Origin of the sequence: Streptomyces sp. NPDC058051 (assembly GCF_042885475.1) — a bacterium.
Lineage (GTDB): Bacteria > Actinomycetota > Actinomycetes > Streptomycetales > Streptomycetaceae > Streptomyces.
The window spans coordinates 1-113031 of record NZ_JBHVRW010000004.1 but is presented as its reverse complement, the minus strand read 5'-3'; the positions used below and the strand labels follow the sequence as shown (position 1 = coordinate 113031).

Genomic DNA, 113031 nt, shown 5'->3' with positions numbered 1-113031 from the left:
TGCTCGCGACGGGCGGCACGACCGCCACGGCCACGGCCACGGCCTCCGCCACGGCCTCGGCGTCCGGTTCGGGCTCGGCCTCCGCCACGGCCGGTCGCGGCCCGACCGGCTGGGCGTCCGCGAACGGCGCGGTCACCGGTGGCGCGGGCGCGGACCACGCGTCGGTGTGGACCGTGCGCACCCGCGCCGAACTCAAGGAGGCCCTCGCCAACCACGGCGACCCCACCGCGCCGAAGATCGTCCGCGTCATCGGGGACATCCACGGCAACGAGGCGGACGACGGCACCCTGCTCGGCGAACAGGACTACGCCCCGGGCTACGACCTCACCCGGTACATGTCCTGCTTCGGCGAGTCCGGCACCACCTGGTCCGACACCCGCTACGACTACTGCAAGCAGCAGCGCATCCTGCGCCAGACCGGCTCGAACAACGAGAAGCTGCAGATCCAGCTGACCGTGCCGAGCAACACCACACTCGTCGGCGCGGGCCGCGGCGCACGGCTGCTCGGCGTCTTCCTGACCGTCAACACCGGCACCAACATCATCGTCCGGGATCTCGAACTGGAGTCACCGGTCGACCACTTCACCACCTGGTCGCCCGACGACGGCGACGAAGGCAACTGGAACGCCCGCTTCGACGCGATGACCGTCATCACGGGCCGCACCATCTGGATCGACCACTGCGCCTTCGGCGACGGCCGGTACCCGGACCGCGCCGCCCCTGTGGGTTTCCACGGGAAGCCCGTCCAGCGCCACGACGGGCTGCTCGACATCGAGGACGGCTCCGACTTCATCACCGTCTCCGACAGCCGGTTCACCGACCACGACAAGGCGCTCCTGATCGGTTCGGGCGACGGGCGCGGCGACCGGGACCGCGGCCATCTGAGGATCACCTTCGCGCGCAACCTCTTCACGGACATCGTGCAGCGGGGCCCGCGCGTCCGGTTCGGCCAGGTGCACGTCCTGAACAACGTCTACCGGGGCCGGGCCGAGGACACCGTCTACGCCCTGGGCATGGGGCTGGAGTCCGCGATCGTCTCCGAACGCAACGTGTTCGAGTACACGGGACACAACGCCGGCCCCGCCGTGGTCGTCGCGAACTACGGAGGCGAACGCTTCCGGGACACCGGCTCCTGGTTCAACGGCCGCCCCGCCGACCTCGACGCGGTGGCCGCCGCCGCGACCCCGGGGGAGTTCAGCACGGACACCGGCTGGGATCCCCGGGACGTCTACCCCTATCACGCGCTGAAGTCCCTTGCGGCGGTGCGCGGTTACGTCCTGCACCACGCGGGCCCGCGGCAGCACTGACCGGCCGGTGCGGGGCCCCCTGGGAGCCGGTGGATCCGAGGGGGCACCGCGTCGTCAGTCGTAGCTGATGTCCGACGTGGAGTAGCGGCAGTACGTGCCGTCGGGGCCGCTGCCCGTCTCGGTCGGCTCGGCACCCGTGTTGTTGCCCGTGTAGCGGACGCACGGCTTGATCTTCTTGCTGCTGTCCCCGTGGATCCGGATCGAGCTCAGTGTCGCCGTGTCCCCGTAGTTGGTGTTGATGCCGACCAGCGCCTTGCCGGGCGCGGTGACATCGACATCGCTGACGACAATGGTGCGTTTGTACTGCTTGGAGCAGTTGCCGCACGAGCGGACCAGCTTGCCGAAGTCCGAGACCTGGAATCCGGTGACGGTCAGCGTGCCCGCCCCGTTGAACTGGAAGACCTTGTCGGACGCCTTGCGGGCGCCACCGCCGGTCACCTTGTACACGGCCCCGGACGAGGAGCCCTTGAAGGAGGCCGCGTCCTCGCCGACATCCTCCCACCAGACGTTCTGCAACGTGCACGAGCCCAGGCAGTGGATACCGTCGGCGGCGGGCGCGCCCACGATGACGTTCTTCAGGACGGCCCCGTCCGCCAGCTCGAAGATCGGGTCCTGGTCCTCGCCCTGGCCGCCGTCACCGAGGTCGCCGCTGCCGTAGAAGCGCTTCAGCCCTCCGTCGTACGTCCCCGAGACCGGGATGGTCGCCGAGACGGCCTGGGAGCCGTTCGCCGTCGGCCAGGAGGCCGCGGCGCCGGCCGGCTGGGCCGTGAGTCCCAGGGCGACGGCGGCGCCGGTGAGCGCCAGCGCGGCGCTCAGGGAGGTGTACCGCCGGCGGCGCCCCGGGCGTGGGAGAAGCGCGGTGCGTGGGGGGAGTGCGGCTCGTTCCTTCATCTCGGTGTCCCGTTCCGTGAGGGGCTGGGGGAGTGTCGCGCTCTCTGGTCGCCACGGTCCGGAGAAGGGTTGCCGGGGTCGGGGAAAGTCTCGGGCCGACGCGAACCGGGCGAGGTCCGGTCCGGCCCGCGCGTCGGGCCGGCAGACCGCTTCTGCCCCGCGCCCCTGGGCCGGGGACTGCCGGAGTGCCCTCAGTGAGAGGAGCTGAAGTCGTCGCCCACCGCCGCCTGTTGACCCGTCGTAGGCACCGCGCGCGCCGTCACGTCGTCACCGCTCGCGTCCCGGTCGCCCTCGGCGTGGTTGTACTGACCGGCGAACGTGTGCGTACCGGCCGGGACCGTCCGCCCCGGCTTCAGCGTCCAGCGGTAGACGAGGAAACCGCCCTGCTCCCGGGCGGAGGCGATGAAGTCCACCTCCGGCAACGAGCGCCACGCACCGGTGGTGTTCACCCCACCGGTGAGCGCGATCCGCAGCTCGACGGTGAGCGCGGACAGCGGTCGGCTCGTCCGCAGCGTCACATCGCTCTGCGCCCAGTACGCGTTGCTGTGCGGGTCGACGGCGGCGTCGATCCAGAGCGGCCCGTCCTCGGCGGGCAGCGCGCCGGGCCCGGCCGGTGCCTCCGGTGCGGGCGTGGGCGGCTCGGTGGCCGGGACGGGGGTGCTGGGCGGCCCCGCCACCCGTCGGCCGTCGTCGCCCCCGCCGCCGGTCGTGGTGACCGCGTACGCGCCCACGACCAGCACCGCGCAGACCGCCGCCGTCGCCCCGGCGACCCGCAGCCACAACGCCGCACCGCGCCCGGCGTGCGGAACGCGGGCGGAGGGCCGCTGGGCCATGCCGCGCTCGACCCGCGCCAGCATCCGCTCCCGGTCGGGGCGGTGTGTTCCGGCAGCCGCGCGCAGCCGCGCCCGCAGCTCGTCGTCCATCAGTGTCTTCCTCCGTTGCGCTGCGCCGCGACAGCCACCTGTACCTGCGCGGCGGGCGTATCGGGCCCGAGCAGCCGTTGCAGTTCCGCGACGGCGCGCGAGGTCTGGCTCTTCACCGTGCCCACCGAGATCCCGAGCACCAGCGAGGTGTCCCGCTCCGACAAGTCGAAGGCGTGCCGCAGCACCACGCACGCCCGTTTGCGGAACGGCAGTCTGCGCAGCGCCCCTTGGACGTCGACGACGGCCGACACGTCGGGATCGTCGACCGCGTACCCGTCCCCGGGCCCGCGCGGCGCCCAGAACAGGGCGATCCTGCGCCGCTCGCGCACCGCGCTGCGGATCCGGCTGCGGGCGAGGTTGGCCACGACACCGCGTGCGTACGCGACGGGGTGGTCGGCGTCCTTGAGACGGTCCCAACGGTGCCAGAGCGCCAGCAGCGCGTCGGCCGCCAGATCGTCCGCGGCGTCGGCCTCACCGGTCAGCAGGTGGGCGAGCCGGGCGAGTTCGGCGTAGTGAGCCTCGAAGAACTCATGGAACTCGGCGGCAGCGGCATCGTCGACGACTGAGCCCACAACTACCTCTCTCTGCACTCGAATCCCTTGTACGCGCGGTGTCGCGTTGTGTACGTTCCCCGGCACCGCCCGCGGCCCGCGGGCGGTGCATGAGCGTAACGGCGTACCCCGGAAGCGCTTCGACACGGATGTGTGATCCCAGTAAGGCGTAACACGGCGAAAACCTGAAGACCCCGTGTCCGACGGAACAATCCAGCTACCCCGTAGAGGGGCCTTCACGTACCCAGCAGGAGCGCCCATGCCCGACAGATCCGCGCAACGCAACCCCGTCGACCGCTACTTCGCCATCAGCGACCGCGGCTCGACCTTCGGACGCGAGATACGCGGCGGCTTCGCCACCTTCTTCACCATGGCCTACATCCTGGTCCTCAACCCGATCATCCTCGGTTCGGCCGAGGACAAGTTCGGTGCCCATCTCTCCCCGCCCCAGCTCGTCACCGCCACCGCCCTGGTGGCTGCCGTGATGACCGCGATCATGGGACTCGGCGGCAATCTGCCGCTGGCGATCGCCGCCGGTCTCGGTCTCAACGCCGTCGTCGCGTTCCAGATCGCTCCGCTGATGAGCTGGCCCGACGCGATGGGCCTGATCGTCCTCGAAGGTCTGCTGATCTGCGCCCTGGTCGTCACCGGGCTGCGCGAGGCCGTCATGCGGGCCATCCCGCCCGCGCTCAAGCACGCGATCAGCGTCGGCATCGGGCTCTTCATCGCGTTCATCGGGTTCATCGACGCGGGCTTCGTCACCCGCATTCCCGGCGAGACCGGTTCCGTCCCCGTCCAGCTCGGGGCCACGGGACAGCTCTCCGGCTGGCCGGTCCTGGTCTTCTGCCTCGGCGTCCTGCTGACCGTGGCGCTGCTGGCCCGCAAGGTGCGGGGGGCCATCCTGATCAGCATCGTGGTGATGACGGCCGTCGCGATGGTCGTCAACGCGGTCGCCGACATCGTTCCGGACGCCTGGGGGCTCACCGTCCCGAGCTTCCCCGACGACATCGTGGCCGCCCCGGACTTCGGTCTCCTCGGCTCCTTCAGCCTCTTCGGGGCGTTCCAGCAGGTCGGCGTCGTCACCATCGTGCTGCTGGTCTTCACGCTGATCCTCAGCGACTTCTTCGACACGATGGGCACCGTGGTCGGCGTCTCCAGCGAGGCCGGGCTCCTCGACGAGCAGGGCCGGGTGCCGAACCTCGGCCGGGTCCTGCTGATCGACGGCGCCGCCGCGGTGGCGGGCGGTGCGGCCTCCGCCTCGTCGAGCACCTCCTACATCGAGTCCGCGGCCGGCGTCGGCGAGGGCGCCCGTACCGGTTTCGCGTCCCTGGTCACCGGCGGGCTGTTCGCGGTCGCCCTGTTCCTCACCCCGCTCGCCACGGTCGTCCCCGCCCAGGCAGCCGCGCCCGCCCTGGTCGCCGTCGGCTTCCTGCTGATGGCGCAGGTCCGGTACATCGACTGGGAGCGCTACGAGTTCGCCATCCCGGCGTTCCTCACGATCGTCGTGATGCCGTTCACGTACTCGATCACCAACGGCATCGGAGCGGGCTTCCTCGCGTACGTCGTCATCAAGTGCGTCCTCGGGAAGGCGCGCGAGGTGCACGGGCTGCTGTGGGGAGCGTCGGCGCTGTTCACCGTGTATTTCGCGATCGACCCGATCGAGCAGCTGTTCGGCGTGAAGTAGCCGCGGCGCGGGTGCGAGGGGCCGGACTCCGGCGGGTGCGGAGGCCCGGCTCCTCGCGCCCGGCTGCTCACGCCCGCCCGGCTCTCTGCACCCGCCCAGCTCTTCGCACCCGCCCCTGTCACCGCTTGAGCGCGGCCTTCATCATCTTCTGGGCGATCGGCGCCGCCAGGCCGTTGCCGCTGACCTCCGCGCGGGCCGCGCCCGAGTCCTCGACGACGACGGCCACCGCGACCTCCTTGCCGCTGGAGTCGTCCTTCGCGTACGAGGTGAACCAGGCGTACGGGCTCTTGCTGTTGCCCACACCGTTCTGTGCGGTGCCCGTCTTGCCGCCCACCTCGGCCCCGTCGATCCTGGCGTTGGTACCGGTGCCCTCCTCGACCACGGTCACCATCGCGCTGCGCAACTGCTCGGCGGTGGACTGCGAGACGACCCGCTTCGTGTCCCCGTCCGCGAACGTCTGCAGCGCGTTGCCCTTGGAGTCCGTCACCGCCGACACCATGTGGGGTGCGGCCAGTTCGCCGCCGTTGGCGAGAGTGGCGGAGACCATGGCGATCTGCAGCGGTGTCGCGGTGACCTCGAACTGGCCGATGCCCGAGAGCGCGGTCTGCGGCTTGTCCATGCCGGACGGATAGACGCTCGCGGAGGCCCGTACCGGCATGTCGAGCTTCTCGGCGTTGAAACCGAACTTCTCCGCCATCGCCCTGACCTTGTCCTGGCCGAGGTCGACCGCGATCTTGCCGAAGACGTTGTTGCAGGAGTACTGGAGCGCGGTGCGCAGCGTGGCGTTCTCGCAGGGCGCCGAGGCGCTCTCGTTCTCCAGGGATCTGCTGGTGCCGGGCAGGGGGTACGGGTTGGGGCTGTCCGTGCGCTCGTCGACCGAGCTGTACAACCCGTTCTCCAGTGCCGCGGCGGCCACCACCAGCTTGAACGTCGAACCGGGGGCCAGCGGCTGCCGCAACGCGCGGTTGACCAGCGGCTTGTCCGTGTCGCCGAGCAGCTTCTTCCAGGTGTCGCCGTCCGCCGTCCCGCTGATCGTCGACGGGTCGTACGAAGGGGTCGACACCACGGCCAGGACCTGGCCGGTCTTCGGGTCGATCGCGACCGCCGCCCCCTTGTCGTCGCCGAGCGCCTCGTACGCGGCCTTCTGCACATCGGGGTCGATCGTCGTCAGGACGTTGCCGGGAGTCGACTGCTTGCCCGTCACCGTGTCCATCGGGTTCTTCAGCCGGTTGTCGGTCCCGTCCAGCACATGGCTGTAGATCCCTTCGAGCTGGGTGGCGCCGTAGGCCTGCGAGCTGTAGCCGGTGACGGCCGCGTAGAGCTCGCCCTGCGTGTAGGTGCGCTTGTACGCGAGGTCGCTGCCCACCGTCCTCTTCGATCCGGTGACCGGGTTCCCGGCCACGATGATGTCGCCGAGCGGCTGCGCGTACTGCGCGATGGTCTTCCGCCGGTTGTGGTCGTCGTCTGCGAGCGCCCGTGCCTGATACGCCTGCACCCAGGTCGCCCGCACCAGCAGGGCGAGGACCAGAAGCAGGACGAAGACCGAGGTGCGCCTGATCGTCTTGTTCATCCCACGAGAGGGACGAGCGGAGCACCCGCGGCGTTCCCGGTTGAGCCGCTTCTCACCGATTCCTCATGATCGGCCGGTACGCGCCGCTGATCTGCCGGTACGCGCCGCGAGGACCGGTACGCGCCGGGGCGGCCGGTAAGCACCGGTACGTGCTCCGGGAGGGCCGGGGCACCGGTACGCGCGGGGAGGGCCGGGGCCAGGGCCGGCCGGGGAAGCCGCCGGACGCGGCCCCCGGGTCACCCCGGCAGGGTGAACAGCAGCTCTGCGGTGTCCTCGCCGCGGGCGTGCGCGTACCCGTGGTCCTTGCCGGTGACGGCGAACCCGCACTTCTCCAGCACCCGGCGCGAACCGGTGTTGTCGGCCGCGGCCCGCGCGTGCAGCGGGCGTTCCGGTACGGCGTCGAGCAGCGCGCACAGCGCGGCCGTCGCGACCCCGCGGCCCCAGTGTGCCCGCTCGATCCAGTAGGTGACCTGCCGGTCCTCCGGCGGTCCGTACACCCCGGTGCTGCCGACCACCGCTCCGTCGACGACCACCGTCCGCATCACGACCGAGCCGTCGGCCAGGATCCGTCGCCAGTGGGCGTCGAACGCGTGCCGGTCGGTGGGGTCCTCGCTGGTGAACGCGGCTGTCCTGACCGACTCCGGGTCGGACATGAACACGAAGAACGACGGGAGGTCGCTGTCGCGTACCTCCCGCAGGACGACCTGCATGATCAGAGCCTCCTGGTCGCCAGCGTCAGCCGGTCCCGCGCGTCGAACAGTGCGTCCTTCACCATCTGCTCGTGCGCGGGCGTGAGCCGGGCGACCGGGACGGAGCAGCTGATGGCGTCGCGGGCGGGGGTGCGGTAGGGGATGGCGACGCCGAAGCAGCGCAGCCCGAGGGTGTTCTCCTCACGGTCCACCGCGTACCCCTGTTCGCGGATCAGGTGCAGTTCCTCGATGAGCTTCTCGCGGTCGGTGAGGGTGTGCTCGGTGAGCGCGGGCAGCGTCTCGGGGAGCATCTTGCGGACCTGCTCGTCGGTGTGGGTGGCCAGCAGGGCCTTGCCGAGCGAGGTGGAGTGGGCGGGCAGCCGGCGGCCGACGCGGGTGAAGGGGCGCAGGTAGTGCTGGGACTGCCGGGTGGCCAGGTACACCACGTTCGTCCCGTCGAGGCGGGCCAGGTGGATGGTCTCCGTCGTGTCGTCGGAGAGCCGGTCCAGGGTCGGGCGGGCCGCCGCGACGACCTCGTCGCCGTCGATGTACGAGGTGCCGACCAGCAGGGCCCGTACGCCGATGCCGTACCGCGTGCCCGTCGCGTCGGTCTCCACCCAGCCCAGCTCCACCAGGGTGCGCAGCAGCATGTAGAGGCTCGACTTGGGGTAGCCGACGGCCTCCTGCACCGCCGCGAGGGAGTGCATGCCGGGACGCCCGGCGAAGTATTCGAGCAGTTCCACCGTCCGCACGGCGGACTTGACCTGTGCCCCACCAGACTCGGCAGCCGACATCGCCCTACGCCCCTTCCAGCCCACTTACGAACCCTGCGACTTCTTGCCAACACTGAACGCCCGGAAATAGAGTCGCTGCATATTCACGATCAGGAACTCTGTTCAGAATACCGAACAACTTCTGATGTGTGGCAGTGGAGCGGAAGGAATCACGGTGGCAGCAACACCAGTCTGGAGCGTCGACCCCCGTACCGGGAACCCGCGCGAGCAGGTTGCGGTGGAGGCTACAGCGGAGGAGGTCGACCGTGCTGTCCGGGCCGCCCACGCGGTGCGCGACGGGCTCGCCGACCGCACCGTGCGTGCCGCGTTCCTCCGCACCGCGGCCGATCTGCTCACCGAGGCCGGGGAGCACGTCATCGAGGCCGCCGACGCGGAGACCGCGCTCGGTCCGGCCCGTCTCACCGGCGAACTCGCGCGCACCGCAGCCCAGTTGCGAGCCTTCGCGGAGGTCGTCGACGAGGGCGCCTTCCTCGACATCCACATCGACCACGAGGACGCCACCAGGACTCCGCCCTGGCCCGACCTGCGCCGCTACAAGGTCCCGCTCGGAGTCGTCGCCGTGTACGCGGCGAGCAACTTCCCGCTCGCCTTCTCCGTCCCCGGCGGCGACACCGCGAGCGCGTTGGCCGCAGGCTGCCCGGCCGTCGTCAAGGCGCACCCCGACCACCCCGCCACCTCCGAACTGTGCGCCTCCGTACTGCGCCGGGCGGCGGTACAGGTCGGCCTGTCCGAGGACGTGCTGATCCTGGTGCACGGCTTCGACGCGGGCATCGAACTGATCAAGCACCCGCTCGTCGCCGCCGCGGGCTTCACCGGCTCCGTCCGCGGCGGCCGGGCCCTGTTCGACGCGGCGGCGGCCCGCCCCGCCCCCATCCCCTTCCACGGCGAGCTGGGTTCCCTCAACCCCGTCGTCGTCACCGAGGCCGCCGCCGCCGAGCGCGGCGAGCAGATCGGCGCCGGACTCGGCGGCTCGATGACCCTGGGCGCGGGCCAGTTCTGCACCAAGCCCGGCTTCGTCCTGGCGCCGGCCGGCGAGGCAGGCGACCGGCTGCTGAAGTCGCTGACCGAGGCGGTCAGCGACACCGAGGCCGGGGTCCTGCTCGACCACCGGATGCGCGACGCCTTCCTGGCCGGAGTACGCGAACGGGCCGGACTCCCCGAGGTGGAGGCCCCGGTCACCCCCGGCGCGGGGGGCGACCACACCGTCGCGGCCGGATTCCTGACCGTACCGGCGCACCTCCTCGCCACCGAGGGCCCGCACGACGCGCTTCTGGAGGAGTGCTTCGGCCCCGTCACCGTCGTCGCCCGTTACGCCTCCGAGGACGAGGTCGCCGCCGTTCTCTCCCGGCTCCCCGGCAATCTCACCGCCACCCTCCAGACCACCACGGACGGCGACGACGCCGACGCCCCCGCACTCCTCGCGGCCCTCACCCCGCTGGCCGGCCGGGTCCTCGTCAACGGCTGGCCGACCGGCGTCGCCGTCGCCCCCGCCCAGCACCATGGCGGCCCCTACCCGGCCACCACCTCCACCTCCACCTCGGTCGGTGCCACCGCCATCGAGCGCTGGCTGCGCCCCCTCACCTACCAGACCACCCCCGAGGCGCTGCTCCCGCCGGAGCTGCGCGAGGACAACCCCCTGAACCTGCCCCGACGAGTGGACGGCCGCCGCGCATGACCCCGAACCTTCCCGAACTCCCTTTTGAACTCAGTCCGTTCGGACCCGAAGCGGAGTGGACCTACGAGAACGGCGCACTGACCGGCCGGGCGGGCGCCCGGCAGGACCGCTTCGTGCCGCCGGACGGCGACAGCCTCGACCCCGCGAGCGACGCCCCCCGCCTCCTCGGCCCCGCACCCCGTGGCGACTTCCAGCTGATCGCCCGGGTGAAGGTCGGCTTCGCTGCGGCCTTCGACGCCGGAGTGCTCTACCTCCACGTCGCCGAACGGGAGTGGGCCAAGCTCTGCCTGGAACTCTCTCCGGACCGCCCCACTGTCTGCACGGTCGTCACCCGCGGCCACTCCGACGACGTCAACTCCTTCGTCGTGGACGGCGACAGCTTCTGGCTGCGCCTCAGCCGCACCGGCAACGCGTTCGCCTTCCACGCATCCGCCGACGGCGAGAAGTGGACCTTCGTGCGCGTCTTCGCTCTCGGCGAGCCCGAGCAGGCGGCCGAGGCGTCGGTCGGCTTCCTCGTCCAGTCACCGATGGGTGAGGGCTGCGAGGCGACGTTCGACCGGATCGCCTTCCGTGCCGAGGGACTTGACGACCTGCGCGACGGCAGCTGAACGCTCGTTCGCCCTCACCGTTCCCCCTCGCACTCCGCCCGGAGGGCGAGGGGGAACGTTCGTCTGCCGGGCTCGTCGGCTCGTCCCCGGGGCTCGGGCGTCGGCCGCGCACCGCAGGAAGTGCGTCCGGCCGGTGCGGGAGGGCGGGGCCTCGTCATCGTCGACGCCGTGGCGGCGGAGCGGGGTGTGCATCCGTATCCGCCGTCCGCGAAGACGGTCTGGGCCGAGGTCTCCGCGAGGCGAACGGGCCCGGTGTGACGCCTCGTCATGACACCTCGCCGGTGATGGCGCGCCTCCCGAACCGGTATTCTGTGGCACACCGGCCAACGGGCCTCCTCGCAGAGGCGGATGGGGCGGGGGCATACGAGCCCGTTTCCACGGCCGCGCATCAAGGGCATCGCGTGTCGGACCGGATCGATACGCGGCCACGGTAGGGGCGACACAGCATGCCTCGGAGCCCGTGCCACTCAGGGAATCAGCAGCCACCAGGGCCGCGTACCGGAAGACGCCTGGGCCGCGTACCGGGAGACGCCGGGGGTTGCGTACCGGGAGACGCCGGGCGGGCCCTGGCGCGGCGTCAGGACGATCACCGGGTGAAACCGTGTCGTATGCCGTGGCGTTGAACGGCGGGAACCCATAGGGTCCGTGACGACCCGACGATTTTCGGCCTCGGTGGCGCGCGGATGGAGCATGGGCACGGGCCGGAACCGGTCGGCGGCCACGATGTCCGGTAATGGGGCTTGCGCCGCCGCTATGTACCCCGCGTACTGCGGTCGTTGGCCGGGTCCGTCGAGCCGTCGGACGGGGGCGGCCGGGCGGGTGGCTCGATCATCACGATGTGATATCAGGCATACCAGGCCAACATCACCGGCGTATTGAGGGAATTAAATGGCGCACGATGTTCCCTCACGCAATGCGGTCAACTACTAGATTGGCCGACGGCACCACGAGACCGACCATGACCTGCCCCGCGCCGTTCACCGGCTGGAAACGTGAAAGTTGGTCACATTGCCTGGAATTCCCGGTGAACACCGAGTCCAGGCAAAATGCTTGATCCGCACCATCGTGCTCGACCGGGCTGAATATGCCGGAAGGGTGCGTCGTTCGCAGTATTTCCTGACCTGATCCGGTTGTCCGGGTACACCCCGTGGCCGGCCGAGAGTATGAGGCGCTTTCTGTGAAGGTTCGTACGATGCGGTCGAGTGGCCTGGTCGCCGGGGGCATGGCAGTGGTGCTGCTGGCGGGTTGCGGCTCCCAGAACGAGATCTGGCCCTTCGAATCCAAGGACAGGATGGTCGTCGGGATGTCCGACGACATCCTCGCCACGGATCCGGCCGCAGGATACGACCCGGGGTCCTGGCTGCTGTTCAACAACGTGTTCCAGTCCTTGCTGAGCTTCCCGCCCGGGGCTTCCACCCCGGTGCCGGAGGCCGCCGAGGAGTGCCATTTCTCGAACGGCGGCAAAACGTACACCTGCACCTTGCGTGACGGGTTGAAGTTCAGCAACAACAACAGCCTCACATCGGCGGATGTCAAGCACTCCTTCGACCGGGCGATCAAAATCAATGACCCGGCGGGCCCGGCCCCGCTGCTCTCCACGATCGGGTCAATCGACACCCCGGACAAGAAGACGGTCATTTTCCACCTCAAGGTGCCCGATGCGACATTTCCCAGCAAGATCGCATCTGGTGCCGGTTCCATTGTGGACAGCCATGTCTACCCCGCGGACCGTCTGCTGGAGGGTGGCAAAACGGTCGGTTCCGGTCCGTACAAACTGGACTCCATCGACAAGTCGAAGGCCGTCTTCTCGGTCTACGGCGGCTACCACGGAACCGCCGAGGTGAAGAACTCCGGCGTGTCGCTGAAACTCTTCCAGGGCAATCAGCAGGAGCTCGAATCGGCCCTGAAGAAGGGCAAGATCGACATTGCGTACCGTGGCCTCTCCGCCAAGGCGATCGCGGCGCTGGACACGACGACCACCGCGCAGAAGGACGGCCTGGAGGTCGTCCAGGGAAACAGCGCCGAAGTCCAGCACATGGTCTTCAACGTGGCCGACCCCGTGGTCGGCAAGCTCGCCGTGCGCAAGGCCATCGCCTACCTCGTCGACCGCTACTCCCTGATCAGCGAGGTCTACCAGTCCACGGCGACACCGCTCTACTCGATCGTCCCGGTCGGCATCACCGGCCACGGCACTTCCTTCTTCGACATATACGGCGACAGCCCGCAGCCGCAGAAGGCGAAGGAGATCCTGCGGGACGCCGGTATCACCAGCCAGGTGAAGCTCACCCTCTGGTCCACGCCGAGCCGCTACGGCCCCGCCACCGACGACGAACTGCGGACCATCGCGGACCAGTTGAACGAGAGCGGACTCTTCGAGGCCAGGATGAGGTCCGTCGCGTTCGATCAGTACGAGGACGACATCGCCAACGGCAAGTACGGCGTCTATGTCAAGGGTTGGGTGCCGGACTACCCCGACCCGGACAACTTCACCCAGCCGTTCTTCGGTGAGGGCAACGTCCTGTCGAACAACTTCGAGAGCAGCGAGATATCCGACAAGATCATCCCGCAGACCTCGTCCATGACCGACCGTGCGAACACCCGGCAGAAGTTCATGAAGCTGCAGGACATCGTGGCGCACCAACTGCCGCTCCTGCCACTGTGGCAGGGCAAGCAGTACGCGGTCGCCCACGAGAACGTCCGGGGTCTGCAGAACTGCCTGGACACCTCGACGGTCTTCCGGTTCTGGGAGCTCAGCACCGCGTACTAGGGGCAGTGCCTCTTGTAGTGCCTCATGCGAAAGTGCGGACAGGCCGGACCAGGTGACGCCCTGGTCCGGCCTGTCCGTTCGTCGGTGGCGTCCACGTCAGCCAGCGGCAGGCGGGTGAACCTCAGGGTGAGGACCTTGCGGAAGCCGCGGGCCGGCAGGAAGCGGTCGCCGGGCGATGCGGTCTCGGCCTGCGCGAGGACGCAGCGTCGGGCGTTGTCCCGGGCGGCGGCCACGGCGGTGTCGAGGAGCTGCGAACCGACACGCCTGCGTCGCTCCACGGGATGGACAGTGAGCGGGGTCGGTCAGTGGGGTGAGGCGAAGCGACAAGGCGTCTCCGTCGTGAGGAGGTGGCAATTGTCCGTACGCAGGCTCAGCTGCTGGGCACTCCTGCGCAGGTGCTCCACACCTCCTTGTCGACAGCGCCGGTCCGGAACGACACATGGACGGCTGGGGGAACCTGGCTGGTCCTTCGGTTCCTCGGCAAAGGGGTAACCGCAGGCCGGTTCGACCGCGGCTGCGACACCCCGGGTCGCCGCGGCCTGGTCGGGCGACACACACCGACAAGAAAATTCGTCTTGACAAATATTTTTGTCGGACTGATGCTGGGACGGTGCTGGACGTCGCTGTGATCGAAGAACCCGCCGCGGCCGAGGCGTCCCTGGACCCGATACGGTCCCGGATCCTCGCCGCCCTGGCCGAGCCCGGTTCGGCCTCCATGCTGGCCGCCCGCATCGGGCTGCCCCGGCAGAAGGTCAACTACCACCTGAAGGAACTGGAGCGTCACGGGCTGGTCGAGCTCGCCGAGGAACGGCGCAAGGGCAACGTCACCGAACGGGTGTACCGCGCCACCGCCGCCTCCTATGTGATCTCTCCCAGTGTCCTGGCCGCCGTCAGCCCGGACCCCTCCCGGTCCCCGGACCAGCTCTCCGCCCACTGGTTGCTGGCGCTGGGGGCCCGGCTCGTGCAGGAGGTCGGTGCCCTGCTGACCGGCGGCTCGCGGACCCGGCGACGGGTCGCCACCTTCGGTATCGACGCGGAGGTGCGGTTCGCTTCCGCGGCCGACCGTACGGCCTTCGCCGACGAACTGGCCCAGGCCGTGGCGACCCTCGTGGGCCGCTACCACGACGAGTTCGCCGCCGGGGGGCGGAGCCACCGGGTGGTCGTCGGGCTCCACCAGATCCCCACCGCGGGGCCCGGTGCCGCGGAGGGCGCGGACGAACCGCAGCAAGGAACCGGGGGGACACGCGAGAACGAATCCGAAGCAGCACAGGAGAGCCCACGATGACGCACCCCTTCGAGATCGAGCAGGAGACGACGCTGCCGGCGAGCCCGGAGCAGGTCTGGGACGCGATCGCCACCGGACCGGGGATCGACTCCTGGTTCATGGGGCGCAACGAGGTGGAGCCGCGCGAGGGCGGCGTGGCCGCCATGGACACCGGGGACCACCGGGAGGAGTCCGCGGTCACCGCCTACGAGCCCGGCAAGCGCTTCGCCACCCGCACGGCAGCCGGCGAGGACGGCCGGTTCATGGCCTTCGAGTACCTGATCGAGGGGCGGGGCGGCGGCAGCACCGTGCTCCGTGTCGTCCAGAGCGGCGTGCTCGGCGACGACTGGCAGGACGAGTACGACGCGCTGCGCCGCGGCTGGCCGTTCCACCTCCACACGCTCCGCGAGTACCTGGCGCACTTCCCCGGACGCACCGGAGCCCCCGTCTTCGCCCTGGCGCCGTCGGGCGAGCAGCCGGCGCGTCAGGTCCGGGCGGCCCTCACCCGCGGGCTGTCCCTGCCGAGTCCGGTCGCCGTGGGCGCAGGGGCCCACGCCGAGCCGACCGGCCTGCCGCCGCTGGACGGCGAAGTGACCTGGTCGGACGACGAGCGCATCGAGGTCCGCACCGCAGACGGGATCTACACCTTCCATCACTTCCCCGGCGTGGTGCTGATGTTCCACCACCTCTTCCGCCCGGACACGGAAGGCGCCGAGGCCGCCTGGCGGCAGTGGCTGACCGACCTCCTCGCCTGACACCGTGTGCGGACTCGCCTCACACCCCCTGCGGGCGTCCGGATGCCCGCAGGCCCGGACGCACGGTCGCCCGGCAGCACAGTCGTACGGACGCGCATCGGACCGTCCGGGGCCGCAGCGCTCCCGGATCCGCCGGGTCAGCCGCTCTCCGTAGCGGCCCCGGTCACCTCATCATCAGGACGCTTCCGTCGTGAACGCGGCCGAAGCACGTACCGAGCAGTCGCACCACACACATGCGAGACACCAAGGAAAACACCATGCGCACTCTGATCAGCTCGGCCTTCGTCTCGCTCGACGGCGTCGTGGAGGCCCCGGGCGGCGAGCCCGGCTACCGGAACTCCGGATGGACCTTCAAGGAGGTCGAGTTCGTCCCAGATGCCTTCGAGATCAAGGAGCGGGAGCAGCGGGAGTCCACCGCGATCCTGATGGGCCGGGTCAGCTACGAGGCGTTCAGCCCGGTGTGGCCGGACATGGAGGAGTTCGCCCACTACAGGACGATGCCGAAGTACGTCGTCTCCACCACCCTCACCGAGGACGAGCTGGTCCCCAACTGGGGCGAGACCACGATCCTGCGCTCGCTCGACGCGGTCGCCGCCCTGAAAGAGACCGACGGAGGCCCGATCATCGTCCACGGCAGCGCCTCCCTGAACCGCGGCCTGTCGGACGCCGGCCTGATCGACCGCTACCACCTGCTCGTCTACCCGCTGCTGCTCGGCGCCGGCAAGCGCCTTTTCAGCACCACGGACAAGGACACCCAGAAGCTGAGGCCGGTCGAGCACGAGGTCTACAGCAACGGCCTGCAGAAGCAGGTCTTCGACGTCGTCCACTGACAGGGATGGGGAATGGCCGGGCGGGTCCTCGTGTTGCTATCGGGTGCGAAGAGGTGCGTTCGCGCCGGCCAACCTTGTGAACCGCGGAGAGAAGAAGAGATATGCGCGTCGAGATCTGGAGCGACATCGCCTGCCCCTGGTGCTACATCGGGAAGGCCCGCTTCGAGAAGGGCCTGGCGGGGTTCGCCCACCGCGACGAGGTGGAGGTCGTGCACCGGTCCTTCGAGCTCGACCCCACGCACGCCAAGGGCGACACCGTGCAGGTGGTCGACATGCTGGCGCGGAAGTACGGACGCACCCGCGACGAGGTGAAGGCCATGGAGGCCAATGTCGCGGCCAACGCCCGGGCCGAGGGGCTCGGCTACCTCGCCGAGGGCCGCGACCACGGCAACACCTTCGACATCCACCGGCTGCTCCACCTGGCCAAGGCCCGTGGCCGGCAGGATGTCCTGCTGGGTCTCGCCTACCGGGCGAACTTCGCCGAGGAGCGGTCCGTCTTCGACGAAGAGGTGCTGGTCGAGCTGGCCGTCGAGGCCGGGCTCGACGCCGATGAGGCGCGGGCCGTCCTCGCCGACCCCGAGGCGTACGCCGACGAGGTGCGGGCCGATGAGCGCGAGGCGTCCGAGCTGGGGGCGAACGCGGTGCCGTTCTTCGTGCTCGACCGGCGGTACGGGATCTCCGGCGGCCAGCCCGCCGAGGTCTTCGCCCAGGCGCTCGAACAGGCATGGAAGGACCGGCCGTTGACCGCCCTGGGCGGGGACGCCGCGGCATGCGACGCCGATGGAGCCTGCGAGGTCCCGCAGACCGGCGGCAACGCCTGAACCCGCAGACCGGCGGCAACGCCTGAAACCGTGGGCGGGCGGCACCGTTCCCGAGCCTGCCGGTCCGGCTCCGCGCTCGGGGTCCGCGCCTCCGCACTCATAAGTGTTGCTTGGGTGTACCCCTCACTTCTCGGTAATTGACGAGGGGTCGAGGGGGCTTCACGCTGGGCGGATGGATACTTCCTCGCTCAGTCGTACGGTGAACGACGAGTTCGCGCCGGAGACCACCTACCTCAACACCTCCAGCTGCGGGCTGCTGCCCCGGCGCACCATGGACGCGGTGAAGGCGCTCGCCGAGTCGCTCGCCTCGGGTGGCAGGTCCGGCTCCGGCGACTTCGATGTGGTGGACGCCGCGCGCGCGGGCTTCGCCCGCCTCGCCGGGGTCGGCGCCGACCGGGTCGCCGTGGGCAGCTCGGTCTCCGTGCACGTCGGACTCATCGCGGCGTCTTTGCCGACGGGGTCCGAAGTCCTGGCACCCGAGGGGGAGTTCAGCTCCGTCGTCAGCCCGTTCGCGGTCCGTGGCGATCTCAAGGTGCGCCATGTCCCGTTGGAGCGTCTGGCCGACGCGGTGCGGCCGGGCACCGATCTCGTCGCCCTCTCCTCCGTGCAGTCCGCCGACGGCCGGATCGCCGATCTGGACGCGGTGCGCGCGGCGGCTGCCGCCCACGGCGCCCGGACGCTGGTGGACGCCACCCAGTCGGCCGGCTGGCTGCCGCTGGACGCCGGGGCGTACGACTACACCGTCACCGGCGGCTTCAAATTCCTGCTCTGCCCGCGGGGCGCGTCGTTCCTCACCGTCACCGAGGAGGCGCAGCGCACCCTGTCGCCGGTGTTCGCCACATGGGTCGCCGCCGACGAACCCTGGAACAGTACGTACGGTCCCGTCGGGCGGCTCTCCGCGACCGCCCGACGCTACGACGAACCGCCCGCCTTCCTCTCGTACCACGGCGCCGAGCGCTCCCTCGCGCTGCTGGGCGAGGTCGGGATCGACGCCGTTCACGCCCACGCCACGGGGCTCGCCGCCCGCATGCGGGCCGGGCTGGCCGGGCTGGGCCACGAGGCGGTGCCGGGGGAGTCGGCGATCGTCGCCGTGCCCGGACTCGGCGGTCGGGAGCCGGAGCTGGCGCGATCCGGGGTGATGGTCTCGAACCGGGCGGGAAGTCTGCGCGCGGCCTTCCATCTGTACAACACGGAAGCCGATGTGGACCGGGCCCTGGACGTGCTGTCCGGCTGATGACGCCCGGATGCCTGGGGACTTCCGCGAGCCGGAGGACTTCCGCGAGCCGGAGGGCTTCCGCGATCGAGAGTGGTTGTCCGTGCCCCGGGGCATTCGCCGTGATCCCGAGAGGGCTCCGCGCTCCGGGAATCAGCGGCGCTCGGGGCAGTCCCCGGTCTCGTGGCAGAGGTTCTCCTCGACCTTGGCGAGCAGCCGGGACAGCTCCGTGCGTTCGGCCGCGTCCAGTCCCGCGAGGGTGTGCTCCTCCAGATCCGTCCAGGCCCGTTCGACGTCGGAGTGCAGCGCGCAGCTGCTGTCGGTGGCCTCGACCAGGACGGCCCGGCGGTCGTCCGGGTCGGGGCGGCGGCGGACGTGTCCGGTCTGTTCGAGGCGCTGGAGCATCTTGGTGACGGTGGACGGGTCGAGGTCGACGGTCTTGATCAGTTCGGACTGGCGCACCGCACCCGCGTCCCACAGGTACATCATCAGGAACTCCTGGCCGGGGTAGAGCCCGAGCCCCTTGAGCAGCTTGCCCGCGGCGATCCGGTGCAGCCTGGCGACCCGCGAGACGGCATGACTGACGGGGCCGCCGAGGGCGGCGCTCGGCAGTGCGGTACAGGCGGGGTCGGCCTTCATCGGGACTCCTCGGGACGGTGCCGGGCGGCGCCCCCGCCGGGTCGGGAGCGTGGATCCGGTCGCTTTCGCCGAACTTTACCTTGGTCGGCCAAGCAATGGGCTACAGTGGCGCAGGCCGCAAATGATTGGCCGACCATATATTTTTTTGGGGGCTTCCATGACCACCGCTTTCGACCCGATCGACCTTGCCGGTACCCCGCTCGCCAACCGCATCGCGATGGCCCCGATGACCCGCAGCCGGGCCGGTGAGGGCGGCACCGCCACGGATCTCTTCACCGAGTACTACGCCCAGCGCGCCTCGGCGGGCCTCATCATCACGGAGGGCGTCCAGCCGTCCGCGGTGGGCCAGGGCTACCCCGACACCCCCGGGCTGCACAGCGCGGAGCAGATCGCGTCCTGGCGCAAGGTCACCGACGCGGTGCACGCGGCGGGCGGCCGGATCTTCGCCCAGCTCATGCACGCGGGCCGGATCGGCCACCCGGCCCTCCTGCCGGACGGGCTGACCCCGGTCAGTGCCTCGCCGGTCAAGCCCGCCGGCAAGCTCTACACCGGCACGGGGCTGGAGGACTTCACCACGCCGCGCGAACTGACCGGCGACGAGGTCCGGCAGACCATAGCCGACTTCGCCGCCGCCGCCCGCAACGCGGTCGACGCCGGTTTCGACGGGGTCGAGCTGCACGGTGCCAACGGCTATCTCATCCATCAGTTCCTCGCGCCCAACAGCAACCTGCGCACGGACGAGTGGGGTGGCTCCGACGAGGCCCGCATCCGGTTCGCCGTGGAGGTGGTCAAGGCCGTCGCCGCCGAGATCGGCGCGGCGCGGACCGGGCTGCGCATCTCGCCCGGAAACGTGTACAACGACATCGACGAGCCCGCGCCGGACGCTGCCTACACCGCGCTGGTACGGGAGATCGAGCCGCTCGGTCTCGCCTATCTGCACGTCCTGGAGGCGGTCGAGATCCGCGAGCTGACCCTCGCACTGCGCAAGCGGTTCTCCGGCACCTTCATCGTCAACGTTCTGACGGACGGACCGACCGGACCCGACGAGCTCGCGGTGATCGACGACGGGATCGCCGACATCATCTCCTACGGCGCGCTGTTCATCGCCAATCCGGATCTGCCCGCCCGGCTGAAGGCCGGCGGCCCGTTCAACACCCCCGATCCGTCGACCTTCTTCGGCGGGGACGCGAAGGGGTACGTCGACTACCCGGCGCTGGACACCGTTCAGGACTGAGGCGGTCCTCGGGCGGTCGGGCCCACGAGGCCGTGCGCGCAGCCCGGCCCCGCCCGGCCCATCGCCCACGGCCGTGTCCACCCGGCCCTCTTGAGCCGGGGTGACGGACGCTGCGCCTGACGGACGCTACGCCTGACCGGTCCCGTCCAGCGGCGCACCGTGCCACTTCCACGAGGTGACCCGCGCATGACCGGGCAGCTCGGCGCGGCCGGTGGCCCAGAGCAGGACGGTCCACCGGTCGGCGTCCTTCGGCGCATCCGGGAACAGCCGCGCCAGCACGCGGTCGCAGAGACCGGCGGGCGGGTTCCAGGGGATGTCCAGGCCCGCGGCAAGGTCGTGCACGTGCACCAGGGTCTCCACGATGCCCATGGCGGCGAAGCCCTCCGGGTCGGACACCCCGAAGGGGTGATAGGACCGGGTCTCGGGCGGCGCCGTCCGTACCATCGCCGCCAGCAGCGCGCCGCTCGCCTCCAGCGTCTGGAGCAGCCCGGCGGTTCCTGCTGCCCGGTCGGCGAAGACCGCGTTCACCGGACCGCCCTTCCGGTCGGCGCTCCAGCGGTACGGGACGTACGCGTCCGGCGAGGGCTGCCGCGGTCCCAACTGCGCCGCGTAGGAGACGAGGTCGTCGCTCAGGTGCTCCGCGGTCTCCCAGCAGCTCCACTCCAAGGACCCGGCCGGGACCGCCCAGTTGTCGGCCGGGGACTCCCGGAGCGCGGTGACCGCGAGCCGGACCGCGGTGGTCACGTCGTCCGCGGTGACCGGCAGCCGGGTTCCGGTCAGCGCGGCCCGTTCCGCGGCGCTGCATTCGACACAGAACTCATTGCCTTCCGGGTCGGCGAGCGTCGCCCAGCCCCGCCCGTTCGGCTTGCGGTGGTCGGCCACGAGGGTGGCGCCCAGGCCGAGCAGCCGCTCCACCTCCTCGTCCCGGGTGCGGTCCTGCGGCTGGATGTCCAGGTGCTGACGGTTCTTGGTGCTCTTCGGCTCCGGCACCGAGATGAACAGCAACGCGGCACCCGGGGCCTCGACGAGTGCCTCGGGATCACCGGGGGCGTCGTCGTCGGAGAGCGGGGCGCCGAGCACCCGGGACCAGAAGCCGGCCAGCTCATAGGCATCGGCGCAGTCGATCGTGATGTGGCGTACGAGTGAAGTCATGGGCCCCACTGTCGCCTTCGGCGGACGTCGAGGTCCACCGGGTTTGGACGAGCGGGGGCGGGGACGACGGATGTCGCCCCCGCCCGGACCGGCAGCGGCTCATCTCACCGGCGTGAAGTCCCGTGCCCCGATGAACTCCGGCCGCCGCGCCGGTGCCGCGAACGGCTCCTCTGCGGCGTTCTCCACGCTGTTGAAGACGATGAAGACATTGCTGCGCGCGTACGGGGTGATGTTGTCCCCCGAGCCGTGCATGCAGTTGCAGTCGAACCAGGTCGCCGAACCGGCCCTGCCCGTGAAGAGCTTGATGCCGTGCCGGTCCGCCATCCTCGTCAGCGCCTCGTCGGACGGCGTGCCGGCGTCCTGCATCTTCAGGGACTTCTTGTAGTTGTCCTTCGGCGTCTCGCCCGCACAGCCGAGGAACGACTTGTGCGAACCGGGCATGATCATCAGCCCGCCGTTGGTGTCGTGGTTCTCGGTCAGCGCGATCGACACGGACACCGCCCGCATGTGCGGCAGACCGTCCTCGGCGTGCCAGGTCTCGAAGTCCGAGTGCCAGTAGAACCCCGAGGCACCGAAGCCCGGCTTGACGTTGATCCGCGACTGGTGGACGTACACGTCGGAACCCAGGATCTGACGTGCCCGGCCCACCACGCGCTCGTCACTGACCAGCCGGGCGAAGACCTCGCTGATCCGGTGGACCTCGAAGACCGACCGTACCTTCTGCGACTTCGGCTCCACGATCGAGCGCTCGTCGGCACGCACCGCCGGATCGGCGATCAGCCGTTCCATCTCGGCGTGGTGGACGGCGACCTCGTCCGGGGTGAGCAACTGGTCGACGGAGAGGAAGCCGTCGCGCTCCAGTCCCTGGAGTTCCCTCGCGGTGACCGGTCCCGGGGTTCCGGGCGGGGACCAGACGACCGGGTCCTGACGCGGCGTGATCATCTCGGCTGCGCCGCGTGTGGGGTACAGATCGGTGCGTACATCGGTGGTCATGTTCAGCCCTCCTCCGTCAGCAGCGGGTAGACACCGTTCTCGTCGTGCTCCTCCCGCCCGGTGACCGGGGGGTTGAAGACGCAGACGCAACGGAAATCCGTCTTCGGCCGCATGGTGTGGTGCTCATGGCCGTTCAGCAGGTACATGGTGCCGGGAGTGATCCAGTGCTTCTCGCCGGTCTCGTCATTGGTGAGCTCGGCCTCGCCCTCGACGCACAGGACGGCCTCGATGTGGTTCGCGTACCACATCGAGGTCTCGGTGCCCGCGTACATCGTGGTCTCGTGGAGCGAGAAGCCCACCCTCTCCTGGGCGAGCACGATGCGCTTGCTCTCCCAGGTTCCGGAGGCTGCCTTCACATGCCGGTCGGTGTTCTCGATGTCGCTGAACGAACGGACGATCACGGTGGTTCGGTGCCTTTCTCTCTGCTGCGGTGCTTGTGTTCCGTGTCCCGCCCGGGACACAGGGGCCCGGGCGGGCGGTCAGGGGTGGTTCAGGCGGTCTCGCGGACGGCGCGGGCCAGTGTCCGCAGGCCCTCGTCCAGCTCCTCGGGGGTGACGGTCAGTGGCGGCAGCAGCTTCACGACCTCGCTCTGCGGGCCGGAGGTCTCGACCAGCAGGCCCAGTTCGAAGGCGCGGGAGCAGACCGCGGCGGCACGCGAGGCGTCGGTGAACTCCATGCCCCAGACCAGGCCGCGGCCCCGGAAGTGTGCGCCGAGCCGGGTGTGTTCGTCGCAGATCGCCAGGAGCGCCTGCTCGACCTGCTCGCCCCTCACCAGGGTCTGCTTCTCCATCTGGCTGTCGGCCCAGTAGGCGTTCAGCGCCGCCGCGGCCGTGACGAACGCCGGATTGTTGCCGCGGAAGGTGCCGTTGTGCTCGCCCGGCCCCCAGATGTCCAGCTCCGGTGTGAACAGGCAGAGCGACATGGGCAGTCCGTAGCCGCTGATGGACTTGGACAGGGTGACGATGTCGGGAGTGATGCCGGCCTCCTCGAACGAGAAGAACGCCCCCGTCCGTCCGCAGCCCATCTGGATGTCGTCGACGATCAGGAGCATGTCGCGGCGGCGGCAGAGGTCGGAGAGCGCCCGCAGCCACTCGGGGCGCGCCACATTGATGCCGCCTTCGCCCTGCACCGTCTCGACGATCACGGCGGCGGGCTTGTTGAGGCCGGAGCCCTGGTCCTCCAGGAGCCGCTCGAACCAGAGGAAGTCGGGCACCTGGCCGTCGAGGTAGTTGTCGAACGGCATCGGGGTGCCGTGCACCAGCGGGATACCGGCCCCGGCCCGCTTGAAGGCGTTGCCGGTGACGGCGAGCGAGCCCAGCGACATGCCGTGGAAGGCGTTGGTGAACGAGACGATCGACTCGCGCCCCTTCACCTTGCGGGCCAGCTTCAGGGCCGCCTCGACCGCGTTGGTACCGGTCGGACCGGGGAACATCACCTTGTACGGGAGGTCACGCGGGCGCAGCACGTTGTTCTGGAAGGACTCCAGGAAGGCGCGTTTCGCGGTGGTGGCCATGTCGAGGCCGTGGGTGATGCCGTCGCGCTCGATGTAGTCGATCAGCGCACGCTTCAGCACCGGGTTGTTGTGGCCGTAGTTGAGAGATCCTGCACCGGCGAAGAAGTCGAGGTAGCTGTGGCCGTCCTCGTCGGTCAGCCGGGCCCCCTGCGCACGGTCGAACACTGCGGGCCAGGCGCGGCAGTAGCTCCGTACCTCCGACTCCAGGGTCTCGAAGACACTCAGCGCGGGCGGGGTGATGGTCACAGGGAATCTCCTGCTTGAGGGGGGTGTGACGGGCGGTGGTGCGCTCGGGCGTGGAACGGGCCGGGCGGCTCGGACAAGGAGCCGGCCGGGGCGCTCGGGTGTGGAGGAGGCCGGGGCTCGCACGCGGAGCCGGGCCGGGGCGCTCAGGCGTGGAACGGGCCGATGCGGTACAGGACTTCCGGCAGATGCGTGTCCTCGGGGAACACCTCGCCCGCGAAGAGCACTTCACGCTCCAGGGCGATGTCGTGGCGCTGCGCGTAGGAGGTGAACAGCCGGTCCGACGCGGTGTTGTCCGGTGTGACGGTCGCCTCGACCGAGGACAGTCCCTGCGAGGCCGCGACCCGCGAGGTCAGCGCGTCCAGCAGCTTGCCCGCCAGCCCGGTCCCGCGACGGCCGTGGTCGACGGCCACCTGCCAGACGACGAGCGTCCCGGGGCGGTCCGGGCGGAGGTATCCCGTCACGAAGGCGACAGGTTCACCGGCCTCGTCGCGGGCGACCACGGAGGTGGACGCGAAGTCACGACACCACAGCAGATAGCTGTACGAGGAGTTGAGGTCCAAGGACCCGGAATCGCGGGCGATGCGCCAGATCGCGGCTCCGTCCTCCACTCGCGGGGTGTCGATGGTGAGGAATTCGCTTCGGGCACGTGCAAAATCTGCTGGTGCGGCGGTCATGCGAATTGAATTTACCCAGCAAATTCTGAAATTGCATCGACGCGAGGGGTTGGGTGGCGTGATCCGCTGTGTTATCACGCGGGCGCACGCCCGGGTGCGATCCGGCTGCATTTCATTCCGTTTTGTGTGCCATTTATCCGACATAACGGCTGGGGTGTGGAGTCGGTCACAAGGCTGTAACTCTCGGGTGACGCAACGGAATTGCATGGATCTGGCGTCCGGGAAACAGGGTGTTTAGGGTGCTGGAAAGCGGGCAGAAGAATGCGGGGTGCTGCTCTGAAGAGAGCAGCACCCCGCATTTATGGAATATTGATGTGCCGACCGGATCTACTTGCTCGGCCAGGTTTCCGAAACGGCTTTGCGGGCAGCTTCGAAGTCGACCTGCCGGCCCGCGTCGGCCAGCGCCGCCCCCAGAGCCGCGAGCGAGGACAGCACCGCGCCCCGCGTCGCGTCCACACCGTAGTGATTGACCCGGATCATCTCCTTGGACAGCGCACCGCCACCCGCGATCAACGGCAGCGACGGGTCGGCGGCGAGCGCCCGCGCGACCAGCTCGGAGGCGTCGACGCCCGCCGGGGCGCGCAGCGTCGTCGCGACCGGCGCCGCGTCCTTCGCCTCGTGCACATACGGCGACAGGCCGCCGCCGAGTGCCACCGCGCCCGCACGCGTCGCCGCGGCAGCAGCGGCGTGCCGGGCCATCAGCGCGTCCAGGCCCTCCGCCTCGATCCGCTCCACGCACGCCTCCAGGGCCAGCATCTCCAACTGGGCGGGGGCGTGCAGCAGCGCCTTGCGGCCGCCGTCGATCCAGCGCTCCTTCCAGTCCAGGAGGGAGAGGTACGAGCGGCGCGGGGCCTGCGGGTTGGCGGCGATCCGCTCCCAGGCCCGTTCGCTCACCGACACGGCGGACACCCCGGCCGGGCCGCCCATCGCCTTCTGCGCGCCGATCACGCAGAGGTCGACGCCCCACACGTCCGGCAGCAGCGGCTCGGCGCCCACCGAGGCGACGGCGTCCAGCATGAACAGAGCCCCGTGCGCACGGACCACCTCGCCGATCTCGGCGACCGGATTGGTGTTGCCGGTCGCCGCCTCGGCGTGGACCAGGGAGACGAACTCGATCTCCGGGTGCTCGGCCAGTGCCCGCGCGACCTGGTCCGCGGTGACCGCCGCGTGGAACGGAACCGCCAGATCGAAGACCTGGGCACCGCAGTCGCGCAGCCAGTTCCCGAAGGTCTGTCCGTACGGCCCCGTGACGACGTTCAGCGCGGTCGAGCCGGGCCGGGCGCCGCCCCGGATGCAGCCTTCGAGGGGGAGCAGCGCCTCGCCCTGCGTGATGACGACGTCCTGCTCGGTGGCGAGGAGGCCGGCCACCCGCTTCTCGATGGCCGCGAAACGCGCGGCGGTGAGTGGGGCGAGGCCGAGGAAGGGGTGCGTCACGGTGGTGCTCTCTTCGGATCGGGTCGGACTGGATCGGGTCGGGTCGGATCGGGTCCGGTGCGCTGCGGTGCCGCGTACGGACGGTGCTTCCGTCGAAGCGTACCCAGGGCGCCGGCCGGCCCCTCGTACAGTGCTGTTCATGAGTGATCACACGGCACCGCGGGTGCTGCGCGTGAAGGGGCGGGTGCTCGTCGGGCCCGAGGACGTCCGGGACGAGCTCTGGATCGTCGACGGGCGGATCTCCTACCGGAGGCCGGCCGGTGCGGACGAGGCGGTGACCCTCAGCGGCTGGGTGCTGCCGGGGCTGGTCGACGCCCACTGCCACGTCGGACTCGACCATCACGGCGCAGTCGACGCCGCGACCAGTGAGAAGCAGGCCGTCGCCGACAGGGAGGCGGGTGCCCTGCTGCTGCGGGACGCGGGTTCACCGTCCGACACCCGGTGGATCGACGAGCGCGAGGACCTGCCGAAGATCATCAGGGCCGGCCGCCACATCGCCAGGCCCCGCCGATACACCCGGAACTACGCCCACGAGATCGAGCCGGACGAACTGGTCGCGTACGTCGCCCAGGAGGCGCGCCGCGGCGACGGCTGGGTGAAGCTGGTCGGCGACTGGATCGACCGCGGGGTGGGCGACCTGACCGCCTGCTGGCCCCGCGAGGCGGTCGAGGCGGCCATCGCCGAGGCGCACCGGCTCGGCGCCCGGGTCACCGCGCACTGCTTCGCCGAGGACTCGTTGCGCGACCTCGTCGAGGCCGGGATCGACTGCGTCGAGCACGCCACCGGGCTGACCGAGGACACCATTCCGCTCTTCGCCGCGCGCGGTGTCGCGATCGTCCCCACGCTGGTCAACATCGCCACGTTCCCCTCGCTCGCGGCGGGCGGCGAGGCCAGGTTCCCCCGGTGGTCGGCCCACATGCGGCGGCTGCACGAGCGCCGGTACGACACCGTGCGCGCCGCGTACGACGCCGGAATCCCGGTCTTCGTCGGCACCGACGCGGGCGGGGTGCTCGCCCACGGGCTGGTGGCCGACGAGGTCGCCGAGCTGGTGAAGGCGGGCATCCCGGCCCTGGACGCGCTGTCCGCGACGACCTGGGGTGCGCGGCGGTGGCTCGGGCGGCCGGCGCTGGAGGAGGGCGCCCCGGCGGACCTGGTGGTGTACGACGAGGACCCGCGGGCGGATGTGAGGGTGCTGGCGGCGCCGCGCCAGGTGGTGCTGAACGGGAGGGTGATCGGCTGAGGCGCGGCTCACGTGACCGCCTGCCAGCCGGCGTGCGCTGTGTTGACGGGCAGTTACCGAACCACCCGCCGTGTCGTTGAAGCACTCCTGCGCGCACCCCGGCGCAGTCGATCGCGGCACCGTCCGCGCTCGGCGGATCGGGTGACTTCGAGGAACGAACGTACCGAGATAATCGAATACAGGCGCGGAAACCCCCCTTTGGGGTGAACTCACCTCAGGTGTCTGTCAGTTCACCCTCTGTGCGTAAAGATTTCGGGGTCGAGGTCACCGGTGCCCGCGATGTCCCCCATTGGAGGGCGCCGGTGGCTCCATGTCTCATGTGGGGGTTCCACCATCTTGAACAGCAATACCTTCCGCCTGGCCGCCCTGGCGGTCGCCGCCGCTCCCGTCGCCCTGCTGGCCGTGGTCCCGGCGCAGGCCGCCACCGCGACCACCACGACCACCGGCGACGGGAAGGCGAGCGCGGTCGTGCTCCGTACCGCACTCGACGTCTCGCTCCTGAACAAGACGATCGATGTGCCGCTCAAGGTCACGCTCAACGACGTGCAGGCACCCGCCGACGCCGACCGGACGGCGCTGAGCGTGCGGCTCGACGGGGTCGACGGCGGGCGGCCGTTCAGCGTGCTGAGCGCCGATGTGGCCACCGCCAGGGCCACGGTCGGCAAGCACAGGGCCGAGGGCTACAGCAATCTCGCGAAGGCCCGGGTCCATGTGCCCGGACTCCCGGTGCTCTCGCTGATCGAGGTCGAGAAGGTCACCTCCAAGGCGGTCTGCGAGGCGGGCAGGAAGCCGGTCGCCGAGTCGAACGTGCTGGGGCACGTGTCGGTCCTCGGCAAGAAGATCACCCTCACCGCGGGCGGCACCACACAGGTGCGGGTGCCGGGCGTCGGCGAGGTGACGCTCGACCTGTCGAAGACGCAGACCACCTCGCGCACGGCGGCGGCTGCCGCGTTGCGGCTGAAGGTCTCCGTGAACCCGCTCAAGCTGAACGTGGCCGATGTGCAGGGTGAGGTCACGCTCGCCGAGGCCACCTGCGAGACACCGAAGGCGGCCGGAGAAGGCGGCAACGGCGGGTCGGGCAACGGCGGTTCGAGCAACGGTGGTTCGGGCAACGGTGGTTCGGGCAACGGTGGTTCGGGCAACGGTGGTTCGGGCAACGGCGGTTCGAGCGACGGTGGCTCCGGAAACGGTGGTTCCGGCAACGGGGGAGCGAGCGGCGGAGACACCTCCGGCAGCGGTGGCTCCGGTGACGGAGGCAGCACGTCGGGCAGCACGTCGGGCAGCACGGCCGGCGGCGACGGCGGCCAGGTGAAGCCTCAGACCGGCACCGGACACGCCCCGGCCGTCGACTCCAGCCTCGCGGAGACCGGCGGCAGCTCCACCACGCCGTACATCGCGGGCGGCGCGGTCGTGCTGCTGGCGGCGGGAGCCGGGGCCACGGTCGTGGCCAGGCGCCGCGCCCAGGACTGACCCCGCGAGGCCCGAGGGGGGCGCCCGAGGGGGCAGGTCAGGAGGGGAGCGGGGAGCGGCGTCGGCGTGACCACCACGCCGCTCCCCGCGCGCCCCGCCCGTGCCGCACCACGCAGCTCCCCGCGCGTATCGCATCACGCCGCACCACGCCGCTCGCGCCGGTGTGGTGCGGCACGCGGCAAGGGTTCTGCGGTACGTGGAAGCAACCCCGTCCGTCGGTGCGGGGCGGAGCGCCGCCGTCCCGTCAGCGGGTGATCGTGGTCAGCGTCTGGAGCGCCTGGTCCAGTGCCTGCAGAAGGCGGTTGGTCGTCGTACGGTCGCGCACCGCCAGCCGCAGCCACTGCGGACCGAGCCCCGGAAACGTATCTCCACGGCGTGCCGCGAACCCCAGCACCCGCAACCGTTCCCGTACCTCCGCGGCTTTCTCCAGCCGCACCAGGACGAACGGCCCCTCCGCCGGCTCCGCCACCCGCACCTCGGTGAACTCCCGGAGCCCCGCGACCAGATGGGCCCGGTCCACCGCGATCCGGTCCGCCGCGGCAGCCGCCTCGGCCAGGGCCCGCGGCTCCATGCACGCCTCGGCCGCCGCCAGCGCCGGGGACGACACCGGCCACAGCGGCTGCGCCTCCTCCAGCGCGCGGACCGTCTCCGGGGCGGCGAGCACATAACCGATCCGCAGCCCCGCGAGCCCCCACGTCTTGGTGAGGCTGCGCAGCACGACGAGCCCCGGGATGTCCGTACGCCCGCACAGCGCCTCGCGCTCGTCCGGTATCGCGTCCATGAACGCCTCGTCGACCACCAACGTCCGCCCGGGGCGCGCCAGCTTCTCCAGGGTGGCCGCCGGATGCAGGACGGACGTGGGATTGGTCGGATTTCCGACCACCACCAGATCGGCGTCCTCGGGCACGGCCGCCGGATCCAGCACGAAGCCGTCCCCGGCCCGCAGCAGCACCCGCCGCACCTCGTGTCCGGCCGCACGCAGCGCCGACTCGGGCTCGGTGAACTGTGGATGGACCACGACCGGGCGGCGGGCCGGCAGCGCCCGTGCGATCAGCACGAACGCCTCCGCCGCACCCGCCGTCAACAGCACGCGTTCCGGCGGAAGTCCGTGCCGGGCCGCGACCGCCGCCCGCGCCGGACGGCCGTCCGGGTAGGCGGCGAGCGTGCCGAGCGACGCGGCGATCCGCGCCCGCAGCCACGCCGGGGGCGTATCGGTCCGTACGTTGACGGCGAGATCGGTCAGATCCCGGCCCCGTACCTCCGCGTCACCGTGGTGACGCAGATCGTGCGTGCCCGTGCCTGCCGCGCCGGGGCTTTCAGTGGGAGTGTGCATGACCGCCGTGGGGGTGGTGGTGATGGCCGTCGTCGTCGGGGTGGAAGTGCGGCTGCTGGGGCAGCCCCACCTTGTCCTCGAAGCCCGGCAACGAGATCCGGTACACGCATGAGTCGCAGTTCATCCGCAGATCGCCCTCGACGGCCTCCCGGTAGCGCTCCATGACCAGCTCGTAGAGTTCCTCGGCCGCACCGATGACCTCGGCCGAGCGGACGTCGAGCTCCGGATGGGCGGCGGCCCACTCCGCGGTCCGATGACGCACCCGGTCCGGCAGGATGCCGGTGAAGAGGAAGTACGGCAGAACGATGATGCGCCCGGCACCCAGCTTCGCGCAACGGTCGAGACCGGCCGGTACGTCCGGCGCAGCGAGCGAGACGAACGCCGTCTCCACCCCCGCGTACCCCCGGCCCTCCCAGAACAGCCGCGCCGCCTTGTACACCTCGGCGTTGGCGTCCGGGTCGGTCGAACCGCGCCCGACCAGCAGCACTGTCACCTCGGACCGGTCGGTGTCGCCCAGCACCGCGTCGACCCGCCGCTCCAGCACCTTCAGCAGCGCCGGATGCGGGCCGAGCGGACGGCCGTAGGTGTACGAGATACCGGGGTGGCGCTCCTTCTCACGGACCAGCGCCGCCGGAATGTCGCCCTTGGCGTGCCCGGCCGACACCAGCATCAACGGCACGGCGGCGAAGCGCTCGACACCGCGCTCGACGAGTTCGGTCACGGCGTCGCCGAGCGGCGGCGGCGACAGCTCGATGAAACCGCCCGCGACGGGCAGTTCCGGGTGGCGTTCGCCCAGTTCGGTCACGAAGTCACGGAAGGCCGCGGCCCCGCCCTCGTCCCTGGTGCCGTGGCCGGCGATGAGCAGTGCGGGCCGGGTGGACGCGGTGGTCACAGGTTCTCCTCGATGTGCGTGGGGGATACGGGGTGGTAGAGCAGGGCGTTGAGCGCGGCGGCGGCGACCGCCGAGCCGCCCTTCTCGGACACATTGCTCACAGCGGGCAGGCCGCTCTCGCGCAGCGCCGCCTTCGACTCGGTCGCGCCGACGAAGCCGACCGGCAGCCCGATGACGAGCGCGGGCGCGGCATCGAGGACGAGCAGTTCCTCCAGCGCGGTCGGCGCGTTGCCGATCACCCAGATCGCGCCGGGCCCGACCTGCTCGTACGCGAGCCGGATCGCGTGGGCCGAACGCGTCAGCCCGGGACCTGACCTGGCCTCGTTCAGACGGCACACGGTCTCGCGCCGGGTGATGCCCGCCGCGACCATCTCCACGTCGGTGACGACCGGCGCCCCCGCGTGCAGCGCCGCATGCGCGACGACGAGCGACGCCTCGTCGCAGACCAGATCCGCCGCGTACCCCAGATCCGCCGCGGAGTGGATGACCCGCTCCACGACGGCCCGGGTCAGCGGTGCGAAGTGCGAGGTGTCCAGGCGGGCGCGCAGCCGCCGGAACGACTCCTGCTCGATGGGGTGCACGGTTCTCTCCCAGGGCCGGTTCACCGCGCTCCTTCCCGCGCGGCGGTGGCCGACTGCCAGCGGTAGCCGCGCGGCGTCACCATGCGGCCGGCTATCTCCCGGGTGGCCGTGTTGCCGACCGTCAGGACCGTCATCATGTCCACCGTCGCCGGGTCCAGACCGGCGAGCGACGTCACCCGGCTGCTCTCGTCCGGGCGCGAGGCATTGCGCACGACACCCACCGGAGTCGCCGGTTCCCGGTGCTCGGAGAGGATCGACAGCGCCTTCGGGAGCTGCCAGTCCCGGCCCCGGCTGCGCGGGTTGTAGAACGTCACGACGATGTCGGCCTCGGCCGCCGCCCGTACCCGGCGCTCGATGACCTCCCACGGAGTGTGCAGGTCGGAGAGGCTGATCGACACATGGTCGTGGCCCAGCGGGGCGCCCAGGATCGCGGCGGCTGCCAGCGCGGCCGTCACACCCGGCACACCCACCACGTCGATGTCGGTGCCTGCCTCGGCGAGCGCGGGCGACGCCATCGCGTACACGCCCGCGTCACCACTGCCGATCAGCGCCACCGCATGACCCCTGCGGGCCTCGGCGACCGCCGTACGGGCCCGCTCCTCCTCGGCACCCAGCCCGGACTCCAGAAGCGTGGTGCCGGGGCGCAGCAGGTCCCTGATCTGGTCGACGTACTGGTCGAGCCCGACCAGCACCGAGGCCCGCCGCAGTTCCGCACGGGCCCGCGGGGTCAGCAGATCACGCGCCCCCGGGCCGAGGCCGACGACGGCCAGCCGCCCGCGCGGGCGGCGCCGCACCACCGCGCAGGTGGCCATCGCGGCCCGTCCCTCCGGTGCCGACTTCCGCTTCGGTACGAGGAGTTCGCCTCCCGCGGCGAGCGCGGCGGCCTCCGCCACGGACGGCGTCCCGACAGCGGCGAGCGGCGCGTCGGACGGATGGGGCACCTCGATGCGGGCCAACGCGTCGGCGGGGTACGTCCGCAGCGGTACGCCGAGCCGCGCGGCGGCAGCGACGATCCCCGGTTCGTCCGCCTTCGCGTCGACGGTCACCAACTCCGCGACGCTCAGCGGCGAAAGCCCGGCCTCGCGCAGCGCGTCCAGGACCAGCCCGGCGACCTCCCCGACCGACGCGCCGCGCGACGCACCGACCCCGACGGCCAGCGACGCCGGCCTCAACACGGCTGCCCCCGGACCGAGTTCCACGACCCGGTCGGTGACGTGCAGGACCGCGTCACCCCCGGTCCCGGCGCCCACCTGTGCGGGGAACGGCGGCAACGGCCACACCGCGTCCGCCCGCAGCTCCACCGGTGAGCCGTCGAGCATCGCCCGCGACACGCCCGCGACATCGCCCTCCACCGGCAACCCCAGCGTGTCCAGCCCCGGCACCCCTGCCGCGTCCGTCGCCGTCGTCACGACCGGCGCCGCGCCCAGCACGTCACCGACCTCCCCGGCCAGGGCGTTCGCGCCGCCGCCGTGCCCGCCGAGCAGCGCCACCGCATGGCGGCCCGCCTCGTCGACACAGACGACCCCCGGGTCCGACGACTTGTCCGACAGCAGCGGCGCGAGCAGCCGCACCACGGCACCCGTCGCCAGGAAGCACACCAGCTGCTCGCACTCGCCGAACGCCCGGCGCACGGCCTCGCTCACCGGTCCCTCGTAGACCACGGTGCGGCCGGGCCAGGCCGCGGCCAGCCGGTCGCGGGCGACGGTGCCCGCCGCCGTGGCGGAGATCAGGCCGATCACTGGGTTGCTCCTTCGCTTGCACGGACCGCGGGGCGGGTGCCCCACAGCAGAAATACCGGATTGGTCGCGGCGAGCCGCGACACCTCGCCGGGCAGCGGCGCCAGCCGGGAGGACTGCAGCAGCACTCCCTCCGGCGCGAGCCCGGCACCGGTCAGCGCCGCCCGCACCTCGGGCACCCGGTCCAGCGCCGCCAGGGCCACCACCACCGAGCGCCGCGCACGCCGGGCGCACGCCGTCACGATGGCGGGCAGCTCCCGCCCCCCGCCCCCGACGAACACCGCGTCCGGGTCGTCCAGACCGTCGAGCACGGCGGGCGCCGAGCCGTGCACCGCCTGGACGTACACCGTGTGCGCTGCCGCGTTCGCCCTGATCCGCTCGACCCCGTCCGAGGTCTTCTCCACGGCGACGGCGGCCGCGCCGAACCGCGCGCACTCCACCGCGACCGAGCCCGAACCCGCGCCGATGTCCCACACCAGGTCACCGGTGCGCGGCCCCAGCCGGGCCAGCGCCAGCGCCCGCACCTCGAATTTGCTGATCATCGAGTCGCGGTGCTCGAACTCCGTCTCGTCCAGCGCCCACCGGCCGGGCCCCGCGTGCGCCCCCGCGACGGTCCGTACGGAGGAGAGCACCCGGGACTCGTCCAGACACAGCACCACGCTCACCGGATCCGGCCAGTCACGTGCCACCGCCTCGCCGGGACTCAGCCGCTCGACACGCTCCCGCTCCGGATCGCCGAGCGCCGTCGCGACGACCAGGGTGCGCCCCCCGGCGCCGCGCACCAGTCCCGCCGCCAGCTCCGCGGGGCCGGCACCGGGCCCGGTCAGGACGGCCACCTTCGGGTGGGCCAGACAGGCGTTCACCGCGGTCCGCGGATCACGGCCGTGCGCACTGACCACGACCGCGTCGTCCCAGGCGAGCCCGAGCCGGGCGAACGCGACCGCGACGGACGGGGCGGTCGGCCGCACGTCGAGCGCGGCCGGTCCGAAGCGCTCCGTCAGCGCCCGCACGATCCCGAAGAACCCGGGGTCACCGGAGGCCAGCACGACCACCCGTCCCGCGCCGTCCCCCGCGTGCCGCGCGATCCGGTCGAGGGCCGGCGCCAGCGGACCGAGCACGGCCTGCTCGACCTGTCCGGGCAGCTCCGCGGCCTCCAGATGGCGCCGGGCACCGACCACCAGGGTGGCCCCGCCCAGCGCCCGACGGGCCTCGGACCCGAGCGGTGCGCCCGTCCCCGTGCCGAAGACACGGATCGGCGGGCTCTTCGGACCGAGGAGTCCGGGAGGCCGGGCTCCCGGACCCTTGACGCCCCGCGTCATGAGCCGGACCGCTGGGCGCGCAACTGTGCCCGCGCCGCCCTGTCGGCCTTGCGGAAGCCGTGGAAGTGCCCCGGATGGTAGAGGTGCGAGCGCGTTCCCGAAGCGGACAGCGCCGGACCCACGAGGAACAGCGTGTGCTTCCAGAGCTTGTGCTCCTTGACCGTCTCCTCCAGGGTCTCGATCGTGCAGCGCAGGATCAGCTCCTCCGGCCAGGTCGCCTGGTACGCGATCACGACCGGGGTCGATGTGGGATAGCCGCCCTCCAGGAGCTCCTGGGTGAGCTGCCCGGACCGGGCCGCCGACAGGAACAACGCCATCGTCGTGCCGTGACGCGCGAACTCCCGCACCTCCTCGCCCGGCGGCATCGGCGTCTTGCCGCCGCCGAGCCGCGTCAGGATCACGGACTGCGCGACCTCCGGAATCGTCAGCTCCCGCTGGGCGATCGCCGCTACCGCCGAGAACGACGACACACCCGGCACGATCTCGACCGCGACGCCCAGCCCGGCACACCGGTCGACCTGCTCCTGCGTGCCGCCCCACAGCGCCGGGTCGCCGGAGTGGACACGTGCCACCTTCAGTCCCTCGGCTGCCGCGCGTTCGTACACGGCGACGACCTGCTCCAGCGACATCTGCGCCGAGTCGAGGATCTCCGCGCCCTCCCGGGCGTGCTCCAGGACCTCCGCCTGCACCAGGCTCGCCGCCCAGATGACGATGTCGGCCTCCGCGATGGCCCGCGCCGCCCGGAAGGTCAGCAGATCGGCGGCGCCGGGGCCGGCACCGACGAACGTCACTTTGCCACGGGTGGGCGCGGCGACCGCGCCGGCTGCGTCGACTGCTTCGGACATGGGACGGGTCCTTTCGGAAAACGGACAGAACGGTGGGACGGACTGAAGGGCGAGACGGCAGAGCGGTGGGACGGACTGAAGGATGAGACGGACAGAGCGGTGGGGCGGACTGAAGGACGAGACGGACAGAACGGTGGGGCGGACTGAAGGACGAGACGGCAGAGCGGTGGGGGCGGACCGAAGGCCGAGACGGAGGGAGCGGTGGGACGGACAGAACGGCGTGCCGAGGGCGTGCTGAGATGCGCGCACCGGGCTCAATCGGCTAGCAAGAGCGCATGGCGGTGTTCGTCGCGCTCGGCGCGTTCCTGATGACCCTGGCCGGCGGCTGGGTCGCCCAGCGCGTGAGCGACCGCCGCCACCTGGTGCTCGGATTCGCCGGCGGACTGATGCTCGGCGTGGTCGGTCTCGACCTGCTGCCGGAAGCGATCGACGCCGCGGGCCAACGGGTCTTCGGCGTCCCGGCGGCCCTGCTGCTCTTCGTGGGCGGATTCCTCACCGCCCACCTGGTGGAGCGTCTGCTCGCCGTACGCCGGGCGGCACACGGCGCGGGCGAGGAAAGGGTGCCGCAGGTCGGACTCACGGCAGCGGCCGCCATGGTCGGCCACAGCCTGATGGACGGCGTCGCGCTCGGTGCGGCCTTCCAGGTCGGCGCGGGCATGGGGGCCGCCGTCGGCCTTGCCGTCATCACGCACGACTTCGCCGACGGCTTCAACACCTACACGATCACCAGCCTGTACGGGAACGCCCGCCGCAAGGCCGTGCTCATGCTGTTCGCGGACGCCCTGGCACCGCTCGTGGGCGCCGCGACGACGCTGCTGTTCATCCTTCCGGAGGAACTCCTCGGCAGCTATCTCGGCTTCTTCGGCGGTGTACTGCTGTACCTGGCCGCCGCCGAGATCCTTCCCGAGGCACACCACGAACACCCGGCCCGTTCCACGCTGCTGTGCACGGTGGCCGGGGTGGGCTTCATCTGGCTGGTGGTGGGCATCGCGGGCTGACCACCGCACCGCACCGGGGCGCCTCACAATTTTCCGCCCCGCCCGCCGCCGCGCGGCGCCGGCGCGATCAGCGTCGACAGATAGGGCAACGGCCCCTCGGCCAGTTCCGCGGCGGGCCGGATCGACTCCTCGGGCAGCCCCAGCGCCGAACCCCACACCGCGTCCTCGGTACGCCCCGTCTCACGCAACGCCGCGGCCACCTCCGCGGCCAGCCGCCCGAACTTGTACGCGACGACCGTCCCGGGACCTTCCAGGGCCTCCTTGAGCACCGCGGCCCCGGCCGTCACCGGCACCAGCGTCAACGGCTCCGTCCCCTCCGTCAGCACCGCACCGCTGCGCGCGGCCAGGTCCTGCATGGCCGTGATCCCGGGCACGGTCTCCACGGCCGTGCCCGGCAGCAGCTCACCTATCGTGTGCGCGAGATACGTGAACGTCGAGTACACGTTGGGGTCGCCGATCGTCGCGAACGCCACCGACCCGTGCGTACGCAGCAGCTCCGCGACCCGCTCGCCCGCCGCGTCCCACGCCGCCTCCCGGCGCGCCCGGTCCGTCCGCTCGTTGAGCGCGAACACCACCCGCACGACCTTGTCGGCCGCCACGTAATGCAGCACGGTCGCCTCGGCCCGCCCCCGCTCACCGGTGTCCATCACCGGCACGACGACGACCGCGGCATCACGCAGCGCGTTCACTCCCTTGACGGTCACCAGCTCCGGGTCACCGGGCCCGACACCGACACCGACCAGCCTGCTCGTACCCTGACCGTGGTTCATCCCTTGCACCTTTCGACGAATCGGCGGACCGTACCGGGCACCGAGGCCCCATGCGTATGCAGATAACTCGCGTGCACGCCCCGCCGCACGAACCCCTCCACGCGCCGCTCCGGCCGGTGCAGGCCCCAGGCCGGTTCCGCCCCGGCACCCGGCTCCAGCACGGTCCGGTGGAACTCGTGCCCGCGCACCCGCGTCCCGGGCGCCGCCAGCACACTGTCGGAGACCGCCACGGCCTCCCGGTAGCCGAGCGTCAGCCGCTCGGTCATGCGGCCCTCCGCATCGAGGACCCCGCACATCGGCAGCCCGTCGAGCGAACGTGCCAGATACAGCAGCCCCGCACACTCGGCGGCCACCGGAGCCCCGGACGCCACCAGCTCGGCCACGGCCCCGCGCAGCGCCGCGTTGGCGGACAGCTCCGAGGCGTACACCTCGGGGAAACCCCCACCGATGACCAGCCCCCGCGTCCCCTCGGGCAACGCCTCGTCGCGCAACGGATCGAACGGCACGACCTCGGCCCCGGCGGCGGCAAGCAGCTCGGTGTGCTCGGTGTACGAGAACGTGAACGCGGCCCCCGCCGCGACGGCGATCCTCGGCCGCCGGGGAGCGGACCCGCCAGGGGCCTCGCCCACCGCCTCCGCGGCGTCCCACGCCTCACCCGGCACCGCGGGCGCGGACCGCGCCAACGCCAGGACCGCGTCCAGGTCGCACCCCGCCCCCACCTGATCCGCCATCGCCGCGACCGCCGCCACCGCGTCGCCCCGCCGCTCGGCCACCGGCACCAGACCCAGATGCCGTGCGGGCACAGCCACCTGCTCGGCCCGCCGCAACACCCCCAGCACCGGCACACCCGACGCGTCCAACGCCTCCCGCAGCAGCGCCTCGTGCCGCTCGGAGCCGACCTTGTTCAGAATCACCCCGCCGATCCGCACCCGCGGATCCCACGAGGCGAAGCCGTGCACCAGCGCCGCCACGGACCGCGACTGCGACGACGCGTCGACGACCAGCACCACGGGCGCCCGCAGCAGCTGCGCGACCTGAGCGGTCGAGGCCAGCTCCCCGTGCCCCGACGCCCCGTCGTACAGCCCCATCACTCCCTCGACGACCGCGAGATCGCAGCCGCGCGCCCCGTGCGCGAAGAGCGGGGCGACCAGCTCCGGGCCGCACAGGTACGCGTCGAGATTGCGGCCCGGCCGCCCCGTGGCGAGCGTGTGGTACCCGGGATCGATGTAGTCGGGCCCGACCTTGTGCGGGGACACGGCGAGACCCCGTCGCGCGAAGGCCGCCATCAGCCCCGTGGCCACGGTCGTCTTGCCGCTCCCGGACGAGGGCGCGGCGATCACCAGACGCGGGACGTTCACCGCGGGCTCCTCACCATTCGATGCCCCGCTGACCCTTCTGACCGGCATCCATCGGGTGCTTGACCTTCGACATGTCGGTCACCAGGTCGGCGGCCTCCACCAGCCTCTCGGGCGCGTTGCGCCCCGTGATGACCACATGCTGCGTACCGGGACGGCCGCGCAGCACCTCGATCACCTCGTCGGTGTCGACCCAGCCCCAGTGCATCGGGTACGCGAACTCGTCGAGGACGTAGAGCCGGTACGTCTCGGCCGCCAGGTCGCGCTTGACCTGCTCCCAGCCCTCCCGGGCCGCCTCCTCGTTGTTCAGCTGCCGGTCGCGCTGCACCCACGACCAGCCCTCGCCCATCTTGTGCCAGGCGACGGTCCCGCCCTCGCCGCTCGCTCCGAGGACCTTCAGCGCGTTCTCCTCGCCGACCTTCCACTTCGCCGACTTGACGAACTGGAAGACCCCGATGGGCCACCCCTGATTCCAGGCGCGCAGCGCGAGCCCGAAGGCCGCCGTCGACTTCCCCTTCCCGATACCGGTGTGCACCACCAGCAGCGGACGGTTGCGGCGCTGACGGGTGGTGAGCCCGTCGTCCGGCACAGTGGTCGGCTGTCCCTGCGGCATTACGCGGCCCTCCCGCTCGTTCCCCGAACATCCTTGACGAGCCCGGCGATCGCGTCGGCACGCAGTTCGTCGAGCGTGACGGCGACGGACCCGAGATCACGCGCGAGGCTTCCCGCGAGACCCAGGCGTACCGGCCCGGACTCGCAGTCCACGACGACGGACGCGATGCCCTCGGCCTCGTGCAGCCGCGCCGCCCGCGACGCCAGCGCCACCGGCTCGGGCCCGCCGGTCGCCCGCCCGTCGGTCACCACGACCAGCAACGGCCGGCGCGACGGATCACGCAGCCGCTCCACCCGCAGCACCTCATGGGCCTTCAACAACCCGGCGGCGACCGGGGTACGGCCACCGGTGGGCAGCGTCTCCAGCCGGGCCGCCGCGGCGTCCACCGACGACGTCGGCGGCAGCACCACCTCGGCCCCCGTGCCCCGGAAGGTGATCAGCCCGACCTTGTCCCGCCGCTGGTACGCGTCCAGCAGCAGCGAGAGGACGGCACCCTTCACGGCGCTCATCCGCTGCCGGGCCGCCATCGACCCGGAGGCGTCCACGACGAACAGGACGAGATTCCCCTCGCGCCCCTCCCGGGTCGCCTGCCGCAGATCGTCCCGCCGGACCACCAGCCCCCGCCCCGACCGGCCCCGCGCCCGCTGATGCGGGGCGGCGGCCTGCACGGTCGCCGCCAGATGCAGCTTGGTCAGGGCGCCCTGCGGACGCCGCGCACCCGTCGTACGCCCGTGCTCGGTCCGTGCCCGGGACCGCCGCCCCGCCGCGCCCTCGCCCAGACCGGGCACGCTCAGCATCTTCGTGCGGAACGGCTCGGCGGCGCGGACGGGCTGCTGCTCACCGGTCCCGGAGGACCGGCCCCTTCCCTGCTCCTGCCCCTGCTCGGGCACGGACTGCGCGGGCGTGTCGCCGGCCTCGGCCTCGGGCTGCGGCGGCGTGCCGGGCCCGTCGTCCTGCGGGGGCCGGCCGCCGCCACCAGGGCCGTCCGGGTCCGGATCGTCGTCCTCGCCGCTGTTCTGCTCCAGCGTGTCGTCGAGCTTGTCCTCGTCGAGCCCGGGCGCGTCGAACGGATTGCGGCGACGCCGGTGGGGGAGCGCGAGCAGCGCGGCCTGCCGCACGTCCTCGGCGAGCACCACCGTACGTCCCGCCCAGGCGGCCAGCGCGGTGGCCGTCCGCGCCATCACGATGTCCGCGCGCATCCCGTCGACCTCGAAAGCCGCGCAGGTCGCCGCGATCTGCCGCAACGCCCCGTCCCCGAGCCGCACGTCGGGCAGCAGCGCACGCGCGGCGACGATCCGCGCCCGCAACGCGCCTTCCTCGTCGGCCCACTTGGCGGCGAAGCCCGCCGGGTCGTCGTCGTACGCGAGACGCCGCCGCACGACCTCGACCCGCTGATCGGTCTCGCGGGACGCGGCGACCTCGACGGTCAGCCCGAAACGGTCGAGCAACTGCGGCCGCAGTTCCCCCTCTTCCGGATTCATCGTCCCGACGAGCAGGAAGCGCGCGGCATGCCGTACGGAGACGCCCTCACGCTCCACGTACGACGCGCCCATGGCAGCCGCGTCCAGCAACAGGTCCACGAGGTGGTCGTGGAGGAGATTGACCTCGTCGACGTAGAGAATCCCGCGATGCGCGTCGGCGAGCAGGCCCGGCTCGAAGGCTTTCACGCCCTCGGCGAGCGCCCGCTCGATGTCGAGCGCCCCCACGAGGCGGTCCTCGGACGCTCCGACGGGCAGCTCGACCATGCGCGCGTCCCGCGACACGCCGGGTCCGGCCTCATGGGGGCCGTCCGGACACACCGGATCGGGCGACGCCGGGTCGCACGAGAACCGGCACCCGGACACGACCGGAACCTCCGGCACGAGCGCGGCCAGCGCGCGCACGGCGGTGGACTTCGCGGTGCCCTTCTCACCACGTACCAGCACCCCGCCGACGGCCGGCGAGACAGCATTGAGGAGCAGGCCGAGCCGGAGGTCGTCCTGGCCGACGACGGCGGTGAACGGGTAGGGGGTGCTCATGTGACGATCACTCCTTCAAAGGACTCATGGACGGCCGGCCGGTGCTGCGGCACCTGTTCGGCGAAGGCGGGGCAGTGCTCCCCGCCGGTGCGGGGACGGTCCGGACGTCGACACGCGGGGACACGACCCGGCCGACCGGATTCCGCCGACGCGGGGGCTCCACAGGAGGGAGTCACGCGTCCCCCTCCAGGTCTCCCTCAAGTTCGAGGTAGGTCGCCCGCAGGCGGTCCAGGGTCTCCTGGTCCGGCTCCGCCCACAGCCCCCGCTCGGCCGCCTCCAGCAGCCGCTCCGAAATCCCGCGCAGCGCCCAGGGGTTGGACTTCCGCATGAACTCCCGGTTCTCCGGGTCGAACACGTACTCCGCCGACAGCTTCTCGTACATCCAGTCGTCGACGACCCCGGCTGTCGCGTCGTACCCGAAGAGGTAGTCCACGGTCGCGGCCATCTCGAAGGCGCCCTTGTACCCGTGGCGCCGCATCGCCGCCATCCACCGCGGATTCACCACCCGCGCCCGGAACACCCGGTGCGTCTCCTCGCCGAGCGTCCGCGTCTTCACCTGGTCCGGCGTGGCACTGTCACCGACGTACGCCTCGGGCGACTCGCCGGTCAGGTGTCGCACCATGGCGACCATGCCGCCGTGGTACTGGAAGTAGTCGTCCGCGTCGACCAAGTCGTGCTCACGCGTGTCCACGTTCTTCGCCGCCACCGCGATCCGCCGGAACGCCGTCTCCATGTCCCCGCGCGCCGCCCGTCCGTCGAGCCCGCGCCCGTACGCGTAACCGCCCCAGACCGCGTACACCTCGGCCAGGTCGGCGTCGCTGCGCCAGTTCCGGGCGTCGATCAGCGGCAGCAGCCCCGCCCCGTACGCCCCCGGCTTGGACCCGAAGACGCGGGCCGTGGCCCGGCGCCGGTCGCCGTGCTCGGCCGTGTCCTCGTCCGCGTGCGCCCGTACGTAGTTGACGTCGGCCGGCTCGTCCAGCTCCGCCACGGCCCGTACCGCGTCGTCGATCAGCCCCACCACGTGCGGGAACGCGTCGCGGAAGAAGCCGGAGATCCGCACGGTCACATCGATGCGCGGGCGTCCCAGTTCGCCCGGCGGCACGATCTCGAAGCCGGTCACCCGCCGCGACGCGTCGTCCCACACCGGCCGGCAGCCCAGCAGCGCCAGGATTTCCGCGATGTCGTCGCCCTGGGTGCGCATGGCGGAGGTGCCCCACACGGTCAGGCCGACCGACTCCGGGTAGCCGCCCGTGTCGGCGAGATACCGGGCCACCAGGGAGTCGGCGAGCGACTGCCCGACCTCCCACGACAGCCGGGACGGAATCGCCTTCGGGTCCACCGAGTAGAAGTTCCGCCCGGTCGGCAGCACGTTGACGAGCCCGCGCGTGGGCGAGCCGGACGGACCCGCCGGTACGAAGCCGCCGTCGAGTGCCCGCAGGATGTGGCCGATCTCGTCCGTCGTCCGGGCCAGCCGCGGCACGACCTCCTCGCACGCGAAGCGCAGCACGGCCACCGCGTCCGGGAGTTCACGGCCCAGCACGTCCCGTACCAGCCCCGGGACGGCCCCGGCGTCCCAGCCGTTTTCCTCCATGCCCTCCGCGAGCCGGCGGCACAACTGCTCCAGCAGGTCGATCGCGTCGGCGCCGGTGCGCGCCGGGCCGTCGACCAGCCCGGTCAGTTCGGCCGGAACCTTCACCGCGGCCCCGGGCTCGGCCAGCAGCTCCTTCTCGCCGAGACCGAAGTGCTCGGCGATCGACGCCCGCAGCCCCGGCAGCGCGTTCGCCGTCCCGCCCCACACCTGCGAGGCGCGCAGCACGGCCAGGACCAGGTTGACGCGCGCCTCGTCGACCGGGCCGCCGCCCAGGATGTGCAGGCCGTCCCGGATCTGGACGTCCTTGATCTCGCACAGGTAGCCGTCGATGTGCATGACGAACGAGTCGAAGTCGTCGTCGCCGGGCTGTTCGTCGACGTGGAGGTCGATGTGCAGCTCGGCGGCCTTCACCAGCGTCCAGATCTGCGCCCGCACCGACGGCGCCTTCGTCGGGTCGAGATCGCTGACCAGCGCGTACTCGTCGAGCAGTTGCTCCAGCTTGGCCAGGTCGCCGTAGGTGTCGGCACGCGCCATCGGCGGCACCAGATGGTCCACCACCGTGGCGTGCCCGCGCCGCTTGGCCTGGGTGCCCTCGCCCGGGTCGTTGACGATGAACGGGTAGATCAGCGGCAGTTCGCCGAGCACGGCGTCGGGGCCGCAGCCGGCGGACAGGCCGAGGCCCTTGCCCGGCAGCCACTCCATCGTGCCGTGCTTGCCCATGTGGACGACCGCGTCCGCGCCGAAGCCCCCCTCCGACGTTGCGGCCTCCAGCCAGCGGTACGTCGCCATGTAGTGGTGCGACGGAGGCATGTCCGGATCGTGGTAGATCGCGATCGGATTCTCGCCGAAACCGCGCGGCGGCTGGATCAGCACCACCACGTTCCCGAACTGCAGGGACGCCAGGACGATCTCGTCCCCGTCCACGTACAGCGAGCCCGGCGGCTCGCCCCAGTGCTCCAGCATCGCGTCGCGGAGCCCCGGTTCGAGCCGGTCGAACCAGGCCCGGTAGTCGGCGAGCGGAACCCGTGCGGGGGCTGCGGCGAGCTGTTCCTCGGTCAGCCACTCGACATCGTGACCACCGGCGTCGATGAGCCGGTGGATGAGCTCGTCGCCGTTGTCCGGGTGCCCGTCGACCCCGTAACCGGCGTCGCGCAGGGCGTCCAGGACCCGCACCGCCGACACGGGCGTGTCCAGGCCCACCGCGTTGCCGACCCGGGAGTGCTTGGTCGGGTAGGCGGTGAAGACGAGCGCGATCTTCTTCTCGGCGTTCGGCTTGTGCGTGAGCACGGCGTGGCGCACCGCGATTCCGGCGACGCGCGCGGCACGTTCGGGGTCGGCGCGGTACACCGGTACGTCGTCGGGGCCCTGCTCCTTGAAGGAGAACGGGACGGTGATCAGCCGGCCGTCGAACTCGGGGATCGCGACCTGCATCGCCGCGTCCATGGGGGACAGCGCGGCGTCGGACGCCTCCCACGCGGCGCGTGAGGAGGTCAGGCACAGGCCCTGGAGCACCGGGACGTTCAGCTCGGCCAGCGCGCCGATGTCCCACGCCTCGTCGTCACCCCCCGCGGAGGCGTCCGACGCACGGGTGCCGCCCGCCGCGAGCACGGTGGCGACCAGGACGTCGGTCCGGCCGAGCAGTTCGTAGAGCCCGGCGTCCGCGCCGCGCAGCGAACCGCAGTACACCGGCAGGGCGTTGGCGCCACGCGCCTCGACGGCGTCGCACAGGACGTCGACGAACGAGGTGTTCCCGGACAGCTGGTGGGCCCGGTAGAAGAGCACGCCGACGGTCGGGCGGCCCTCGGTGAACGCGCGGTCGCCGTGCAGGCCCCACTCGGGCATCTTCTGCGGCTCGGCGAAGCCGTGGCCGGTCAGCAGGACGGTGTCGGAGAGGAAGCGCGCCAGCTCCACGAGGTTGCCGGGGCCGCCCTCCACGAGGTAGCGCAACGCCTCGGCGACGACCCCGGCGGGTACGGACGACTCGGCCATCAGCTCCGCGTCGGGCACGGCCTCGCCGCCCAGCAGCACGGTGGGGATGCCGGACGCCTTGAGGACGGCCAGCCCCTCCTCCCAGGCGCGCTTGCCGCCCAGGAGGCGGACGACGGCGACGGAGGAGCCCTCGATCAGCGCGGGGAGTTCCTCGCGCGCGTCGACGCGGGTGGGGTTGCCGATCCGGTACGGCGCGCCACTGGCGCGCGCGGCGAGGAGGTCCGTGTCGGCGGTCGACAGCAACAGCACGGTGCTCGTAGGGGCGTTCATGCGTGTGCTCCAGGTGCTCCGGGGGCGATGAAGGGAAGTCCTGACGGCGCGCCCGACTCGATGAGCCGCAGCAGCGCGTCCGTGTCCGCGTGTTCTTCGATGAGGTCGCCGAGGCGGTCGAGCTGTTCCTCGCGCAGCGCGGCGAAGCTGGTGTCGGGGGCGGGGACGAAGCGCCGTCCGGCGGCCCGGGCGACCTCGGTCAGGAAGCGGCGGCGGAACGCGTCGCTCTCCAGCGAGCCGTGCCAGTGGGTGCCCCACACGGCGCCGACCCGGCAGCCGTCGAGGAAGGGTTCCCCGCCGCGTACGTCCGCGACGCCGTGGTGGATCTCGTAGCCCTCGACCGGGGCGCCGAGCGCTTCGCCCACGGGGCGGGCGAGGGTCTTCTCCCGGTCGAAGCGGACGCGTACGGGCAGCAGGCCGAGACCGTCGACGTGCCCGGCCCTCGACTCGACCTCGTCCTCGATGTGTTCGCCGAGGATCTGGAAACCACCGCAGACGCCGAGGACCGGCCGGCCCTCGGCGGCGCGCCGCACCAGGGCGTCGGCGAGGCCGCGCTCGCGCAGCCAGGCCAGTGCCTTCACGGTGCCGCGGGTGCCCGGCACGACGACGAGGTCGGCGTCGGCCAGCTCCTCCGCGCGGTCCACGAACCGGACGACGACGCCCGGTTCGGCGGCCAGCGCGTCCACGTCGGTGAAGTTCGACATCAGGGGAACGGCACACACCGCGACGCGCAGCACGTCCTCGCCGTGCGGCGGTGCGACGACCGATTCGCGTACGGCCCCGCGCATCGAGACCCGCAGACCGTCCTCCTCGTCGATCCCGAGGCCGTGGGCGAAGGGCAGCACCCCGTACGTCCGCCGCCCGGTGATCCCGCGCAGCATCTCCAGGCCGGGTTCCAGCAGCGAGACGTCGCCGCGGAACTTGTTGACGAGGTAGCCGGCGATCAGCGCCTGGTCCTCGGCGTCGAGCAGCGCCGTCGTACCGAAGAACGAGGCGAAGACGCCGCCGCGGTCGATGTCGCCGACGACCACCACGGGGAAGCGCGCCGCCCGTGCGATGCCCATGTTCACGATGTCCGTGCGCCGCAGGTTGATCTCGGCCGGGCTGCCCGCGCCCTCGCAGATCACCGCGTCGTACGTGGCCCGAAGCCGCTCCAGGCAGTCCACGACCGTGCCGAGGAGCGCCTCCTGCCTGCCGCCGTGGTAGCCGCGCGCGCTCATCTCGCCCACCGGTCTGCCCATCAGCACGACCTGGCTGGAGCGGTCGCCACCGGGCTTGAGCAGCACCGGGTTCATCAGCGCGGTCGGCTCGACCCGGGCGGCCTGGGCCTGCATCGCCTGGGCGCGCCCGATCTCGGCACCCTCGCGGGTGACGAACGAGTTCAGCGACATGTTCTGCGCCTTGAAGGGCGCCACTTTCACGCCCCGGCGTACGAGCCAGCGGCAGATGCCCGCCGTGACGACGCTCTTGCCGGCGTCCGAGGTGGTTCCGGCGACCAGCAGCCCGCCGCTCATGTCCGTCTCCGTCCTGCGGTCCGTCGTCCCGCGGCCCGAAGGGCTTCGGCGGGCAGGCCCGCGTTCCGTCGTCCCGCGATGCGCCGTGCGGCGAGGCCGGCACCCAGTCGCCCCACCACACACACGCCGAGGGCGAGCACGCTCACCCGGCGCGAGAGCCGCACCGCGCGTTCGATGTCCTCGGTCTCCACCGCCCGGCCCGTCTCCCCGTTGAGGACGGGGCGGTGCTCGATCCGGCCTCCGTAGGCGAGGGTTCCGCCGAGCCGTACGCCGAGCGCGCCCGCGAACGACGCCTCCACCGGTCCCGCGTTGGGACTCGGGTGCTTGGCCGCGTCGGCCCGCCAGGCCCGCACCGCGCCCCGTGGCCGCCCGCCGGCGGCCACGGCCAGCAGGGCGGTGAGCCGGGCACCGGGCCAGCCCGCGAGGTCGTCGAGGCGGGCCGAGGCCCAGCCGTAGCGCCGGTGGCGGGGCGACTTGTGGCCGACCATGGCGTCGAGGGTGTTGGCGGCCCGGAAGCCGACGAGTCCGGGCACGCCGGCCAGCGCGCCCCACACCAGGGCGCCGACCACGGCGTCCGAGGTGTTCTCGGCCACGGACTCCACCACGGCGCGGGCGATCTGCGGTCCGTCGAGGGACTGCGGGTCGCGCCCGCACAGGTGCGGCAGGCGCTCGCGGGCCGACGCGAGGTCATCGGCGGCCAGCGCGGCCCCGATCGTGCGGGCCTCACGCCCCAGGGAGGTACCACCGACGACGGACCAGGTGGCGGCCGCGGTCAGGGCGACCGAGGCGGCGGGATGACGGCGCAGGGCACGGGTGACCAGCACGGCACTCCCCGCGGCGCCTCCGGCGCAGACGAGCGTGTGCAGCGCGCCCCACCCGCGGTGGTCGCGCCAGAGACGGTGCTCGACGCCCGCCGCGGCCCGCCCGAAGGCGGCGACCGGGTGTCCCCTGCGGGGATCACCGAACAGCAGGTCGCCGATCAGACCGGCCGTGGCGCCGTACGCGAAAACGCGATCGGCACGCATGGCTCAACCGGCGCTCACGCCTCGAAGGGTCCTCGTACAGGCGGCTCTCGTCGAGAGCATCGAAGCAACGGACGCACGGCAGCCAGGCATGGCGATATGTCCTCACTCAGGGTCCGCGCCCTGGATCGACGTGACGGGCGACGAGAGTCTCCTGGCTCCCGGATCCGCAGTTCCCCCGGCCTTCCAGCCCGCTCGCGCGTGCCGTGACTTCCGGTGTGGGGGACTGCTCCCCGGTGACAGTGGCGGGACCGCGCCGGATTCGCACCGGCTTCCTCTGCTGTCGCCGTAATTGGCTCCGGCAGTCCACCACGCTCCGCGAACGTCCGTCAACTTGCCGTTGACCTGCGGCGGTGCGGTGTGCTGTGCCCCACATCGGGCCGGAGCCACAACGCCGAAGGGCCGGACCCATGCCGAAGGACCGGACCCATGTCGTGGGTCCGGCCCGTCGGGAGCGTGCGGAGAAGGGGGATGCCTTGACGGAGGTCAGGCGACGATCAGATAGATCCCGTACGCGACCGCCGTCGCGCACAGCGCGAAGCAGACGTACGCGCCCGCGCGGGCCAGCAGCAGCGAGCCGCCGGAGCCGCCCTGCGCCGCCGGTTCGGGCTGCTTGGAGAGACCGACGATGCCCAGGGTGAAGAGACCCACCAGCGCGACGGTGACGACGAGGGAGACGCCGAAGACGGAGCCGAGGGCTGCCCAGTCGATTTTCATGCTGATTCCTTAGCCGGTCTGCCGGGGCGGCCGACCTAGACGGTGGCGGGTCGCGCCGGGTCCTGGGAGGTCGCGGCCGGAGCCGGAATGGTGGTCTTGAGATCCTGGGCGGCCGCCTGGGCGCCGGTGGGCGGCGGGCTGACGGCGGCGATGGCCGTGGTGACGACGCCCGCGGGTTCGGCTCCGTCGGCGGCGGGTGCGACGTCGCCGTGGCCGACCGGCTTGCGACGCGACACGAGCCATATCGCCCCGGAGCCCGCGAGCAGCAGCGCCGCGACGACGACGACACCCCACGTGCCCTGCTTGGTGAGGAACTCGGCACCGGCGCCGACCAGTCCCGCGGCCGGCAGGGTCAGACCCCAGGCGACGAACATCCGGGTGGCGGTGGACCAGCGGACCACGCCGCCCCGGCGGCCGAGCCCCGCGCCCATCACGGCACCGGAGCAGGACTGCGTGGTGGAGAGCGAGAAGCCGAGGTGCGAGGAGGCCAGGATGACCGTGGCCGCGCTGGTCTGGGCGGCGAAGCCCTGCGGCGGTTTGAGGTCGGTGAGGCCGCTGCCCATGGTGCGGATGATGCGCCAGCCGCCCAGGTAGGTGCCGAGCGCGATGGCCGTACCGGCCGCGACGATGACCCAGACCGGCGGGTTGGAGCCGGGGTGCAGGACGCCGCCGGTGACCAGGGCCAGGGTGATGATGCCCATGGTCTTCTGCGCGTCGTTGGTGCCGTGGGCGAGGGAGACCAGTCCGGCCGAGGCGATCTGACCGGCGCGGTAGCCCTTGGCGGTGGCCTTCTCCTGGGCGTCGTTGCGGATCTTCCCGCCGATCCGGTACGTCAGCCTGGTCGCCAGCAGCGCGGCCAGACCGGCGACGATCGGCGCGGCGAGCGCCGGGAGCAGCACCTTGGTGACGACGGTGCCGCCGTTGACGGAGGACCAGCCCGCCGACATCACCGCGGCGCCGATCAGGCCGCCGAACAGGGCGTGCGAGGAACTGGACGGAAGGCCGACCAGCCAGGTCAGCAGATTCCACAGGATGGCGCCGACGAGTGCCGCGAAGATCACTTCTGTCCGCAGCCCGTTCTCGTTGACGATCCCGCCGGAGATCGTCTTGGCGACCTCCACCGAGAGGAACGCGCCGACGAGGTTGAGAACGGCGGACATGGCCACCGCTGTCTTCGGTTTGAGTGCGCCGGTCGAGATGGTGGTCGCCATCGCGTTGGCGGTGTCATGGAAACCGTTCGTGAAATCGAACACTAGAGCTGTCACGATCACAATCGCGAGAAGCAGCGTGATGTGTTCCATTTACCCAGGCAATCGTTCGACGTCATTGGCAAGTGGACCGTAGGCAACCTGAGTGAACGGAAGATGAACTGGGAAGGGCGCTGTGGTGTCTCCTGTCGGGACCGGATTCCTCTTCCTGATCTCCGCGGCGCGGCGCGGTCCGCGCACGGAGCCCCACCGGGCCCGATCCACCCCCTGGCGCACCTTTTGTGAACGTCACCGGGTTGTGACCTTCCCGGCCGATCGCATGCCCGTTCGCCTCCCGGGCTGACAGGATCCTCGTATGAGTGATGACCGAGGGGACGCGATCGAACGGGCCTGGGACGCTGTCGTCGCCACCGCCCGCAGGACGGCGGCGGACGGCCTCGTCGTCGGGACCTCCGGAAACGTGTCGGCACGCGTCGGTGCGACGGTCCTGGTCACCCCGAGCGGAGTGCCGTACGACCGGCTCGGTCCCGGGGACGCCGTCGGCGTCGACCTGGACGGCAACCGCGTCCTCGGCGAGCTGGCCCCCACCAGCGAACTCCCGCTCCACCTCGCGGTCTACCGGAACAGCGAGGCGGTTGCCGTCGTCCACACCCACGCGGTGCATGCCACGGCCGTCTCCACCCTGGTCCCCGAGGTCCCCGCGGTCCACTACGCCGCCGCCCTGCTGGGCGGCCCCGTCCGGGTCGCGGCCTATGCGCGCTACGGGACGGAGGAACTGGCCGGGAACATGCTCGCCGCCCTGCGGGACCGCACCGGCTGCCTGCTCCAGAACCACGGAACCGTGACCTACGGAGCGACCCTGGACGAGGCGTACGACAGGACCGCCCAGCTGGAATGGCTCTGCCGGCTCTGGCTCACCGCGAGCTCCGTGCCCGGCCGCTCGCCCCATCTGCTCTCCCCGGCCCAGCTGAGCGACGTGCGGGAGGCGCTGAAGGGATACGGACAACCGGGCTGACACCGGACGGCCCCCGTCCGCTGGCAGGGTGCGGTGCACCCCGGGAGACTGGAGCGGTGCGCCCGGCAACCATCACGGCAGCAGCCGTCACCACGGTCCTCGGCGGCGGTGCGGCAGCGGCGGTCGCGGCCGGCCGGTACGCCAGCCACGCCGCCCTCAGGGCGCCCTCCGGACGACCGCTCCCCGCCGACCGCGGACTCACCGTGCACGCCACGGCCGCCGGGCAGGTCACCCTGACCCGCTCCTTCACCGCCCTGCGGCCCGGTACGTACGGACTGGTGGGCGACGACGTCCACGCCGTCGTCGGCCCGGTGATCGCACACGCCCACCACGCCCCCGACACCGTCGTCCGCAGACTGGAACGCGTCAGCAGCGGCACCCTGGAGCCCGGCGCCAAGGTCCGCGTCACCCCGCAACTGCACAGCGGCGACCCCTCGTCGGCCCTCGGCCTCACGTACGAGGAGGTCGAGATCCCCGGCGAACTCGGCACCCTGCCCGCCTGGTTCCTGCCCGGCCCCCGCGACACCTGGGTCATCACCGTGCACGGCCTCGGCACGACCAGGGAACACCCCATGAACGTCATGGAGTTCCTGCACGGTCTGCGCCTGCCCGTGCTCGACCCGGCCTACCGCGGCGACCCCGGAGCGCCGCGCTCCCCGGACGGCCTCGCCCACCTCGGTGAGTCCGAATGGCGCGACCTGGACGCGGCGATTCGCTTCGCGGTGCGGTACGGCGCCGAGAAGGTCGTCCTGTACGGCTGGTCCACCGGCGCCTCGATGGCACTGCACGCGGCCGTCAACTCGGCACTCCGCAGCCGGATCTGCGGCCTCGTCCTCGACTCGCCGGTGCTGGACTGGGCCACCACGATGCGCGCCCTGGCCACGGCCCGCGGCATCCCGGCCGCCCTGCTGCCGCTCGCCGTCCGTGCCGCCCAGGGGCAGACCGGGCTGCGCGGCGCCCGGCTCCTGGACGGCTCCCTCGCACCGTCGCTGCGTGCCCCGACCCTGATCTTCCACGGACCCGACGACACCCTGGCCCCCTGGCAGCCGTCCCGCGACCTCGCCGCCCGCCGGCCCGACCTGGTGGCCCTGCACACCGTCCCGCAGGCTCCGCACGCGGCGATGTGGAACGCCGACCCGGTCCACTACGAAGAGGCCCTGCGCCGCTTCCTCACGCCCCTGATGTGACCTGATGCGAGGGATCGGCCGATTGGTGCCGGGCCCGTGCCACCACTCCCTCCACCGCGAATTCGGGTTCCGTTTGGGCTTTCGGGCCGTCAGGGGCAAGACTGCTCCCGTGACGTCCCGTACCCCGCGCGACTCCAGGCTGCGACTTGTCCGCCCGCGACCCCTCGCCACCGCTCGCAAGGCCGTGACCACCCGGCGCACCAGGCCGGCTCCCCGCCCCCCGGAGGGCACTCCTCCCAGGGCGGAACTGGCCCGCCAGGCCAGAACCGTCCTTGCCGACGCCGTACGGATCGCCCGCTGGGCAGCCGACGGCGCGATCCCCGGCGCACCGCCGCCGGCCGCCCAGGCTCTGGAACGGGCCGCGGCGGTCATGGAGTTGTCCCCGGCCCAGATGCGTTCGGGCTGGGACCGGGCCCGGCTCGCCGGTCTGGTCGAACTGCACGGCGACACCGCGCGCCCCGGCTGGCGGCTGCGCGCCTGGGACCGCGACGACTCCGCCGTGCTCCGCGGCTGGGTGGCGCTCTTCGACGCGTGGTCGCTCGTCCACCCCGCACCCGACGGCATCGACTCCACCGCGGTCGCCGAGGCCGTCGAGGCCGTGCCCCAGGTGCTCTCCCTCCTCCAGCTCTCGGCCGGGCCGGTCGCCGTGCCCGCCCTCCTGGACCTGCTCGGCCAGCGCGTCGCCGAGCTCCACGAGGAGCGCTGCGAGGTGCCGTACGGGCCGCAGCCGCCGGCCGCACCGGCCGGAACCGCCGCCGAGGCACACCCCGCCGCCCTGATCGCCCTCCTTCTCGACTGGGCCCTGGAGGGGCTGGCCGCCGTCGGGGCCCTCACCCTCGGCGCCGGACACGCCACCCTCACCCCGCTCGGCAACTGGGCGGTCTGGGTCAAGCTGGAACAGATCTGCGTCGCGGCCCAGAGCCCGGCCGGGAACATCGAGCAGGCCGCCGCCGACATGCTGCTCGGCTGCGCCCGGCTCACCCCCGGCCCGGCCCGCGCGGAGTACCGCGCCTGGCTCGCCGCCCGCCCCGTCGGCAGCGCCGTCGCCGAACTCCTCGCCGTCGCCCGCGGTGAGGACGCCCTGCTGCGCGGACTCGCCTTCGAGGCGCTCCGGGTCGTCGGCGCCCCCGCCGAACCCGAGGTGCGGTCGGTCGTCGGCGACCCCGGCCTGCGCCCCTACGCCCTGCTCTGGCTGGCCGAGTACGACGGCGCGGACCCCGAGGACGCCCAGGACGTCCTCAGCCGGGAGGAAGCCACCTGGCTCTGGGTCGACACCGCGGCGGCCGTCGCCGACCACGGCGAGACCACGCTGCTGGTCCGGCACCTCGACTCGGCCGTCCAGGGCACGGTGCCGGCGCTGCTGGACGAGGTACGGGCCGTCGGCCACCCGCGCACCGTTCAGGTGCTGGTGGCCCTGGCCGCCGCGCACCCGGACCCCGCGCTGGCCAAAGCGGTGCGCCGGGCCGCCTTCCAGGTGCACACGGGCGGCGTGTAGCACGGCCGGTCCACGCGTCGGACGGGCTCGGTCCCGGGCCCGTCCCCGCGGCCGTCAGTCCGCCGACCCCGGTGCGTACGTCCCGAAGGTCCAGACGTTGCCCTCCGCGTCCCGCGCCATGAAGTCCCGTGAGCCGTAGTCCTGGTCCGTGGGCGGCATCAGGATCTCCACCCCGTGCTCCACGGCCCGGGCATGGTGCGCGTCGACCTCGTCCACCACGACGTAGACACCGGCCGGGCCCGCGCCCTGCATCGCCTTGGCGAAGACGCCCTCGCGGCCCTTCGAGCCGACCATCACCCTGCCGTTGCCGCAGGACAGCTCCGCGTGGAGCACCGTGCCGTTCTCGCCCTCGTACACCGCTTCCTGCGTGAAGCCGAGGCCCTCCGTCAGTGTTCTGATCGCGGCCTTCGCGTCGTCGTACAGAATCGTCGGATAGATCGTCGGAACGCCGGCCGGTGCGCCTGCCATGACGCCCACCTCTTTTCGTACTCCCGTGACCCGTTTCTGTGATCTGCGTCTCAGTCTTCCATCGGTCACCCGAAAGGCTCTCAGCGGAAGGTGTTGCAGTCGGCCATGTCGCCGCCGCGGAAGCCGGTGGTGAACCACTGCTGCCGCTGCGCGGCCGAGCCGTGCGTCCAGGACTCCGGCGTGACCCGGCCCTGGAACTTCTCCTGGATCCGGTCGTCGCCGACCGCGGCCGCCGCGTCGAGCCCGTCCCGGATGTCCGCCTTCGTCAGCGAGGTGATCAGTGGACGGCCGGTCGATTCGTCCGGCGTGCTCGTCGCGTGATGGGCCCAGACCCCGGCGTAGCAGTCCGCCTGCAGTTCCACCTTGACCGCATTGCTGTTCGCGCCGGTCCGCCCGTCCTGCGCGCGGCTCAGCGTCCCCATCAGGTCCTGCACGTGGTGCCCGTACTCGTGGGCGATGACGTACGCCTGGGCGAACGGGCCGCCGCTGGAGCCGAACCGCGTCTTCAGCTCGTCGAAGAACCCCAGATCCAGATAGACCTTCCGGTCACTCGGGCAGTAGAACGGGCCGACCGCCGAGGTCGCGGAGCCGCACGCGGTGCCGACGCGGTCGGTGAAGAGAACCGTCGGCGCGTTCGCGTACGTCCCGCCGCGCCGCCGGAACTCCTGTCTCCAGTAGTCCTGAACGCTGTTGACCACCGCGACGGTCCGGCAGTCGTCCCGGGTGTTCGCGTCCTGCCCGCTCCGGCAGGTCTGCTGGACCTGCGCCGCCGAGGAGGCCGTCGCGGTCGTGCCCGAGTCGCCGGACGACAGGCCGAGCTGGTCGGGGCCGACACCCAGGAACAGGCCCAGGATCAGTGCGATGAGACCGGCGAGGCCGCCGCCCACGGTGGCCCTGCCTCCGGGGATGCGGCTGCCGCGCACGTCCTGGACCTCGGACGTGTCCAGATCGGCATCGTCGTCGAACTGCATGGGGAAACCACCCTCTGGCGCGGCTGTGGCGTCTCACCGCCTCCGCCGAGTATGGGATGGTTCGCTCGGTCATGCCCCATTTTGTCGCGCGGTGGAGTGGGGCGGTGGCGCTGAGTGATCGCTCGGGCGCCTGCCTCCGTCGCGTGCGGCCCCGCATGCGGAAAAGCAGTTGCACACCGCCAGTAGAATGAGCCGTATGGCAATTCTCCTTGTGCATTAACGGCGTCGAGTCGTGAGTCCGTAGCCGTCCCGTCCGCCGTCCAACCGCCCTGGAGTTTTACCGTGATCACCGCTTCCGGCATCGAACTGCGTGCCGGCGCCCGCATCCTCATCGAGTCCGCCTCCTTCCGCATCGCCAAGGGGGACCGCGTCGGTCTCGTCGGCCGCAACGGAGCGGGCAAGACCACGCTCACCAAGTGCCTCGCGGGCGAGGGCAACCCGGCCGGCGGCACCATCACCCGCTCCGGCGAGGTGGGGTACCTCCCGCAGGATCCGCGCACCGGTGACCTCGACGTCCTCGCCCGCGACCGCATCCTCTCCGCCCGTGGCCTCGACGAGACCCTGCGCAGGATGCGCGAGAACGAGGAGCGGATGGCGAACGGCAAGGGCGCCACCCGCGAGAAGGCGATGAAGAAGTACGAGCGCCTGGAGACGGAGTTCCTCACCAAGGGCGGTTACGCCGCCGAGGCCGATGCCGCCACCATCGCCGCCGCGCTCAGCCTGCCCGACCGGGTGCTCGGGCAGCCGCTCCACACGCTCTCCGGCGGTCAGCGCCGCCGTGTCGAGCTGGCCCGCATCCTGTTCTCGGACGCCGACATCCTGCTGCTCGACGAGCCGACGAACCACCTCGACGCCGACTCGATCGCCTGGCTGCGCGACTACCTCAGGACCTACCGCGGCGGTTTCATCGTGATCTCCCACGATGCCGGGCTCGTCGAGACGGTGGTCAACAAGGTGTTCTACCTCGACGCCAACCGCTCGCAGATCGACGTCTACAACATGGGCTGGAAGCTCTACCAGCAGCAGCGCGAGGCCGATGAGAAGCGCCGCAAGCGCGAGCGGCAGAACGCCGAGAAGAAGGCCGCGGCCCTCAACTCGCAGGCCGACAAGATGCGCGCCAAGGCCACCAAGACCGTCGCCGCGCAGAACATGGCCAAGCGCGCCGAGCGGCTGCTCTCCGGCCTGGACGCCGTCCGTGTCGCCGACAAGGTCGCCAAGCTGCGCTTCCCCGAACCCGCCGCGTGCGGCAAGACGCCCCTGATGGCGGAGGGCCTGTCCAAGTCGTACGGCTCGCTCGAAATCTTCACGGATGTGGACCTCGCCATCGACAAGGGCTCCCGGGTCGTCATCCTCGGCCTCAACGGCGCGGGCAAGACCACGCTCCTGAGGCTCCTCGGCGGCGCGGAGAAGCCCGACACCGGTCAGGTCATCGAGGGCCACGGACTCAAGCTCGGCTACTACGCCCAGGAGCACGAGACCCTGGACCCGGAGCGCTCCGTCCTGGAGAACATGCGCTCCGCGGCGCCCGACCTCGATCTCGTCGACGTCCGCAAGACCCTTGGCTCGTTCCTCTTCTCCGGGGACGACGTCGACAAGCCCGCAGGTGTCCTCTCCGGTGGGGAGAAGACCCGTCTGGCCCTGGCGACCCTGGTGGTCTCCTCCGCCAACGTGCTGCTCCTGGACGAGCCGACGAACAACCTCGACCCCGCCAGCCGTGAGGAGATCCTCGGCGCTCTGCGCACGTACAAGGGCGCCGTCGTCCTCGTCACGCACGACGAGGGGGCCGTCGAGGCGCTCCAGCCGGAGCGCATCATCCTGCTGCCGGACGGTGTCGAGGACCTGTGGGGCGCGGACTACCAGGATCTCGTCGCACTGGCCTGATCCCGCTCCGTCGCGGCCTGATCCACTCCGTCCGGATCATTCCGCCTACGTGTGATCCTTCATCTGCGTGAGTGCGTCTCGTACCCCGGCACGGCACCCGGTAGATACCTGCCGGGTGCACCCGTTCGGCGGGTCGCCCTCCCCGTGTGGCCCTGACCTGGCGCTTCGGCCCGAGCGTGCCCCCGCCTGCCCTCACAAGCCCATGGAATGCAGGATTCCGGTCGTGTGGAGCCGTTCCCCGGGCGGTGATCCGGTTGCACGGACCTTGCCGAATGGGTGGCCAGGAAGCCCCCGAGGGGTGATCATGAGAGTCCAGAGCGCACTTCCCATGAGGAGGCACGGGTGGCCGAGACTCTGAAGAAGGGCAGCCGGGTGACCGGCGCCGCGCGCGACAAGCTCGCGGCAGACCTGAAGAAGAAGTACGACTCCGGTGCGAGCATCCGGGCGTTGGCCGAAGAGACCGGCCGCTCCTACGGATTCGTCCACCGGATGCTCAGTGAGTCCGGAGTCGCGCTGCGAGGACGCGGCGGAGCGACACGCGGCAAGAAGGCCGCCACGGCCTGACAGCCGTCGGCGGAACGGGGCGCGTCTTTTCCGGCTCGCCCCAGGGGCTCACCGGTTCCAGTGGTGGCCACCCGGTCGATCGTGATGTCGGTCGGGTGGTTACTGTTCAGTCACTTAGCTCGACGTGCTGACTGAACGGATCCGGAGGCACCCCATGACTTCGCTCGACACTGTGCTCGACAAGGACGGCGTACGACTCACCGTCGATGACGCGGTTGCCACGGTGACCCTCACCCATCCGGCCAAGCGCAACGCTCAGTCCCCCGCTCTCTGGCGGGCGTTGACGGAGGCCGGACGGGCGCTGCCCGGCAGTGTGCGGGTGGTGGTGCTCCGTGGCGAGGGCAAGTCGTTCTCCGCGGGCCTCGACCGGCAGGCGTTCACTCCTGAGGGGTTCGACGGTGAGCCGTCCTTCCTCGACATGGCACGCGGCTCGGAGGCCGAGCTCGACGCGACCATCGCCGAGTACCAGGAGGCGTTCACCTGGTGGCGCCGCAACGACATCGTGACGATCGCGGCCGTCCAGGGGCACGCGATCGGTGCCGGCTTCCAGCTCGCCCTGGCCTGTGATCTGCGGATCGTCGCCGAGGACGTGCAGTTCGCCATGCGGGAGACCAGCCTGGGCCTGGTTCCCGACCTCACCGGCACGCACCCGCTGGTCCACCTCGTGGGGTATGCCCGCGCGCTCGAAATCTGCGCCACGGGCCGCTTCGTGCACGCCGAGGAAGCGGAGCGCACCGGGCTGGCCAACCTCGTCGTTCCCGCCGATGAGCTGGACGGTGCGGCCCGCGACCTGGCCGGCGCACTGCTGGCCGCCCCGCGCGACGCGGTCGTGGAGACCAAGGCGCTGCTGGGCGGTGCGGTCACGCGCGGTTACGAGGAGCAGCGTGTCGCCGAACGGGCCGCGCAGGGCCGCCGCCTGCGTGACCTGGCGGGCATCACCGACTGAGCACCCCGTTCGCGGCCTCGGCCGGGCGTGGGCCCGGTCCTGCGCCCCGGTCCTGCCGGGTTCCGCCCGGTCGTCAGTCCTGTTCCACCACCGCTGTGACCAGCACCGCGACCGACGGATGCCCCTCCACCGCGTCCGCCACCGCGGCCCGCACCGCGCGGACCACGTCGATCGCCCGGTGGCCCGAGTCCGTCGCCAGTTCGATCCGTACCCGGTCCGGGCCCGTGTGCACCGCGGTGCCCAGGACCCGGGTCAGTGCCACGACACCCGGAACACCCGCGGCAGCGAGGCCCGCCGCCCCCTCCGGCCTCGCCGGGCGCACCTCGGCCGGTGGGGGTGCCTGCCGTTCGGGTGGCGTGTCCAGTAGTTCCGTCACCCGGAGATCCACCTCCGCGACCACGAGGCCCAGCCGGTGTGCGGACGCCGTCAGCAGCGCCGAGCGCAGTGCCGAGGCTGCGGCGGGCAGCGGCCGGTCGGACATCGCCGACATGGTCGCCTCGATCCGCAACGGCCCCGGCGGCAGCGCACTCGGCGGCGGCTCCACCTCCGGGCCCGGCGCCCGGTCCGGATCGGCCACCGAGATCCGGAGCTTCCCGAGCACCGGCCCGGGTTCCGGGCCGCCCACCGCGTCGCGCAGCACTCCCGCCGCGGCACGCTCGGAGATCCAGGCCCCGTCCGCCGGACCGCCCAGCGGAAGCAGCCGGCCGAGGCCGAGCCGTTGCCGGACCGCTGCCGTCCATCCGTCAGCCCTGTGCGGGCTGTCAGCCGTCGTCATCTTCCCAGCCTGCCGCATCCACGGCGCGGGACGGGGCAAGCGCGCTTAATGTGGGCAACGAGGTCCAACCTGCCCCGAAGGGAAGAGTGGAGATGACCGACACCCCCCAGCGGAACCGTCCCGAGAACCCCGACAAGGAATCGAGTCCGCTCACCAAGCGCGGTGGGGGAGACCCCGCCACCCGCGGCCGTACCACCATCGCCGACGGCGTGGTCGAGAAGATCGCGGGAATGGCCACCCGTGACGTGGTCGGCGTCCACGCCATGGGCAGCGGCTTCTCACGTACCTTCGGCGCCGTGCGCGAACGGGTTCCGGGCGGCGGTAAGTCCGTCACCCGGGGCGTCAAGGCGGAGGTCGGCGAATCGCAGACCGCCCTCGACCTGGAGATCGTCGTCGACTACGGAGTGTCGATCGCCGACGTCGCCCGGGACGTACGCGAGAACGTCATCGCGGCGGTCGAGCGGATGACGGGCCTCGAAGTCGTCGAGGTCAACATCGCGGTCAGCGATGTGAAGCTGCCCGACGAGGAAGACGAAGAGTCCGAGCCACGTCTCCAGTAGGCCTCTGACCCGAGGCAGTTGAGGAGCACAGGATGAACATGGCTGTGGTCGGCATGGTGGCCGGCATGGCACTCGGATTCGCCGGGTACTTCGGCGGATTCGGGGCCTTTCTGCTGGTGGCCGCGTTGGGAGCGATCGGCTTCATCGTCGGCCGCTTCCTGGAGGGCGACCTGGAGCCCGGCGACTTCTTCCGGAGTCGCGAGCGCGGCGACCGACGGCGGTGACGGCGTTGTCGGGGGCGAGCGGCCAGATCGCCGCAGGTGAGCGCGGAGAGACCCGGATCGCCGACCGGGTGGTCGCGAAGATCGCCGCGCAGGCGGCGAAGGAGGCGATCCACGACCCGCCGGAAGAAGGTGCCTCGCCGCGCGCCACGGTCACGGTGCACCGTGACATCGCCCGGGTGCGGGTGAGCCTGGAACTCGTCTACCCCTCCGACATCGGCCGCCAGTGCGGCGGCGTGCGTCGGCAGGTCGTGGAGCGGGTAAGGGCGTTGGCGGGGATGGACGTGCCCGAGGTGGTTGTCCAGGTCGAGCGCCTGCATCCGACGGGAGCGGGCATCGCGGCACAGGGGAGGATCAGATGACCGAGCCCCACGACCCGGAACAGCAGACGCAGCGGCTGCCCACGGCCCGGCCCGTCGAACAGGGGGACGTGCTCGCACTCGACCAGTCCGCCTCGTCCGCCGCCTACGATCCCGTGCCCGCGCGGCACGACAGCGGTGACAGGGCAGGCCGGTTCTGGTCCGCACGCCGCGTCCCCGCGGCGCTCCTCGCCCTGGTGGTCCTCGGCTGCGCCGGCCTGCTGCTCTACGACGTGGCGGCGGTACGGACCGGCCACCCGGCGATGCGCTGGCGCCGCACGCTGGCCGACGAACTCGCCGCCCGGCAACTGGACACCATCTGGGTGCTGGTCGGCGCGGCGGCTGCCGTGGCGATCGGCCTGTGGCTGCTCGTGCTCGCCGTCACGCCCGGACTCCGCGCCCTGCTGCCGATGCGCCGTGACCGCCCCGGCGTACGGGCCGGACTCGACCGGGCCGCGGCCGCACTGGTTCTGCGGGACCGGGCCATCGAGGTGTCCGGTGTGCAGTCGGTACGGGTCCGGATGGGCCGGAGCAAGGTCGGGGTGCGTGCCGTCTCGCACTTCCGTGAACTCGACGACGTACGGGCCGATCTGGACACCGTGCTCGGGACCGGCATCAAGGAACTGGGGCTGTCCAGGCCACCGAGCCTGTCCGTGCAGGTCCGCCGTCCGGCGAAGAAGGGGTGAGCCCGTTGCTCAGGACCGTCAACCGGGTACTGCTCGGCCTGGCCGGGCTGGTGCTGATCTGCTGCGGCGGTGCGGCACTCGCCGCCGGGCTCGGCCTCGCCGTACCGTCCTGGTGGCCCTGGTACGGCCGGCGGGATGTGCTCCTCAGCGACGCCGACCGGGACCGCTGGCGCGGCGAGGGCTGGTGGTGGCCGACGGTGATCGCGGTGCTCGCCGTCGCGGTCGTCCTCGCCCTGTGGTGGCTGCTGGCCCAGCTGCGCCGGGCCCGCCTCGCCGAGGTGCTGGTGGACAGCGGCGACGGCGAGGGGGCGCTGCTGCGGGGCCGGGCCCTGGAGGGGGTGCTCGCCGACGAGGCCGGAACCTTGGACGGGGTGGCCCGCGCCCAGGTCCGGCTGACCGGCCGGCGCAGTGCGCCGCATGCCCGGATCCGCTTGCTGATGGAGCCGCACGCGGCGCCGGACGAGTCGCTCGGCCGCCTCACCGACGAGGCGCTGGCCCATGCGCGGGATTCGGCGGGGCTGGCCGCGCTGCCCGCCGAGGTGCGGCTGAGGGCGGTCAAGCACCGTGCGGAGAGAGTGAGCTGACGGCTGCCGCCCACGGCGGACCCGGTCGCCGGAGGGGTCCGGCCGTCGGACGGACGGGGTTGCCGGGCGGGCGGGGCCGATGGGCGCTCCGGGGTGCCGGACGGCCGGGGTGCCGGACGCGGCCGGGGCATTCGGGGCCGCCCGGCGGCCGGGAGTGTGCGGGACCGGTTCAGAAACCGTGCCGGGAGCCGCCGTCGACCGGCACCATGATGCCCGTCAGGTACGACGCCGCAGGGGAGAGCAGGAACGCGGCGGTCCGGCCGAACTCCTCCGGCGTGCCGTAGCGCCGCAGCGGAATGCGTGCCTCGTTGGCCGTGCGGGAGGCCTCCGCGTCGCCGGAGAGCGCGTCCAGTTCACGCACACGGTCCGTATCGATCCGGGACGGCAGCACGCCCACCACGCGGATGCCCCGGGGGCCCAGCTCATCGGCCAGGGACTTGGCGAAACCGGCCAGGCCGGGGCGCAGACCGTTGGAGATCGTCAGCCCGGCGATCGGCTCGTACACGGAGCCGGAGAGCACGAAGCCGATGACGCCGCCCTCGCCGAGCGTGGCCGCCGCGGCCCTGGCCAGGCGCACCGCACCCAGGAACACCGACTCGAAGGCCGACTGCCATTGCTCGTCGGTGTTGTCGGCGAGGAAGCCGGGCGCCGGTCCGCCGACGCTGATGAGAATGCCGTCGAGCCGGCCGAACCGCTCGTGCGCGCTGTCCACCAGACGCCGCGCGGAGGCGGGGTCGGCGTTGTCCGCGGCGAGGCCGACCGCGTCCGGCCCCAGCTCTGCGGCGGCCGCCGCCGCACGCTTCTCGTCCCGGCCGGTGATGATGACCCGCGCGCCGTCCTCGGCCAGCGCCCGCGCCGTGGCGTTGCCCAGTCCGCGGCTCGCTCCGGTGACGATGTACACACGGTCCTTCAGTCCCAGATCCATGGGCCCTATCCTGCCGTGTCGCCCTCCAGCGTGTCGTGCCCGGCCAGCGCCATGGCGGTGCCCACCAGTCCGATGTGGCTGAACGCCTGCGGGAAGTTGCCGAGTTGCCGGTGGCCGACGGTGTCGTACTCCTCCGCGAGCAGCCCCACATCGTTGCGCAGCACCAGGAGCTGTTCGAAGAGAGCCCGCGCCTCCTCGGCACGCCCGGTCAGGAGCAGCGCGTCGGCCAGCCAGAACGAGCACGCCAGGAACGCCCCCTCGCTGCCGGGCAGCCCGTCGATCGAGCTGCCGTCCGTGCTGTAGCGCCGGACCAGGCAACCGCTGCCCAGCTCCTCCCGGACCGCGTCTACCGTCCCGATCATCCGGGGATCGTCCGGCGGCAGGAAACCGGTCCGGGCGATCAGCAGCGTCGCGGCATCCAGGTTCCGGGAGCCGTAGGACTGCGTGAAGGTGTTCCGTACCGGGTCGAAGCCCTTCTCGCACACCTCCCGGTGCACGGCGTCCCGCATGATCCGCCACCGCTCCGCGTCGCCGGTCAGCGAGGGATTCATCTCCAGGGTGCGTACCGCACGGTCGGCGGCGACCCAGGCCATCACCTTCGAGTGCACGAAGTGGCGGCGCTGGCCGCGGATCTCCCACAGCCCCTCGTCCGGCTCGCGCCAGGTGGACTCCAGGAAGCCGAGCAGGCTGAGCTGCAGATTCCAGGCGTGCGGCTTGTCGTCCAGGCCCGCCTCGCGCGCGAGCCGCAACGAGTCGATGACCTCCCCGTACACATCCAGCTGACGCTGGCGCACCGCGGCGTTGCCGATCCGGACCGGGCCGGAGTTCTCGTATCCGCTCAACCACGGCAGCTCCGCCTCGGGCAGCCTCCGCTCGCCCGCCAGTCCGTACATGATCTGCAGGTCGGCCGGATCCCCGGCGACGGCCCGCAGCAGCCAGTCCCGCCAGGCGGCGGCCTCCTCCAGATAACCGGCCGAGATCAGCGCGCCGAGGGTCAGGGTCGAGTCCCGCAGCCAGCAGAAGCGGTAGTCCCAGTTCCGTACGCCGCCGATCTCCTCGGGCAGTGAGGTGGTGGGAGCCGCCACGATGCCGCCGGTCGGGCCGAAGGTGAGTGCCTTCAGCGTGATCAGCGACCGGATCACCGCCTCCCGGTAAGGGCCTCGGTACTTGCACTGTGCGGACCACGCCGCCCAGTCGGACAGGGTGCTCTTCAGCGCGTCGAACGGGTCGACGAGATCGGGGCGGGGTGAGTGCGAGGGGTGCCAGGTGAGGACGAACGCCACCTGTTCACCCGCGGAGACGGTGAACGACGAGCAGGTGGAGAACTGCTGGCCCCAGGTCTTGACCGGCGGCTCGCTGCGCAGCCAGGCCGAATCCGGCCCGGCGACCGCCACCCGGTGCCCCTCCGAGCGGCGTACCCACGGCACGACCGAGCCGAAGTCGAAGCGCAGCCGGATCACGGAACTCATCTCGACGGTGCCGCTGACGCCCTCGACGATCCGCATGACATCGGGTTCCTGGTCGCGCTGCGGCATGAAGTCGATGACCTTGACCGTGCCGGTACGGGTCTCCCAGAACGTCTCCAGGACGAGGGAGTCACCCGCATAGCCGCGCCGGGTGCAGGTGTCCGCGCCCTTCGGGGCGATCCGCCAGTGGCCGTTGTCCTCGTTGCCGAGCAGGGCCGCGAAGCAGGCGCCCGAATCGAAGCGGGGCAGACAGAGCCAGTCGACAGAACCGTTCCTGCCGACCAGGGCAGCCGTCTGCAGATCGCCGATGAGGGCATAGTCCTCGATGCGTGGGGTCACGTTCTGGCGTGTTCCCGAACCTGGGCCTCGTTAAGCAGCCCTTGTCCCACGAGAGACGGGGGCCACTCCGGTACCCGGGCAGGGACGGGTGTCAGACCGTCGCGGGTGCCGACTGCTCCGGCTCCTTCGGACCGGAGGCGTCCTGCTCTCCGGCACCGGCCGCTGCCGCCGCCACCCGGTCGCGCTTCTCCCTGCGGGCGAGGACCACGAAGCCGACCGGAACCCCTGCGGCGAACAGCCACCACTGGACGGCGTAGGCCATGTGCGGGCCGATCGAGCTGTCGTCGGGGGCCGCGATCAGTTCCGGGGAACCACCGGCCGGCTCGGGTCCGGTCTGCTCGATGTAGCCGCCGAGCACCGGCCGGGAGAGCCTCTTGGCCTCCTGGGCGCTGTTGATCAGCATCACCTGGCGGTCCGGCAGGTCGGAAATATCCTTGATGCCGCTGCTGCTCGTCGTCTCGTCGGCCTTGAGCCGTCCGGTGACGGTCACCTCGCCCTTGGGCGCGGCCGGCACGTCGGGGTAGGCGCGCTGGCTGTCGGCGGCGGGCACCCAGCCGCGGTTGACCAGGACCGTGCCGCCGCCCTTGAGGTCGAGCGGAATCAGGACATGGACGCCGATCCGGTCGTCGGTGGAGGTCCTGCGGCGCACGACCACCTCGTGCGCGGTGTCGTACGTACCCGTGGCCGTCACCGTGCGCCAGTAGTCGGAGCGCGGGACCGTGTGGCCCGGAGAGGTGAGCGAGGCGACCGGAACCGGTTTCGCCTTGAGGCTCCGGGAGATCAAGGAGTTCTGCGCGACCTTGTGCTCATGCCTGTGCAGCTGCCAGAAGCCCAGCTCGACCATCGTGGGGATCAGTACGAGGGAGAGGAGGGCGAGGATCAGCCACTGCCGGGTCAACAGGAAGCGGTACACCCCATGACGGTACATCTGCGTCATGGGGTGCATGGCGGAGGGGTGGGGAGAGGGGGTGCGGCAGCCGGTCAGACTTTGTCGATGATGCCCACCTTCCCCTCGGCGCGGGCGCAGTGGCCGCCGCAGAACCAGTGCCCGTCGACCTCGACACCCTGGCCGATGACCTGGACCCTGCAGTGTTCACAGATGGGCGCCATGCGGTGAATGGCGCAGGAGAAGCAGTCGAAGACGTGCACCGCACCCTGCGCGTGCACCTCGAAGGACATGCCGTAGTCGTTTCCACAAACCTCGCAACGTGCCATGCGCCACAGGGTGGGACGCGCGGGCGGCGGGGGCGAGCGGCAGGCGGGCGAGTCGCCCCCGGTTCACTCCGATGACGGCGCGGTCGTCCGCGCCGGTGACGGTGCCACATCGCGCAACAGATGGGTGAACGCGCTCTCGTCCAGGATCGGGGTGCCGAGCGACTTCGCCTTCACCGTCTTCGATGTCGCCGCGTCCGGGTCGTTGGTCACGAGCAGGCTGGTCAGCCGGGAGACGCTCGTCGCCACATGCAGCCCGGCCTCCACCGCCCGGTCCTCCAGCAGCTCGCGGTCGACGGAGGTGTCCCCGGAGAACGCCACCCTCATGCCCTGCATGAGGGGTTTGTCCGTCTTGTATCGTCCGGGGTTCGGATACGGGCACGACGGACGCTTGCGCGAGGGGCGCCAGCTGCTCTGACCGTACGAAGGCTGACGGCCGATCCGCGGGGTGACCGGGGAGTCCGACCACTCGGTCAGCGGCCGGCACTCCAGCAGCGGCAGCCGCACCCCGCTCCGCGCCGCCGCGTGCAGACTCGGCCGGAACGCCTCGGCCAGCACCCGGGCGTCGTCCAGGGCGTGGTGGGCCCGCTGCTGCACGACGCCGAAGTGCGCGGCCAGCGACTCCAGCTTGTGGTTGGGCAGCGGCAGCCGCAGCTCCTTGGAGAGCGCGATGGTGCACAGCCGCTGCTCGACGGGGGCGGTGACCGAGGCCCGTGCGTACTCCCGGGCCAGCATCGACCAGTCGAAAGCCGCGTTGTGCGCGACGAGGACGCGGTTCGCGAGCCGTTCGGAGAGCTGGGCGGCGACCTCCGGGAAGAGCGGCGCGCCTTCGAGGACATCGCTGGTCAGCCCGTGGATCCAGACGGGGCCGGGGTCACGCTGCGGGTTGACGAGGGTGTACCAGTGGTCTTCCACGTTGCCCTGCGCGTCCAGGCGGTAGACGGCAGCCGACACTATCCGGTCGTCGCGTGCGAGTCCGGTGGTCTCCACGTCGACGACCGCGTACCCCTGTGGGTAGGCGGTCGGCCACGGTGTTGAGGTCTGGCGGTCGTCGAGCATGGTCACAGAGAATACGGGCCGCGACTGACAGTCTCCTATTCGGCCGTCTCCGTTCCCCGTTCGGCCACCGGGCCGGCGGAACCCGGCGCGGCGACGACGTCCTCGGCCGCTGTCCGTTCCGGGCCGCAGCCGTCAATCGGCCCCGGAAGCAGCCGCTTCCCGTGCACGGGCTCCGTGACGTCACAGACCCTGGCGACATGACGCGTCCTCAGCCGGCCGGGCGCGGCGAGCGGCGGCCCGGGTCCGGCCCCGGCCAGGGCGTGCCGCATCCGTTCAGCGGTCTCGTCCGGGCGGCGACCCACCCCAGGACCGGCCCGCGGTTTCGCCACCGGGTCCGTACGGACTCGGGCGGGTCGGTGCGCGTCCGGTGCCGGGGCCGGGTGAGACCATCCCCGGGTGACGGATACCCAGGCGCATGGCGAAGCGCACGGCCGGGGACTCGGCGAGCGGCTGAACTGGCTGCGCGCCGCGGTCCTCGGTGCCAACGACGGTGTGGTCTCCACCGCGGGCCTGGTCGTCGGCGTGGCGGGGGCGACCGGCGACCGCGGCACCCTGCTCACCGCGGGCCTCGCCGGACTGCTGGCCGGATCCATGTCGATGGCGGCGGGGGAGTACGTATCGGTCTCCACGCAGCGCGACTCGGAGAAGGCCGCGCTGGCGACCGAGAAGCAGGAGCTGGCGGAGGCCCCCGAAGAGGAACTCGCCGAACTGACCGGCCTGTTGGAAGGCAAGGGGCTGAGCCGGGACGTCGCCCGCGAGGCCGCCCTCCAGCTCACCGCGCGCGACGCGCTGCGCGCCCACGCGGTGGTCGAGCTGGGCATCAACCCGGACGAGCTGACGAACCCGTGGCACGCGGCGGGCGCGAGCTTCCTGGCGTTCACCGTCGGCGCGCTGCTGCCATTGCTGGCGATCGTGCTCCCCCCGTCATCACTGAGGCTCCTCGTGACCGTGCTGTCGGTCCTGGCGGCGCTGGCGCTGACGGGCTGGTGGAGCGCCCGGCTGGGCGACGCGGCGGCGGTGCCCGCGGTACTGCGGAACATGGGCGGGGGAGCGCTGGCGATGGCGGTCACGTACGCGGCGGGAGAACTGCTGGGTGCGGTGGGCGCCTGAGGGCTGCACGACCGGTGCCGCGGCAGGAGTGGTGCCTGCCGCGACGCTAGTGACGGCGGACGATGCTCTCGGGCGGGAACAGGTCGGTGCCGGTGACCTCGGTGCCGTACCCGAACGTGATGGTCAGTCCGGTCCGGCCGCTCAACGGGGTCAGGTCGACAGGGGGGCCGGCATGGGCGTCCAGGTTGAGCAGGGTGAGGCCGCTCAGGTCGCGCAGCGGCGCGAGTCCGTCGGGTGTGCCGCACTGGAACAGGGAAAGCGTGCGGAGCTCCGTCAGGGGTGCCAGCAGGCGGAGGTCGAGCGACGAGAGCTGATGCAGGGTGAGGGATTCCAGTCCGTCGAGGGGTGTGGTGGACGTCAGTTGCCGCAGGTGCGTGGTGCCGCTCAGGGTCAGGTTGCGCAGGGCCGGCCAGCGGTCCAGTCCGTCCAGGTCGATGTACCGGGTCTGCCGGAACAGAAGCAGGCTGCTGACCCGGTGGCAGACGGGGAGTTCACTCATGCTCTCGACGAGAAAGGGATGGCCGAGGGTGAGATGCCGCAGGTCGGGCATGTCCCTGAGCGGCTCCGGGTCCAGGTATGGATGCAGTTCGACCAGGGAGAGCCATTCCATACCCGGCCGGGCCAGGGGACCGAGATCCTCGACCGAGGGGCACAGGCTGAGACCTGTCTCGCGGAGCCGGGGCATGGCGGCGATCCGGCTGAGGTCGTCGAACTCCCGGTTGTCGTAGACGAAGAGCCGCTCCACGTCGGTCCGTGACGTGATGGGTGAGAGATCGGGATGGTCACCCTGGACATGCACGGCCCGCGCGTGGGGGATGTGGTGCAGCGCGGCCAACTGCGCCCCGCTCTGCACATAGGCGTACGGTCCGGTGTCCCAGGACCTGTGCGCCATGATGTTCCGCGCGTACGGATCCGCGTCGAAGGAACTCCATGCCAGCGACAGGGCGTTCGCCACCTCCGGCCGTTCGTCGTCCCGGAAGCGGGAGACGACCTCGTACGCCGCGTCTCCCTTGACCTCCGCCGCCGTCCGTACGATCGCCGCCGCTTCCTCCCCGTTCACCTCGTCCGGACCGGGCAGGAGCCCGAGGACCAGCTCGCCGACCTTCGCGAGTGCCTCGACGTCCTCCTGCGAGACCGGCGGCAGCAGTTCCTCGGTGCGTTTCTCCACCTCTTCGCGCACCTCCGGGGCCAGCTCCGGAGCGTGCTCCAGGCTCGCCGCCGCCAGCAGGATCAGCCGGTGCTCGTGGTCGGGGTCCTGATCCGCGCGATCCAGCAACCTGCCCAGGAGCAGGGCCCGCTCGTCCACCCGCGCGTGCCCCACCGCCATCTGCACCACGTCGTCCCACCCGTCGTCATGGGCGTTGCGCACCAGCACCCCGAAGTCCCGCGCCTCCACCGCCGCCTTCGCCCCCAGGTAGTCGAGGAACGTCCGGTGCACGAAGTCCACGGCGCCCGGCGCCGGTTCGCGCAGCAGTCCGCTGCGGATCAGCAGATGCGAGAAGACCTGTTCGGCCGTGCCCCGCACCTGCGGCATGGCCCGCAGCCACAGCTCCACCATCGCGACGGCCTCGTCACGGGCCGATTCCACCTGCCCGTTGCGGATCAGCCAGTACGCCAGCCGTTGCAGCAGCGCCGTCTGCTCCTCGCGGGTCAGGTCGACACCCTCCACGCCGACGATCTCGCGCTCGGTGTCCCGGCGTACCAGCAGCATGTCGAGCGCCGCGTCGTACAACTCCTTCCGGGCGCGCGGCAACTGCATCCGGCGGTCCCGGTTCAGGGCGCACAGCAGCGCGCACATCAGAGGGTTCGTGGCCAGCCGGCCCAGATCCCGGCGCATCCCGACCGCGCGCCGCAGCGATCCCTCATACGTGTCGAGCTGCGTCCGCTCGTCCTCGGACAGGCACTCCGCCCTCGCCGCGTCGTGCCAGTGCCCGATGAACGCGCGGATGTCGTCCCGTTCCATCGGCAGCAGCGAATGCGCCACGAAGTCCTGCCGGCCGAGCCAGCCGTCCGGGACGGCGGACGGCCTGGTCGTGACCACGTAGCGGGCCCGCGGGTAGGCCGCGATCAGGTCCTTGAGCCAGCGCTCCGTCCGGTTGCGCAGGCGCATCGGGACCTCGTCCACCCCGTCGACCAGGACCAGTGCCCGGCCCTCGGTCAGCAGCCGGTCCGCCCAGCCCGCGGGCGCCGAGCCGTGCAGCGGAACTCCGGTCGCGCGCAGGAAGTCGTCCGGGGTGGGCAGCGTCTCGTACGACGTGAAGGCGCGCAGCCGCAGGACGAACGGCACGCAGCGGTTCCAGTCCGTCAGCTCGCCGTCGAAGGTGCGGCGCGCGGCGTTCAGCGCCAGCCACTGCACCAGCGTGCTCTTCCCGGACCCGGCCGGACCGCGCAGCAGCAGCCGGTTCGTCTCCAGCAGGGCCTGCTCGGCCCTGACCATCACCCGGTCCGGCGCGGACACCTCCCACCACTGGGGTTCGGTGGCATGGGAACTCACCGCCAGGCTGATGTAGGCCGTCTCCAGCGGCCACTCGCTCGCCGACCGCCCCAGCGTCAGCCCGAACAGTCCCATCCGGCTGTTCGTGGCCGCCACGAACTGTGCGTACCGCTGCTCGAAGTCCAGCGCCTCCGCGTCCGGGCGCGGGCCCACCCGGGCCCGGACGTCCTCCACCAACTCCCGCGTCCGCTCCGCCGCGCGGACCTGTTCCACCGCCGCCCGTGCCACGAACGACGGCTCGGCGGTGAGCTGTTCCACGGCATGCGCGCAGCACCGGCCGAGCAGGTCCTCGTACAGCTCGACGGCGCGCTCCGAGAGGCCCGCGGCGGGCGCGGACAGATCGGCGCGCAGCCGCTCGGGCTCCAGGCCCACGGCGAACAGCCGGTCCGCCGTCAGCTCGCCCGCCGCCGCGAAGGTGTCCCGTACCGCCTCCACGGCTGCCAGCCGCTCGTGCTCGGGCACCGTGGCGTACGACTGCGTCAGACGGCCGCCGAGCACCTTCGCCAAGCGGTCCGGCTTCGCCGGACGGGGAAGCGGACGCACCGGGTCCGGAACCAGGCCCGCGCCGGGCTTCGGTGTCATCAGTGACTTGGCCACCGTGCCGATCACCGTGGTGGCCAGCCGCACCACCGCAACTTCCAGACCCTGCACAGCAGTTCCTCCCCCATGGAGCATCCGGTACGGAGATCGTACGGCGCCCGTATGGCAGAAAGTGCCAAAGACTGCTGACACCACGTCTCGCATACTTGTTGGTAACAACGTCTGGTCCCCGGCCGATCCGCGGCTCTACGGTGCTCGCATGCCGCCGAACCTGCCCGATGTCGTGCTCTGGTCCATACCGGCCTTCGTCCTGCTCACCGTCCTCGAAATGGCCCTTCACCACTTCCATCCCGACGACGAGGCCGCCGGGTACGAGGCGAGGGACTCCGCCACCAGCATCACCATGGGACTCGGCAGCCTGGTCTTCGACCTGCTGTGGAAAGTGCCCGTCGTCGCGATCTACACCGCCGTCCACGAGCTCACCCCGCTCCGCGTGCCCGTGCTGTGGTGGACCGTCCCGCTGATGCTGCTCGCCCAGGACTTCCTCTACTACTGGTCCCACCGCGGCCACCACGTCGTCCGGATCCTCTGGGCCTGCCACGTGGTCCACCACTCCAGCCGGAAGTTCAACCTCTCCACGGCCCTGCGCCAGCCGTGGACGTCGCTGACCGTCTGGCCCTTCTACGTGCCGCTCATCGCCTGCGGTGTCCACCCGGCCGCGCTCGCCTTCTGCTCGTCGGCGAACCTCGTCTACCAGTTCTGGGTGCACACGGAGCGCGTCGACAAGCTCCCCAGGCCCTTCGAGTACGTGCTGAACACGCCCTCCCACCACCGGGTGCACCACGCGTCGCAGGGCGGCTACCTGGACCGGAACTTCGGCGGCATCCTGATCCTGTGGGACCGGCTCTTCGGGTCTTTCACCGCCGAGACGGAACGGCCCGTCTTCGGCCTCACCAAGAACATCGACACGTTCAATCCGCTGCGGGTCGCCACCCACGAGTACGCCGCCATAGCCCGTGACCTGCGGGCGGCCGGCAGCTGGAGCGAGCGGGCCGGGCGGATCTTCCGCGGCCCCGGCTGGCAGCCGTCCCCCACGGCCGTCCGTACGGCCCTTCCTGCCCGGGAGCGCACCGGATGAGCGCCGCCGACGTCCCGGACCGGCGGGAGCGTCTCGTACGCCCGCTGCTCCTCGCCTTCCTCGCGGCCTCGGCCGTCGACCTCTTCGGCGTCCTCGCCGACGTCCCGGTCGCCCACCTCGTCGCCAAACCCCTGCTGATGCCGCTGCTGGCCGGATACGCCGCCGCCCGGCGGGGCCCCCGCCTGCTCGTCGCGGCGCTCCTGTGCGGCTGGGGCGGCGACACCCTGCTGCTGCCCGACGCCGATGCCGCCTTCCTCATCGGCATGGGCCTCTTCGCCGCGGGCCACGTCTGCTATCTGCTTCTCTTCGGACGCGCCCGCGGCTCCCTGCCCGCCGGGATCGGGTACGTCGCCGTCCTGGCCGCCCTCGTCGCGCTGCTCTGGAGCGGGCTGCCCGCGGACCTGCGGATCCCGATGACCGGCTACAGCCTGCTGCTCACGGCGATGGCGTACCGTGCCGGCACCCTCGGCAGGTACGCGGCCGCCGGCGGGGCACTCTTCCTGCTCTCCGACTCACTCATCGCCCTCGGCATCGCCGACCGGCCGCAGCCGCCCGCGTCCGACTTCTGGATCATGCTCACCTACATCGCGGCGCAGTTCCTGCTGACCACCGGGGCGCTCGCACCCGGTACCGGGCGCCCCGGTTCCGGCGGCGGGGCGTACCGTGAACGACGTATCACCATCTGAGATCAGCAAGGATTCCCACGCATGCGCGCCACCGTCATCCACGCCCCCCGCGACATCCGTGTGCAGGAGGTGCCGGACCCGTCGATCCAGCAGCCCACCGACGTGGTCCTGCGGGTCCTGCGGGCCTGTATCTGCGGCAGCGATCTGTGGGCGTACCGCGGCGAGTCCGCCCGGCAGCCCGGCCAGCGCATCGGGCACGAATTCCTCGGGATCGTCGAGGAAGCGGGCTCCGAGGTGGCCGGTTTCGCCGTCGGCGACCTGGTCGTCGCGCCCTTCGTCTGGTCCGACGGCACCTGCGCGTACTGCGCGGAGGGCCTGACCACCTCCTGCCCGCAGGGCGGCTTCTGGGGCTCGGTCGGCTCCGACGGCGGGCAGGGCGAGGCGGTACGTGTCCCGTTCGCCGACGGCACGCTGGTCAAGCTTCCCGCCGCCGCGGCCTCCGACGACCACCTGCTCACCGCGCTGCTGGCCCTGTCCGACGTGCTGGGCACCGGACACCACGCCGCCGTCGGCGCGGGTGTCCGGACCGGCAGCACGGTCGCGGTCGTCGGCGACGGGGCGGTCGGACTGTGCGGCGTGATGGCCGCCAAGCGGCTCGGCGCCGAACGGATCATCGCGCTCGGCCGCCACCGGGCGCGTACGGACATCGCCCGCGCCTTCGGCGCCACGGACGTCGTCGCCGAACGCGGCGAGGCGGCGGTCGACGCCGTACGGGAGCTGCTCGGCGGCGAGGGCGCGCACGCCGTGATCGAGGCCGTCGGCACCGAGCAGTCGATGCGCACCGCCGTCGGGATCACCCGCGACGGCGGCTCGATCGGCTACGTCGGCGTGCCGCACGGCAGCGGCACCGGCCTGGACCTCGGCGTCATGTTCGACCGGAACATCGCCCTGCGCGGCGGCGTCGCCCCCGTGCGCACGTACATTCCGGAGCTGCTCCCCGACGTGCTGTCCGGCACGATCGACCCGTCGCCCGTCTTCGACCTGACCGTCGGTCTCGACGACGTCCCCGGCGGCTACCGGGCGATGGACGACCGGTCGGCCCTGAAGGTGCTCATCAAGCCGTGAGCCAGACGGGCGCGTCCGCCCCCAGCGGGCCGGGCGGGCGCGACCAGTCGGTGGGGGAGCCGTCGAAGGCGACCGGCGACCGGGCATGACGCAGCCGGCCCAGCGGGCTGTCCGTCTCCGTGAGCCACTTCTCCGGGGCGTACGGGGCCGGATCGTGCGGGGCTCGGTCCCCGCCTTCGGCCCCGGGCTCCTGCCGGGGCAGCTCGTCGAGCAGCCAGGAGGCGGTACGGGCGAGCGAGAGCGTGACCAGCCGGGTACCGCCCTCGTCGTGCTGATCGGTCAGTGCGCGCAGTACGGCGGCGGCCAGCAAATAGCCCGTGCCGTGGTCGAGCGCCTGCGCGGGCAGCGCACCGGGCGGGTTCCCGGATCCCGCCGCGGCCTCGACCGCGGCGATGCCGGTGGCCACCTGCACCAGACTGTCGAAACCGCGTCGCCCCGCCCACGGACCGTGCCCCCAGGCCGAGAGCCGCCCGATCACCAGTCCGGGCCTGCGCGCGGCCAGCGACCGCGACGTCAGGCCGAACGGATCCAACGCGCCGGGACGGTAGCCGATGACGACCGCGTCCGCGCCGGCCAGCAGCTCGTCGAACGCGGCCCTGCCCGAGCGGCTGCCGAGGTCCAGGTCGGCCGACCGCTTCCCGAAGCCGGTGTCGCTGTGCGCGTCCTGACTCTCCGGGAGCCGCGGTGCGTCGATCCGCAGGACGTCGGCGCCGAGCAGCGCGAGCGTACGGGTGGCGACGGGCCCCGCGAGGACCCGGGTGAGGTCCAGCACCCGCAACCCGGCGGCGGGCAGCAGCGGTTCGCACGGTTCACCGGTGAGCGCCGCCGTGCGGCGTGCCGGAGCGGCGTCGACGCGTTCCCTGGCCATCAGCGGTGTGCCCGCGAGCGCGGCGCCCCGGGGGTCGGCCGCCCACTCCTCGGGGGTACGGGCGACGACGGCCAGACCGCCCGCCGCGTACACCGTCCGTTCGATCTCCGCTCCCCGGCGCCCGGCGAACGAGGCGGCGACGGCTTCCACGGCGTTGTTGTCCGGGGTGTCCGCCGCGAGCCCCAGCGTGGCGAGCAGCCGGGCCCGGTGGTGCGGATAGTTGGCGTGGGTACGGACCCAGCCGTCCGCCGTGCGCCAGAAGCGGGACAACGGGGCGAAGCTGGTCGGCGTGCGCCCGTCGATCCGCAGATGGCGCTCGCTCGTGAACGCCGCGGCCACCGCGCCGTCGTCGATCCGGACCCGCGGCACAGGGCGTGCGGTGCGTCGGGCGGCCAGCTCGGCCGCGGCCAGCGAACAGACGGCGACTGCGGAACGGGCCAGTTCCGCGACGGGCAGCCGGGCGGGCGGCAGCCCATCGGAGACCTCCGTCCCGATGTGCGCGAGAAGCGCGGGGTCGCCGCCCAGCGCCGCCCAGGCCTGCTCCGTACCGGAAACGCGTGCATGAGTCATCCCTGGACTATGGCACTGAGTGCCACCCCGAAGGAAGAGGGAGCGGGGGTTCACGCCGCGGGGGCCTGAAAGAGGTGGCGGGAGGCGTCACGCCACAGGGCCCGGCAGAGGTGGTGCGGCGGGAGGCGCATGCCGCAGGGCCCGGAAGAGGCGGCGGGAGGAGGCCGGCCGACGGCCCTGCCCCTCCCGCCGCGGGGCGGTCCCTACCAGCGGACCGCGTTCAGCGCGTTCACCACACCGGCCCCGTAGAAGCCGTTGCGGTTCTTGCCGCCCTCGCAGACGGCGTCGACCACGCCGTCACCGTTGATGTCGTACGGTGCCCCGCACGCGGTGGCGTCGGCCTCCGCCGACAGAAGCGCCCTCACCGCGGCCGCCGAGGCGTGCGGGTGCTTCGACTTGATCAGGGCCACGACACCCGCGACATGCGGGGCGGCCATGGACGTACCGGCCTTGTAGCCGTACTTCCCGCCCGGCAGCGTGGACAGGATCAGACCGCTCGTCGCCGGCGGCGCGGGCGTCTGGTACACCGTCGAGTCGCCGCCCGGGGCCGCCACGTCGATGACGCCGTTCCCGTAGTTCGAGTACGAGGCCTTCAGACCCTTGGCGCCGGTCGCGGAGACCGACACGACGCCCGGAAGCATCGACGGGATGTCGAGGCACTCGCGCGGGTTGACCGTCCGGGACACCGGCGTGGTGTCGTTCGGGCTGGTGGTGTCCTCCAGCTCGTCGGCGGCCAGGTCCTCGGCCGAGTTCCCGGCCGCGGCGACATTGACCGTGCCCTTGCGCTCCGCGTACCGGGTGGCACGGGCGACGGCCTCGACCAGGGCACCCTGGTCCGGGTCGTCCTTGCAGTTGTACAGCCAAGGGTCGGTGTAATAGCTGTTGTTGGTGACATCGACGCCGTGCTCGGCGGCCCAGACGAAGCCGCAGACGACCGCCTCGGTGTAGAAGAGCCCGTCCGGGTTCCCCACCTTGATGCCGGAGACCTTCACACCCGGCGCGACTCCGGTCACACCGATGCCGTTCTTCGCGGCGGCGATGGTGCCCGCGACATGGGTGCCGTGATCGCTCTCACCGGTCTTCGGACGCCAGGCGCCGTCCGTCGTGTCCGGCGCACCGGACACACAGTTCGCCGAGGCCCCGCGGTCGAAGTTCGGTGCCAGGTCCGGGTGCGTGTCGTCGACCCCCGTGTCGATGACCGCGACCGTCACCTTGCTGCTGCCCAGCGACACCTGGTGCGCCTGGTCCGCCTTGATGGCCGGCAGATCCCACTGCAACGGCTCCAGCGGGTCCTGGTCCGCCGTCGCCTGCGCCGCCGCGCTGCCGGCCTGCTCGGCGGTGAGCGGCTGCTCGACCCCGATGTCCTTGGTGGCCTGCGGAACGATGGGGTTGGTGCGGGTGGCCCCGGCCGAGTCGACACCCTTGACCCGGCGGATCGACTGCGCGAAATCCGGGTTCTGCGAGTGGACGACGATGACACCGATCCGCTCGTAGGCGATCACCACCGTGCCGCCGGCCTTGGTTATCGCCTTCGTCACCTGCTTGACGGTCCCGGGGCCGCTCCGCGTGTTGACCACGTACGAGAGCATCGGGCCGTCAGCCGACACCGCCGCCGTCGGCTGAGCGTCCGCCGGTGCGGCAGAGGCGGCACTCGTCGGCAGGAAGCCGAGCGAGGCCGTGAGTGCCAATCCGACGGGCAACGTCAGTGCGCGTGTCCGTCTGGATCCCAGATGAGCCATGGGGTCTCCACATCATCCGTGCCGGTCGACCGGACACAGGATGTGCCGGTCGCGTACATGACGAGTGAAGTTATCGCTGATCAACCCCGCTGATCAATGAGTTCGGGGTACCCGGTTCGGCCGGGCGGCCTCCGGACGACGCGTTCGAGAAGTGCGGCCCGTCGGTGAACCGCTTCGTCGCGCCCTCCGTGCCGTTGTCAGGGGGAGGTGCATCCATCACCCCCGACATCGAGGTTCCCCCGTGAAATCCACTGTCCCCGACACCACCGCACCCGCGTCGCGAGGAGATTCCGTGACTACCGATGCCCCGCCGCCCGAGGCCCTTTCGGGCACCAGCCCTGCCGAGCCCACGACCGAGGCGTTCATCGCGACGCAGGAGAGCGCGGAGTTCGGCGAACTGCGCCGCGCCCACCGCTCGTTCGCCTTTCCGCTGACCGTCGCCTTCGTCGTCTGGTACCTGCTGTACGTGCTCCTGTCCAACTACGCGGGCGACTTCATGGGCACCAAGGTGTACAGCAACATCAACGTGGCCTTCGTGTTCGGCCTCGCCCAGTTCGTCACCACCTTCCTCATCGCCTGGCTCTACTCCCGCCACGCGGCCGCGAAGCTCGACCCGAAGGCCGAGGCCATCAAGTCCCGTATGGAGGCCGACGCATGAGCGCCGTGTACCACTCGCACCCCACCCTCCAGCTGGCCGCCTCCTCGACCACCGAGCACCGACCGCTGATCATCACGCTCTTCGCCGTATTCGTCGCGGCGACGCTGGCCATCACCGTCTGGGCCGGACGGCAGACCAAGAGCGCCTCCGACTTCTACGCGGGCGGCCGCCAGTTCACCGCCTTCCAGAACGGACTCGCGGTCTCCGGCGACTACATGTCGGCCGCCTCGTTCCTCGGGATCGCGGGAGCCATCGCGCTCTTCGGCTACGACGGCTTCCTGTACTCCATCGGCTTCCTCGTCGCCTGGCTGGTGGCCCTCCTGCTGGTCGCCGAACCGCTGCGCAACTCGGGCCGCTACACGATGGGCGACGTCCTCGCCTACCGGATGAGGCAGCGCCCCGTCCGTACCGCCGCGGGCGTCTCCACCATCGTCGTCTCGATCTTCTACCTGCTGGCGCAGATGGCGGGCGCGGGCGTCCTGGTCTCCCTGCTGCTGGGCATCAGCAACGACCAGGGCAAGATCCTCATCGTCGCGCTGGTCGGCGTACTGATGATCGTGTACGTCACCATCGGCGGCATGAAGGGCACCACCTGGGTCCAGATGGTCAAGGCCGTGCTGCTGATCGCGGGCGCCCTCCTGATGACCTTCCTGGTGCTGCTGAAGTTCGACTTCAACGTCTCCGACCTGCTGGGCACGGCCGCGGAGAAGAGCGGCCACGGAGCGGCGTTCCTGGAGCCCGGCCTCAAGTACGGCGCCACCGGCACCTCGAAGCTGGACTTCCTCTCGCTCGGCATCGCCCTGGTCCTCGGCACCGCGGGACTGCCGCACATCCTGATCCGCTTCTACACGGTGCCGACCGCCAAGGCCGCCCGTAAGTCGGTCAACTGGGCCATCGGCATCATCGGCGCCTTCTACCTGATGACGATCGCGCTCGGCTTCGGCGCTGCGGCCCTGATCGGCCCGGACGAGGTCAAGGCCAAGAACCCGGCCGGCAACGCGGCCGCGCCGCAGCTCGCCGAGTACCTCGGCGGGGTCGGCTCCACCGGAGGGGCCGTCCTGCTCGCCGTGATCTCGGCCGTCGCCTTCGCCACCATCCTCGCCGTCGTCGCGGGACTCACCCTCGCCTCCTCGTCCTCCTTCTCGCACGACATCTACGCCAACGTCATCCGCAAGGGACAGGCCACCGAGCAGGAGGAGATGCGGGCCGCCCGCTGGGCCACCGTCCTCATCGGCGCGGTCGCGATCGTCCTCGGCGCCTTCGCCCGCGACATGAACGTCGCCGGCCTGGTCGCGCTCGCCTTCGCCGTCGCCGCCTCCGCCAACCTGCCGACGATCCTCTACAGCCTCTTCTGGAAGCGGTTCACCACCCAGGGCGCCCTGTGGTCGATCTACGGCGGTCTGGCCAGCTCGGTGATCCTGGTGCTGTTCTCGCCGGTCGTCTCCGGCAACCCGAAGACGTCCATGTTCAAGGGCGTCGACTTCTCCTGGTTCCCGCTGGAGAACCCGGGCCTGATCTCCATCCCGCTGGGCTTCCTGCTCGGCTGGATCGGCTCCCTCCTCTCGAAGGAGGAGCCGGACAAGGGCAAGTACGCCGAGCTGGAGGTCAAGTCCCTCACGGGCGTCGGCGCGCACTGAAAGGCGTCGTTGCGCACGGGGACGAGTTGCGCACCGAGCGAAACCCTCTCCGAGGGGTTCGCTCCACGCGCCACCGCAGATCCGTGGCCGCGTCGCAGGGTCTCTCCTGCGACGCGGCCACGCCGCTTCCGCAGTGCCGCCCCGGCCACGCCGCTTCCGCCGCACCGCTCCCTGTGGCAAACGGACTCCTCCGATGTCACAGGTCTCGCGTAGTCTCGGAGCAGTCGGCCGGAGCAGTCGGCCGGAGCAGCCGGATCCGCGGCCGGGAAGTGACGGGAGAGGGGGCCCAGATGCTCATCGACACCTACGACCGGGTCGCCACCGACCTCCGTGTCTCGCTGACCGACCGGTGCAATCTGCGCTGCACGTACTGCATGCCGGAAGAGGGCCTCCAATGGCTCGCCAAACCCGACCTGCTCAGTGACGACGAGATCGTCCGCCTGATCCGCATCGCCGTCACCCGACTCGGCATCACCGAGGTCCGCTTCACCGGCGGCGAGCCGCTGCTGCGCCCCGGCCTCGTCTCCCTCGTCGAGCGATGCGCGGCGCTCGCGCCGCGCCCCAGGCTGTCGCTCACCACCAACGGCATCGGGCTGAAGCGCACAGCGTCCGCGCTCAGGGCCGCCGGCCTGGACCGGGTCAATGTCTCGCTGGACACCCTGCGCCCCGACGTCTTCAGGACACTCACCCGCCGCGACCGCCACCACGACGTGCTGGCCGGCCTCGAAGCGGCTCGCGACGCCGGTCTCACCCCGGTCAAGGTCAACACCGTCCTGATGCCGGGACTCAACGACGACGAGGCCCCCGACCTGCTCGCCTGGGCCGTCGAGCACGGCTACGAGCTCCGCTTCATCGAGCAGATGCCGCTCGACGCGCAGCACGGCTGGAAGCGCGACGGCATGATCACGGCAAGCGACATACTCCAGTCGCTGCGCACCCGCTTCACCCTCACCGAGGAGGGCGACGGCGCGCGCGGCTCCGCCCCCGCCGAGCGCTGGCTCGTCGACGGCGGCCCCCACCGCGTCGGTGTCATCGCCTCCGTCACCCGGCCCTTCTGCCGGGCCTGCGACCGGACCAGGCTCACCGCCGACGGCCAGGTGCGCACCTGCCTGTTCGCCCGCGAGGAGACCGATCTGCGCGGCGCCCTGCGCTCGGACGCACCGGACGAGGAGATCGCCAGGATCTGGACACGCGCGATGTGGGGAAAGAAGGCCGGATCCGGTCTGGATGACCCGTCCTTCCTGCAGCCCGACCGGCCGATGTCGGCGATCGGGGGCTGAGGGCCGTCCGGCCCCTGGCACGGGTGTCGGACGTCCGCTCACAGCCGCTCGTCGACGGCACGTGCGAGGGCGGTCGCCCCGTAGCGGACAGGGGGTTCCCGGGAGCGGGTGGCCACGGCCCTGTGCGGGACGTGGTTCAGCGGACAGAGGCACCCGGTCGGGGAGAGGGGAGCCGTTCAGGGGTGAGGAATCGTCCGGGAGCGAGAAGTCGTTCGGGTGCGAGAAGCCGGAAGTTCGCGATCCTCCCGTCCCGAGCACCTCACCGGGTGAACCACCACGCTGCCAATCCTGAAGCCGCGCTGGACATCGTCGCGACAAAGCGCAGGGGAAGCCGGTCGGCCGTGACGCGGAAGCCGCCGACGCGCAGTTCGAAGTACGCGGCGTCACGAGGTCGCGGCAACGTCCGATGCGACGCTTGAGACATGGGGCAGCCCTCCTGAAGGTGCCGAACTTCAGCTGGTCAAAGCGGAACCGAAGCGGCTGAGTCATCGTTTCGGGGGGCGCAGTCTGTCACGACGATCGCAGGGCGGTGCACCGTAACTTCATGATTGATCTGAGCTTTTCTTGAGGTTTGTGAACCTCTCGTGGGGGCCCAAGGGCGCTTACGCGGCCCGAGACGGACACGCGGCCCGAGGCGCAGACGTGGCCCGAGACGGATCAGGTCGGCAACCGCGAGAAGCCCGGCCCCGGTGGTCGGCCGGCCACCGACGTGCCGTGCCGCCGCGCCGGTCCGCGCGAGCCCGTCACGACCCGAGCGAGAAGCGCTAAGGGTGGTCCGCCGCCGGTCCGCGCGACTCCCACTCCGCCAGCGTGACGACCTCCTTGAGGAAGCCCCGGACGCCCAGGAACGAGGAGAGGTGTTCCCGGTGTTCCTCGCAGGCCAGCCAGGTCTTGCGGCGTTCCGGTGTGTGCAGCTTCGGGTTGTTCCAGGCGAGCACCCATACGGCGTCGGCCCGGCAGCCCTTGGCGGAACAGGGGGGTGCGGCGGCAGCGTTCTCGGCCGCGGAATCGGGGGAGTTCACGGACTCAACCCTAGGTCAGCGCCTGCGCCCGCCTCGCGAGTGCCCGCTCGCCACACCCCGCCGGAGAAAAGCGACGCCGAGCAGCCACGGGGGGAGCTGCCCGGCGTCGGTCAGTCGCTCCGACGGGGGATGCGGAGCGCTTTTGAAGTATGTCACGCAGACGGGGGTGCGGTGCACCGTAACTTCATGATTGATCTGAGGTTTTCTTGAGCCTTCGACCGCGACCCCGCCCCACCTGGGACGATACCGGTGCGCTCAGGCCGATTCGCCGGTGCGGCGGCTCTCGTCGGCGTCCGGATCGGTTTCCGCGGCACCGGCCACGGGCGCCGCGTCGAGCGCCGGACGCGTCGGCGTCGGGACGAAAGTCGAAGGAAGCGAGGGGGTGTTCTCGCGGCCCGCGTTGGCGATGACCACCGCCACGTACGGCAGCAGAACACCCAGCGCCAGCGCCACGATCGCGACGTACCGTTCGACGTTCCACAGCACAGCGGCCAGGATCACCGAAACCGTCCGCACGGACATCGAGATCACATAGCGGCGCTGCCTGCCCCGCACATCGTCCGCGAGCCCCTTCCGGGCGCCCGTGATCCGGAAGACCTCGGCACCGCTCTGCTTCCGCATCACGTCTCCACCACCCTTCCCCCAACGCCTCGCGGGCCGGGGGAGACCTCGTACCCGCGCCGGACACTCCCCGGCCAGGACCGCCTCCACGGTACGCCCGGCGGGCGACGCCTTCGAGGCCGGGGCGCGCCGCATTCGTACCTTCCGGCAGTCGCGCCGCACGGACGGACGCGCCCGGCATGCGGCATACGGCCCGCGCGCCGAGACTGGGCGGCACATGCGCGACATCGCGTCGCACGAGGAGGCGACATGGGCTGGTTGTGGGCAATCATCGTGGGTCTGGTGCTCGGCGTGATCGCGAGGGCGATCCTGCCCGGCAAACAGAACATCCCACTCTGGCTGACGACGATCTTCGGGATGCTCGGCAGTGTCCTGGGCAATGCCGTCGCCACCTGGATCGGTGTCAATGACACCAAGGGCATCGACTGGACGCGCCATCTGTTCCAGCTGATCGGTGCCGTGGTCATCGTCGGTGTCGGCGACATGCTGTGGAACGCGAGGCGCAGTTCCAAACAGAGAGCCTGACCCGGAGGGCCACGACGCACCGCGGCCGGGTACGCGCCACGCGTACCCGGCCGCGGTTGCGTGTGTCCGCGATCAGCCGGTGACCTCGACGGCGGCGAGGTTCTTCTTGCCCCGGCGCAGCACCAGCCAGCGCCCGTGCAGCAGTTCCTCACGGGCCGGGGCGCTCTCGCCGTCCGTGACCTTGACGTTGTTCACGTACGCACCGCCCTCCTTCACCGTGCGGCGGGCCCCGGACTTGCTCGGCGCCAGACCGACCTCCACCAGGAGATCCACCAGCGGGCCGAGCTCGGTGACCCGCGCGTGCGGCACCTCGGACAACGCGGCGCTCAGCGTCGCTCCGTCCAGCTCGCCCAGCTCACCCTGGCCGAAGAGGGCCTTCGACGCCGCGATGACCGCCGCGCACTGGTCGGCGCCGTGCACCAGCGTCGTCAGCTCCTCGGCCAGCGCGCGCTGTGCCGTCCGCGCCTGCGGACGTTCCTCGGTGACCTTCTCCATCTCCTCAAGCTCCGTGGGGCTCAGGAAGCTGAGGATGCGCATGTAGCGGGAGATGTCCCGGTCGTCCACGTTCAGCCAGAACTGGTAGAACGCGTACGGCGTCGTCATCGTCGGGTCGAGCCAGACGGCCCCGCTCTCGGACTTGCCGAACTTGGTGCCGTCCGCCTTCGTCATCAGCGGGGTCGCCAGCGCGTGCACCTCGGCACCCGGCTCCAGGCGGTGGATCAGGTCGAGCCCCGCGGTGAGGTTGCCCCACTGGTCGCTGCCACCCTGCTGGAGGGTGCAGCCGTAGCGCCGGTACAGCTCCAGGTAGTCCATGCTCTGGAGCAGCTGGTAGCTGAACTCGGTGTAGCTGATGCCCTCGTCGGACTCCAGCCGCCGGGCGATGGAGTCCTTGGTCAGCATCTTGTTGACGCGGAAGTGCTTGCCGATGTCCCGGAGGAACTCGATCGCGGACATGCCCGCGGTCCAGTCCAGGTTGTTGACCATGACCGCCGCGTTCTCGCCCTCGAAGGACAGGAACGGCTCGATCTGGGAACGCAGCCGCGACACCCAGTGGGCGATCGTCTCCGGGTCGTTCAGCGTGCGCTCGGCAGTCGGCCTCGGGTCACCGATCTGACCGGTGGCCCCGCCCACCAGAGCGAGCGGCCGCAGACCGGCCCGCTGGAGCCGGCGCATGGTGAGCACCTGCACCAGATGGCCGACGTGCAGACTCGCCGCGGTGGGGTCGTAACCGCAATAGAACGTGACGGGACCGTCCGCGAGAGCCTTGCGCAGTGCGTCCTCATCAGTGGACTGGGCGAACAGCCCACGCCACTTCAGCTCGTCGACGATGTCCGTCACGGTTCCGTGTCTCCTCAGCTACGTGTAGCTACGTGTATCGAAAGGCACCAGCCAGTCTAAGGGCTGTCCCGCCATCCCCGGCGGGCGCACGACGCCGGCCACGGCACCTCGCCGCGTGGCCGGAACGCCCTAACGCATCCAGTGTCCGGGCGTCCCCCGCCCTGCGACGCACCGCATCCTCCGACGCCGCGCGCTCGTCCACCGGGGAGTCATGGGACCGCCCTCAGGCACGTCACACGCCGGCACTCACCGAGCTCATGTTGAAGTCCGGGATCCGCAGCGCGGGCATGGCGGCCCGGGTGAACCAGTCGCCCCACTCACGCGGCAGCGTCTTCTCCGTACGGCCCGCTTCCGTGGCCCGCGACAGCAGATCCACCGGCGACTCGTTGAACCGGAAGTTGTTCACCTCACCGACGACCTCGCCGTTCTCGACCAGGTACACCCCGTCGCGGGTGAGCCCGGTCAGCAGCAGCGTCGCCGGATCGACCTCCCGGATGTACCACATGCAGGTCAGCAGCAGCCCGCGGCCGGTCGTCGCGGCCACCATCTCCGCCAGGGACCGCTCGCCGCCGCCCTCCAGCAGCAGATTGTCGATCGCCGGCGCGACCGGAAGCCCCGTCAGCCCCGCCGTGTGCCGGGTGGTCGTCAGCTGCTCCAGCCTGCCGTCCCGGATCCAGTCGGTCGACGTCAGCGGCAGACCGTTGTCGAAGACGGACGCGCCGTCCCCGGAGGTATGGGCGATCACGAACGGCGCCGACTCCAGGCCCGGGGCGTGCGGGTCGCTGCGCAGCGACAGCGGCAGCCCGGACAGGGTCTCGCCGAGCCTCGTCCCGCCGCCCGGCTTGGAGAACACGGTACGGCCCTCCACGGCGTCCCGTGCCGTCGACGACCACAGCTGGTAGATCAGCAGATCCGCCACGGCGGTCGGCGGCAGCAACGTCTCGTACCGCCCCGCGGGCAGCTCGACACGGCGCTCCGCCCAGCGCAGCCGCTGCGCCAGCTCCGCGTCGATCCCGGCCGGGTCGACATCCTTGAAGTCGCGCGTCGAACGGCCCACCCAGCTCGAACGGGTCCGGTCGGGGGACTTGGCGTTGAGCTCCAGCGTTCCGTTCGGCTGGTCGTGGCGCAGCCGCAGCCCTGTCGACGTACCCAGGTATGTCGAGGTCAGCTCGTGGTGGGCGAAGCCGTACAGCTCACGGCCTCCGGAACGGGCGCGGGCGAAGGCGTCACCGAGCGCCGGGGCGAACCCGGCGAAGACGTCCGAGCCCGTCTCGGCCGGCGCGTCCGTGAAATCGGGCGACGAGGGCACCCCGCCGACCAGTGGCTGCGCGTCCTCCGCGGGCCCGGCCCCGCGCGCGGCGGCCTCGGCGGCCCGCACGAGCGGTTCGAGATCGCCGGCGGTGACCGCCGACCGCGACACCACCCCGGACGCGGTGCCCTGCGCACCGTCGACGGTCGCGACGACGGTCAGGGTCCGGCCCCGTGTCACCCCGTTCGTGGTGAGCGCGTTGCCGGCCCAGCGCAGGTTGGCGGACGACTCCTCGTCGGCGATGACGACACAGCCGTCGGCGGTGGACAGTTCGAGCGCCCGCTCGACAATCTCGTGCGGCTTGCTGACGCGACTCATCGTCCCGCCTCCTGCGTCGTGTTGAGGATGTTCACGCCTCGGAACAGGGCGGAGGGGCAGCCGTGCGAGACGGCCGCGACCTGGCCCGGCTGGGCCTTGCCGCAGTTGAAGGCGCCGCCCAGGACATACGTCTGGGGGCCGCCGACCTTCTCCATCGAGCCCCAGAAGTCCGTCGTCGTCGCCTGGTACGCGACATCGCGCAGCTGCCCGGCCAGTCGGCCGTTCTCGATACGGAAGAACCGCTGCCCGGTGAACTGGAAGTTGTAGCGCTGCATGTCGATCGACCAGGACCGGTCGCCGACCACGTAGATGCCGCGCTCCACCCCGCCGATCAGATCCTCGGTGGACAGCCCGCCCGGATCCGGCCGCAGCGACACGTTCGCCATCCGCTGCACGGGCACGTGGGCCGGCGAGTCCGCGTACGCGCAGCCGTTGGAACGGCCCAGGCCCGTCAGTTTCGCGATCCGCCGGTCCAGCTGGTAGCCGACCAGCGTCCCGTCCTTGATCAGGTCCCAGGACTGCGCCTCGACACCCTCGTCGTCGTATCCGACGGTCGCCAGCCCGTGCTCGGCGGTGCGGTCACCCGTCACATTCATCACGGGGGAGCCGTACGCCAGCTTTCCCAACCGGTCGAAGGTGGCGAACGAGGTCCCGGCGTACGCCGCCTCGTACCCCAGTGCCCGGTCCAGCTCGGTGGCGTGGCCGATCGACTCGTGGATGGTCAGCCAGAGATTGGACGGGTCGACGACCAGGTCGTACGTCCCCGCCTCGACGCTCGGCGCCCGCATCTTCTCCGCGAGCAGCCCGGGAATCCGCTCCAGTTCGTCGTCCCAGTCCCAGCCGGTGCCGGTCAGGTACTCCCAGCCGCGGCCCACCGGCGGGGCGATCGTCCGCATCGAGTCGAACTCACCGGTCGTCCCGTCCACGGCGACCGCGGTGAACTGCGGGTGCAGCCGCACCCGTTGCTGCGTGGTGACGGTGCCCGCCGTGTCCGCGTAGAACTTGTTCTCGTGGACGGTCGTCAGCGAGGCGTCCACATGCGCGACGCCCTCGGCCCCCAGGAGCCGGCCGCTCCATTCGGCGAGCAGGCCCGCCTTCTCCTCGGCCGGGACGTCGAAGGGATTGATCTCGTACGCCGAGACCCAGGTCCGTTCACCGTGCACCGGCTCCTCCGCCAGCTCGACCCTCTCGTCGGAGCCGGCCGCCGCGATCACCTTCGCCGACAGCTTCGCCATGGCGACGGCCTGCGAGGCCACCTTCGCCGCGGCGTCCATCGTCAGATCCACGCCGGACGCGAACCCCCACGCCCCGCCGTGCACCACGCGCACCGCGTACCCGAGATCGGTCGTGTCCGTCGTCCCGGCGGGGCGGGCGTCCCGCAACCGCCAGGACGCGCTGCGCACCCGCTCGAACCGGAAGTCGGCGTGCACGGCCCCCAGCGCGCGGGCCCGGGCCAGCGCCGCGTCGGCGAGGGCCCGCAGGGGCAGGGCCAGAAACTCCCGGTCGATGTCATGGGCCATGTGCGGCCTCCCCATTTCGCTCGCGTCGTCGAATGCGCCAGAGGGAAGTGAAGCACGGCAGTACGTCTCACACCCCGACATATGGCCGGGAATGCGCAACGAGGAGCCCCGGCAGGGGCCTGCCCGCACACGCGCCCGGGAACGGCGGCGAGGGAAGAGCGGCCTGCCCGCGCCACGCGCCCGGGAACGGCGGCGGGAGAAGAGGGGCCTGCCCGTCCACGCGCACGGGAAGAGGGAAGAGGCCGGGCCGGTCACAACTGTAGGAATCCCACAGTGGCTCGCGGACGCCACTGTCAGGGGCCGATTCCTCGATCCGCGCACGGTACCGATAGGTTTTCGAGGTACCAGACCGCTATCGAAAGGGTGATCCGTTGAGCCGCTCGGTTCTCGTCACCGGAGGAAACCGGGGCATCGGCCTCGCCATCGCCCGCGCTTTCGCCGACAACGGCGACAAGGTCGCGATCACGTACCGCTCGGGCGAGCCCCCCCAGATCCTCACCGAGGCGGGCGTTCTGGCCGTCCGGTGCGACATCACGGACGCCGAACAGGTGGAGCAGGCCTACAAGGAGATCGAGGACAAGCACGGCCCCGTCGAGGTACTGGTCGCCAACGCCGGTATCACCAAGGACCAGTTGCTGATGCGGATGTCCGAGGAGGACTTCACCTCGGTACTCGACACCAACCTCACCGGCACCTTCCGGATCGTCAAACGAGCCAACCGCGGCATGCTGCGCGCCAAGAAGGGGCGCGTCGTCCTCATCTCCTCCGTCGTCGGGCTCCTCGGCTCGGCCGGGCAGGCGAACTACGCCGCCTCCAAGGCGGGTCTGGTCGGCTTCGCCCGGTCGCTGGCCCGTGAGCTCGGCTCGCGGAACATCACCTTCAACGTCGTCGCACCCGGCTTCGTCGACACCGACATGACCCAGGTGCTCACCGAGGAGCAGCGCAAGGGCATCGTGTCCCAGGTGCCGCTCGGCCGCTACGCGCAGCCCGAGGAGATCGCCGCCGCGGTGCGCTTCCTCGCCTCCGACGACGCGTCGTACATCACTGGAGCCGTCATTCCCGTTGACGGCGGATTGGGCATGGGTCACTGATCACCATGAGTGGAATTCTCGACGGCAAGCGCATCCTCATCACCGGTGTGCTGATGGAGTCGTCCATCGCCTTCCACGCCGCCAAGGTGGCTCAGGAGCAGGGTGCCGAAGTCATTCTGACCGCCTTCCCCCGGCCCACGCTGACGGAGCGCATCGCCAAGAAGCTGCCGAAGCCCGCCAAGGTCATCGAGCTGGACGTGACCAACAGCGAGCACCTGGACCGCCTCGCCGGTCTGGTCCGTGACGAGCTGGGTTCGCTCGACGGTGTCGTGCACTCCATCGGCTTCGCGCCGCAGGACGCGCTCGGCGGCAACTTCCTGAACACCCCGTTCGAGTCCGTCGCGACGGCGATGCACGTCTCGGCGTTCTCGCTGAAGTCGCTCGCCATGGCCTGCAAGCCGCTGATGAACGACGGCGGCTCGATCGTCGGCCTCACCTTCGACGCGCAGTTCGCCTGGCCGCAGTACGACTGGATGGGCCCGGCCAAGGCCGCGCTGGAGGCCACCTCCCGCTACCTCGCCCGTGACCTGGGCAAGGACGACATCCGCTGCAACCTGATCTCGGCCGGACCGATCGGCTCCATGGCCGCGAAGTCCATCCCGGGCTTCACCGAGCTCGCGGACGTGTGGAACACCCGCTCCCCGCTCTCCTGGAACATGGCGGACCCGGAGCCGGCCGGCCGCGGCGTCGTCGCCCTGCTCTCGGACTTCTTCCCGAAGACCACGGGCGAGATCATCCACGTCGACGGTGGCGTGCACATGATGGGCGCCTGATCCCGTACGACAGGCTGTGACAGGGCCGCGCACCACCTCCCCGGAGGCGGTGCGCGGCCCTCGTGCGTCTGGGCCGGACCTCGGCCCGCTCAAGTCGAAAAGATGGTCGATCCACCGCAGAATGTGGAGGAACCGGACTTTTGGTCAGGCTGCGGGAGGAGGTCGCTGTGCGCTCCACACCTCGCCGGTCCTGGGCGCTCCTCGCGGTCTCCCTGGCGGCCGCCGGACTCGCCGCCCCGGTGTGCATATCCGTGGCGGGGCGGGCGGGAGCCGGGGCGTTTGCCCCCGTCGCTCCGACCCCCGACCCCGCCGGATCCGAATGCCGTACGTCGGTCCGGGGCTCCCGGGTGGTCGCCTACTGCCACAACCCGTACCCCTCCACCGACCGCGTGCAACTGCACACCGAATGCCGTCGATGGTGGGACGTCGACGCGGACGCCACCCCGGTCGACGTGGGACCGGGAAAGACCGTGCGGCTCGACGACCGCTGCTGGAAGGAGGTCGGCTCCGTGTGGATCACCCACCGGGTGCAGGACACACTCCAGCGCCGCCCGGTCTAGCGCGCAGGGAGGGGCAGCAGCACATCGCCCCACTCACCCCACTCAGCCCACGGCATCGGCGTTCCGCGCCGGATGTGTGTCGGGCCACGGCACCGGCCTTCTCCTCCCCGGGCCCGCTCTTCCCCGGACCCGTCTCAGACCCGGTCCACCAGGCAGTTCAGCGCATGGCCGGCCGCCTCGGCCGCCGCCGTCTCCGCGTCCCCCGCCCGGATCGCCTCGACCAGCCGACTGTGGTCCATGTGGTTCTCCGGTCGCAGCTCATGACCGATGTCGCCCCTGAGGTAGTCGCGCAGCAGATCGCCCAGGTCGGCGTAGAGGCCGGTCAGGACCTCGTTGTGCGAGGCCGCGACGACGGCCAGATGCAGCGTCGCGTCCGCCTCGACGAATGCCTCGGCGTCGCCCGCGGCCCAGGTCTCCTCGCGGCGCGCCATGAGCGTGTCCAACTGCTTCAGATCCCGCTCGGTGCGCCGGGCCGCGGCCAGCCGTGCCGCGGACGACTCCAGGGTGGAGCGGAGCTCGGCGACATGGCGCGGATCGGCGGTGGCGAAACGGCGGTGCATCACCCCCGCCAGTTCGCTGGTGGCGACGACATAGGTGCCCGAACCCTGCCGGATGTCGAGCAGACCGTTGTGCGCGAGCGCGCGTACGGCCTCGCGGACGGTGTTGCGGGCCACTCCCAGCTGTTCCACCAGTTCGGGCTCGGTGGGAATCCGTGAACCCACGGGCCACTCGCCCGAGGTGATCTGGTTCCTCAGCTGGGCAATCACCTGGTCGGCGAGTGCCGAACGCCGCGGAGACGTCAGCGCCATGGTGCTCCTTGCTCGGGTTGCTGGAGTGGTGAGGGGGGAGGGCCGGGGACCGAGGGAACGACGGGGTCGTTCTGCCCACAGCGCATGGTCTCAGAGGAGACGCCCCCGGAGTGGACAATCAATCATCCCATGATTCTATGATGGGCCTCATGCCCGACGACGAGACCCGGTCCCAGACCCGGACCCTGAGCCCCGCCAGCACCGTGGACGCCCCTACGAAGACGCCGACCCCACAAGCACCCGGGGCCCCGCGGACGGCAACGGCCGCCGGTGGGTCCTCCCCGTGGCTGCTCCGGCTGGCCGTCCTCGGGCTCGTCCTTGCCGCGCTCAACCTCCGCCCCGCCATCACCAGCCTCGGCGCCCTCCTCGAAGAGGTCCAGGACGGGCTGCACATGAGCGGCAGCGTCGCGGGTGTCCTCACCTCCGTCCCGCCGCTCTGCTTCGCGGTCTTCGGAGTCATGGCGCCCCGTCTCGCCCGCCGCTTCGGGCCGAGCGCGATCGTCTGCGCCGGCATGGTCGCCATCACCGCCGGTCTGGTCGTCCGGCCGCTCATCGGCGGCACGGCCGGCTTCCTGGCCGCGAGCGCCCTCGCTCTCATGGGCATCGCCGTCAGCAACGTCCTGATGCCGGTGATCGTCAAGCGCTGGTTCCCGGACCGCGTCGGCTCCATGACCGGCCTCTACTCGATGGCACTGGCCCTCGGTACCGCGCTCGCGGCCGCGGTGACCGTGCCCATGACCGACGCGCTGGGCGGCAGCTGGAAGGCCGGCCTCGGCGTCTGGGCCGTGCTCGCCGCCGCCGCGGTCCTGGCCTGGATCCCGCTGGTACGGGACCGGCACGGCGCCCCCGGACAGCCCTCCGCGCAGCACAGGGAAGCCCCGGCGCTCAGGATCACCCGCAGCCGTACCGCCTGGGGCCTCGCCTGCTTCTTCGGCCTCCAGGCCACCGCCGCGTACATCACCATGGGGTGGATGCCGCAGATCTTCCGTGACGCCGGGGTCTCGGCCGGCACCGCGGGCGTGCTCCTCGCCGTGACCATGGCCATGGGTGTGCCGCTCGCCTTCGTCATTCCCGGCGTCGCCACCCGGATGAGGAGCCAGGGGCCGATCGTCGTCCTCCTCGGCGCCTGCGGCCTCATCGGATACGCGGGCCTCTACCTCGCACCGGCCGGCGGAGCCTGGGCCTGGGCGCTGCTCCTGGGCATCTCGAACTGCGCCTTCCCGCTCGCCCTGACCATGATCGGCATGCGGTCCCGCAGCGGTGCCGGAGTGGTCCGGCTCTCCGCGTTCGCGCAGTCCACCGGTTACCTGATCTCGATCCCCGGCCCGCTGCTCGTCGGCGTGCTCCATCAGCACAGCGGCGGCTGGGGGCTGCCGATCGCGCTCATGGCGGGTCTCATGGTGCCGCAGATGCTGGCGGGAATCGTGGCCGGACGGGACCGGACGATCGAGGACGAATGCTGAGATGCGAGACTGACCGCATGTCTCCTGTGCTCGACCCGAATCCCCAGAACGGTCAGAAGAAGCTCCTCCTCGTGCTCGGGGCGATGCTGCTGGTCACCGTGATCATCGCGGTGATCGCCTCGCTCGCGTCCCCCTGAGCCGCCCGGCCCCGGCGGCCGATGGTGGTGCTGGCACCACCATCCCTTAGGGGGCCAGTGTCAGGGTCGAGTGGGTGGGTCGCCGGATGGGACCGGCGCCCCCGTTTCCGTAGGTTCGAGGTATCGGAACCCATGACTCTCGGAGGCGGACAATGCCGGCCCGCACGCACACCCGGTCCCCCCACACGGCCACGGGCGGCGTCGAGGCCCGTCTGCCGTGGTGGGCGGTCGCGCTGCCCACGATCGCGTTCGCCGTCCTCCTGCTCCTGATCATGGGTTCCGGCGACGCACACGCGGCGACGGAGACTCCCGCCGTCGGCCGGCTGCTCCAGCGCATCACGGATCTGATCACCCGCTGACGGTGTTCACGCACATCACAGGAGCCTTTCAACACCCTGCGCCGGGCGTCGCGTTTCGTGCGAAGCTGAGGTGTATGAGCGTCGATACACCTCGCAGGATCGTCCTTCTCAGGCATGCAAAGGCGGAATGGTCGCAGGACTCCGACCATGAGCGGCCGCTCGCGGAACGCGGCCGCAAGGATGCCCCCGTCGCAGGCCGCAAACTCGTCGACTCCGGGATCGTTCCCGATCTGACCCTCTGCTCGACCGCCGCCAGGACGCGCGAGACGTGGAAGCTGGCGGTGCACGAGATGCCGCACCGGCCCAGGACCGTGTACGAGGAGCGACTGTACGAGGCGTCCACCGGCGAGCTGATCGCCCTGCTCAACGAGACCCCCGACGATGTGCGGAATCTCCTCGTCGTCGGTCACAACCCGGGTATGCATGCCGTCGCCGACGCCCTCTCGGCATCGGCCGAGGGCGACGCCCTGACCCGGATGAACCGCGGCGGCTTTCCGACCGCCGCCTTCGCCGTCGTCGAGTTCACCGGATCCTGGAAGGGCGTGGAGCACGGGGTGGGCAAGCTGGTCGAGTACTGGACACCCAACGACTGATCCCGCCGGCGTACGCCTCCGGCCGCCGTACGCCTCCCGCGCCCGCGCGGCCGGAGCGCGTACGAGTACCTGACCCCGCGCGTTGTGCGGCAACGCCTCCCGCGCCCGCGCTGCCGGAGCCGCTGTGCGGCTGCCGCTCCCACGAGCAGGGCCCCGGATTAACCAACAGCACCATGTCCGCGCCGGGGCCCTGCTCGTACGCGTGACGTCAGTCGACGAGACCGTCGGCGGCCTCGACCTCCTCGCGGGTGATGCCGAGCAGATACAGCACGGTGTCCAGGAACGGCACGTTCACCGCGGTGTGCGCGGCCTTGCGGACCACCGGCTTGGCGTTGAAAGCCACCCCGAGCCCGGCGGTGTTCAGCATGTCGAGGTCGTTCGCACCGTCCCCGATGGCGACGGTCTGCGCCAGCGGCACCCCGGCCTGCTCGGCGAAACTCCGCAGCAGCCGGGCTTTTCCGGCCCGGTCGACGATGTCGCCGACGACCCGGCCGGTGAGCTTTCCGTCGACCACTTCCAGGGTGTTGGCCGAGGCGAAGTCGAGCCCGAGACGTTCCTTCAGGTCGTCGGTGACCTGCGTGAACCCGCCCGAGACCACGCCCACTTGGTAACCGAGCCGCTTCAGCGTACGGATCAGGGTCCGGGCGCCCGGCGTCAGCCGCACCTCGGCCCGCACCTTCTCCACCACGGACACATCGAGCCCCGCCAGGAGCGCGACCCGCGCGTGCAGCGACTGCTCGAAATCGAGCTCGCCGCGCATCGCCTGCGCGGTCACCTCGGCGACCTCGTCCTCGCAGCCGGCATGGGCGGCGAAGAGTTCGATGACCTCGTCCTGGATGAGCGTCGAGTCGACGTCCATGACGACCAGCCGCTGCGCCCGGCGGCTCAGCCCGGCCGACACGACCGCCACGTCGACCCCGATCCCGGCGGACTCCGGCGCCAACGCGGTCCGCAGCTCCTCCGTCCCCGTGCCGGACACAGCGAACTCGACCGCCGTGACCGGGTACTTGGCGAGCCGGAAGATCCGGTCGATGTTCCCGCCGGTCGAGGTGATCGTGGCCGCTATGGCGGCGGTCGACTCGGCGGTGAGCGGGTGCCCGAGCACCGTCACATGGGAACGGCCGTAGCCTCGCGGCCGGTTGTCACCCGTGCCGGAGATGATCTCGGCCTGCAGCTTCAGCGATTCGGCCCAGCTGTGCACCGTCGCCCGCAGGTCGCCCTCGGTGGTGCCGCCCGCGGTCGGGGAGGTGACCAGGGCGCACAGGACGATGCGGCCACGGGTGACGACCTGCTCGATGTCGACGACATCGACGGAGTAGGCGGCAAGGGTGTCGAAGAGACCGGCGGTGATCCCGGGGCGGTCCTTGCCGAAGATCTTCACGAGGAGGGTGGGTGCGTCCGCGCCCCGGCGGGACTCAGGGGGCTCAGGAGACGGAGAGGACTGAGGTGGCTGAGATGCGCTCATGGTTCTTCCACCGTATCGGTCCGCCTCATCGCACCGGAGGCCCGTCCCGAGGACCGGACGGTGCGTCGTACCTCTTGTCCCTCCGGAGCCCGGGCGGCGCGACGGAGAGCACGCAGACGGAGACGCCAGGTGACGGGTGGCGGGTCGGGGTGGGCGGAAACACGCCGGTTCGCGCCGTTCGCCCCTGACCCGAAACCGTTCACGGATGCGTTCACGCGTGTTCATGAGCACGCGCGGACCCTCCTGCCCATGAACCCGTTCATCCGGATTCGACGGTGCGAGGACCCAGGTCTCAGCAGGGTCTTCACTCCGCCCGACTTTCGTAGTGGGGACTGCTCCTGGAATAGTTCCCCACGATGTTCAGCATCCCTAGACTCCCTGCAACGGGGGTAACTCGGGGGACAACAAGTGGGGCGCGGAGTGCCGGAACTCGTACTGGAATTGAATGGCAGCACCTGGACGCTCGATCCGTCCAGGTCATACACACTGGGGCGCGATCCGCAGGGGGACCTGACGATCGACGACGCCAGGGTTTCGTGGCGGCACGCCACGATCAGCTGGGGGGGTCACAGTTGGTTCATCGAGGACCATGGCAGCACCAACGGCACCTATGCACAGGGCCGTCGGATCCATCAGATGGAGATCGGGCCCGGCTCGGCCGTGCACCTGGGGAATGCCACTGACGGACCGCGGCTGAGCGTCGCGGCCCCGGCGGGTGCCGGCGTGCACGGCGGGCAGGGTGCGGGTGCGCACCAGCCCCCCGCCCAGCAGCCCCAGCAGGGCGGCGCGGGCTGGCCCGGTCAGCAGGCCGTCGCTCCGCAACAGCCGCAGCAGGGCTGGCAGCAGCCCCCTCAGGCTCAGCCGTACCAACAGCCCGCGCAACCTCAACAGCCCCACATCCCGCATCAGCAGGGCGTGGCGCAGACGCCCGGCGTGGCCGGTCCCGGCGGTGCCGCGGGGGCGCCGCCGGTGTACGGCGACCGCAGCCCGACCACGTTCCACCAGTTCGCCCTCGGCCGTGTCATGCGCATCGGTCGTGCGCTCGAGAACGAACTGGTCGTCTCCGACCTCCAGGTCTCGCGCCACCACGCCGAATTCCACGCGACACCCGACGGCCGTTTCGAGATCCGTGACCTCGGATCCCACAACGGCACCTACGTCAACGGTCAGCCGCTGTCCAAGTCCGGCTCCGCGCTCATCGGTCCGAACGACATCGTCGGTGTCGGTCACTCGACGTTCCGCCTGGTCGGCGACCGGCTGGAAGAGTTCGTCGACACCGGTGAGGTCTCCTTCTCCGCCCGCCACCTCACGGTGACGGTCGACGGCGGGAAGCAGATCCTCAAGGACGTCTCCTTCGGAGTCCCGGAGAAGTCGCTCATCGCGGTCATCGGCCCGTCCGGCTCCGGCAAGTCCACCCTGCTCAAGGCGCTCACCGGCTACCGGCCCGCCAACCAGGGCGATGTCCTCTACGACAACCGGAACCTGTACAAGCAGTTCGCCGAGCTGCGCCAGCGTATCGGCCTGGTCCCGCAGGACGACATCCTGCACAAGGAACTCACGGTCACCAAGGCCCTCAAGTACGCGGCCAAGCTCCGCTTCCCCGCGGACACCACCGAGGCCGAGCGTCAGGCCCGGATCCTCGAAGTCCTTGCCGAACTCAAGCTCGACATTCACAAGGACAAGAAGGTCACCTCGCTCTCCGGGGGCCAGCGCAAGCGCGTCTCCGTGGCCCTGGAGCTGCTGACCAAGCCGTCGCTGATCTTCCTGGACGAGCCGACGTCCGGCCTCGACCCGGGCATGGACCGCGATGTCATGCAGCTGCTGCGCGGCCTGGCCGACGACGGCCGTACGGTCCTCGTCGTCACGCACTCCGTCGCCGAGCTGGCGATCTGCGACAAGCTGCTCGTCATGGCGCCGGGCGGTTCCGTCGCGTACTTCGGCCCTCCGGAGGAAGCGCTCAACTTCTTCGGCTACACCACCTGGGCCGACGTCTTCTCGGCCTTCGAGAGCTACCGCGACTACGACTGGGCGGGCCGCTGGCGCGGCTCGCAGCACTACCAGATGTACGCCGCGGACATCGACGCCGTCGCCGCGCAGTCCGTACACATGCCGCCCCCGCAGCAGATGCGTCCGCCGAAGCCGCAGAGCTGGACGGCGCAGTTGTGGACACTGATGCGCCGCTACGTCTCGGTGATCGCGTCCGACAAGGGCTTCATGGGCCTGATGGTGGCGCTGCCGGCCGTGCTCGGCATCGTCAGCGTGGTCATCCCGGCCAAGTTCGGCCTGGCCCCGCCGGACCCGCCGTCCCGGTTCAACAGCGCCGCCGGAACGATCATGCTGATCCTCGCGGTCGGCATGTGCTTCTCCGGTGCGGCCAACTCCGTACGAGAACTGATCAAGGAACGCGTCATCTATGAACGGGAACGGGCCACCGGTCTTTCCCGCTCCGCCTATCTGATGTCCAAGGTGATCGTCCTCGGCGTGATCACGGCGATCCAGGGCGTCATCATCTGCGGCATCGGCTTCGCCACGCGTGAGCTGCCCGAAGAGGGCCTGATCATGCCGCCGGCCGTCGAGCTCTGCGTCACGATCAGCGTGCTCGGCTTCACGTCGATGATGTTCGGCCTGGTGATCTCCTCCCTGGTGAAGACCTCCGAGAAGACCATGCCGCTGCTGGTCATGTTCGCGATAGTCCAGGTCGTCTTCACCGGCATCCTCTTCCAGGTGTACGGGTCGCCCGGCCTGGAGCAGTTCGCCTGGCTGATGCCGTCCCGCTGGGCCATCGCCGGGGCGGGCGCGACGCTCGACCTCTCGCACCTCATGGCGCCGTGGGATCCGAAGAACCCGACCGACCTGGACCCGCTGTGGGAACACTCGGCCGGCCAGTGGGCGACCAACGTCTCGATCCTGCTGTTCCTCGGAATCATCTGCGGCGTAGTGGTCGCGCGACTGCTGCGCCGCCACGAGCCGGAGGTCATGCGCAAGTAGGCGCCGGCACGGAACACAAGAGCCGGCACGGATGGCAGGCGCCGGCACGGAACACCGAAGGGCGGCACCCCGCGGGGTGCCGCCCTTCGGCGTCTGCGGATGCCCTCCGAGGGCGTCCGGAACCGGTCAGTACGCGCTGTTGACGTTGTCGATCGAGCCGTAACGGTCGGAGGCGTAGTTGGCGGCGGCGGTGATGTTCGCGACCGGGTCGTAGATGTTCGTCGAGGTGCCGGGGACGTGGTACGCGTTGAAGGTCGGCTGGATGACCTGCAGCAGGCCGCAGGACGGGGTGCCGTTCTGGGCGTTGATGTCCCAGCCGTTGACCGCGTTCGGGTTACCGGTCGACTCCCGCATGATGTTGCGGTGCAGACCGTCGTACGAGCCGGGGATGCCGTGGGCCCTCATGACGTCCAGCGCCTGTCGGATCCAGCCGTCCAGGTTGTTCGCGTAGACCGGGGTACGGGCCTGGGAGCGGCTGGCGGTCTGCGTGCCGGAGCGCTCGGCGGCGGCCTTCGCCTTCGCGGCGGCCTTGGCCTCCGCCTTTGCCTTCGCCTCGGCCCGGGCCTTCGCGGCGGCCTTCGCCTTCACGGCGGCCTCGGCCTTTGCCTTCGCCTCGACGGCCGCGGCCTTCTTGGCCCTGACGAGGTCGGCGGCCTTCACCAGCTTCTCGGCGGTGGAGTGCTGCTCGATGATGCTGGCCTGCACGTCCTTGACCTGCGAGGTACCGGCGATCGACGACAGGACCACGGGCTCGGCGGACACGGGGGTCCGCGCCTCGGACTTGGACTCGGCGTTCGCGGGGACGAGCGAGAGCGAGAGCGATGCGACGGCGACCGCGGAGATGCCCGCGACGGAGAGCTTCTGGGTCTTGTTCAGACGACGAGGACCGGGGATGCGGGACATGGACATGCGGGCATACCTCTTCGAATCGCGGAAGTCCTCACGGAGGACGAAGACGGGAGGCGGTGTGTGCGCATCTCCGTCGTGGACAGGTGCAATTCTTAGCGGCAGCAAAATCCCGTGGCAAAGGTGTGACCTACGATCCCGGGTAGTGGATCACGACTCCACTCGAAGGCGGTGGTCCGTGTCCATGTCCATTGATGTGGCCCTTATGTATCCACTAGCCGGCTTCGTAAGTGACGTGGGTCCTATGCCCGGCCTCACATCGCCCGCACAGTCAGCTCACTGGGCGTTGCTTCAGCAATTCGGAGTGTGAGATTCCGGTCCCGGGTTCGGTGGAGGGGTGTCCCGGAGCCCGCGTCCGACCGCCCCGGCCCGGACGCGGCCCGGCCCGGACGCGGCGTCGGACCTAGTCCCCGCGTCCTGACCGGCACAGTCCACAGGCCGATACGGCGTCCTCGTGCGCGCCGGTACGGTGAGGCCATGAGCCATCGCCCACCGTCGGGCCTCGCAGCGGTGAGTGCCGCGCTGCTCGCCATGAGCCGGCCTCTCGAAGTGCGTGATGTCCTGAAGACGATCGTCGCCTCGGCCCGCCGGCTGCTGGACGCCGAGTACGCCGCCCTGGGCGTCCCCGACGACCACGGCGGCTTCGCCCAGTTCGTCGTCGACGGAGTCAGCGACGAGCAGTGGAAGGCCATCGGCCCCCTGCCCCGGCAGCACGGCATCCTCGCCGCGATGCTCCACGAGGCGAGGCCCGAGCGCCTCGCCGATGTCCGCAAGGACCCGCGCTTCGAGGGCTGGCCCGCCGCCCACCCCGACATGTCCGATTTCCTCGGCCTGCCCATCAGGGACGGCGACGCGACCATCGGCGCGCTCTTCCTCGCCAACAAGCGCTGCCCCAAACCCGAGGGCAGCTGCGGCTTCACCGTGGAGGACGAGGAACTGCTGTCGATCCTCGCGCAGCACGCGGCGATCGCCCTCACCAACGCCCGGCTGTACGAACGCAGCCGCGAGCTCACGATCGCGCAGGAGCGCTCCCGGCTCGCCCACGAGCTGCACGACGCGGTCAGCCAGAAGCTGTTCTCGCTGCGGCTGACGGCCCAGGCGGCCACCGCCCTGGTGGACCGCGACCCGGTCCGCGCCAAGCGCGAGCTCCACCAGGTGGCCGCGCTCGCCGCGGAAGCCGTGGACGAGCTGCGCGCCGCCGTCGTCGAACTGCGCCCGGCCGCGCTGGACGAGGACGGCCTCATCGCCACCCTCCGCACCCAGATCCAGGTCCTCGACCGCGCGCACACGGCCCGGGTCACCTTCGAGACCCTGGGCGTACGGGCCCTTCCCGCCGCCCAGGAGGAAGCGCTGCTCCGGGTCGCGCAGGAGGCCCTGCACAACGCACTGCGCCATTCAGGAGCCGTGCACGTCGACGTCGTCCTGGCTCGGCACGGTGGCGGCACGCTGCTGCGGATCACCGACGACGGCAGCGGCTTCGACCCCACGGCGACCCGGCAGGCCGGCCGCCACCTGGGTCTGGTGTCGATGCGGGACCGCGCGAGCGGCGTCGGCGGAAGGCTCACCGTTGAATCGGCGCCCGGCACGGGCACCACGATCGAGATGGAGGTACCCGGTGGCTGACAAGATCATCAGGGTGCTGCTGGTCGACGACCACCAGGTGGTCCGCCGCGGTCTGCGTACGTTCCTGGAGATCCAGGACGACATAGAAGTGGTCGGCGAGGCGTCCGACGGCGCCGAAGGGGTGGCCAGGACCGAGGAACTCCGCCCCGATGTCGTCCTGATGGACATCAAGATGCCCGGTACCGACGGGATCGAGGCCCTGCGCAGGCTCCGCGAGCTGGAGAACCCGGCCAAGGTCCTCATCGTCACGAGCTTCACCGAACAGCGCACCGTGGTTCCCGCACTGCGCGCGGGAGCCTCCGGCTACGTATACAAGGACGTCGACCCCGACGCCCTGGCCGGTGCCATCCGCTCGGTGCACGCGGGCCACGTCCTGCTCCAGCCGGAGGTCGCGGGAGCCCTGCTCGCCCAGGACGACACGGGCGGCGGTACAGGGCGGGGGAGCACCCTCACCGAACGGGAGCGGGAGGTACTGGGCCTGATCGCCGACGGACGCTCCAACCGCGAGATCGCGCGAGCGCTGGTCCTCTCCGAGAAGACCGTGAAGACACACGTCTCGAACATTCTGATGAAGCTGGACCTCTCGGACCGGACGCAGGCGGCCCTCTGGGCCGTGCGGCACGGAGCGGCGGGCTGACCGACCGAAGCGGACCGTTCCCCTCCGGACCGAGATTCATACTGTCGGGTGTATGTCACCCGGACGGCGCAACCTGTGCGCGCCCGAGGCGTTCTCCAGGGTGCTGCGGCGGCTGGTCGCAGCCACGCTAGGAGGATCCTGAAGTGAAGAACCTGAAGAAGGCCGCAGCCGTCACCGCGATCGCCGGTGGAATCATCGCCGCCGGTGCCGGCGCGGCCTCCGCCACCGGCCACGGCGCCGGCGCCCACGGTGCCGCGACCCACTCCCCGGGCGTGGTCAGCGGCAACGCCGTGCAGGTCCCGGTCCACGTCCCGGTGAACGTGGTCGGCAACACGGTCAACGTGATCGGTCTGCTCAACCCGGCCTTCGGCAACTTCGGCCTGAACGGCTGACCGACCTACCGGCCTCACGGTCCCATGTCGCCGGACAGGTGCGTCGAGCCGGTCCGGCGGCATCCGCGGGCGAGCCGTCCGGCCCCCGAGGACTGCGCGTCATCAAGAGGCTGCGCGTCATCAAGAGCACAGCACGCCATCAAGGGGCACCCCGCCCACCCACTGCACCCTTGCCCCACCGTCCCCGTCCGCCCTGCCTACCGCTCGCGCTCCCTCTCCTCCACATACGCGTTGTACGCGGCCACCTGCGCACGCCGGGCCACCCGCTCCACCGGCCTCAGCGCCTCCCCCCGAGCCGCGATCTCCGACGCGCTCACCGCACCGCCGTGCCCGTTCTCGTACGCCACCGAGATCAGCAGCCCGACCCGCTGCGCCAGCTCCAGCACCCGCACCGCCCGCGGCGGATACCCCGGCGCCAACACCTCGCGCCCCCGCTCCGACCGTGCCCTGTACGCATCGATCGCGGCCTCCGCCACCGGCCCCGAACCGGCCACATCCAGCCGCGACATCAGCGCCGTCGCATCCCGCAACGCCTCGGCCAGCTCCCGCTCCGCCTCGCCCAGCGACGGCACATCGGCCGGCGGAGCCTCCCGTACCGGCAGACAACGCCACACCACCTCGACGTGCAGATCCCCGTCCGGCCCCACCTCGGACACCTCGGGAACGAGTCCATAGGGCGCACCGAACGCGACCACGGCCTCCTCGGCCTCCAGCGCCCGCGCATTGAACTCCGGCGGACCGCTCAGCCCCAGGGGATGCCCCGGCGCCGGCAGTGCGACCCGGAAACCGGTCACCCCCAGCGCGCGCAACCGTCCGAGCGCCAACGTGAGCCCGACCGGCCCCGTCTCACCCGGCAGTCCCTCGACGCGGTGCACCGCGTCGTCCCCGACAATGGCGAGCGCCGCGTGGTCCGGGGAGACGAGTCCGGCCAGAAGCGCGTTTCCCCAAGCGGCCAGCAGTCCTGAGCGTGGTTCCGAAAGCATGGCAACAGCCTAGGGAACCCAGCCGGGGCCCGTCGTCACACGGGCCCAGCGCCCGGAGCTCTTCCGCGGTGGCGTAGATTTCCCTGGGAGCTGTGCTTACAGGCACGCGACGATCTCGACACTGCATGGGGAGACAACGCGCCATGAGCGATGTACTGGAGCTGGTGGACGTATCCGTGGTCCGCGACGGACGCGCTCTGGTGGACGACGTCTCCTGGCAGGTCAAGGAGGGTGAGCGCTGGGTCATCCTCGGTCCGAACGGCGCCGGCAAGACCACCCTCCTCAACATCGCGTCCAGCTACCTCTTCCCGAGCACCGGCAGCGCCAGGATCCTCGGCGAACAACTCGGCGGCGTCGGCACCGACGTCTTCGAGCTCCGCCCCCGCATCGGCATCGCGGGCGTCGCCATGGCCGAGAAGCTGCCCAGGCGCCAGACCGTTCTGCAGACCGTGCTCACCGCCGCCTACGGCATGACCGCCACCTGGCACGAGGACTACGAAGCCGTCGACGAGGAGCGCGCCCGCGCCTTCCTCGACCGGCTCGGCATGACCGAGTACCTCGACCGCAGGTTCGGCACCCTCTCCGAGGGCGAGCGCAAGCGCACCCTCATCGCCCGCGCCATGATGACCGACCCCGAACTGCTCCTCCTCGACGAACCCGCCGCCGGACTCGACCTCGGTGGCCGCGAGGACCTGGTCCGCCGCCTCGGCCGACTGGCACGCGACCCGTACGCCCCGTCCATGATCATGGTCACCCACCATGTCGAGGAGATCGCGCCCGGCTTCACCCACGTCCTGATGATCCGCCAGGGCAAGGTACTCGCCGCCGGTCCCATGGAGACCGAGCTCACCTCCCGCAACCTCTCCCTCTGCTTCGGCCTGCCGCTCGTCGTCGAGCGCAACGGCGACCGTTACTCGGCCCGCGGTCTGCCGCTCGCGTAGGCACAGCCGGACGGCGGTCTTCCGGACACAACGGCCCGTCCGCCCGCCCGCGCCCTGTCCCCGAGGGCACCCGCGGTCCTACCATGACGACGTGGACATCGACGCGTGGGTGTGGTGGCTGATCGGCGCGGCGGGACTGGGCATCCCGCTCGTCCTGACCGCGATGCCCGAGTTCGGCATGTTCGCCGTCGGAGCGGTCGCCGCGGCGGTCGTCGCGGCACTCGGTGGCGGCATCGTGGCCCAAGTACTGGTCTTCGTCGTGGTGTCCGTGGCGCTCATCGCCGTGGTCCGCCCGATCGCCGCCAGACACCGGGCCGACCGGCCTCAACTCTCCACAGGCATCGATGCGTTGAAAGGCCGTCAGGCCGTCGTTCTGGAACGGGTCGACAGCAGCGGCGGCCGGATCAAGCTGGCCGGAGAGATCTGGTCCGCCCGCGCACTCGACGAGGGCCAGAGCTTCGACCCGGGCCAACACGTCGATGTCGTCGACATCGACGGAGCCACCGCAGTCGTCATGTGACCGAACCACCCCCACAACAGAGCGCGTTCTGTCAGACTCGATGTCGATCATCATGAGATCGGGGCCGTTCGATCCATACGGCCCCTCCGCGAAATCGACCTCGATCATCGCGATCCGTCGGCAACCGAAGGGCAACGAGGAACACGATGCAACCGATCATCATCGTTCTGATCATTCTGGTGGTGCTCGTCTTCATCGCCCTGATCAAGACGATCCAGGTCATCCCGCAGGCCAGCGCCGCCATCGTGGAGCGCTTCGGCCGCTACACCCGCACGCTCAACGCCGGCCTGAACATCGTCGTTCCATTCATCGACACCATCAGGAACCGCATCGACCTCCGTGAACAGGTCGTCCCGTTCCCGCCCCAGCCGGTGATCACCCAGGACAACCTGGTCGTCAACATCGACACCGTCATCTACTACCAGGTGACCGACGCACGGGCCGCGACCTACGAAGTCGCCAGCTACATCCAGGCGATCGAGCAGCTCACCGTCACCACCCTCCGCAACATCATCGGTGGCATGGACCTGGAGCGGACCCTGACCTCCCGCGAGGAGATCAACGCCGCCCTCCGCGGAGTCCTCGACGAGGCGACGGGCAAGTGGGGCATCCGCGTCAACCGCGTCGAGCTCAAGGCGATCGAACCGCCCACCTCCATCCAGGACTCGATGGAGAAGCAGATGCGCGCCGACCGCGACAAGCGCGCCGCGATCCTCCAGGCCGAAGGTACCCGGCAGTCCGCGATCCTCACCGCGGAGGGCGAGAAGCAGTCCTCGATCCTGCGCGCCGAAGGTGAGGCCAAGGCCGCCGCCCTGCGCGCGGAGGGCGAGGCCCAGGCCATCCGCACGGTCTTCGAGTCCATCCACGCAGGCGACCCGGACCAGAAGCTTCTCTCGTACCAGTACCTCCAGATGCTCCCGAAGATCGCCGAGGGCGACGCGAACAAGCTCTGGATCGTGCCCAGCGAGATCGGCGACGCCCTCAAGGGGCTCAGCGGTGCCTTCGGCAACCTGGGCAGCGGCGTCCCCGGCTTCGACACCGGCAAGGAACGCCGGGAACAGCCCCCGGTCGACTGACGCGTACACGCCCTCGTGCATGATCGGTGGATCACGCACCGACCATGCACGGGGGAGTCGCCATGGACATCTGGGAGATGCTCGCCGTCTTCGCCGCGGGCATCAGCGCCGGCACGATCAATACGATCGTCGGCTCGGGAACGCTGATCACCTTCCCCGTACTGCTCGCCACCGGCCTGCCTCCGGTCACCGCCACCGTGTCCAACGCCCTCGGTCTGATCCCCGGTTCCATCAGCGGCGCCATCGGCTACCGGAAGGAGCTCGCGGGACAGCGCCGGCGCATCCTGAAGTTCACCGTGGGCGCCCTGATCGGCGGCCTCACCGGCGCCACCCTCCTGCTGGCCCTGCCTTCCACGGCCTTCGAGACGATCGTGCCGGTCCTGGTCGCCCTGGCACTCGTCCTGGTCGTCCTGCAACCCCGCATCAGCAAAGCGGTACAGCGCCGACGCGAACACACCGGCACCACCGCCCGCCAGGACGGCGGCCCGCTCCTCTTCCTCGGACTGACGCTCGCCAGCGTCTACGGCGGCTACTTCACCGCCGCCCAGGGGATCATCTACCTCTCCCTGATGGGCATGCTGCTCGACGACACGATGCAGCGCCTCAACGCCGTCAAGAACGTCCTGGCCGCCATCGTCAACAGCATCGCGGCCCTCTTCTTCCTCTTCGTCGCGGACTTCGACTGGACGGCCGTCGTACTGATCGCGGTCGGCTCCGCGCTCGGCGGCCAGATAGGCGCCACGGTAGGACGCCGCCTCAGCCCCACCGTCCTGCGCACACTCGTCGTCGTGGTCGGCACGCTCGCCATCGTCCAACTGCTGCTCCGCTGACAGCCGGATGCCCGCCTCCACCAGGAGACGGGCATCCGATACGGCAGCACACGTACGCCGTCTACGCCGCGCTACTGTCCAGCCACTCCGGCAGCGCCGACCGCTCGCCCGCCCCCATCGCCAGCAGCATCGCCTGTGCCGGAGACGGCACGAAGGGCTGCCGCAGCAACGGCATCCCCGCCTGCTCCGGAGTCATGGCCGCCTTGCGGTGATTGTCCTCGGCACAGGACGCCACCGTGTTCAGCCAGGTGTCCTGGCCGCCCTGGGCACGCGGCACCACGTGGTCGACGGTGCTCGCCCGCCGCCCGCAGTACGCACACCGGTGCTGGTCCCGTATCAGCACACCCCTTCTGGACCACGGCGCCTGTCTTCGGAACGGCACGCGTACGTACCGGCAGAGCCTGATCACCCGGGGCACCGGGATGTCCACGGCGGCACCGCGCATGCGGAGATCGGGGTGCGACTGCTCGACGACGGCCTTGTCCTGCAGAACCAGCACCACCGCACGGTTCAGCGTCACCGTCGACAGCGGCTCGAAGCTCGCGTTCAGTACCAGCGTGTCCCGCATCCCGCCCACCTCCCGTGTGCCACCCGCCCCCTGGCAGGCCCGGATCAACTCTGGCTGGGCAGGCCGTGATGGACAACGCAATAAAAAATGCCCTGCCCTGGTCTCTCCAGGACCAGGGCAGGGCAAACAACAGGAGAACTATCGGCTCACCGGGTATCAGACAGGACCCGTGTACTCACCGATCAGCTGGGCCCGGCCCAGCGTGTGGAATCGCAGATTGAATCCGACGACAGCGGGCGACGCGTCGCTGTCGACGCCCAGCCTCTCGCTGTCCACCGCGTACACGGTGAAGACATACCGGTGGTTCTCACCGGCCGGCGGTGCGGCACCGCCGAAGTCCTTCGCCCCGTAGTCGTTACGGACCTGGACGGCGCCCTCGGGCAGCCCGTCGAACTTCCCGCTCCCGGCACCGGCCGGCAGCTCCGTGACCGACGCCGGGATGTCGAAGAGCACCCAGTGCCAGAAGCCGCTGCCGGTCGGAGCGTCGGGGTCGAAGCAGGTCACGGCGAAACTCTTGGTCTCCGCGGGGAATCCCTCCCACCGCAGCTGCGGTGAGGTGTTCCCCGCCGCGAACACCTGGGCATCCGCCAGCACCGCCCCGGGGGCGAGATCCTCACTCACCACCGTGAACGACGGCACCTCGGGGTGGAAGTCGTGCGGCAGCGGCGCCCTCTTCGGCTCAGTCACGTCAGCACCTCTCCTGATCGCTCCTCCTGCTGCTGTCAGCAGGTCTCCCACCGACCCTAAGGGCTTTCCCGCAACCCCTGGCGGGCGCGCGACGACAGCTACGGCACCTCGCCGCGTTGTCGGGACGTCCGCATACATCCAGTATGCGGATGTCCCTCCGCCTTGCGATGCACCGCATCTGACGCCGCGCGCTGATCCGCCACGGATTACGGGACAGCCCTAGAGCCAGTTCCGCCGACCGCCGACCTGGGCGAGCCACTGGTTGAGATACGCGGCCCAGTCGGTCCCCCGGAAGTCGTTCAGCCCGACCTTGAACGCACGATACGAGTCGCTGCCCTCGCTGAAGAGTCCCGCCTTCTTGTCCATCTCCAGCACGACATCCATCTCGCGGTCGTCCGCGACGAACGTCAGCTCCACCTGGTTCAGCCCCCGGTACTGCTGCGGCGGGAAGAACTCGATCTCCTGGTAGAAGGGCAGCCGCTGCCGCGTACCGCGGATGTGGCCGCGCTCCATGTCCGCGCTGCGGAAGCCGAAGCCCAGCTGCCCGAAGGCGTCCAGGATCGCCTCCTGTGCAGGAAGCGGGTGCACATTGATGGGGTCGAGGTCACCGGAGTCCAGCGCCCGGGCGATCTCCAGCTCGGTCGTGACACCGATGTTCATGCCGTGCAGGTGCTGGCCGGCGAACACCGTGATCGGCGTCTCCCAGGGGATTTCGAGTCCGAACGGCACGACGTGCACGGCTCCGGCCTGCACCTCGAACGCGCCACCGAGCCGCAGCTTGGTGAACTCGATGTCCTGCTTCATCTCCTGATCGTTGCTCTCGACCTCGACGCGTGCCTGGAGCCCGACCGACAGCCCCTCGATCTGCTGCGAAACGGACCCGCCCTGGATCCGCACCTCGCCCTGGACGACCCCACCCGGAACGACATTGAGTTCGGTCAGCTCGGTCTCCACCGAAGCGCCACCGGCACCCATACTCGCGAGCAGCCGCTTGAAGCCCATATTCACTCCTCCTTGGTCCTGACCCCTACATACGCGCCACGACCGTGGTCGGTTCCCGGTAGCCTCGAACGCCATGATCGAGGGACTGGACCGTACGCCACTGACACGCGCCTTCTTCGACCGCCCACCCACGCGTACGTCTACTTCGCGTACGGCATGTCAGGGCAGTCAGCATGAACGTTGACCTCCTCGCCCATCCTGCTGAAGAGGTCGCCCCCAGGCTGCTCAGGAGCGTCCTCACCTGCAAGACCCCCGAGGGAACCGTGAGCATCGCCATCACAGAGACCGAGGCGTACTCCGGTACGGCCGACCCGGCCTCCCATGCCTACCGAGGCCAGACACCCCGTAATGCCGTCATGTTCGGACCTGCGGGACACCTGTACGTCTACCGGTCCCACGGTCTCCACTGGTGCGCCAACGTCGTCACCGGGACGGACGGCATCGCCTCGGCTGTCCTCATCCGGGCAGGCAGGGTCATCGAGGGGGAACGCCTGGCACGCAAGCGACGAGGGGAGAGGGTCGAGAGTCCACGGCTTGCCCGAGGTCCGGGGAACTTCTGCCAGGCACTCGGCATCACGGCGGAGCACAACGGCGCAGACCTCCTGACAGGTACCTCGGTCGTGTTGTCCGAGGGCGAGTCGGTACCTACCGCGCTCATCCAGGTTGGTCCTCGGGTAGGCGTGAGCAAGGCCCACGACTGGCAACACCGGTTCTACCTTGCCGGTGATCCGACGGTCTCGGCGTACCGACTGAGCCCGAGAGCCAAGCCGCCCGCCGGAGCCTGAGCCGCTGTGCGCCTCGCTCACGGCTCGCCGGTGAGTCGGTGCGGAGCTGGGGCAGAAGATGGGTGATCGCTCGCGAGCGTGGCACGTGACACGTTCCTGGCCGGGTGAGTGACTGCCAACGGGCGCCGACTCGGGCCGGACGGGTGGGCGATGGCCGGGTGCATCAGCGGATGGCCGAACAGAGCAGCACCACACGGGAGGGCTTCCTTCACGGGGTCCTCCCTCCTTCGTGTAAGAACCCTCGGCCGGGTCGCCGCCGTCGCTCCCGACCGCACGAGACCGAGTCCAGGCCCGAAGGCTTGGGCGTCCACCTGTGAAGAGAGACCGTGCCATCCGCGCACGGTCCACCCCCGCAACGAAAGGGAGGCACATGTCCCGCCGTCCGGCGGGGGTCACTGGCGCATCCGTGTGCGCCTCACAGGAAGGGGCCACCCTCGGTGGCTATCAGCTTCGGCCATGACCGCCCGTGGGGCGGAGTCTCCCAGCACGAGTACCGGCGCATGGCGCAGCACCCCGGACACCCGCTCGCCTACCGTGTCCACTTCGCCGCCATCGGATGGGCGGACCGGCAAGGACACGCAGGCTTCGAGCCCGGTCGGCTGGCCGCACTGCTGGGCAAGAGCGGCAAGCCGCTGTCCGACCAGAGCACCCGCGACGCGGTGGCCCGCGCCAAGGAGCTGGACCTTGTGTCGCCCCGTTCCGGGGCCGCCTGCCTCGTCCTTCCTCCTCATCTGTTCCAGAAGGGCAAGGGTGCGCCAGTCCCCTGCCGCCTCCATCGGAGCCGATGACTACATCCCGGGCGTGTAGTCAGAGCACGCCTGGCGTGTACCGGCATAGCCCCTGACCTGTGAAAACGTTCGCGTCCTCTCTTTTCTGTTTAGCTCCAGTGCAGTGCGGCCCCTGTCGCGGCCGACAGGAGCAGGCAAGCCCAAGGGGGCGCTACCGCGCCCCACTGTCGCAACCGAAAGGCCCTGTTCCGTGCAGTCTTCCGCCGCTGCGAGTAACGGTAGGGCAAGGCTGTGACCAGGTCATACGCTCTCGCCGTGACGGTCTGTGGGCAGGACGGCGGACCCTGAAACCGTGGCGGAATCTTGGCTGCTACGACCCGGCGGTCGGCAAGCACGAGCCAGGGGGGCGTCCCCCACCCCTTCGCCGCCGCTCTCTACCGTGTGCTGGTGCCGTAGGAGAACCGTCAGCAAACCCGGTAGCTGTTCGGACCCAGCTCTGCTTACGTTCGACCGCATGGCTGACGACTGCTTCGCGCATCCACGGCTCGCCGCGATCTACGATCCGCTCGACCCTGACCGCAGCGATCTCGATGCCTACCTCCGGATCGGAGAAGAGTTCAAGGCACGCCGAGTGCTGGACATCGGCTGCGGCACAGGGGTGTTCGCACTTCTCCTGGCTGACCGCGGGATCGAGGTCGTCGGTGTGGATCCCGCGCTGGCGTCCATCGATGTCGCCCGGGCCAAACCGGGCAGTGAGCGAGTGCGCTGGATCTGCGGTGACGCGACAGACCTCCCGCCGCTGCGGGTTGACCTCGCGACGATGACAGCGAACGTTGCCCAGGCCATCGCTGATCCGCAGACGTGGCAGATGACGCTACTGGGGGCCTACGAGGCGCTGCGGCCTGGCGGGCATCTGGTCTTCGAGACGCGCGATCCGGCCAGGCGCGCCTGGGAGGAGTGGACCCGTGAGAACTCCTACCGTGTGACGGAGATCCCCGGTGTCGGCTCCGTCGAGAGTTGGGTCCAGCTGATCGAGGTGAGCTGGCCTCTGGTGACGTTCCGCTGGACCTACGGGTTCGCAGCGGATGGACAGGTGCTGACGTCGGATTCGACCCTGCGTTTCCGTGAGCGGGAGGAAGTCGAGCGGGATCTGGTCGCGCAGGGATACGTGGTGGATGACGTTCGCGACGCGCCCGACCGTCCAGGAAGGGAGTTCGTCTTCCTGGCGCGACGTCCGTGATCGTCGGTGATTCGCGCCGCTCGAACTTCGACGACGCACACTCAAGGTTCCATGGCACAGGACAACGACCCTGGCGCAGCGTGACCAGTAGTGGACGTCTCGAAAACCAAGGTTTGTGAGACGACGGGCAGAGCGCCCCTCACGGGGGCGCAGCCCTGTTCAAAACCCGTCTCGAAACTTCCGTCTCGGACTTGATCTTTTGAGACGAGTGCTGACAGTCCGTGTCATGACGACGAACACGATCACTGGCCAGCTCATCGGTTATGCCCGCGTCTCCACCGACGACCAGGAGGCGCAGCTTCAGCGCGACGCGCTGACGGGCGCAGGGTGCGCGCGGATCTTCGAGGACAAGGCCAGCGGGAAGAACACCGACCGGCCGGAACTGACGGCCGTACTGGACTACGCCCGGCCGGGCGTAGTCCTGTGCGTGTGGAAGCTGGATCGGCTCGGCCGGTCGCTCATCGACCTTGTGTCCATCGTCGACGGCCTGCGCGAGCGCGGCAAAAGGTTTCCGCGTGCTCGATGGTGCGCTCTCCTCTGTCGACACCACGTCGGCCGATGGCCGCCTGTTCTTCCAGATCATCGCGGCCATGGCGGAGTTCGAGCGCTCGCTCATCAAGGACCGGACGCGGGCATCGAGGACCGCACGCGGGCCGGGCTGGAAGCGGCCAAGGCGCAGGGCCGTACCGGCGGCCGGCCGTCTGTGGTGGACGAGGATGTACTCACCGTGGCCCGCGCCCGGAAGGCCGAGGGAGAGAGCGTCAGCGCCATCGCTAAGGCCCTCGGGGTCTCCCGAGCCACCCGCTGTACCGGTACCTGGGAGAGAGCGCCTGAGGCAGGCGCACAGGAGTTCAGACAGGCCCTCGGCTCTACGCCGGGGGCCGTTGTCGTACGTGGACGTACAACACGTCTGACGGCCGCAACGATGCTGGCCCCTGCCAACCACGGGGGAAGTCGACAAGGGCCGGCACAGGGGCGCATGTCGTTCACGCTGCACCCCTTCCAGCGCACCTCTGGTCTGTGTTGCTCGCCGTCCCTCAGTGCGCCGGGGGCCTGTCCGGCTCGGCCCGCACCACCATGGCGAACGACGTACAGATCCGCCGGAAGCCGCGATGGTTGCTCAGACCGGTGTGACTCATGCACTCGACGTCGACCGACGCACTGTCAGGCGAAGGCTCCGCCTTCCACTTGCAGTGCAGGCACTCCGCCTCATAGGTCACGTCCGTGTCCGGATGCCGCGCGATTCGGTGCGTCACGAATCGCAGGACCGCGCGCGACGTCACTCGGCCCCGTGGTCTTCCCGGAGGTGCGTGCGGAGCACGACGTTCGCGTCCGTCGCCTTCGAGTAGTCGCCGACCGATCGGGCGTTGGCTCGGGTCACGGCGACGCCGAGGCACTGCCGACAGCCCGCGACGGGGTCCGGGTCTCCCTCCGGAAGGGTCAGGTTCACCGGCCCTGCCATCGTCGTCTTGGGTGTGCTCATCCGTGCGACCTCCCGACTGTTCGCTTGCCGAAGGATGATCCCCCGGGGTGCGCACGGGATGGCGCTTCAGTCGCGTAGTCGACTGAAGTCATGCATGGCAAGCGGCGGACCACTCGGCGAGCCGCGCCCGAAGGCCTTCGCTGAAGAGGGCGTGTTCCTCGTACCGGGCGAACTCCTTCAGGTACGCCTGAACATCTCGGCCGTCGCGGAGTACGAGACTTCCCGCCGTCGTCTCGATGGTGACCAACGCGGCGTCGTAGATGGTGAACGTACTCAGAGGGGTTCGGGCGTCGGTGCCCCTACGGGGATCACCCCGATCTGAACGTTCGGGAGGTAGGACAGGGACGCCAGCCGGTCCATCTGCTCGGCCAGTGCCAGTGGAGAGACGACCGGCCAGCGAACCGCCTGCTCGGTCAGAACGAACGTGAACCGCTTCGAGGCGTCGTAGAGGACGGCTTGCCGTCCCAGCAGCTTCCCCGCTCCGGCCCTGTTCGTGTCGGCCGTCGAGTGGGCCAGGCTCGCCCGTACGTACTCCGGTGTTGCGAGCAGTCCGGTAACCGTCGAGAGCAGGAAGTAGCGCATGTGCCCCTCGGGGTGGGGCCGAGCCTGGCGTAGATGATCGCTCGCACGGCTTGTCTCCTGCTTGTCGTCGCCTTGCGATGATGCCGGAGTAACGACATACATGCTTAGTGAGTCACCTACGGCATGTGGCACTGCCTCAACCTGGTGTGCGGCCCGGAGGGCAAGGCCAGCGGTGTCCTGCTCCGGGCCGGCGACATCCAGGTCGGCGCCGACCTCACCCGCGCACGTCGAATCTCGGCCCGTAATGACAAGGAACTGGCCAAAGGCCCGGCCCGACTGGCCACGGCCCTCGACATCGACCGCGCACTGGACGGAACCGACGCCATCGCTCACCCCGGCGCCCCGCTGTTCGTACTGCACGGCACCCCGCCACCCCGCGACCAGGTACGCAACGGTCCGCGCACCGGTGTGGGCGGCGACGGAGCGACACACCCATGGCGCTTCTGGATCGACGGAGACCCCACGGTCAGCCCGTACAGGGCCCATGCGCCACGCCGCCGCGCAACTTGACTCGCCCTTGGGAGCCGCCTAATGTAGTCCGAGCCGCTTGAAGCGGATACTGCTGTCGGTACGGTCCAACGGATCGTCCGAGCATCCTCAATCGGCTCACCACTACTTTCGACTCACCCTGGCGGGTGCGAATTCGGCATGCCGTAAATTCGCCCCATCGACTCGATTATGAGCCGCCAAGGAAATCGGTTAACGTAGCGGACATGCCGAAAGGCAAAGGCCCTTCCAACAACCACCGGAATTCGAATCCCCACCCGGAGACGGGGACGGAAAAGGGTCTGGTAAGGTTGGAACCGCCGGAAAGGGAAACGCGAAAGCGGAGAACCGGAAGGCGGAAATTGCGAGACCCGCTTCGACCGGGAATCGGACGCGAAAGAGTCTGATAGAGTCGGAAACGCAAGACCGAAGGGAAAAGCCCGGAGGAAAGCCCGAGAGGGTGAG

At 70.9% G+C, this 113031-nt stretch carries 104 protein-coding genes, 3 pseudogenes and 1 riboswitch (1 of these 108 only partly in view); of the genes and pseudogenes, 53 read left to right on the top strand and 54 right to left on the bottom strand.

Going from position 1 to position 113031, the window contains the following annotated elements; all coding sequences use genetic code 11:
* Window positions 1-1307, top strand: partial view of a polysaccharide lyase family 1 protein gene (locus ACFVUT_RS08485; RefSeq protein ID WP_389646519.1) — the 3' portion only. Its footprint begins 82 nt before the window's first position; 1307 of the gene's 1389 nt are visible here — the last part of the coding sequence; the start codon falls outside the window, past its left edge; it ends in the stop codon at window positions 1305-1307.
* A gap of 54 nt (window positions 1308-1361) precedes the next feature.
* On the opposite strand, the gene ACFVUT_RS08480 is transcribed toward ACFVUT_RS08485, so the two are convergent.
* From ACFVUT_RS08480 to ACFVUT_RS08470, 3 genes are all read right to left on the bottom strand, one after another.
* Window positions 1362-2198 carry a pectate lyase gene (locus tag ACFVUT_RS08480; protein ID WP_389646522.1) on the bottom strand — a complete coding sequence of 279 codons (837 nt, stop codon included), beginning with the start codon at window positions 2196-2198 and terminating at the stop codon, window positions 1362-1364.
* A gap of 191 nt (window positions 2199-2389) precedes the next feature.
* On the bottom strand, window positions 2390-3121 hold the full coding sequence (locus tag ACFVUT_RS08475; protein ID WP_389646525.1) for a hypothetical protein: 732 nt from the start codon (window positions 3119-3121) through the stop codon (window positions 2390-2392).
* Window positions 3121-3693, bottom strand: a complete 573-nt coding sequence (locus ACFVUT_RS08470; protein ID WP_389646527.1) for a SigE family RNA polymerase sigma factor — start codon at window positions 3691-3693, stop codon at window positions 3121-3123. The genes ACFVUT_RS08475 and ACFVUT_RS08470 overlap by 1 nt, the downstream gene beginning before the upstream one ends.
* Window positions 3694-3931: 238 nt before the next feature.
* On the opposite strand from ACFVUT_RS08470, the gene ACFVUT_RS08465 reads away from it, so the two are divergent.
* Window positions 3932-5356 (top strand): NCS2 family permease, encoded by a 1425-nt coding sequence (locus tag ACFVUT_RS08465; RefSeq protein ID WP_389646530.1) that lies wholly within the window; start codon window positions 3932-3934, stop codon window positions 5354-5356.
* A gap of 118 nt (window positions 5357-5474) precedes the next feature.
* On the opposite strand, the gene ACFVUT_RS08460 is transcribed toward ACFVUT_RS08465, so the two are convergent.
* The 3 genes from ACFVUT_RS08460 to ACFVUT_RS08450 all read right to left on the bottom strand — a co-directional run bounded on the left by ACFVUT_RS08460 (window position 5475) and on the right by ACFVUT_RS08450 (window position 8409).
* Window positions 5475-6926 (bottom strand): penicillin-binding transpeptidase domain-containing protein, encoded by a 1452-nt coding sequence (locus ACFVUT_RS08460; RefSeq protein WP_389646533.1) that lies wholly within the window; start codon window positions 6924-6926, stop codon window positions 5475-5477.
* 236 nt (window positions 6927-7162) lie between these two features.
* Complete coding sequence (locus ACFVUT_RS08455) at window positions 7163-7636, bottom strand: GNAT family N-acetyltransferase (RefSeq protein WP_389646536.1); 474 nt, start codon at window positions 7634-7636, stop codon at window positions 7163-7165.
* Between the two features lie 2 nt (window positions 7637-7638).
* A complete protein-coding gene (locus ACFVUT_RS08450; RefSeq protein WP_389646539.1) occupies window positions 7639-8409 on the bottom strand; it encodes an IclR family transcriptional regulator in 771 nt (256 codons plus the stop codon).
* Window positions 8410-8563: 154 nt separating this feature from the next.
* Here ACFVUT_RS08450 and ACFVUT_RS08445 point away from each other — a divergent pair, with 154 nt between their 5' ends.
* The 3 genes from ACFVUT_RS08445 (at window position 8564) to ACFVUT_RS08435 (ending at window position 13459) form a co-directional block, all read left to right on the top strand.
* Window positions 8564-10084 (top strand): aldehyde dehydrogenase (NADP(+)), encoded by a 1521-nt coding sequence (locus ACFVUT_RS08445; protein ID WP_389646541.1) that lies wholly within the window; start codon window positions 8564-8566, stop codon window positions 10082-10084.
* On the top strand, window positions 10081-10692 hold the full coding sequence (locus ACFVUT_RS08440; protein ID WP_389646543.1) for a DUF1349 domain-containing protein: 612 nt from the start codon (window positions 10081-10083) through the stop codon (window positions 10690-10692). The genes ACFVUT_RS08445 and ACFVUT_RS08440 overlap by 4 nt, the downstream gene beginning before the upstream one ends.
* A 1192-nt stretch (window positions 10693-11884) precedes the next feature.
* A complete protein-coding gene (locus ACFVUT_RS08435) occupies window positions 11885-13459 on the top strand; it encodes an ABC transporter substrate-binding protein (protein ID WP_389646545.1) in 1575 nt (524 codons plus the stop codon).
* Here ACFVUT_RS08435 and ACFVUT_RS08430 read toward each other — a convergent pair.
* Window positions 13456-13737: a hypothetical protein gene (locus tag ACFVUT_RS08430; RefSeq protein ID WP_389646547.1), complete on the bottom strand. Its 282-nt coding sequence runs from the start codon at window positions 13735-13737 to the stop codon at window positions 13456-13458. The two genes, ACFVUT_RS08435 and ACFVUT_RS08430, sit on opposite strands and share 4 nt — an antisense overlap.
* Window positions 13738-14069: 332 nt before the next feature.
* Here ACFVUT_RS08430 and ACFVUT_RS08425 point away from each other — a divergent pair, with 332 nt between their 5' ends.
* The 5 genes from ACFVUT_RS08425 (at window position 14070) to ACFVUT_RS08405 (ending at window position 18363) form a co-directional block, all read left to right on the top strand.
* Window positions 14070-14744 carry an ArsR/SmtB family transcription factor gene (locus tag ACFVUT_RS08425; protein ID WP_389646549.1) on the top strand — a complete coding sequence of 225 codons (675 nt, stop codon included), beginning with the start codon at window positions 14070-14072 and terminating at the stop codon, window positions 14742-14744.
* Complete coding sequence (locus tag ACFVUT_RS08420) at window positions 14741-15478, top strand: SRPBCC domain-containing protein (protein ID WP_389646551.1); 738 nt, start codon at window positions 14741-14743, stop codon at window positions 15476-15478. Before ACFVUT_RS08425 ends, ACFVUT_RS08420 begins: the two co-directional genes overlap by 4 nt.
* 257 nt (window positions 15479-15735) lie before the next feature.
* Window positions 15736-16308, top strand: coding sequence for a dihydrofolate reductase family protein (locus ACFVUT_RS08415; protein ID WP_389646554.1), 573 nt, complete (start codon window positions 15736-15738; stop codon window positions 16306-16308).
* A gap of 101 nt (window positions 16309-16409) precedes the next feature.
* On the top strand, window positions 16410-17129 hold the full coding sequence (locus tag ACFVUT_RS08410) for a DsbA family oxidoreductase (RefSeq protein ID WP_389646557.1): 720 nt from the start codon (window positions 16410-16412) through the stop codon (window positions 17127-17129).
* 172 nt (window positions 17130-17301) lie between these two features.
* A complete protein-coding gene (locus tag ACFVUT_RS08405) occupies window positions 17302-18363 on the top strand; it encodes an aminotransferase class V-fold PLP-dependent enzyme (protein WP_389646560.1) in 1062 nt (353 codons plus the stop codon).
* Window positions 18364-18495: 132 nt separating this feature from the next.
* On the opposite strand, the gene ACFVUT_RS08400 is transcribed toward ACFVUT_RS08405, so the two are convergent.
* Entirely contained in the window at window positions 18496-18981 is a 486-nt protein-coding gene (locus tag ACFVUT_RS08400) for a MarR family winged helix-turn-helix transcriptional regulator (RefSeq protein ID WP_389646563.1), read from the bottom strand.
* 157 nt (window positions 18982-19138) lie between these two features.
* Between ACFVUT_RS08400 and ACFVUT_RS08395 the strand changes: the two genes are divergently transcribed.
* Window positions 19139-20215 carry an alkene reductase gene (locus ACFVUT_RS08395; protein WP_389646566.1) on the top strand — a complete coding sequence of 359 codons (1077 nt, stop codon included), beginning with the start codon at window positions 19139-19141 and terminating at the stop codon, window positions 20213-20215.
* A 126-nt stretch (window positions 20216-20341) separates the two neighbouring features.
* Here ACFVUT_RS08395 and ACFVUT_RS08390 read toward each other — a convergent pair whose 3' ends face one another.
* The 6 genes from ACFVUT_RS08390 to ACFVUT_RS08365 all read right to left on the bottom strand — a co-directional run bounded on the left by ACFVUT_RS08390 (window position 20342) and on the right by ACFVUT_RS08365 (window position 26227).
* Window positions 20342-21367, bottom strand: a complete 1026-nt coding sequence (locus ACFVUT_RS08390) for a VOC family protein (RefSeq protein ID WP_389646569.1) — start codon at window positions 21365-21367, stop codon at window positions 20342-20344.
* A 99-nt stretch (window positions 21368-21466) separates the two neighbouring features.
* Complete coding sequence (gene thpD, locus ACFVUT_RS08385) at window positions 21467-22360, bottom strand: ectoine hydroxylase (protein ID WP_389646572.1); 894 nt, start codon at window positions 22358-22360, stop codon at window positions 21467-21469.
* Between the two features lie 2 nt (window positions 22361-22362).
* The gene (locus tag ACFVUT_RS08380; RefSeq protein WP_389646575.1) at window positions 22363-22761 is read right to left on the bottom strand and encodes an ectoine synthase; all 399 of its coding nucleotides are present in this window, start codon (window positions 22759-22761) and stop codon (window positions 22363-22365) included.
* An 89-nt stretch (window positions 22762-22850) separates the two neighbouring features.
* Window positions 22851-24119, bottom strand: coding sequence for a diaminobutyrate--2-oxoglutarate transaminase (gene ectB / locus ACFVUT_RS08375; RefSeq protein WP_389646578.1), 1269 nt, complete (start codon window positions 24117-24119; stop codon window positions 22851-22853).
* Between the two features lie 143 nt (window positions 24120-24262).
* Window positions 24263-24793 carry a diaminobutyrate acetyltransferase gene (ectA, locus tag ACFVUT_RS08370; RefSeq protein WP_389646581.1) on the bottom strand — a complete coding sequence of 177 codons (531 nt, stop codon included), beginning with the start codon at window positions 24791-24793 and terminating at the stop codon, window positions 24263-24265.
* A 327-nt stretch (window positions 24794-25120) separates the two neighbouring features.
* On the bottom strand, window positions 25121-26227 hold the full coding sequence (locus ACFVUT_RS08365; protein WP_389646584.1) for a pyridoxal-phosphate-dependent aminotransferase family protein: 1107 nt from the start codon (window positions 26225-26227) through the stop codon (window positions 25121-25123).
* A 163-nt stretch (window positions 26228-26390) separates the two neighbouring features.
* Here ACFVUT_RS08365 and ACFVUT_RS08360 point away from each other — a divergent pair, with 163 nt between their 5' ends.
* On the top strand, window positions 26391-27467 hold the full coding sequence (locus ACFVUT_RS08360) for an amidohydrolase family protein (protein WP_389646867.1): 1077 nt from the start codon (window positions 26391-26393) through the stop codon (window positions 27465-27467).
* Between the two features lie 336 nt (window positions 27468-27803).
* Window positions 27804-28937 (top strand): SCO1860 family LAETG-anchored protein, encoded by a 1134-nt coding sequence (locus ACFVUT_RS08355; RefSeq protein ID WP_389646587.1) that lies wholly within the window; start codon window positions 27804-27806, stop codon window positions 28935-28937.
* Window positions 28938-29181: 244 nt separating this feature from the next.
* On the opposite strand, the pseudogene cobC reads toward ACFVUT_RS08355, so the two are convergent.
* The 6 genes and pseudogenes from cobC to cobM all read right to left on the bottom strand — a co-directional run.
* Window positions 29182-30222 (bottom strand): annotated as a pseudogene (gene cobC / locus ACFVUT_RS08350) (Rv2231c family pyridoxal phosphate-dependent protein CobC); the annotation flags it as partial.
* 31 nt (window positions 30223-30253) lie between these two features.
* Window positions 30254-31162: a sirohydrochlorin chelatase gene (locus ACFVUT_RS08345; RefSeq protein WP_389646590.1), complete on the bottom strand. Its 909-nt coding sequence runs from the start codon at window positions 31160-31162 to the stop codon at window positions 30254-30256.
* Window positions 31159-31767, bottom strand: a complete 609-nt coding sequence (locus ACFVUT_RS08340) for a precorrin-8X methylmutase (RefSeq protein WP_389646593.1) — start codon at window positions 31765-31767, stop codon at window positions 31159-31161. Before ACFVUT_RS08340 ends, ACFVUT_RS08345 begins: the two co-directional genes overlap by 4 nt.
* The gene (cobJ, locus tag ACFVUT_RS08335; protein WP_389646596.1) at window positions 31764-33482 is read right to left on the bottom strand and encodes a precorrin-3B C(17)-methyltransferase; all 1719 of its coding nucleotides are present in this window, start codon (window positions 33480-33482) and stop codon (window positions 31764-31766) included. The genes ACFVUT_RS08340 and cobJ overlap by 4 nt, the downstream gene beginning before the upstream one ends.
* Window positions 33479-34798 (bottom strand): precorrin-6y C5,15-methyltransferase (decarboxylating) subunit CbiE, encoded by a 1320-nt coding sequence (gene cbiE / locus ACFVUT_RS08330; RefSeq protein WP_389646599.1) that lies wholly within the window; start codon window positions 34796-34798, stop codon window positions 33479-33481. Before cbiE ends, cobJ begins: the two co-directional genes overlap by 4 nt.
* The gene (cobM, locus tag ACFVUT_RS08325; protein ID WP_389646602.1) at window positions 34795-35643 is read right to left on the bottom strand and encodes a precorrin-4 C(11)-methyltransferase; all 849 of its coding nucleotides are present in this window, start codon (window positions 35641-35643) and stop codon (window positions 34795-34797) included. The genes cbiE and cobM overlap by 4 nt, the downstream gene beginning before the upstream one ends.
* Window positions 35644-35918: 275 nt before the next feature.
* Here cobM and ACFVUT_RS08320 point away from each other — a divergent pair, with 275 nt between their 5' ends.
* On the top strand, window positions 35919-36641 hold the full coding sequence (locus ACFVUT_RS08320; RefSeq protein WP_389646605.1) for a ZIP family metal transporter: 723 nt from the start codon (window positions 35919-35921) through the stop codon (window positions 36639-36641).
* Between the two features lie 23 nt (window positions 36642-36664).
* Here ACFVUT_RS08320 and cobI read toward each other — a convergent pair whose 3' ends face one another.
* The 9 genes from cobI to ACFVUT_RS08275 form a co-directional block, all read right to left on the bottom strand.
* Entirely contained in the window at window positions 36665-37411 is a 747-nt protein-coding gene (gene cobI / locus ACFVUT_RS08315; RefSeq protein ID WP_389646608.1) for a precorrin-2 C(20)-methyltransferase, read from the bottom strand.
* Window positions 37408-38817: a cobyrinate a,c-diamide synthase gene (locus ACFVUT_RS08310; RefSeq protein ID WP_389646611.1), complete on the bottom strand. Its 1410-nt coding sequence runs from the start codon at window positions 38815-38817 to the stop codon at window positions 37408-37410. The genes cobI and ACFVUT_RS08310 overlap by 4 nt, the downstream gene beginning before the upstream one ends.
* Complete coding sequence (gene cobO, locus ACFVUT_RS08305; protein WP_389646614.1) at window positions 38780-39379, bottom strand: cob(I)yrinic acid a,c-diamide adenosyltransferase; 600 nt, start codon at window positions 39377-39379, stop codon at window positions 38780-38782. Before cobO ends, ACFVUT_RS08310 begins: the two co-directional genes overlap by 38 nt.
* The gene (locus ACFVUT_RS08300) at window positions 39379-41397 is read right to left on the bottom strand and encodes a putative cobaltochelatase (protein ID WP_389646617.1); all 2019 of its coding nucleotides are present in this window, start codon (window positions 41395-41397) and stop codon (window positions 39379-39381) included. The genes cobO and ACFVUT_RS08300 overlap by 1 nt, the downstream gene beginning before the upstream one ends.
* Before the next feature lie 172 nt (window positions 41398-41569).
* Window positions 41570-45247: a cobaltochelatase subunit CobN gene (gene cobN / locus ACFVUT_RS08295; protein ID WP_389646620.1), complete on the bottom strand. Its 3678-nt coding sequence runs from the start codon at window positions 45245-45247 to the stop codon at window positions 41570-41572.
* A complete protein-coding gene (locus tag ACFVUT_RS08290; protein ID WP_389646623.1) occupies window positions 45244-46761 on the bottom strand; it encodes a cobyric acid synthase in 1518 nt (505 codons plus the stop codon). The genes cobN and ACFVUT_RS08290 overlap by 4 nt, the downstream gene beginning before the upstream one ends.
* Window positions 46758-47786: a cobalamin biosynthesis protein gene (locus tag ACFVUT_RS08285; protein ID WP_389646626.1), complete on the bottom strand. Its 1029-nt coding sequence runs from the start codon at window positions 47784-47786 to the stop codon at window positions 46758-46760. The genes ACFVUT_RS08290 and ACFVUT_RS08285 overlap by 4 nt, the downstream gene beginning before the upstream one ends.
* 144 nt (window positions 47787-47930) lie before the next feature.
* Window positions 47931-48062: riboswitch (cobalamin riboswitch) on the bottom strand.
* 207 nt (window positions 48063-48269) lie between these two features.
* Window positions 48270-48500: a hypothetical protein gene (locus ACFVUT_RS08280; protein ID WP_389646629.1), complete on the bottom strand. Its 231-nt coding sequence runs from the start codon at window positions 48498-48500 to the stop codon at window positions 48270-48272.
* A gap of 35 nt (window positions 48501-48535) precedes the next feature.
* Window positions 48536-49801 carry an anion permease gene (locus ACFVUT_RS08275; protein ID WP_389646632.1) on the bottom strand — a complete coding sequence of 422 codons (1266 nt, stop codon included), beginning with the start codon at window positions 49799-49801 and terminating at the stop codon, window positions 48536-48538.
* Window positions 49802-50063: 262 nt separating this feature from the next.
* Here ACFVUT_RS08275 and ACFVUT_RS08270 point away from each other — a divergent pair, with 262 nt between their 5' ends.
* From ACFVUT_RS08270 to ACFVUT_RS08260, 3 genes are all read left to right on the top strand, one after another.
* Window positions 50064-50723 carry a class II aldolase/adducin family protein gene (locus tag ACFVUT_RS08270; RefSeq protein WP_389646635.1) on the top strand — a complete coding sequence of 220 codons (660 nt, stop codon included), beginning with the start codon at window positions 50064-50066 and terminating at the stop codon, window positions 50721-50723.
* Between the two features lie 56 nt (window positions 50724-50779).
* Window positions 50780-51910: an alpha/beta hydrolase gene (locus ACFVUT_RS08265; RefSeq protein ID WP_389646638.1), complete on the top strand. Its 1131-nt coding sequence runs from the start codon at window positions 50780-50782 to the stop codon at window positions 51908-51910.
* A 184-nt stretch (window positions 51911-52094) separates the two neighbouring features.
* Window positions 52095-53405, top strand: a complete 1311-nt coding sequence (locus ACFVUT_RS08260) for a hypothetical protein (RefSeq protein ID WP_389646870.1) — start codon at window positions 52095-52097, stop codon at window positions 53403-53405.
* A 54-nt stretch (window positions 53406-53459) separates the two neighbouring features.
* On the opposite strand, the gene ACFVUT_RS08255 is transcribed toward ACFVUT_RS08260, so the two are convergent.
* Together ACFVUT_RS08255 and ACFVUT_RS08250 are read right to left on the bottom strand one after the other, a co-directional pair.
* Window positions 53460-53873 (bottom strand): VOC family protein, encoded by a 414-nt coding sequence (locus tag ACFVUT_RS08255; protein ID WP_389646641.1) that lies wholly within the window; start codon window positions 53871-53873, stop codon window positions 53460-53462.
* 80 nt (window positions 53874-53953) lie between these two features.
* Complete coding sequence (locus ACFVUT_RS08250) at window positions 53954-54844, bottom strand: neutral zinc metallopeptidase (RefSeq protein WP_389646643.1); 891 nt, start codon at window positions 54842-54844, stop codon at window positions 53954-53956.
* A gap of 282 nt (window positions 54845-55126) precedes the next feature.
* Here ACFVUT_RS08250 and ACFVUT_RS08245 point away from each other — a divergent pair, with 282 nt between their 5' ends.
* The 3 genes from ACFVUT_RS08245 to ACFVUT_RS08235 all read left to right on the top strand — a co-directional run bounded on the left by ACFVUT_RS08245 (window position 55127) and on the right by ACFVUT_RS08235 (window position 58235).
* Complete coding sequence (locus ACFVUT_RS08245; protein WP_389646646.1) at window positions 55127-56725, top strand: ABC-F family ATP-binding cassette domain-containing protein; 1599 nt, start codon at window positions 55127-55129, stop codon at window positions 56723-56725.
* Window positions 56726-57067: 342 nt separating this feature from the next.
* Complete coding sequence (locus tag ACFVUT_RS08240) at window positions 57068-57289, top strand: helix-turn-helix domain-containing protein (protein ID WP_352163566.1); 222 nt, start codon at window positions 57068-57070, stop codon at window positions 57287-57289.
* A 154-nt stretch (window positions 57290-57443) separates the two neighbouring features.
* Entirely contained in the window at window positions 57444-58235 is a 792-nt protein-coding gene (locus ACFVUT_RS08235) for an enoyl-CoA hydratase/isomerase family protein (protein ID WP_389646650.1), read from the top strand.
* Window positions 58236-58308: 73 nt separating this feature from the next.
* On the opposite strand, the gene ACFVUT_RS08230 is transcribed toward ACFVUT_RS08235, so the two are convergent.
* The gene (locus ACFVUT_RS08230; RefSeq protein ID WP_389646653.1) at window positions 58309-59010 is read right to left on the bottom strand and encodes a hypothetical protein; all 702 of its coding nucleotides are present in this window, start codon (window positions 59008-59010) and stop codon (window positions 58309-58311) included.
* Between the two features lie 92 nt (window positions 59011-59102).
* Here ACFVUT_RS08230 and ACFVUT_RS08225 point away from each other — a divergent pair, with 92 nt between their 5' ends.
* From ACFVUT_RS08225 to amaP, 5 genes are read left to right on the top strand one after another with little or no spacing between them, the layout of a single operon-like run.
* On the top strand, window positions 59103-59570 hold the full coding sequence (locus ACFVUT_RS08225) for an Asp23/Gls24 family envelope stress response protein (RefSeq protein WP_389646657.1): 468 nt from the start codon (window positions 59103-59105) through the stop codon (window positions 59568-59570).
* A 32-nt stretch (window positions 59571-59602) separates the two neighbouring features.
* Window positions 59603-59794: a hypothetical protein gene (locus ACFVUT_RS08220; RefSeq protein ID WP_327275937.1), complete on the top strand. Its 192-nt coding sequence runs from the start codon at window positions 59603-59605 to the stop codon at window positions 59792-59794.
* Window positions 59791-60153, top strand: a complete 363-nt coding sequence (locus ACFVUT_RS08215) for a hypothetical protein (protein ID WP_389646660.1) — start codon at window positions 59791-59793, stop codon at window positions 60151-60153. The genes ACFVUT_RS08220 and ACFVUT_RS08215 overlap by 4 nt, the downstream gene beginning before the upstream one ends.
* Window positions 60150-60836: a DUF6286 domain-containing protein gene (locus tag ACFVUT_RS08210; protein WP_389646663.1), complete on the top strand. Its 687-nt coding sequence runs from the start codon at window positions 60150-60152 to the stop codon at window positions 60834-60836. Before ACFVUT_RS08215 ends, ACFVUT_RS08210 begins: the two co-directional genes overlap by 4 nt.
* 5 nt (window positions 60837-60841) lie before the next feature.
* Window positions 60842-61420 (top strand): alkaline shock response membrane anchor protein AmaP, encoded by a 579-nt coding sequence (gene amaP, locus ACFVUT_RS08205; RefSeq protein ID WP_389646873.1) that lies wholly within the window; start codon window positions 60842-60844, stop codon window positions 61418-61420.
* 169 nt (window positions 61421-61589) lie between these two features.
* Here the strand turns inward: amaP and ACFVUT_RS08200 are convergent, their stop codons facing one another.
* The 5 genes from ACFVUT_RS08200 to ACFVUT_RS08180 all read right to left on the bottom strand — a co-directional run bounded on the left by ACFVUT_RS08200 (window position 61590) and on the right by ACFVUT_RS08180 (window position 66427).
* On the bottom strand, window positions 61590-62345 hold the full coding sequence (locus ACFVUT_RS08200; protein WP_389646666.1) for an SDR family oxidoreductase: 756 nt from the start codon (window positions 62343-62345) through the stop codon (window positions 61590-61592).
* A gap of 5 nt (window positions 62346-62350) precedes the next feature.
* Window positions 62351-64150, bottom strand: coding sequence for a glycoside hydrolase family 15 protein (locus tag ACFVUT_RS08195; protein ID WP_389646669.1), 1800 nt, complete (start codon window positions 64148-64150; stop codon window positions 62351-62353).
* A 91-nt stretch (window positions 64151-64241) separates the two neighbouring features.
* Window positions 64242-65063 (bottom strand): SURF1 family protein, encoded by an 822-nt coding sequence (locus ACFVUT_RS08190; protein WP_389646876.1) that lies wholly within the window; start codon window positions 65061-65063, stop codon window positions 64242-64244.
* Window positions 65064-65131: 68 nt separating this feature from the next.
* Window positions 65132-65365, bottom strand: coding sequence for a hypothetical protein (locus tag ACFVUT_RS08185; RefSeq protein ID WP_078852816.1), 234 nt, complete (start codon window positions 65363-65365; stop codon window positions 65132-65134).
* 63 nt (window positions 65366-65428) lie between these two features.
* Complete coding sequence (locus ACFVUT_RS08180; protein WP_389646673.1) at window positions 65429-66427, bottom strand: DEDDh family exonuclease; 999 nt, start codon at window positions 66425-66427, stop codon at window positions 65429-65431.
* Between the two features lie 390 nt (window positions 66428-66817).
* Between ACFVUT_RS08180 and ACFVUT_RS08175 the strand changes: the two genes are divergently transcribed.
* Window positions 66818-67531, top strand: coding sequence for a VIT family protein (locus ACFVUT_RS08175; protein WP_389646676.1), 714 nt, complete (start codon window positions 66818-66820; stop codon window positions 67529-67531).
* A gap of 46 nt (window positions 67532-67577) precedes the next feature.
* On the opposite strand, the gene ACFVUT_RS08170 is transcribed toward ACFVUT_RS08175, so the two are convergent.
* Window positions 67578-70676: an NACHT domain-containing protein gene (locus tag ACFVUT_RS08170; RefSeq protein WP_389646679.1), complete on the bottom strand. Its 3099-nt coding sequence runs from the start codon at window positions 70674-70676 to the stop codon at window positions 67578-67580.
* A gap of 148 nt (window positions 70677-70824) precedes the next feature.
* On the opposite strand from ACFVUT_RS08170, the gene ACFVUT_RS08165 reads away from it, so the two are divergent.
* From ACFVUT_RS08165 to ACFVUT_RS08155, 3 genes are read left to right on the top strand one after another with little or no spacing between them, the layout of a single operon-like run.
* Window positions 70825-71703, top strand: a complete 879-nt coding sequence (locus ACFVUT_RS08165; RefSeq protein WP_389646682.1) for a sterol desaturase family protein — start codon at window positions 70825-70827, stop codon at window positions 71701-71703.
* A complete protein-coding gene (locus ACFVUT_RS08160; protein WP_389646686.1) occupies window positions 71700-72389 on the top strand; it encodes a lysoplasmalogenase in 690 nt (229 codons plus the stop codon). The genes ACFVUT_RS08165 and ACFVUT_RS08160 overlap by 4 nt, the downstream gene beginning before the upstream one ends.
* A 21-nt stretch (window positions 72390-72410) precedes the next feature.
* Window positions 72411-73454 (top strand): zinc-dependent alcohol dehydrogenase family protein, encoded by a 1044-nt coding sequence (locus ACFVUT_RS08155; protein WP_389646689.1) that lies wholly within the window; start codon window positions 72411-72413, stop codon window positions 73452-73454.
* Here the strand turns inward: ACFVUT_RS08155 and ACFVUT_RS08150 are convergent.
* Both ACFVUT_RS08150 and ACFVUT_RS08145 read right to left on the bottom strand, forming a co-directional pair.
* Window positions 73444-74892 carry a CoA transferase gene (locus tag ACFVUT_RS08150; RefSeq protein ID WP_389646692.1) on the bottom strand — a complete coding sequence of 483 codons (1449 nt, stop codon included), beginning with the start codon at window positions 74890-74892 and terminating at the stop codon, window positions 73444-73446. The two genes, ACFVUT_RS08155 and ACFVUT_RS08150, sit on opposite strands and share 11 nt — an antisense overlap.
* Before the next feature lie 203 nt (window positions 74893-75095).
* Window positions 75096-76631 carry a S8 family serine peptidase gene (locus tag ACFVUT_RS08145; protein WP_389646695.1) on the bottom strand — a complete coding sequence of 512 codons (1536 nt, stop codon included), beginning with the start codon at window positions 76629-76631 and terminating at the stop codon, window positions 75096-75098.
* Between the two features lie 292 nt (window positions 76632-76923).
* On the opposite strand from ACFVUT_RS08145, the gene ACFVUT_RS08140 reads away from it, so the two are divergent.
* From ACFVUT_RS08140 to moaA, 3 genes are all read left to right on the top strand, one after another.
* Window positions 76924-77289 carry a DUF485 domain-containing protein gene (locus ACFVUT_RS08140; protein WP_389646698.1) on the top strand — a complete coding sequence of 122 codons (366 nt, stop codon included), beginning with the start codon at window positions 76924-76926 and terminating at the stop codon, window positions 77287-77289.
* Window positions 77286-78926 (top strand): cation acetate symporter, encoded by a 1641-nt coding sequence (locus tag ACFVUT_RS08135; protein ID WP_389646701.1) that lies wholly within the window; start codon window positions 77286-77288, stop codon window positions 78924-78926. Before ACFVUT_RS08140 ends, ACFVUT_RS08135 begins: the two co-directional genes overlap by 4 nt.
* Window positions 78927-79216: 290 nt before the next feature.
* Window positions 79217-80206: a GTP 3',8-cyclase MoaA gene (gene moaA / locus ACFVUT_RS08130; RefSeq protein WP_389646704.1), complete on the top strand. Its 990-nt coding sequence runs from the start codon at window positions 79217-79219 to the stop codon at window positions 80204-80206.
* A gap of 764 nt (window positions 80207-80970) precedes the next feature.
* Here the strand turns inward: moaA and ACFVUT_RS08125 are convergent.
* On the bottom strand, window positions 80971-81228 hold the full coding sequence (locus tag ACFVUT_RS08125) for a hypothetical protein (protein ID WP_389646707.1): 258 nt from the start codon (window positions 81226-81228) through the stop codon (window positions 80971-80973).
* Between the two features lie 255 nt (window positions 81229-81483).
* Complete coding sequence (locus ACFVUT_RS08120; protein WP_389646710.1) at window positions 81484-81849, bottom strand: DUF3099 domain-containing protein; 366 nt, start codon at window positions 81847-81849, stop codon at window positions 81484-81486.
* A 249-nt stretch (window positions 81850-82098) separates the two neighbouring features.
* On the opposite strand from ACFVUT_RS08120, the gene ACFVUT_RS08115 reads away from it, so the two are divergent.
* Window positions 82099-82374 carry a GlsB/YeaQ/YmgE family stress response membrane protein gene (locus tag ACFVUT_RS08115; RefSeq protein ID WP_389646713.1) on the top strand — a complete coding sequence of 92 codons (276 nt, stop codon included), beginning with the start codon at window positions 82099-82101 and terminating at the stop codon, window positions 82372-82374.
* Window positions 82375-82446: 72 nt separating this feature from the next.
* On the opposite strand, the gene tyrS is transcribed toward ACFVUT_RS08115, so the two are convergent.
* The 3 genes from tyrS to ACFVUT_RS08100 all read right to left on the bottom strand — a co-directional run bounded on the left by tyrS (window position 82447) and on the right by ACFVUT_RS08100 (window position 86859).
* The gene (tyrS, locus tag ACFVUT_RS08110) at window positions 82447-83712 is read right to left on the bottom strand and encodes a tyrosine--tRNA ligase (RefSeq protein WP_389646716.1); all 1266 of its coding nucleotides are present in this window, start codon (window positions 83710-83712) and stop codon (window positions 82447-82449) included.
* A gap of 232 nt (window positions 83713-83944) precedes the next feature.
* Window positions 83945-85339 carry a metallopeptidase TldD-related protein gene (locus ACFVUT_RS08105; RefSeq protein WP_389646719.1) on the bottom strand — a complete coding sequence of 465 codons (1395 nt, stop codon included), beginning with the start codon at window positions 85337-85339 and terminating at the stop codon, window positions 83945-83947.
* Entirely contained in the window at window positions 85336-86859 is a 1524-nt protein-coding gene (locus ACFVUT_RS08100) for a TldD/PmbA family protein (protein WP_389646722.1), read from the bottom strand. The genes ACFVUT_RS08105 and ACFVUT_RS08100 overlap by 4 nt, the downstream gene beginning before the upstream one ends.
* 371 nt (window positions 86860-87230) lie before the next feature.
* Between ACFVUT_RS08100 and fabG the strand changes: the two genes are divergently transcribed.
* The 3 genes from fabG to ACFVUT_RS08085 all read left to right on the top strand — a co-directional run bounded on the left by fabG (window position 87231) and on the right by ACFVUT_RS08085 (window position 89283).
* Entirely contained in the window at window positions 87231-87950 is a 720-nt protein-coding gene (fabG, locus tag ACFVUT_RS08095) for a 3-oxoacyl-[acyl-carrier-protein] reductase (protein ID WP_389646725.1), read from the top strand.
* A 5-nt stretch (window positions 87951-87955) separates the two neighbouring features.
* Window positions 87956-88723, top strand: coding sequence for an enoyl-ACP reductase FabI (gene fabI, locus ACFVUT_RS08090; RefSeq protein ID WP_389646728.1), 768 nt, complete (start codon window positions 87956-87958; stop codon window positions 88721-88723).
* Between the two features lie 167 nt (window positions 88724-88890).
* Entirely contained in the window at window positions 88891-89283 is a 393-nt protein-coding gene (locus tag ACFVUT_RS08085; RefSeq protein ID WP_389646731.1) for a hypothetical protein, read from the top strand.
* 134 nt (window positions 89284-89417) lie between these two features.
* Here the strand turns inward: ACFVUT_RS08085 and ACFVUT_RS08080 are convergent, their stop codons facing one another.
* Window positions 89418-90092 carry a FadR/GntR family transcriptional regulator gene (locus ACFVUT_RS08080; protein WP_389646733.1) on the bottom strand — a complete coding sequence of 225 codons (675 nt, stop codon included), beginning with the start codon at window positions 90090-90092 and terminating at the stop codon, window positions 89418-89420.
* A 149-nt stretch (window positions 90093-90241) separates the two neighbouring features.
* Here ACFVUT_RS08080 and ACFVUT_RS08075 point away from each other — a divergent pair, with 149 nt between their 5' ends.
* From ACFVUT_RS08075 to ACFVUT_RS08060, 4 genes are all read left to right on the top strand, one after another.
* The gene (locus ACFVUT_RS08075) at window positions 90242-91555 is read left to right on the top strand and encodes a CynX/NimT family MFS transporter (protein WP_389646736.1); all 1314 of its coding nucleotides are present in this window, start codon (window positions 90242-90244) and stop codon (window positions 91553-91555) included.
* A gap of 26 nt (window positions 91556-91581) precedes the next feature.
* On the top strand, window positions 91582-91692 hold the full coding sequence (locus tag ACFVUT_RS08070) for an SGM_5486 family transporter-associated protein (RefSeq protein WP_389646879.1): 111 nt from the start codon (window positions 91582-91584) through the stop codon (window positions 91690-91692).
* Window positions 91693-91844: 152 nt separating this feature from the next.
* A complete protein-coding gene (locus tag ACFVUT_RS08065) occupies window positions 91845-92051 on the top strand; it encodes a hypothetical protein (RefSeq protein WP_389646739.1) in 207 nt (68 codons plus the stop codon).
* Window positions 92052-92125: 74 nt separating this feature from the next.
* Window positions 92126-92644, top strand: a complete 519-nt coding sequence (locus ACFVUT_RS08060) for a SixA phosphatase family protein (protein ID WP_389646742.1) — start codon at window positions 92126-92128, stop codon at window positions 92642-92644.
* Window positions 92645-92852: 208 nt separating this feature from the next.
* Here ACFVUT_RS08060 and serB read toward each other — a convergent pair whose 3' ends face one another.
* Window positions 92853-94109: a phosphoserine phosphatase SerB gene (gene serB, locus ACFVUT_RS08055; protein ID WP_389646745.1), complete on the bottom strand. Its 1257-nt coding sequence runs from the start codon at window positions 94107-94109 to the stop codon at window positions 92853-92855.
* Window positions 94110-94517: 408 nt separating this feature from the next.
* Here serB and ACFVUT_RS08050 point away from each other — a divergent pair, with 408 nt between their 5' ends.
* Window positions 94518-97097: an FHA domain-containing protein gene (locus tag ACFVUT_RS08050; RefSeq protein WP_389646748.1), complete on the top strand. Its 2580-nt coding sequence runs from the start codon at window positions 94518-94520 to the stop codon at window positions 97095-97097.
* Between the two features lie 126 nt (window positions 97098-97223).
* On the opposite strand, the gene ACFVUT_RS08045 is transcribed toward ACFVUT_RS08050, so the two are convergent.
* Window positions 97224-98006: a transglycosylase SLT domain-containing protein gene (locus tag ACFVUT_RS08045; protein ID WP_389646751.1), complete on the bottom strand. Its 783-nt coding sequence runs from the start codon at window positions 98004-98006 to the stop codon at window positions 97224-97226.
* A 474-nt stretch (window positions 98007-98480) separates the two neighbouring features.
* Between ACFVUT_RS08045 and ACFVUT_RS08040 the strand changes: the two genes are divergently transcribed.
* The 3 genes from ACFVUT_RS08040 to ACFVUT_RS08030 all read left to right on the top strand — a co-directional run bounded on the left by ACFVUT_RS08040 (window position 98481) and on the right by ACFVUT_RS08030 (window position 100655).
* Window positions 98481-99626 carry a GAF domain-containing sensor histidine kinase gene (locus ACFVUT_RS08040; protein WP_389646754.1) on the top strand — a complete coding sequence of 382 codons (1146 nt, stop codon included), beginning with the start codon at window positions 98481-98483 and terminating at the stop codon, window positions 99624-99626.
* Window positions 99619-100263, top strand: a complete 645-nt coding sequence (locus ACFVUT_RS08035) for a response regulator (protein ID WP_389646757.1) — start codon at window positions 99619-99621, stop codon at window positions 100261-100263. Before ACFVUT_RS08040 ends, ACFVUT_RS08035 begins: the two co-directional genes overlap by 8 nt.
* Before the next feature lie 143 nt (window positions 100264-100406).
* Complete coding sequence (locus ACFVUT_RS08030; RefSeq protein ID WP_389646760.1) at window positions 100407-100655, top strand: chaplin family protein; 249 nt, start codon at window positions 100407-100409, stop codon at window positions 100653-100655.
* A gap of 197 nt (window positions 100656-100852) precedes the next feature.
* Here ACFVUT_RS08030 and ACFVUT_RS08025 read toward each other — a convergent pair whose 3' ends face one another.
* The gene (locus ACFVUT_RS08025; RefSeq protein ID WP_389646763.1) at window positions 100853-101638 is read right to left on the bottom strand and encodes a hypothetical protein; all 786 of its coding nucleotides are present in this window, start codon (window positions 101636-101638) and stop codon (window positions 100853-100855) included.
* A gap of 143 nt (window positions 101639-101781) precedes the next feature.
* Between ACFVUT_RS08025 and ACFVUT_RS08020 the strand changes: the two genes are divergently transcribed.
* The 4 genes from ACFVUT_RS08020 (at window position 101782) to ACFVUT_RS08005 (ending at window position 105005) form a co-directional block, all read left to right on the top strand.
* Entirely contained in the window at window positions 101782-102579 is a 798-nt protein-coding gene (locus tag ACFVUT_RS08020; RefSeq protein ID WP_389646766.1) for an ABC transporter ATP-binding protein, read from the top strand.
* A 91-nt stretch (window positions 102580-102670) separates the two neighbouring features.
* Complete coding sequence (locus tag ACFVUT_RS08015; protein WP_389646769.1) at window positions 102671-103099, top strand: NfeD family protein; 429 nt, start codon at window positions 102671-102673, stop codon at window positions 103097-103099.
* A gap of 146 nt (window positions 103100-103245) precedes the next feature.
* Window positions 103246-104175 carry an SPFH domain-containing protein gene (locus ACFVUT_RS08010; RefSeq protein ID WP_389646772.1) on the top strand — a complete coding sequence of 310 codons (930 nt, stop codon included), beginning with the start codon at window positions 103246-103248 and terminating at the stop codon, window positions 104173-104175.
* Between the two features lie 62 nt (window positions 104176-104237).
* Window positions 104238-105005, top strand: a complete 768-nt coding sequence (locus ACFVUT_RS08005) for a sulfite exporter TauE/SafE family protein (protein WP_389646776.1) — start codon at window positions 104238-104240, stop codon at window positions 105003-105005.
* Between the two features lie 61 nt (window positions 105006-105066).
* Here the strand turns inward: ACFVUT_RS08005 and ACFVUT_RS08000 are convergent, their stop codons facing one another.
* The 3 genes from ACFVUT_RS08000 to ACFVUT_RS07990 form a co-directional block, all read right to left on the bottom strand.
* On the bottom strand, window positions 105067-105573 hold the full coding sequence (locus tag ACFVUT_RS08000; RefSeq protein ID WP_389646779.1) for an HNH endonuclease: 507 nt from the start codon (window positions 105571-105573) through the stop codon (window positions 105067-105069).
* 156 nt (window positions 105574-105729) lie between these two features.
* A complete protein-coding gene (locus ACFVUT_RS07995; RefSeq protein WP_389646782.1) occupies window positions 105730-106260 on the bottom strand; it encodes a YbhB/YbcL family Raf kinase inhibitor-like protein in 531 nt (176 codons plus the stop codon).
* A 219-nt stretch (window positions 106261-106479) separates the two neighbouring features.
* The gene (locus ACFVUT_RS07990; protein ID WP_389646785.1) at window positions 106480-107262 is read right to left on the bottom strand and encodes a sporulation protein; all 783 of its coding nucleotides are present in this window, start codon (window positions 107260-107262) and stop codon (window positions 106480-106482) included.
* Between the two features lie 173 nt (window positions 107263-107435).
* Here ACFVUT_RS07990 and ACFVUT_RS07985 point away from each other — a divergent pair, with 173 nt between their 5' ends.
* The 4 genes and pseudogenes from ACFVUT_RS07985 (at window position 107436) to ACFVUT_RS07970 (ending at window position 110849) form a co-directional block, all read left to right on the top strand.
* Window positions 107436-108047 (top strand): DNA-3-methyladenine glycosylase, encoded by a 612-nt coding sequence (locus ACFVUT_RS07985; protein ID WP_389646788.1) that lies wholly within the window; start codon window positions 107436-107438, stop codon window positions 108045-108047.
* Window positions 108048-108484: 437 nt separating this feature from the next.
* Window positions 108485-108835 (top strand): hypothetical protein, encoded by a 351-nt coding sequence (locus ACFVUT_RS07980; protein WP_389646791.1) that lies wholly within the window; start codon window positions 108485-108487, stop codon window positions 108833-108835.
* 454 nt (window positions 108836-109289) lie between these two features.
* On the top strand, window positions 109290-110015 hold the full coding sequence (locus ACFVUT_RS07975; protein WP_389646794.1) for a class I SAM-dependent methyltransferase: 726 nt from the start codon (window positions 109290-109292) through the stop codon (window positions 110013-110015).
* A 226-nt stretch (window positions 110016-110241) separates the two neighbouring features.
* Window positions 110242-110849 (top strand): annotated as a pseudogene (locus ACFVUT_RS07970) (recombinase family protein).
* A gap of 445 nt (window positions 110850-111294) precedes the next feature.
* On the opposite strand, the gene ACFVUT_RS07965 reads toward ACFVUT_RS07970, so the two are convergent.
* Window positions 111295-111498 carry a hypothetical protein gene (locus ACFVUT_RS07965; protein WP_389646797.1) on the bottom strand — a complete coding sequence of 68 codons (204 nt, stop codon included), beginning with the start codon at window positions 111496-111498 and terminating at the stop codon, window positions 111295-111297.
* Between the two features lie 273 nt (window positions 111499-111771).
* The gene (locus ACFVUT_RS07960; protein ID WP_389646803.1) at window positions 111772-112080 is read right to left on the bottom strand and encodes a Scr1 family TA system antitoxin-like transcriptional regulator; all 309 of its coding nucleotides are present in this window, start codon (window positions 112078-112080) and stop codon (window positions 111772-111774) included.
* 114 nt (window positions 112081-112194) lie between these two features.
* Here ACFVUT_RS07960 and ACFVUT_RS07955 point away from each other — a divergent pair.
* Window positions 112195-112590, top strand: a pseudogene (locus tag ACFVUT_RS07955) (DNA-3-methyladenine glycosylase); the annotation flags it as partial.
* Window positions 112591-113031 lie beyond the last annotated feature (441 nt).

What these genes read in the sequence shown, in the direction of transcription:
- ACFVUT_RS08415 (WP_389646554.1), top strand. Translation starts at nt 15,736, where the DNA reads ATGCGCACTCTGATCAGCTCGGCCTTCGTCTCGCTCGACGGCGTCGTG.
- ACFVUT_RS07965 (WP_389646797.1), bottom strand. Translation starts at nt 111,498, where the DNA reads ATGAGCACACCCAAGACGACGATGGCAGGGCCGGTGAACCTGACCCTT.
- ACFVUT_RS08000 (WP_389646779.1), bottom strand. Translation starts at nt 105,573, where the DNA reads ATGCGGGACACGCTGGTACTGAACGCGAGCTTCGAGCCGCTGTCGACG.
- ACFVUT_RS08450 (WP_389646539.1), bottom strand. Translation starts at nt 8,409, where the DNA reads ATGTCGGCTGCCGAGTCTGGTGGGGCACAGGTCAAGTCCGCCGTGCGG.
- ACFVUT_RS08120 (WP_389646710.1), bottom strand. Translation starts at nt 81,849, where the DNA reads ATGCGGAAGCAGAGCGGTGCCGAGGTCTTCCGGATCACGGGCGCCCGG.
- ACFVUT_RS08255 (WP_389646641.1), bottom strand. Translation starts at nt 53,873, where the DNA reads ATGGCAGGCGCACCGGCCGGCGTTCCGACGATCTATCCGACGATTCTG.
- cbiE (WP_389646599.1), bottom strand. Translation starts at nt 34,798, where the DNA reads ATGACGCGGGGCGTCAAGGGTCCGGGAGCCCGGCCTCCCGGACTCCTC.
- ACFVUT_RS08220 (WP_327275937.1), top strand. Translation starts at nt 59,603, where the DNA reads ATGAACATGGCTGTGGTCGGCATGGTGGCCGGCATGGCACTCGGATTC.
- ACFVUT_RS08160 (WP_389646686.1), top strand. Translation starts at nt 71,700, where the DNA reads ATGAGCGCCGCCGACGTCCCGGACCGGCGGGAGCGTCTCGTACGCCCG.
- ACFVUT_RS08145 (WP_389646695.1), bottom strand. Translation starts at nt 76,631, where the DNA reads ATGGCTCATCTGGGATCCAGACGGACACGCGCACTGACGTTGCCCGTC.
- ACFVUT_RS08275 (WP_389646632.1), bottom strand. Translation starts at nt 49,801, where the DNA reads ATGGAACACATCACGCTGCTTCTCGCGATTGTGATCGTGACAGCTCTA.
- ACFVUT_RS08280 (WP_389646629.1), bottom strand. Translation starts at nt 48,500, where the DNA reads ATGAAAATCGACTGGGCAGCCCTCGGCTCCGTCTTCGGCGTCTCCCTC.
- ACFVUT_RS08080 (WP_389646733.1), bottom strand. Translation starts at nt 90,092, where the DNA reads ATGGCGCTGACGTCTCCGCGGCGTTCGGCACTCGCCGACCAGGTGATT.
- ACFVUT_RS08200 (WP_389646666.1), bottom strand. Translation starts at nt 62,345, where the DNA reads ATGGATCTGGGACTGAAGGACCGTGTGTACATCGTCACCGGAGCGAGC.
- ACFVUT_RS08005 (WP_389646776.1), top strand. Translation starts at nt 104,238, where the DNA reads ATGGACATCTGGGAGATGCTCGCCGTCTTCGCCGCGGGCATCAGCGCC.
- ACFVUT_RS08460 (WP_389646533.1), bottom strand. Translation starts at nt 6,926, where the DNA reads ATGAACAAGACGATCAGGCGCACCTCGGTCTTCGTCCTGCTTCTGGTC.
- ACFVUT_RS08435 (WP_389646545.1), top strand. Translation starts at nt 11,885, where the DNA reads ATGCGGTCGAGTGGCCTGGTCGCCGGGGGCATGGCAGTGGTGCTGCTG.
- ACFVUT_RS08310 (WP_389646611.1), bottom strand. Translation starts at nt 38,817, where the DNA reads ATGCCGGTCAGAAGGGTCAGCGGGGCATCGAATGGTGAGGAGCCCGCG.
- ACFVUT_RS08320 (WP_389646605.1), top strand. Translation starts at nt 35,919, where the DNA reads ATGGCGGTGTTCGTCGCGCTCGGCGCGTTCCTGATGACCCTGGCCGGC.
- cobI (WP_389646608.1), bottom strand. Translation starts at nt 37,411, where the DNA reads ATGAACCACGGTCAGGGTACGAGCAGGCTGGTCGGTGTCGGTGTCGGG.
- ACFVUT_RS08065 (WP_389646739.1), top strand. Translation starts at nt 91,845, where the DNA reads ATGCCGGCCCGCACGCACACCCGGTCCCCCCACACGGCCACGGGCGGC.
- ACFVUT_RS08230 (WP_389646653.1), bottom strand. Translation starts at nt 59,010, where the DNA reads ATGACGACGGCTGACAGCCCGCACAGGGCTGACGGATGGACGGCAGCG.
- ACFVUT_RS07975 (WP_389646794.1), top strand. Translation starts at nt 109,290, where the DNA reads ATGGCTGACGACTGCTTCGCGCATCCACGGCTCGCCGCGATCTACGAT.
- ACFVUT_RS08020 (WP_389646766.1), top strand. Translation starts at nt 101,782, where the DNA reads ATGAGCGATGTACTGGAGCTGGTGGACGTATCCGTGGTCCGCGACGGA.
- ACFVUT_RS08025 (WP_389646763.1), bottom strand. Translation starts at nt 101,638, where the DNA reads ATGCTTTCGGAACCACGCTCAGGACTGCTGGCCGCTTGGGGAAACGCG.
- ACFVUT_RS08250 (WP_389646643.1), bottom strand. Translation starts at nt 54,844, where the DNA reads ATGCAGTTCGACGACGATGCCGATCTGGACACGTCCGAGGTCCAGGAC.
- ACFVUT_RS08100 (WP_389646722.1), bottom strand. Translation starts at nt 86,859, where the DNA reads ATGGCCCATGACATCGACCGGGAGTTTCTGGCCCTGCCCCTGCGGGCC.
- ACFVUT_RS07960 (WP_389646803.1), bottom strand. Translation starts at nt 112,080, where the DNA reads ATGCGCTACTTCCTGCTCTCGACGGTTACCGGACTGCTCGCAACACCG.
- cobN (WP_389646620.1), bottom strand. Translation starts at nt 45,247, where the DNA reads ATGAACGCCCCTACGAGCACCGTGCTGTTGCTGTCGACCGCCGACACG.
- ACFVUT_RS08040 (WP_389646754.1), top strand. Translation starts at nt 98,481, where the DNA reads ATGAGCCATCGCCCACCGTCGGGCCTCGCAGCGGTGAGTGCCGCGCTG.
- ACFVUT_RS08155 (WP_389646689.1), top strand. Translation starts at nt 72,411, where the DNA reads ATGCGCGCCACCGTCATCCACGCCCCCCGCGACATCCGTGTGCAGGAG.
- thpD (WP_389646572.1), bottom strand. Translation starts at nt 22,360, where the DNA reads ATGACCACCGATGTACGCACCGATCTGTACCCCACACGCGGCGCAGCC.
- ACFVUT_RS08300 (WP_389646617.1), bottom strand. Translation starts at nt 41,397, where the DNA reads ATGAGCACCCCCTACCCGTTCACCGCCGTCGTCGGCCAGGACGACCTC.
- ACFVUT_RS08410 (WP_389646557.1), top strand. Translation starts at nt 16,410, where the DNA reads ATGCGCGTCGAGATCTGGAGCGACATCGCCTGCCCCTGGTGCTACATC.
- ACFVUT_RS08210 (WP_389646663.1), top strand. Translation starts at nt 60,150, where the DNA reads ATGACCGAGCCCCACGACCCGGAACAGCAGACGCAGCGGCTGCCCACG.
- fabI (WP_389646728.1), top strand. Translation starts at nt 87,956, where the DNA reads ATGAGTGGAATTCTCGACGGCAAGCGCATCCTCATCACCGGTGTGCTG.
- ACFVUT_RS08285 (WP_389646626.1), bottom strand. Translation starts at nt 47,786, where the DNA reads ATGCGTGCCGATCGCGTTTTCGCGTACGGCGCCACGGCCGGTCTGATC.
- ACFVUT_RS08105 (WP_389646719.1), bottom strand. Translation starts at nt 85,339, where the DNA reads ATGAGTCGCGTCAGCAAGCCGCACGAGATTGTCGAGCGGGCGCTCGAA.
- ACFVUT_RS08405 (WP_389646560.1), top strand. Translation starts at nt 17,302, where the DNA reads ATGGATACTTCCTCGCTCAGTCGTACGGTGAACGACGAGTTCGCGCCG.
- ACFVUT_RS08010 (WP_389646772.1), top strand. Translation starts at nt 103,246, where the DNA reads ATGCAACCGATCATCATCGTTCTGATCATTCTGGTGGTGCTCGTCTTC.
- serB (WP_389646745.1), bottom strand. Translation starts at nt 94,109, where the DNA reads ATGAGCGCATCTCAGCCACCTCAGTCCTCTCCGTCTCCTGAGCCCCCT.
- ACFVUT_RS08115 (WP_389646713.1), top strand. Translation starts at nt 82,099, where the DNA reads ATGGGCTGGTTGTGGGCAATCATCGTGGGTCTGGTGCTCGGCGTGATC.
- ACFVUT_RS08390 (WP_389646569.1), bottom strand. Translation starts at nt 21,367, where the DNA reads ATGACTTCACTCGTACGCCACATCACGATCGACTGCGCCGATGCCTAT.
- ACFVUT_RS08465 (WP_389646530.1), top strand. Translation starts at nt 3,932, where the DNA reads ATGCCCGACAGATCCGCGCAACGCAACCCCGTCGACCGCTACTTCGCC.
- ACFVUT_RS08400 (WP_389646563.1), bottom strand. Translation starts at nt 18,981, where the DNA reads ATGAAGGCCGACCCCGCCTGTACCGCACTGCCGAGCGCCGCCCTCGGC.
- moaA (WP_389646704.1), top strand. Translation starts at nt 79,217, where the DNA reads ATGCTCATCGACACCTACGACCGGGTCGCCACCGACCTCCGTGTCTCG.
- ACFVUT_RS08290 (WP_389646623.1), bottom strand. Translation starts at nt 46,761, where the DNA reads ATGAGCGGCGGGCTGCTGGTCGCCGGAACCACCTCGGACGCCGGCAAG.
- ACFVUT_RS08060 (WP_389646742.1), top strand. Translation starts at nt 92,126, where the DNA reads ATGAGCGTCGATACACCTCGCAGGATCGTCCTTCTCAGGCATGCAAAG.
- ACFVUT_RS08475 (WP_389646525.1), bottom strand. Translation starts at nt 3,121, where the DNA reads ATGGACGACGAGCTGCGGGCGCGGCTGCGCGCGGCTGCCGGAACACAC.
- cobO (WP_389646614.1), bottom strand. Translation starts at nt 39,379, where the DNA reads ATGCCGCAGGGACAGCCGACCACTGTGCCGGACGACGGGCTCACCACC.
- ectA (WP_389646581.1), bottom strand. Translation starts at nt 24,793, where the DNA reads ATGACCGCCGCACCAGCAGATTTTGCACGTGCCCGAAGCGAATTCCTC.
- ACFVUT_RS08045 (WP_389646751.1), bottom strand. Translation starts at nt 98,006, where the DNA reads ATGTCCATGTCCCGCATCCCCGGTCCTCGTCGTCTGAACAAGACCCAG.
- ACFVUT_RS08225 (WP_389646657.1), top strand. Translation starts at nt 59,103, where the DNA reads ATGACCGACACCCCCCAGCGGAACCGTCCCGAGAACCCCGACAAGGAA.
- ACFVUT_RS08395 (WP_389646566.1), top strand. Translation starts at nt 19,139, where the DNA reads ATGACCACCGCTTTCGACCCGATCGACCTTGCCGGTACCCCGCTCGCC.
- cobM (WP_389646602.1), bottom strand. Translation starts at nt 35,643, where the DNA reads ATGTCCGAAGCAGTCGACGCAGCCGGCGCGGTCGCCGCGCCCACCCGT.
- ACFVUT_RS08270 (WP_389646635.1), top strand. Translation starts at nt 50,064, where the DNA reads ATGAGTGATGACCGAGGGGACGCGATCGAACGGGCCTGGGACGCTGTC.
- ACFVUT_RS08440 (WP_389646543.1), top strand. Translation starts at nt 10,081, where the DNA reads ATGACCCCGAACCTTCCCGAACTCCCTTTTGAACTCAGTCCGTTCGGA.
- ACFVUT_RS08455 (WP_389646536.1), bottom strand. Translation starts at nt 7,636, where the DNA reads ATGCAGGTCGTCCTGCGGGAGGTACGCGACAGCGACCTCCCGTCGTTC.
- ACFVUT_RS08185 (WP_078852816.1), bottom strand. Translation starts at nt 65,365, where the DNA reads ATGGCACGTTGCGAGGTTTGTGGAAACGACTACGGCATGTCCTTCGAG.
- ACFVUT_RS08165 (WP_389646682.1), top strand. Translation starts at nt 70,825, where the DNA reads ATGCCGCCGAACCTGCCCGATGTCGTGCTCTGGTCCATACCGGCCTTC.
- ACFVUT_RS08135 (WP_389646701.1), top strand. Translation starts at nt 77,286, where the DNA reads ATGAGCGCCGTGTACCACTCGCACCCCACCCTCCAGCTGGCCGCCTCC.
- ACFVUT_RS08420 (WP_389646551.1), top strand. Translation starts at nt 14,741, where the DNA reads ATGACGCACCCCTTCGAGATCGAGCAGGAGACGACGCTGCCGGCGAGC.
- ACFVUT_RS08235 (WP_389646650.1), top strand. Translation starts at nt 57,444, where the DNA reads ATGACTTCGCTCGACACTGTGCTCGACAAGGACGGCGTACGACTCACC.
- ACFVUT_RS08075 (WP_389646736.1), top strand. Translation starts at nt 90,242, where the DNA reads ATGCCCGACGACGAGACCCGGTCCCAGACCCGGACCCTGAGCCCCGCC.
- ACFVUT_RS08150 (WP_389646692.1), bottom strand. Translation starts at nt 74,892, where the DNA reads ATGACTCATGCACGCGTTTCCGGTACGGAGCAGGCCTGGGCGGCGCTG.
- ACFVUT_RS07985 (WP_389646788.1), top strand. Translation starts at nt 107,436, where the DNA reads ATGAACGTTGACCTCCTCGCCCATCCTGCTGAAGAGGTCGCCCCCAGG.
- ACFVUT_RS08480 (WP_389646522.1), bottom strand. Translation starts at nt 2,198, where the DNA reads ATGAAGGAACGAGCCGCACTCCCCCCACGCACCGCGCTTCTCCCACGC.
- ACFVUT_RS07990 (WP_389646785.1), bottom strand. Translation starts at nt 107,262, where the DNA reads ATGGGCTTCAAGCGGCTGCTCGCGAGTATGGGTGCCGGTGGCGCTTCG.